The organism is Aureibaculum luteum (genome assembly GCF_003449015.1).
Classification (GTDB): domain Bacteria; phylum Bacteroidota; class Bacteroidia; order Flavobacteriales; family Flavobacteriaceae; genus Aureibaculum; species Aureibaculum luteum.
The window spans coordinates 403701-519043 of record NZ_QRGD01000002.1 but is presented as its reverse complement, the minus strand read 5'-3'; the positions used below and the strand labels follow the sequence as shown (position 1 = coordinate 519043).

General features: G+C 30.7%; 109 protein-coding genes (2 of these 109 cut by a window edge). 46 read left to right on the top strand and 63 right to left on the bottom strand.

The annotated features are described in order from the left end of the window. Positions 1–142, bottom strand: the 5' portion of a protein-coding gene (locus tag D3P13_RS07475; protein ID WP_117880722.1) for a HAMP domain-containing sensor histidine kinase. The gene continues 1238 nt to the left of window position 1, outside the view; only the first 142 of its 1380 coding nucleotides appear in the window; its start codon is at positions 140–142; its stop codon lies off the left edge, out of view. Between the two features lie 8 nt (positions 143–150). Then, the gene (locus tag D3P13_RS07470) at positions 151–831 is read right to left on the bottom strand and encodes a response regulator transcription factor (protein WP_117880720.1); all 681 of its coding nucleotides are present in this window, start codon (positions 829–831) and stop codon (positions 151–153) included. 190 nt (positions 832–1021) lie between these two features. On the opposite strand from D3P13_RS07470, the gene D3P13_RS07465 reads away from it, so the two are divergent. Then, positions 1022–2608, top strand: coding sequence for a peptide chain release factor 3 (locus D3P13_RS07465; RefSeq protein ID WP_117880718.1), 1587 nt, complete (start codon positions 1022–1024; stop codon positions 2606–2608). Positions 2609–2618: 10 nt separating this feature from the next. Next, the gene (locus D3P13_RS07460; RefSeq protein WP_157972856.1) at positions 2619–3377 is read left to right on the top strand and encodes an energy transducer TonB; all 759 of its coding nucleotides are present in this window, start codon (positions 2619–2621) and stop codon (positions 3375–3377) included. 78 nt (positions 3378–3455) lie between these two features. Here the strand turns inward: D3P13_RS07460 and D3P13_RS07455 are convergent, their stop codons facing one another. Together D3P13_RS07455 and D3P13_RS07450 are read right to left on the bottom strand one after the other, a co-directional pair. Next, a complete protein-coding gene (locus D3P13_RS07455) occupies positions 3456–4280 on the bottom strand; it encodes a T9SS type A sorting domain-containing protein (protein ID WP_117880714.1) in 825 nt (274 codons plus the stop codon). A gap of 28 nt (positions 4281–4308) precedes the next feature. Then, entirely contained in the window at positions 4309–5922 is a 1614-nt protein-coding gene (locus tag D3P13_RS07450) for a hypothetical protein (protein WP_117880712.1), read from the bottom strand. Between the two features lie 212 nt (positions 5923–6134). Between D3P13_RS07450 and D3P13_RS07445 the strand changes: the two genes are divergently transcribed. The 4 genes from D3P13_RS07445 to D3P13_RS07430 all read left to right on the top strand — a co-directional run bounded on the left by D3P13_RS07445 (position 6135) and on the right by D3P13_RS07430 (position 8404). Further along, positions 6135–6656 (top strand): DUF7935 family protein, encoded by a 522-nt coding sequence (locus tag D3P13_RS07445; RefSeq protein ID WP_117880710.1) that lies wholly within the window; start codon positions 6135–6137, stop codon positions 6654–6656. Positions 6657–6749: 93 nt separating this feature from the next. Next, positions 6750–7508, top strand: a complete 759-nt coding sequence (locus D3P13_RS07440) for an MBL fold metallo-hydrolase (RefSeq protein ID WP_117880708.1) — start codon at positions 6750–6752, stop codon at positions 7506–7508. 12 nt (positions 7509–7520) lie between these two features. Further along, entirely contained in the window at positions 7521–8012 is a 492-nt protein-coding gene (locus D3P13_RS07435) for a YdcF family protein (RefSeq protein WP_117880706.1), read from the top strand. A 44-nt stretch (positions 8013–8056) separates the two neighbouring features. Next, on the top strand, positions 8057–8404 hold the full coding sequence (locus tag D3P13_RS07430) for a VOC family protein (RefSeq protein WP_117880704.1): 348 nt from the start codon (positions 8057–8059) through the stop codon (positions 8402–8404). Between the two features lie 12 nt (positions 8405–8416). On the opposite strand, the gene D3P13_RS07425 is transcribed toward D3P13_RS07430, so the two are convergent. The 8 genes from D3P13_RS07425 to D3P13_RS07395 all read right to left on the bottom strand — a co-directional run bounded on the left by D3P13_RS07425 (position 8417) and on the right by D3P13_RS07395 (position 13898). Continuing rightward, positions 8417–9184 carry an SGNH/GDSL hydrolase family protein gene (locus tag D3P13_RS07425; RefSeq protein WP_117880701.1) on the bottom strand — a complete coding sequence of 256 codons (768 nt, stop codon included), beginning with the start codon at positions 9182–9184 and terminating at the stop codon, positions 8417–8419. A gap of 91 nt (positions 9185–9275) precedes the next feature. Continuing rightward, a complete protein-coding gene (locus D3P13_RS07420; RefSeq protein WP_117880699.1) occupies positions 9276–10370 on the bottom strand; it encodes a sulfatase-like hydrolase/transferase in 1095 nt (364 codons plus the stop codon). A gap of 27 nt (positions 10371–10397) precedes the next feature. After that, positions 10398–12089 carry an energy-dependent translational throttle protein EttA gene (gene ettA / locus D3P13_RS07415; protein WP_117880697.1) on the bottom strand — a complete coding sequence of 564 codons (1692 nt, stop codon included), beginning with the start codon at positions 12087–12089 and terminating at the stop codon, positions 10398–10400. A 127-nt stretch (positions 12090–12216) separates the two neighbouring features. Continuing rightward, complete coding sequence (locus D3P13_RS22080; RefSeq protein ID WP_232829152.1) at positions 12217–12399, bottom strand: CAL67264 family membrane protein; 183 nt, start codon at positions 12397–12399, stop codon at positions 12217–12219. A 90-nt stretch (positions 12400–12489) separates the two neighbouring features. Then, positions 12490–12738 carry a thioredoxin domain-containing protein gene (locus tag D3P13_RS07410; RefSeq protein WP_117880695.1) on the bottom strand — a complete coding sequence of 83 codons (249 nt, stop codon included), beginning with the start codon at positions 12736–12738 and terminating at the stop codon, positions 12490–12492. Positions 12739–12934: 196 nt separating this feature from the next. After that, entirely contained in the window at positions 12935–13126 is a 192-nt protein-coding gene (locus tag D3P13_RS07405; protein WP_117880692.1) for a CDGSH iron-sulfur domain-containing protein, read from the bottom strand. A gap of 61 nt (positions 13127–13187) precedes the next feature. Further along, positions 13188–13274: a hypothetical protein gene (locus D3P13_RS22430; protein WP_394336455.1), complete on the bottom strand. Its 87-nt coding sequence runs from the start codon at positions 13272–13274 to the stop codon at positions 13188–13190. Between the two features lie 87 nt (positions 13275–13361). Further along, the gene (locus D3P13_RS07395) at positions 13362–13898 is read right to left on the bottom strand and encodes an NADPH-dependent FMN reductase (RefSeq protein ID WP_117880690.1); all 537 of its coding nucleotides are present in this window, start codon (positions 13896–13898) and stop codon (positions 13362–13364) included. A 242-nt stretch (positions 13899–14140) separates the two neighbouring features. Between D3P13_RS07395 and D3P13_RS07390 the strand changes: the two genes are divergently transcribed. The 7 genes from D3P13_RS07390 (at position 14141) to D3P13_RS07360 (ending at position 22781) form a co-directional block, all read left to right on the top strand. Continuing rightward, positions 14141–15769 (top strand): acyl-CoA carboxylase subunit beta, encoded by a 1629-nt coding sequence (locus D3P13_RS07390; protein WP_117880688.1) that lies wholly within the window; start codon positions 14141–14143, stop codon positions 15767–15769. A 91-nt stretch (positions 15770–15860) separates the two neighbouring features. Then, positions 15861–16922 carry a hypothetical protein gene (locus D3P13_RS07385; RefSeq protein WP_117880686.1) on the top strand — a complete coding sequence of 354 codons (1062 nt, stop codon included), beginning with the start codon at positions 15861–15863 and terminating at the stop codon, positions 16920–16922. Between the two features lie 63 nt (positions 16923–16985). After that, positions 16986–17702, top strand: a complete 717-nt coding sequence (locus D3P13_RS07380) for a YebC/PmpR family DNA-binding transcriptional regulator (protein WP_117880684.1) — start codon at positions 16986–16988, stop codon at positions 17700–17702. 193 nt (positions 17703–17895) lie between these two features. Beyond that, positions 17896–18327, top strand: coding sequence for a tRNA (adenosine(37)-N6)-threonylcarbamoyltransferase complex ATPase subunit type 1 TsaE (gene tsaE / locus D3P13_RS07375; RefSeq protein WP_117880682.1), 432 nt, complete (start codon positions 17896–17898; stop codon positions 18325–18327). Further along, the gene (locus D3P13_RS07370) at positions 18324–19523 is read left to right on the top strand and encodes an alanine dehydrogenase (RefSeq protein ID WP_117880681.1); all 1200 of its coding nucleotides are present in this window, start codon (positions 18324–18326) and stop codon (positions 19521–19523) included. The genes tsaE and D3P13_RS07370 overlap by 4 nt, the downstream gene beginning before the upstream one ends. A gap of 13 nt (positions 19524–19536) precedes the next feature. Then, complete coding sequence (locus D3P13_RS07365) at positions 19537–19911, top strand: hypothetical protein (RefSeq protein ID WP_157972855.1); 375 nt, start codon at positions 19537–19539, stop codon at positions 19909–19911. A gap of 20 nt (positions 19912–19931) precedes the next feature. Continuing rightward, positions 19932–22781, top strand: a complete 2850-nt coding sequence (locus tag D3P13_RS07360; protein WP_232829151.1) for a TonB-dependent receptor — start codon at positions 19932–19934, stop codon at positions 22779–22781. Here the strand turns inward: D3P13_RS07360 and D3P13_RS07355 are convergent, their stop codons facing one another. After that, a complete protein-coding gene (locus D3P13_RS07355; protein ID WP_117881225.1) occupies positions 22782–24086 on the bottom strand; it encodes a serine hydrolase domain-containing protein in 1305 nt (434 codons plus the stop codon). A 22-nt stretch (positions 24087–24108) separates the two neighbouring features. Beyond that, a complete protein-coding gene (sucC, locus tag D3P13_RS07350; protein ID WP_117880677.1) occupies positions 24109–25305 on the bottom strand; it encodes an ADP-forming succinate--CoA ligase subunit beta in 1197 nt (398 codons plus the stop codon). A gap of 159 nt (positions 25306–25464) precedes the next feature. On the opposite strand from sucC, the gene D3P13_RS07345 reads away from it, so the two are divergent. The 4 genes from D3P13_RS07345 (at position 25465) to D3P13_RS07330 (ending at position 31445) form a co-directional block, all read left to right on the top strand. Beyond that, complete coding sequence (locus tag D3P13_RS07345; protein WP_117880675.1) at positions 25465–27870, top strand: DUF5916 domain-containing protein; 2406 nt, start codon at positions 25465–25467, stop codon at positions 27868–27870. Between the two features lie 339 nt (positions 27871–28209). Further along, entirely contained in the window at positions 28210–28896 is a 687-nt protein-coding gene (locus D3P13_RS07340) for an ABC transporter ATP-binding protein (protein WP_117880673.1), read from the top strand. Between the two features lie 195 nt (positions 28897–29091). After that, complete coding sequence (locus tag D3P13_RS07335; RefSeq protein ID WP_117880671.1) at positions 29092–30207, top strand: putative type IX sorting system protein PorV2; 1116 nt, start codon at positions 29092–29094, stop codon at positions 30205–30207. A 62-nt stretch (positions 30208–30269) separates the two neighbouring features. Further along, a complete protein-coding gene (locus tag D3P13_RS07330; protein WP_117880669.1) occupies positions 30270–31445 on the top strand; it encodes a lipoprotein N-acyltransferase Lnb domain-containing protein in 1176 nt (391 codons plus the stop codon). 171 nt (positions 31446–31616) lie between these two features. On the opposite strand, the gene D3P13_RS07325 is transcribed toward D3P13_RS07330, so the two are convergent. From D3P13_RS07325 to D3P13_RS07180, 30 genes are all read right to left on the bottom strand, one after another. Then, positions 31617–32297, bottom strand: coding sequence for a hypothetical protein (locus D3P13_RS07325; protein WP_117880667.1), 681 nt, complete (start codon positions 32295–32297; stop codon positions 31617–31619). 628 nt (positions 32298–32925) lie between these two features. Beyond that, positions 32926–34824: a polysaccharide biosynthesis protein gene (locus D3P13_RS07320; protein WP_117880665.1), complete on the bottom strand. Its 1899-nt coding sequence runs from the start codon at positions 34822–34824 to the stop codon at positions 32926–32928. A 382-nt stretch (positions 34825–35206) separates the two neighbouring features. Further along, a complete protein-coding gene (locus D3P13_RS07315; protein ID WP_117880663.1) occupies positions 35207–36322 on the bottom strand; it encodes a DegT/DnrJ/EryC1/StrS family aminotransferase in 1116 nt (371 codons plus the stop codon). A gap of 83 nt (positions 36323–36405) precedes the next feature. Continuing rightward, the gene (gene wecB, locus D3P13_RS07310; protein ID WP_198679993.1) at positions 36406–37485 is read right to left on the bottom strand and encodes a non-hydrolyzing UDP-N-acetylglucosamine 2-epimerase; all 1080 of its coding nucleotides are present in this window, start codon (positions 37483–37485) and stop codon (positions 36406–36408) included. Between the two features lie 17 nt (positions 37486–37502). Then, positions 37503–38087: an acetyltransferase gene (locus D3P13_RS07305; protein ID WP_117880659.1), complete on the bottom strand. Its 585-nt coding sequence runs from the start codon at positions 38085–38087 to the stop codon at positions 37503–37505. Between the two features lie 10 nt (positions 38088–38097). Beyond that, on the bottom strand, positions 38098–38703 hold the full coding sequence (locus D3P13_RS07300) for a sugar transferase (protein ID WP_117880658.1): 606 nt from the start codon (positions 38701–38703) through the stop codon (positions 38098–38100). A gap of 492 nt (positions 38704–39195) precedes the next feature. After that, a complete protein-coding gene (locus D3P13_RS07295; protein WP_117880657.1) occupies positions 39196–40392 on the bottom strand; it encodes a glycosyltransferase family 4 protein in 1197 nt (398 codons plus the stop codon). Between the two features lie 11 nt (positions 40393–40403). Beyond that, positions 40404–41207 carry a polysaccharide deacetylase family protein gene (locus D3P13_RS07290; protein WP_117880656.1) on the bottom strand — a complete coding sequence of 268 codons (804 nt, stop codon included), beginning with the start codon at positions 41205–41207 and terminating at the stop codon, positions 40404–40406. A gap of 149 nt (positions 41208–41356) precedes the next feature. Beyond that, positions 41357–42502 (bottom strand): glycosyltransferase family 4 protein, encoded by a 1146-nt coding sequence (locus D3P13_RS07285; protein ID WP_117880655.1) that lies wholly within the window; start codon positions 42500–42502, stop codon positions 41357–41359. Positions 42503–42536: 34 nt separating this feature from the next. Then, entirely contained in the window at positions 42537–43643 is a 1107-nt protein-coding gene (locus D3P13_RS07280; protein WP_157972854.1) for an ATP-grasp domain-containing protein, read from the bottom strand. Then, positions 43624–45375 (bottom strand): asparagine synthetase B family protein, encoded by a 1752-nt coding sequence (locus D3P13_RS07275; RefSeq protein ID WP_117880653.1) that lies wholly within the window; start codon positions 45373–45375, stop codon positions 43624–43626. Before D3P13_RS07275 ends, D3P13_RS07280 begins: the two co-directional genes overlap by 20 nt. Beyond that, complete coding sequence (locus D3P13_RS07270; protein ID WP_117880652.1) at positions 45375–46511, bottom strand: glycosyltransferase; 1137 nt, start codon at positions 46509–46511, stop codon at positions 45375–45377. Before D3P13_RS07270 ends, D3P13_RS07275 begins: the two co-directional genes overlap by 1 nt. Next, on the bottom strand, positions 46508–47470 hold the full coding sequence (locus D3P13_RS07265; protein WP_117880651.1) for a hypothetical protein: 963 nt from the start codon (positions 47468–47470) through the stop codon (positions 46508–46510). Before D3P13_RS07265 ends, D3P13_RS07270 begins: the two co-directional genes overlap by 4 nt. Further along, positions 47460–48344, bottom strand: coding sequence for an O-antigen ligase family protein (locus D3P13_RS07260; RefSeq protein WP_157972853.1), 885 nt, complete (start codon positions 48342–48344; stop codon positions 47460–47462). Before D3P13_RS07260 ends, D3P13_RS07265 begins: the two co-directional genes overlap by 11 nt. Before the next feature lie 250 nt (positions 48345–48594). Continuing rightward, on the bottom strand, positions 48595–49719 hold the full coding sequence (locus tag D3P13_RS07255) for a CapA family protein (RefSeq protein ID WP_117880649.1): 1125 nt from the start codon (positions 49717–49719) through the stop codon (positions 48595–48597). A 4-nt stretch (positions 49720–49723) separates the two neighbouring features. Next, positions 49724–50902 carry a glycosyltransferase gene (locus tag D3P13_RS07250; protein WP_117880648.1) on the bottom strand — a complete coding sequence of 393 codons (1179 nt, stop codon included), beginning with the start codon at positions 50900–50902 and terminating at the stop codon, positions 49724–49726. Between the two features lie 41 nt (positions 50903–50943). Further along, positions 50944–51756, bottom strand: a complete 813-nt coding sequence (locus D3P13_RS07245) for a glycosyltransferase (protein ID WP_117880647.1) — start codon at positions 51754–51756, stop codon at positions 50944–50946. A 62-nt stretch (positions 51757–51818) separates the two neighbouring features. Next, positions 51819–52718: a polysaccharide pyruvyl transferase family protein gene (locus tag D3P13_RS07240; protein ID WP_117880646.1), complete on the bottom strand. Its 900-nt coding sequence runs from the start codon at positions 52716–52718 to the stop codon at positions 51819–51821. Continuing rightward, positions 52715–53620 carry a glycosyltransferase gene (locus D3P13_RS07235; protein WP_117880645.1) on the bottom strand — a complete coding sequence of 302 codons (906 nt, stop codon included), beginning with the start codon at positions 53618–53620 and terminating at the stop codon, positions 52715–52717. The genes D3P13_RS07240 and D3P13_RS07235 overlap by 4 nt, the downstream gene beginning before the upstream one ends. Before the next feature lie 160 nt (positions 53621–53780). Further along, positions 53781–54290: an acyltransferase gene (locus D3P13_RS07230; RefSeq protein WP_157972852.1), complete on the bottom strand. Its 510-nt coding sequence runs from the start codon at positions 54288–54290 to the stop codon at positions 53781–53783. Between the two features lie 100 nt (positions 54291–54390). Next, on the bottom strand, positions 54391–55494 hold the full coding sequence (locus D3P13_RS07225) for a DegT/DnrJ/EryC1/StrS family aminotransferase (protein WP_117880643.1): 1104 nt from the start codon (positions 55492–55494) through the stop codon (positions 54391–54393). Further along, positions 55487–56044: an acyltransferase gene (locus D3P13_RS07220; protein WP_117880642.1), complete on the bottom strand. Its 558-nt coding sequence runs from the start codon at positions 56042–56044 to the stop codon at positions 55487–55489. The genes D3P13_RS07225 and D3P13_RS07220 overlap by 8 nt, the downstream gene beginning before the upstream one ends. After that, the gene (locus tag D3P13_RS07215; RefSeq protein WP_117880641.1) at positions 56041–56460 is read right to left on the bottom strand and encodes a sugar 3,4-ketoisomerase; all 420 of its coding nucleotides are present in this window, start codon (positions 56458–56460) and stop codon (positions 56041–56043) included. Before D3P13_RS07215 ends, D3P13_RS07220 begins: the two co-directional genes overlap by 4 nt. Continuing rightward, complete coding sequence (locus D3P13_RS07210; RefSeq protein WP_117880640.1) at positions 56444–56860, bottom strand: sugar 3,4-ketoisomerase; 417 nt, start codon at positions 56858–56860, stop codon at positions 56444–56446. Before D3P13_RS07210 ends, D3P13_RS07215 begins: the two co-directional genes overlap by 17 nt. 30 nt (positions 56861–56890) lie before the next feature. Further along, on the bottom strand, positions 56891–58327 hold the full coding sequence (locus D3P13_RS07205; RefSeq protein WP_117880639.1) for a lipopolysaccharide biosynthesis protein: 1437 nt from the start codon (positions 58325–58327) through the stop codon (positions 56891–56893). A gap of 618 nt (positions 58328–58945) precedes the next feature. Then, on the bottom strand, positions 58946–60004 hold the full coding sequence (locus D3P13_RS07200; RefSeq protein ID WP_117880638.1) for an NAD-dependent epimerase: 1059 nt from the start codon (positions 60002–60004) through the stop codon (positions 58946–58948). Between the two features lie 264 nt (positions 60005–60268). Then, on the bottom strand, positions 60269–60595 hold the full coding sequence (locus D3P13_RS07195; RefSeq protein WP_117880637.1) for a GIY-YIG nuclease family protein: 327 nt from the start codon (positions 60593–60595) through the stop codon (positions 60269–60271). A gap of 167 nt (positions 60596–60762) precedes the next feature. Beyond that, positions 60763–62064: a nucleotide sugar dehydrogenase gene (locus D3P13_RS07190; protein WP_117880636.1), complete on the bottom strand. Its 1302-nt coding sequence runs from the start codon at positions 62062–62064 to the stop codon at positions 60763–60765. A 233-nt stretch (positions 62065–62297) separates the two neighbouring features. Then, positions 62298–64769, bottom strand: a complete 2472-nt coding sequence (locus tag D3P13_RS07185) for a polysaccharide biosynthesis tyrosine autokinase (protein ID WP_117880635.1) — start codon at positions 64767–64769, stop codon at positions 62298–62300. A gap of 6 nt (positions 64770–64775) precedes the next feature. Further along, positions 64776–65567 (bottom strand): polysaccharide biosynthesis/export family protein, encoded by a 792-nt coding sequence (locus tag D3P13_RS07180; protein ID WP_117880634.1) that lies wholly within the window; start codon positions 65565–65567, stop codon positions 64776–64778. A gap of 88 nt (positions 65568–65655) precedes the next feature. Here D3P13_RS07180 and D3P13_RS07175 point away from each other — a divergent pair, with 88 nt between their 5' ends. The 9 genes from D3P13_RS07175 to miaA all read left to right on the top strand — a co-directional run bounded on the left by D3P13_RS07175 (position 65656) and on the right by miaA (position 76035). After that, a complete protein-coding gene (locus D3P13_RS07175; RefSeq protein ID WP_117880633.1) occupies positions 65656–66432 on the top strand; it encodes an O-methyltransferase in 777 nt (258 codons plus the stop codon). Between the two features lie 438 nt (positions 66433–66870). Next, positions 66871–68004 carry an ABC transporter substrate-binding protein gene (locus tag D3P13_RS07170; RefSeq protein ID WP_117880632.1) on the top strand — a complete coding sequence of 378 codons (1134 nt, stop codon included), beginning with the start codon at positions 66871–66873 and terminating at the stop codon, positions 68002–68004. Beyond that, positions 68001–69029: a FecCD family ABC transporter permease gene (locus D3P13_RS07165; RefSeq protein WP_117880631.1), complete on the top strand. Its 1029-nt coding sequence runs from the start codon at positions 68001–68003 to the stop codon at positions 69027–69029. The genes D3P13_RS07170 and D3P13_RS07165 overlap by 4 nt, the downstream gene beginning before the upstream one ends. Next, the gene (locus tag D3P13_RS07160) at positions 69026–69823 is read left to right on the top strand and encodes an ABC transporter ATP-binding protein (RefSeq protein ID WP_117880630.1); all 798 of its coding nucleotides are present in this window, start codon (positions 69026–69028) and stop codon (positions 69821–69823) included. Before D3P13_RS07165 ends, D3P13_RS07160 begins: the two co-directional genes overlap by 4 nt. Before the next feature lie 42 nt (positions 69824–69865). After that, positions 69866–70951 (top strand): M28 family metallopeptidase, encoded by a 1086-nt coding sequence (locus tag D3P13_RS07155; protein WP_117881221.1) that lies wholly within the window; start codon positions 69866–69868, stop codon positions 70949–70951. Further along, the gene (locus D3P13_RS07150) at positions 70952–72313 is read left to right on the top strand and encodes an exonuclease domain-containing protein (RefSeq protein ID WP_117880629.1); all 1362 of its coding nucleotides are present in this window, start codon (positions 70952–70954) and stop codon (positions 72311–72313) included. It abuts the gene before it with no gap. A gap of 8 nt (positions 72314–72321) precedes the next feature. Then, positions 72322–74274, top strand: a complete 1953-nt coding sequence (locus D3P13_RS07145) for a hypothetical protein (RefSeq protein WP_117880628.1) — start codon at positions 72322–72324, stop codon at positions 74272–74274. An 8-nt stretch (positions 74275–74282) separates the two neighbouring features. Then, on the top strand, positions 74283–75125 hold the full coding sequence (locus tag D3P13_RS07140) for an ion transporter (protein ID WP_117880627.1): 843 nt from the start codon (positions 74283–74285) through the stop codon (positions 75123–75125). Further along, a complete protein-coding gene (miaA, locus tag D3P13_RS07135; protein WP_117880626.1) occupies positions 75118–76035 on the top strand; it encodes a tRNA (adenosine(37)-N6)-dimethylallyltransferase MiaA in 918 nt (305 codons plus the stop codon). The genes D3P13_RS07140 and miaA overlap by 8 nt, the downstream gene beginning before the upstream one ends. Positions 76036–76128: 93 nt before the next feature. Here the strand turns inward: miaA and D3P13_RS07130 are convergent, their stop codons facing one another. From D3P13_RS07130 to D3P13_RS07120, 3 genes are read right to left on the bottom strand one after another with little or no spacing between them, the layout of a single operon-like run. Continuing rightward, positions 76129–76683, bottom strand: coding sequence for a 1-acyl-sn-glycerol-3-phosphate acyltransferase (locus tag D3P13_RS07130; protein WP_117880625.1), 555 nt, complete (start codon positions 76681–76683; stop codon positions 76129–76131). Next, positions 76684–77961 carry a D-alanyl-D-alanine carboxypeptidase gene (locus D3P13_RS07125; protein WP_198679985.1) on the bottom strand — a complete coding sequence of 426 codons (1278 nt, stop codon included), beginning with the start codon at positions 77959–77961 and terminating at the stop codon, positions 76684–76686. After that, positions 77951–79378: an ATP-dependent DNA helicase gene (locus D3P13_RS07120; protein ID WP_117880623.1), complete on the bottom strand. Its 1428-nt coding sequence runs from the start codon at positions 79376–79378 to the stop codon at positions 77951–77953. The genes D3P13_RS07125 and D3P13_RS07120 overlap by 11 nt, the downstream gene beginning before the upstream one ends. A gap of 115 nt (positions 79379–79493) precedes the next feature. Here D3P13_RS07120 and D3P13_RS07115 point away from each other — a divergent pair, with 115 nt between their 5' ends. The 7 genes from D3P13_RS07115 to D3P13_RS07085 all read left to right on the top strand — a co-directional run bounded on the left by D3P13_RS07115 (position 79494) and on the right by D3P13_RS07085 (position 87241). Next, the gene (locus D3P13_RS07115; RefSeq protein ID WP_117880622.1) at positions 79494–80225 is read left to right on the top strand and encodes a hypothetical protein; all 732 of its coding nucleotides are present in this window, start codon (positions 79494–79496) and stop codon (positions 80223–80225) included. Next, positions 80191–81042: a DUF3822 family protein gene (locus tag D3P13_RS07110; protein WP_117880621.1), complete on the top strand. Its 852-nt coding sequence runs from the start codon at positions 80191–80193 to the stop codon at positions 81040–81042. The genes D3P13_RS07115 and D3P13_RS07110 overlap by 35 nt, the downstream gene beginning before the upstream one ends. A gap of 17 nt (positions 81043–81059) precedes the next feature. After that, positions 81060–81596, top strand: coding sequence for a 16S rRNA (guanine(966)-N(2))-methyltransferase RsmD (gene rsmD, locus D3P13_RS07105; RefSeq protein ID WP_117880620.1), 537 nt, complete (start codon positions 81060–81062; stop codon positions 81594–81596). A gap of 13 nt (positions 81597–81609) precedes the next feature. Beyond that, complete coding sequence (gene thrC / locus D3P13_RS07100; protein ID WP_117881218.1) at positions 81610–82905, top strand: threonine synthase; 1296 nt, start codon at positions 81610–81612, stop codon at positions 82903–82905. 123 nt (positions 82906–83028) lie between these two features. Continuing rightward, the gene (gene gcvT, locus D3P13_RS07095) at positions 83029–84108 is read left to right on the top strand and encodes a glycine cleavage system aminomethyltransferase GcvT (RefSeq protein ID WP_117880619.1); all 1080 of its coding nucleotides are present in this window, start codon (positions 83029–83031) and stop codon (positions 84106–84108) included. Between the two features lie 462 nt (positions 84109–84570). Further along, entirely contained in the window at positions 84571–86496 is a 1926-nt protein-coding gene (locus tag D3P13_RS07090) for a helix-turn-helix domain-containing protein (RefSeq protein ID WP_117880618.1), read from the top strand. Positions 86497–86722: 226 nt separating this feature from the next. Beyond that, complete coding sequence (locus tag D3P13_RS07085) at positions 86723–87241, top strand: hypothetical protein (protein ID WP_117880617.1); 519 nt, start codon at positions 86723–86725, stop codon at positions 87239–87241. Positions 87242–87294: 53 nt separating this feature from the next. On the opposite strand, the gene D3P13_RS07080 is transcribed toward D3P13_RS07085, so the two are convergent. Then, the gene (locus D3P13_RS07080; RefSeq protein WP_117880616.1) at positions 87295–88527 is read right to left on the bottom strand and encodes an asparagine synthetase B; all 1233 of its coding nucleotides are present in this window, start codon (positions 88525–88527) and stop codon (positions 87295–87297) included. A 246-nt stretch (positions 88528–88773) separates the two neighbouring features. Here D3P13_RS07080 and tnpA point away from each other — a divergent pair, with 246 nt between their 5' ends. Then, entirely contained in the window at positions 88774–89232 is a 459-nt protein-coding gene (gene tnpA, locus D3P13_RS07075; protein WP_117880615.1) for an IS200/IS605 family transposase, read from the top strand. A gap of 79 nt (positions 89233–89311) precedes the next feature. On the opposite strand, the gene D3P13_RS07070 is transcribed toward tnpA, so the two are convergent. Continuing rightward, positions 89312–89530 carry a hypothetical protein gene (locus D3P13_RS07070; protein WP_117880614.1) on the bottom strand — a complete coding sequence of 73 codons (219 nt, stop codon included), beginning with the start codon at positions 89528–89530 and terminating at the stop codon, positions 89312–89314. Positions 89531–89543: 13 nt separating this feature from the next. Then, entirely contained in the window at positions 89544–91061 is a 1518-nt protein-coding gene (dnaB, locus tag D3P13_RS07065) for a replicative DNA helicase (RefSeq protein WP_117880613.1), read from the bottom strand. Positions 91062–91189: 128 nt separating this feature from the next. Between dnaB and D3P13_RS07060 the strand changes: the two genes are divergently transcribed. The 11 genes from D3P13_RS07060 to D3P13_RS07010 all read left to right on the top strand — a co-directional run bounded on the left by D3P13_RS07060 (position 91190) and on the right by D3P13_RS07010 (position 105813). Beyond that, the gene (locus D3P13_RS07060; RefSeq protein ID WP_117880612.1) at positions 91190–92263 is read left to right on the top strand and encodes a DUF3810 domain-containing protein; all 1074 of its coding nucleotides are present in this window, start codon (positions 91190–91192) and stop codon (positions 92261–92263) included. Between the two features lie 150 nt (positions 92264–92413). Continuing rightward, positions 92414–95392 (top strand): amidohydrolase family protein, encoded by a 2979-nt coding sequence (locus tag D3P13_RS07055; protein WP_117880611.1) that lies wholly within the window; start codon positions 92414–92416, stop codon positions 95390–95392. Positions 95393–95403: 11 nt separating this feature from the next. Then, positions 95404–96699, top strand: coding sequence for an amidohydrolase family protein (locus tag D3P13_RS07050; protein WP_117880610.1), 1296 nt, complete (start codon positions 95404–95406; stop codon positions 96697–96699). Positions 96700–96805: 106 nt separating this feature from the next. Further along, on the top strand, positions 96806–97594 hold the full coding sequence (locus tag D3P13_RS07045) for a TrmH family RNA methyltransferase (RefSeq protein ID WP_117880609.1): 789 nt from the start codon (positions 96806–96808) through the stop codon (positions 97592–97594). 48 nt (positions 97595–97642) lie between these two features. After that, a complete protein-coding gene (locus D3P13_RS07040; RefSeq protein ID WP_157972851.1) occupies positions 97643–98101 on the top strand; it encodes a C40 family peptidase in 459 nt (152 codons plus the stop codon). 4 nt (positions 98102–98105) lie between these two features. After that, the gene (locus D3P13_RS07035) at positions 98106–99335 is read left to right on the top strand and encodes a M48 family metallopeptidase (RefSeq protein ID WP_117880607.1); all 1230 of its coding nucleotides are present in this window, start codon (positions 98106–98108) and stop codon (positions 99333–99335) included. A gap of 459 nt (positions 99336–99794) precedes the next feature. Then, positions 99795–102014 (top strand): RelA/SpoT family protein, encoded by a 2220-nt coding sequence (locus tag D3P13_RS07030; protein ID WP_117880606.1) that lies wholly within the window; start codon positions 99795–99797, stop codon positions 102012–102014. A gap of 87 nt (positions 102015–102101) precedes the next feature. Then, complete coding sequence (locus D3P13_RS07025) at positions 102102–102554, top strand: Fur family transcriptional regulator (RefSeq protein WP_117880605.1); 453 nt, start codon at positions 102102–102104, stop codon at positions 102552–102554. A gap of 10 nt (positions 102555–102564) precedes the next feature. After that, positions 102565–103833 carry an adenylosuccinate synthase gene (locus D3P13_RS07020; protein ID WP_117880604.1) on the top strand — a complete coding sequence of 423 codons (1269 nt, stop codon included), beginning with the start codon at positions 102565–102567 and terminating at the stop codon, positions 103831–103833. A gap of 95 nt (positions 103834–103928) precedes the next feature. Then, on the top strand, positions 103929–105116 hold the full coding sequence (gene fabV, locus D3P13_RS07015) for an enoyl-ACP reductase FabV (RefSeq protein WP_117880603.1): 1188 nt from the start codon (positions 103929–103931) through the stop codon (positions 105114–105116). A 28-nt stretch (positions 105117–105144) separates the two neighbouring features. Then, positions 105145–105813 (top strand): hypothetical protein, encoded by a 669-nt coding sequence (locus tag D3P13_RS07010; protein WP_117880602.1) that lies wholly within the window; start codon positions 105145–105147, stop codon positions 105811–105813. A 28-nt stretch (positions 105814–105841) separates the two neighbouring features. On the opposite strand, the gene D3P13_RS07005 is transcribed toward D3P13_RS07010, so the two are convergent. From D3P13_RS07005 to D3P13_RS06965, 9 genes are all read right to left on the bottom strand, one after another. Beyond that, a complete protein-coding gene (locus D3P13_RS07005; RefSeq protein WP_117880601.1) occupies positions 105842–106261 on the bottom strand; it encodes a DUF2141 domain-containing protein in 420 nt (139 codons plus the stop codon). Between the two features lies 1 nt (position 106262). Beyond that, positions 106263–107558, bottom strand: a complete 1296-nt coding sequence (locus tag D3P13_RS07000; RefSeq protein WP_117880600.1) for a cryptochrome/photolyase family protein — start codon at positions 107556–107558, stop codon at positions 106263–106265. Next, complete coding sequence (locus D3P13_RS06995; protein WP_117880599.1) at positions 107545–108018, bottom strand: SRPBCC family protein; 474 nt, start codon at positions 108016–108018, stop codon at positions 107545–107547. The genes D3P13_RS07000 and D3P13_RS06995 overlap by 14 nt, the downstream gene beginning before the upstream one ends. Then, the gene (locus D3P13_RS06990; RefSeq protein WP_117880598.1) at positions 108019–108189 is read right to left on the bottom strand and encodes a Lacal_2735 family protein; all 171 of its coding nucleotides are present in this window, start codon (positions 108187–108189) and stop codon (positions 108019–108021) included. A 10-nt stretch (positions 108190–108199) separates the two neighbouring features. Beyond that, positions 108200–108661 carry a TspO/MBR family protein gene (locus tag D3P13_RS06985; protein WP_117880597.1) on the bottom strand — a complete coding sequence of 154 codons (462 nt, stop codon included), beginning with the start codon at positions 108659–108661 and terminating at the stop codon, positions 108200–108202. A 4-nt stretch (positions 108662–108665) separates the two neighbouring features. Continuing rightward, on the bottom strand, positions 108666–109349 hold the full coding sequence (locus tag D3P13_RS06980; protein ID WP_117880596.1) for an SDR family NAD(P)-dependent oxidoreductase: 684 nt from the start codon (positions 109347–109349) through the stop codon (positions 108666–108668). Positions 109350–109465: 116 nt separating this feature from the next. Further along, positions 109466–110167 (bottom strand): GTP cyclohydrolase I FolE, encoded by a 702-nt coding sequence (gene folE / locus D3P13_RS06975; protein ID WP_117880595.1) that lies wholly within the window; start codon positions 110165–110167, stop codon positions 109466–109468. Beyond that, positions 110130–110552 (bottom strand): 6-pyruvoyl trahydropterin synthase family protein, encoded by a 423-nt coding sequence (locus tag D3P13_RS06970; RefSeq protein WP_117880594.1) that lies wholly within the window; start codon positions 110550–110552, stop codon positions 110130–110132. Before D3P13_RS06970 ends, folE begins: the two co-directional genes overlap by 38 nt. 62 nt (positions 110553–110614) lie before the next feature. Then, positions 110615–112036, bottom strand: coding sequence for an SDR family oxidoreductase (locus D3P13_RS06965; RefSeq protein WP_117880593.1), 1422 nt, complete (start codon positions 112034–112036; stop codon positions 110615–110617). Positions 112037–112226: 190 nt separating this feature from the next. Between D3P13_RS06965 and D3P13_RS06960 the strand changes: the two genes are divergently transcribed. Next, on the top strand, positions 112227–112820 hold the full coding sequence (locus tag D3P13_RS06960; RefSeq protein ID WP_117880592.1) for a fasciclin domain-containing protein: 594 nt from the start codon (positions 112227–112229) through the stop codon (positions 112818–112820). A gap of 65 nt (positions 112821–112885) precedes the next feature. Here D3P13_RS06960 and D3P13_RS06955 read toward each other — a convergent pair whose 3' ends face one another. The 4 genes in view from D3P13_RS06955 to D3P13_RS06940 are tightly spaced (at most 4 nt apart) and all read right to left on the bottom strand, a layout consistent with a single transcriptional unit that may run on beyond the window. Then, positions 112886–113569: a lycopene cyclase domain-containing protein gene (locus tag D3P13_RS06955; RefSeq protein ID WP_117880591.1), complete on the bottom strand. Its 684-nt coding sequence runs from the start codon at positions 113567–113569 to the stop codon at positions 112886–112888. Next, positions 113570–114019 (bottom strand): sterol desaturase family protein, encoded by a 450-nt coding sequence (locus D3P13_RS06950; RefSeq protein ID WP_117880590.1) that lies wholly within the window; start codon positions 114017–114019, stop codon positions 113570–113572. It lies immediately after the preceding gene. After that, a complete protein-coding gene (locus D3P13_RS06945) occupies positions 114020–114856 on the bottom strand; it encodes a phytoene/squalene synthase family protein (protein ID WP_117880589.1) in 837 nt (278 codons plus the stop codon). It lies immediately after the preceding gene. Between the two features lie 4 nt (positions 114857–114860). Continuing rightward, on the bottom strand, positions 114861–115343 hold the end of the coding sequence (locus tag D3P13_RS06940) for a phytoene desaturase family protein (RefSeq protein WP_117880588.1). 1002 nt of this gene lie beyond the right edge of the window; only the last 483 of its 1485 coding nucleotides appear in the window; its start codon lies off the right edge, out of view; its stop codon occupies positions 114861–114863.

Here is a 115343-nt window from a genome sequence, read left to right as displayed (position 1 = left end):
TGGTTGCTCGTTGACTTAAACGTAGGTAAAATTCACGCTCTGTATAATCTTTAGATACTAAATAAATAATGATAAAAACGGCCGTTAAAAACAAGCTTGTCAATACTATAAAAACGGATGTTATTTTTGTTCTTATCTGCATTTATATTATTATTTAAGTATATACCCCATTCCAATTACTGTATGTATAAGTTTTACTTCAAAATTTTTATCAATTTTATTTCGTAAATAATTGACATATACATCTACCACATTGGTACCCATATTAAAATTAATATCCCATACTTTTTCGAGTATATCTACACGATTCAATACCTTATTTTTATTTAATAATAAGTATTGCAGAAGTCGAAATTCTGTTGAAGTCAAACTAATCTCCTCGCCTGCTCGTGTTACCAATTTAGCCTCTGTATCTAATTCTAAATCTTTTAAGGTTAATTTGGGGTTGTTAACAACAGGTACACCTTTATTTCTAGTACGAGCACGAATTCTAGCTAATAGCTCTTTGAACTTAAACGGTTTTATAAGGTAGTCATCTGCACCAGAATCTAACCCTTTTACTATATTTTCAGTTGTACCTAAGGCCGTTAACATTATTATAGGTAGATAGGTATACCCCATTTCTCTAATTCTTTTTGCAACCTCTCGTCCATCCATCTTTGGTAAAATAACATCAAGTACCACTAAATCTATTTGCATTTGTTGCAACAAATCTAATCCATTAGAACCATTGTAGGCTAAAAATACTTTATATCCCGATTCTTGAAGTCCTTGACTTATAAACGCCGCAACATTGGGCTCGTCTTCTATTACTAATATTTGTTTTACGATTTTATATAAAATTTAGATAATCAACAAAGATAAAATATTGTATGAAAGAGGATACATTGTAAGGTTAGAATTCCATTAGAATGTAAAATGTTAAATTAATTGGTTTTGTATTATCCTTATAGTTATGCTTAGCTTTTTAATTTTTAATCTTGAAACTTAACACTATCTTTGCCATCCATAAAAAATAAACATGTCCTTTTTAAAAGAAATTGAACGCCGAAGAACTTTCGGAATTATATCGCATCCAGATGCGGGTAAAACAACATTAACAGAAAAATTATTACTTTTTGGTGGTGCCATTCAAGAAGCCGGTGCTGTAAAAAATAATAAAATAAAAAAAGGAGCTACATCTGACTTTATGGAAATTGAGCGTCAGCGTGGTATTTCTGTAGCTACATCAGTATTGGCTTTTATTTATAAAGACAAAAAGATTAATATTTTAGATACCCCTGGGCATAAAGATTTTGCTGAAGATACCTTTAGAACGTTAACCGCTGTAGATAGTGTTATTGTGGTAATTGATGTTGCCAAAGGGGTTGAAGAGCAAACGGAAAAATTGGTGGAAGTTTGCCGTATGCGAAACATACCCATCATTGTTTTTATAAATAAATTAGACCGTGAAGGTAAAGATGCCTTTGATTTATTAGATGAAGTTGAACAGAAATTAGGCTTAACCGTAACTCCTTTAAGTTTCCCTATTGGTATGGGGTATGATTTTAAAGGTATTTACAATATTTGGGATAAGACATTAAACTTATTTTCAGGAGACAAAAAGCAAGTTGTTTCTGAAGGTGTTGAATTTGATGACATTAACAACCCTGAATTAGATATCATGATTGGCCAAAAAGCAGCCAATGTATTGCGTGAAGAGTTAGAATTAGCCATAGAAGTATATCCTGATTTTGATTTGGAAGCATATAGAGCGGGACATCAGCAACCTGTTTTTTTTGGTTCTGCCTTAAATAATTTTGGTGTAAAAGAATTGTTAGATTGTTTTATTGATATTGCTCCTTCCCCACAACCGAAAAAAGCGGAGGAACGTTTGGTTGATTCTAAAGAAAAGGAATTAACGGGGTTTGTATTTAAAATTCACGCCAATATGGATCCTAAACACCGAGATCGTTTAGCATTTGTAAAAATTGTATCAGGTACTTTTAAGCGAAATGCTCCATACTTGCATGTTCGTCATAATAAAAAATTAAAATTTTCTAGTCCCAATGCTTTTTTTGCAGAGAAAAAAGAAATTGTAGATGAGTCCTTTCCTGGAGATATCGTAGGATTGCATGATACTGGACATTTTAAAATTGGAGATACCTTAACAGAGGGCGAAGTATTGCACTTTAAAGGTGTGCCGAGTTTTTCTCCAGAGCATTTCCGTTATGTAAATAATGCGGACCCTATGAAATCTAAACAGTTAACGAAAGGTTTAGACCAATTGATGGATGAAGGTGTTGCTCAATTGTTTACACTAGAGATGAACGGTAGAAAAGTAATTGGAACCGTTGGTGCATTACAATATGAAGTAATTCAATACCGATTGGAACATGAATATGGTGCAAAATGTACTTATGAAAACTTAAATGTTCATAAAGCATGCTGGGTAGAACCTACAGACCATAAAAATGATGAATTTGCAGATTTTAAACGTGTAAAACAACGTTATTTAGCAAAAGACAAACAAGGGCAATTGGTGTTTTTAGCAGATTCTGCCTTTACAATGCAAATGACACAAAGTAAATACCCAAGTGTTAAATTACATTTTACAAGTGAGTACTAAAGTAATATTTATGAAAAAAATATTACTATTGAGTGTTTCATTTTTTATAATGAGCAATATTTTTGCTCAACAAAAAATTGAAAAATACTACTTTGATGCCTTTGGTGCTAAAACGGATAGTGAAAATGCAGTCACTATTTCACATTATATTTTTTCAGATACTCTCACTGGAAGTGGAAAGTCAAAAAAGTTTGATAAATCTGGTAAACTGATTAGCGAAACTAATTATTCAAATATGAATAAAAAGAATTCTAGTATTGAACTTTGGACAAGACATGGTACTAGTAAAATTTTTAATGCTTCCGGATATCTTCAAATCATAGAAAATTACAAAGACGATAAATTAGATGGTGAACTGATTACCTATTATAATGACAAAACGGTAAAGCGGAAAGACATTTTTAAAAATAACACTTTTGTTGAAGGCCATTGTTTTGACGAAAAGGGTAATGAAATTGAGCATTTTAATTATTTTATTCAACCTGAATATGAAGGCGGTGTTAATGCTATTTATAGTCATATAAGAAAACAAATAAGATATCCTGAAATATTGCAACAGCAAGGTATTTCGGACAAAGTGTATGTTCGGTTTACAATCTCTAAAGAAGGGGGACTAAAAAATATAAGCGTAAATAAAAGTAAAAGTAAACTTTTTAAAGAGGAAGCAATACGTGTTGTTCGTTTAATGAAAAATTGGAAACCTGGTTCTAGAGACGGTGAAAATATAGATGTGAAATATATACTACCTATTAGTTTTAAGGTTCAATAAAACAATTTTCTTCACCATACTAAAACAAAAAAAAAGGCTCCATATTGGAGCCTTTTTCAATTAACCAACTATTATTAATTATGGCTTAATCACCTTAAAAACACCAGTGTTTTCGCCAATATTAACCTTTACTACATAAGCACCAGATGCCAAATGTTGCATGTTAAGTTTAGATTCTAAATTAACAGCTTCTTTTGTCATTATTACTTGTCCGATACTATTATATACATTAATCGATGAGATTTCTTCACTAGATTCTAAGGTTAATTCACCGTCTACAACAGGGTTAGGATAGTATCTAAAACCAATACTTTCAAGTCCTTTAATACTTGATCCTTGTACACCCATTAATTTGTAATCATCAATACCTACACCCCATGTTAAAGAATTTCCATCATCAAATACAAATTCAACTTTAAAATCACTATTTATATATGGAGTTACATCCAAAACACTAGAAGTATGTTCTCCACTATTTTTTTCACCTGAATCAGCAGCTGTGTTTAATACATTTTGCCAAATTTCACCATCCCAAACATTTACTTTAAATGTTCCGTCACTAGCAAAAGATCTTAGATTATAGGTAATTTCTATAGAAGCTTCAACAACACCTTTTTCTATTAAATTAATTGAAGGACTTGTTAAGCCTACCACATTATGGTTAAAGCTACCCGCATTATAATCATTAAAAACCACGCCACCTGATTGAAAAGAAGCTGGGTTTTCCATACCACTCCCTTTTAAAGCGTTTGTATCACCAAAGGTCCAATTATGACCACTGGCTGAATTAGTAGCCGACCATCCGTCAGGCATACTTGTTGAATTAAAACCCTCGTGTTGCAACTGAGCATTTGCTATAAAGCCAACACAAACTAAAATATATATAAAACTTAATTTTTTCATCTTTCTAAATTTTTTATTTAATACTAGCTTAATAAACTTCTACTTCTACTCGTTGAACAAAAACTGCAGTATTACCCGCTGCATCCGTAACCGTCCATTCTCTTACCCATAAATCGGCTCCATCTCTGGCTCTTACACATTTTGTAAAGGCTCCATCCATTTCTATATGTTGTCCACTTGGTATGGCTTGTCCATTTACATTACCTGAATATGCTAAATAGAATGCAACACTTGGGTAGCCAAATTGATCTCTTGGTCCAATATCTAAATAATGTGGATTACTATTTACTAATGCTAGGTTATCAGTTGCATTTGCTCCAAAACCGGTAAAGTCATTTGTTTTCGTAAAATCTACGTTTCCATATTTATGTCTGTCTTTATCAGCTGCGGTTGGTGCTTGTCCACCTGCATTGATCCACAGTGCATATCCCATAACTTTCTCGAAGTATAAATTAACATCCCAACCAGAATTAGTATCTGTATTATTTCGTATTCTTCCTAAAATTTTAGCCGAACCATCAAGTACTTGAACATAATGTCCATTACTCCAAGAATGCTCTGTATCGCCTGCCATTCCATTAAAAGTTACATTTGAATCTGTATTGGTTGTATTAAAATCAATATCACAAGATTCTCTGCTTTTATATTCTTGATATTCTATAGTTACTGCTGAACAGTTGTCAGAAAAAGTAACCACTGGCATTTGAGATAGGTCTTCTAATAAAATATAATCTTGAAAATTATTTGCTGTTGGCAATTCTGTATCATTCTCAACACAACTACATCTTACATTGGTTTTAATGGCACCACCCATAACCCATGATTGCCCATTCACGGTTTGACCATTCTTTTTAGTTCGTGTATCAATTTTTATATCAATTTCATCTACATTACCAGCAACATTCGTCATTTTAAGTTCAAAAACTTTAATACAACATTGTCCTGAAGGAAAACTGTTAATTGTTTCTGTTAATTCAGCAAAACTGCCGTCAGCTGCAGAAACTTCTATATGAATATATCTACCGTCTGGTGTTAATTCTGAAATAGGTAATTCTACAGTTACCGTTCTAGGACCTGAATCCGTTTGAATAGGAATTGTAGTTGTTTCTATATTATTATATCCACTTAACGCAGTAAAAACTCCTGAACTAGAAGTTCCATTATTTTTCTTTCTAAATACATAAGCCAATATTGATTGTGCATGGCTCGCTTGTGTCGTATTGTTATAATTTACCGCTGAAGTAGCTGGTAATTCAGTTCTATAATACCAAACATTGGTACTTCCTCCCGTTGGTACAACTCTAGAAGCTGAGTACTTATTACCGTCAGCATCTTCAATTTCAATAGTACTTCCAGGGTTATTCCCTTTGTATACGATTTCAACAACAACACGCTCAATATCTTTAGTATCCCCAATACTTAAAGAAACAGGCACGTTATTTTTTAATCCTAAACTTAGTAATTCAACTTCGATACCATCATCACAGGTATACGACCATCCTGGGTCTGTAGTACTGGTAAAGGTATTCGATTTGATAGGTACTTCTTTTGAAGTGACTATTAAACCTTCATTAGCGAAGGCTGTTAATTGTGATAGCAATAAAACCAGCACAAATAGTTCTGATAAATAATTTTTTTTCATGGTGTTTAGCTTTAATTAGAATAGCGAAAAAATCGCCGTTGATATTCCTATTTATATATTAAACAACTAACTATTAAAAATTCCTACCCCTATCTCAAAGTTTTTTTTATTTTTTTTATTTGATTCAACTTTTCTCTATTTATAATTCTTTATTTTTACCCAAATTACATGAAAAAATATATAAATTTGAAATTCAATTTTTAACCCACCCCATGGATACAACTAAAATTATTGAACTGTTAAGCTACACATTACCTGCTATTGTTACAGGCTTGGTAGCCCTTTTTTTCTTTAAACAAGTAAGTAAAAACGAATCTAACAGACGTACGTTTACACTGTTAAAAGAAAATCAAAAAACAGCATTACCCCTTAGATTACAAGCTTATGAGCGAATGGTTCTTTTTTTAGAACGAATTTCTCCTAACAATTTATTAGTGAGAGTAGTACCTTCTAGTGAAGATAAACCTGCTTATTTCAAAAAATTACTAGCCAACATAGAACAAGAGTATGAACATAACCTAGCTCAACAAATTTATATAAGTAGCAATTGTTGGAAAACTATTGTAACTGCAAAAAACAACACCCTAAATTTATTAAAAGAAACTATGTTAGAGGGTGAAGTAAGTACGGCTAACAAAATGAGAGAAGCTGTATTACAAAAACTTTTAAATGAAGAATCACCTACCCAAACAGCAATTGAAGTTGTAAAACATGAGGTAAAAAAAATAATGTAGTAACAAATTTTTTATGAAGGCATTAAAGAAATAATTAATTTCTTTTAAAATAGAATTCAATTAATACCAATACTTTAATACTCCTATAAAATTATGAATAAAATTATCTTATCCTTCGTTTTTTGTATGCTAAGCATTGGTTTCAATTTTGCACAGCGAGTTCCTGCAGACACTATAAAAACTAATGATGGTGCTATTATCATTCAGCCTATAACACATGGGGCTTTAGTACTTCAATGGAATAATACTACTATTTATGTAGATCCGTATGGTGGATCTGAATTATACAAAGGAATTACTGCACCTGACCTTATTTTAATTACTGACATTCATGGTGATCATACTGATTTAAAAACATTAGCGGGAATTGATACCCAAAAAGCAAAATTCATTGTGCCACCTGCTGTAGCTGAAATGCTTAAAACGGATTATGAGAGTCAATTGGAAATAGTTAAGAATGGAGAAATGGCTGTTCATGGAGAAATTTTTATAAATACTATTCCTATGTATAATTTACCTGAAGAGGAAAATTCAAAGCACCCAAAAGGGCGAGGCAATGGTTATTTTATAAATCTTGGTGGTAAAGCCCTTTATATTAGTGGAGATACGGAGGATATAAAAGAAATGCGGGCTTTAAAAGATATCGATATTGCTTTTGTTTGTATGAATTTACCCTATACCATGGATATTAATCAAGCCGCAAGTGCTGTTCTAGAATTTAAACCTAAAATTGTTTATCCTTATCATTATAGAGGTAATCCTGATATGAGTGATACCGAGGTTTTTAAGAAGTTGGTAAATGATAAAAATAGTAAGATTGAAGTAAGGCTTAGAGATTGGTATAAGAAATAATTACAACATCCCATGTCTCAAGAAATTCTCATTATCTTAGGTTCTCCTAATTCTCCAAATGGAGATTTAGGTACAATTTCTATCAGCAGATTAAACGGTTGTTTGAATCATTATAAAAAGAATACTTTAATTCTTTGCACTGGTGGTTGGGGGCCACACTTTAATACTTCAGCTCAATCGCATGCTTCTATTGCCAAAAATTATTTAATTAATGAAGGAATTCCAGAAAATGCTTTTCTAGAATGTGCATTATCATCAAACACTGTTGATGATGCTGTTAAAATTAGACCTATCATCAAAAATTTAAACCATATAAAGTTGACAGTTATAACTTCTGATTATCATTTAGAAAGAGTAAAGCTGATTTTTAATGAAATATTAAAAGGGTTTACAATCACTTATTTAAGTGTGGAAAGTAATTTACCTAAGGACAGTTTTGATGCTATCATAGAACATGAAAAGAAAGCAATACATTCAATTGAAAAAAACGGACTTTACTATTAATATTTGTAATGTTGATTATAATTATAACAATTAGGATTTAATAAATGGAAAATAAAAGTAATCATATTAATTATATTGAATTCAGAGCTTATAATTTGGAAGAAATTAAGGACTTTTACTCAGATGCTTTTGGTTGGTCATTTATTGATTATGGAACTACTTATACCGCATTTTCTGAAAGTGGACTAGATGGTGGTTTTGAATTTACTATAGATGAAATAGTGAATGGAGCATTGGTCGTTTTGTTTCATCAAAATCTTAGCGACATAAAAACGAAAATAATTGTATGTGGTGGCAGAATTACCAAAGATATTTTCTCTTTTCCTGGAGGAAAACGGTTTCAGTTTTTAGACCCATCCGGAAACGAATTGGCCGTTTGGTCAGATAAATAATAGCTATTTATATTAGTTAATTATAGCAACTGCTTTGGGGCAGATTCTTTCTGAAAATTTCTGGTACGCTTTACCTGAAGGATGTAAATTATCACTGGCCACCAAATTAGGATCATTTAAACCTTGTCTGGTAATATCTGTTATGTTTACAAAGAGTACACCATTTTTTTTAGCGGTATCCTCAGCAAACTTATTATACGTATCAATTTCACTAGAAATTTTACCTGGGTTACCACTTTGTCCAAAAGGTGTATACGCATAATCCGGAATTGAAACAACAATTACATTCTTCTTAATGTTATTAGCAAGTTTGATTGACTGCTCTAATAAAATGACAAATTCTTTTTCATAAACACTAAATAACTTCCCTTGATATTGATTGTTTACGCCGATAAGTAACGTCACTAAATCATAAGAAATTCGCTTCGTTCCATAATCTATGCCGTCTATTAAATTACTTGTAGTCCAACCTGTGGTGGCAATAATTTCTACATTTAATTCAGTTTTAGAGGTGTCTTCAATACATTTGGCCAATTGTACAGGGAAACTGTTTTCTGAAGAAACACTCTGCCCAATGGTGTAACTATCGCCTAAGGCTAAATAGTGTTTTATGGTGTTAACAGGTACAGAAACGGTGTCTGTTGCTATGTTTGTGGTGTCTGATACCACAATTATGGAATCATTATCTATAATTTCATTTTCTGTTACAGGCAGAACTGTATTATTAGACATACAACTTGTTAAAGCAATTAGGATAATGAAAGCTTTTAAAATATGCATAGTTTGCTTTTTATACTATTTACGTAAAAATAGGAAGAGCAGTTTTAAAGAATCACATAAAACTGGAAAACATCGGTTATCATGTCCTCAACTATTTTAAAATAGTTGGAACGGGTTCACCCATTTTTTCTTTTGAAACAGAAACTTTCAATAACTCAAGTACCGTAGCCGCTACTTGATTGTTATAGAATTGTGTATCCTCTTTAATTTCACCTTTAGCCTCTATTTTTGGACCTAACACCGCTAACCAAGTTTGAGTGGCACCAATGACCTCTTTTCCATGACTAGTCCAGCTACTACTCTTTTCTACTCCCACCCCTCTACCATGATCAGTCGTAATTATAAAATAGGTGTTGTTTTTATAAAATTCATTTTCCTGAACATAGTCCCATAAATCTTCAATTAAAGCATCCGTATTTTTTAAAGATTTTATATAGGAATTAAACGAACCGTCATGTGCAAAATCATCTGTTTCACCATATGCGATATATACTAATTTCGGATTATTCTTCTTAATATATTCTTTTGCAAAATGATGTGTAAACACATCTAATCGAACATTTTTCCATATTATTGGTGCTAGCCATTGCATTTCATTTAATAAAACTTCTTGAGCATTTAAATTTTCAGAAGCATCCATATAACCTGCATTTACTGGAATTCCACTTCGCTTATCATTAATTATATAAGGAAAGACATCCCAACTGGCAAATGCAGCAACTTTACCTTTGTAAGCAGGTAAATTATTTACTTTCTCTAAGATTGTTGTGTTTTTATTATACTCTTTATTATTACTATCGATATTTTCATCATCAGAAAAACCACTTAAAATCTCATTATAGCCAGGATATGAAAAGACCATTTTGTTAATTACATCTACTTTACTACCTGCATTTCTGTTACCATACAATTGCCCTTTGTTAGCAATTGTATTCCAGAAAAAAGGCATTAATTTTTTTCTTTTTTCTTCTGGCGTATTCCCTTCAAATAAACTTGTTAATTGTTCCTTATTTTCTGTATAACTTTCATTTTCTATTAATTTAGAATCTATTCCCGTAAATACTTCTTGCCATCTCACTCCATCAAGTGTAATTAAAAACACATTTGGCTCTTTATCTTGTGCACATAATGCCAATGGAATAATCAGAAAAGCAATTAAAAAAAATAATTTTACTGATGTCTTCATTTTAATGAAAAAGTTTTAGAACAAAAATTAACGAATCAACTTTTTATATTTAATACGTTTTGGCATTAAATCACCACCCAAACGTTGCTTCTTATTTTCTTCATACTCACTAAATCCTCCTTCAAAGAAATACACTTCACTGTCACCTTCAAAAGCTAAAATATGTGTACAAATTCTATCTAAAAACCAACGGTCGTGACTAATAACAACTGCACAACCCGCAAAGTTTTCTAGACCTTCTTCCAAAGCTCTTAATGTGTTTACATCCAAATCATTAGTTGGCTCATCTAAAAGTAAAACATTACCCTCTTCTTTTAGCGTCATGGCTAAATGTAATCTGTTACGCTCACCTCCTGAAAGGGTATTTACTTTTTTGTTTTGCTCACTACCAGAAAAGTTAAATCGGCTTAAATAAGCTCTAGAATTAACTTGCTTTCCTCCCATTAAAATTAAATCTTGCTCATCGGAAAAGTTTTGCCAAATACTCTTGTCTGGATCAATGTTTGAATGTGCCTGATCTACATAGGCAATTTTTGCAGTGTCTCCAACAATAAATTCTCCTTTATCTGGTTTTTCCTCGCCCATTATCATTTTAAAAATAGTGGTTTTACCAGCACCGTTAGGACCAATAATTCCTACGATACCTGCTTGAGGTAAGTTAAAGTTTAAATTTTCATATAATAATTTATCACCAAATGCTTTGCTCACCCCTTTGGCTTCTATAACATTTGTCCCCAATCGTGGACCATTAGGAATGTAAATTTCTAACTTTTCATCCAATTGTTTTTGGTCTTGGCTCAACAGTTTATCATAATTCTTTAACCTTGCTTTCTGCTTAGTTTGTCTTCCTTTCGCTCCTTGTCGTACCCAGTCTAACTCACGTTCTAATGTCTTTTGACGTTTAGAAGCTGTTTTACTTTCTTGTGCCAATCGTTTTGACTTTTGATCTAACCAAGAAGAATAATTCCCTTTCCAAGGAATACCTTCACCTCTATCCAATTCCAAAATCCAACCCGCTACATTATCTAGAAAATACCTATCATGCGTTACTGCAATTACAGTTCCTTTATATTGTGCTAAATGATGCTCTAACCAATGAACAGATTCTGCATCTAAATGGTTTGTTGGCTCATCTAATAATAAAACTTCAGGTTCTTGTAATAATAATCTACATAACGCAACACGTCGTCTTTCACCACCAGATAAATTCTTAATAGGCGTATCACCTTCAGGAGTTCTTAAGGCATCCATTGCAATCTCTAACTTGGTATCTAATTCCCATGCATTGGAAGCATCAATTTTATCTTGAAGTTCTGCCTGTTGAGCCATTAATTTTTCCATCTTATCTGCATCAGAATATACTTCTTCCAACCCAAACATGTCATTAATTTTATTGTATTCGTCTAGAATTGCAACTGTCTCTGCTACACCTTCTTTAACAATATCAATTACAGTTTTAGTTTCATCTAATTTCGGTTCTTGTTCTAAATAACCAACCTTATAACCTGGAGCAAAAACAACATCTCCTTGGTAATTTTTTTCAATTCCAGCAATTATTTTCAGCAAGGTAGATTTACCAGAACCGTTTAATCCCAATATTCCAATTTTGGCCCCATAAAAGAAGCTTAGATAGATATCTTTTAATACCTGTTTATTTGTGCTTTGAAAGGTTTTTGAAACCTTATTCATTGAAAAAATAACTTTTTTATCGTCAGCCATTATTTTACTAATTATTTATTTTATTATTAATTTTTGAAATCTTTACTACGAGGTCTAGGCAGTATAATTGACTATTTTAAGTATCAAAATTCTCTTACCTTAAGGAATGACAAGGAATGTGCTCTTTTTACACACGTCCTTTAAGTGCATTAAACACCCATGCATTTGCGAAGAAACCGATACCTACAGCAGCAAAACCCCATCCCGCAACATCATCATATCTAAAAGCTCCTAGAGCAATTAATATTACACCCATTGCAATCATAATTAACGTGGCATAACCCAATACGGTATTTTTATTCATTATCATAATATTAGAAGTTTAGTTGGTAGAGCAAATATCGTTACAAATATTTAGAAATGCCAATAAAAGGCACATACAATTAGAAAACGCCAAATTTTAGCCTCTTAAGTGCAATTCTTTCATCACTTTATTAAAAGTATCTGAAGTTGGGGTCAAATACACTTCACCATCTACAATTAGTGTTGGGTATTTAATAGCTCCATCATATAATTCTTTTGTATGCTTTGCCGCTTCTTCGTCAATAGCTAAATTTTTGTAAATGAAATCAATTTCAGCCATTCTTAAAAAGTTTTTGAATGCCACCGTGTGAGCATCTTCCTTTTTACCATAAATGATTATTTCCATTTTCTAATTTTTAGTTATTAAAACAAAATCAAGCTAATGCCTCTAAATACGTTACTGTTTTATCAATTACAGATTATTTGAACGAACAAAGCGGTATAATTACGATTCCTTTTTTACTTGAAAACTAACAGTGACTACAACATCGCACTGATCTTTTATGTCAATATCCCTGCAAATAATTTCTATTACATTAAGTTTAACTTATAAAATTAATTTTTTTATGTTCCCCATCGCAATATGGTTTATTGTTTGATGCACCACATCTACAAAAAGCGGTTATTTTCTCTTTTATATCAATTGAACCATCTGTGTTGGTAACTGCACAAGTTCCATTAACTAATAGTGGTCCGTTTTCCGCTACAGTAATTTTAATGTTTTCACTTTTCATTATTTCTTTATTTCTTTATTTAAATCTTTTTTAATGGTTAGTGCACCTGAAAGACATGCATTTACTTAATTTTCAATACGCTCTGAGCAGCTCCATTCATATTTACCCAAGGTCTGTTTTGGGGATTAAAAACTTGTAATAAACCTATCCAACATAACTTAGAATGGATACAAACATCAGGTTTATAATTCTTGATTACTATACTCCTTTATTATTTCTTTTGAAGCTTCCATTTTTATAAAGCCATTTCAAAATCGTTAATTCCTTTTAAAAATTCAATATTCATTTGTTTATCAGTAATGCCTGCTTCGCTATAATTATCATTAAAAAAAGGCAATGAAAAATTAGCTATAATATCAGCACCCATTCTTGGAAATTTGCCCAGTGCTATTTCCATAACTGAGGCTCCTCCTCTACCACCTGGTGATGTTGACAAAAGCAACATAGGTTTATTTTTCCAAACAACTTTATCAATTCGAGATACCCAATCAAAAACATTCTTAAAAGCCACCGAATAGGCTCCATTATGCTCCGCCAATGAAAGAATAATACCGTCCGAATTATTTAATAATTCATTAAATCGTTGGGCAGCTTCTGGGTATCCATTTTCGTTTTCTTCATCAATAGAATATAAAGGTAACTCAAAATCATTTAAATCTAATATATTCACCTTTATCTTCTTTAATTCTTCCGATGCCAAAACAACCAGTTTTTTATTTATAGATTGTTTGCTGTTACTTCCTGCAAATGCAATAATTTCCTTTTTAGGCATTTAATAAAATAAGGTTTATATATTAAGATTTTATCAAAGATACGATAAAAAGTTCTTTTTAAAGGTATCTAATGATAGGCTGATATTGTTTTAAAAACTTTTTATTTTTCCTAACCCATAACTTTAAAAAAACAAAGTTATGACCTCTCTAAAGGAGAGGTGAAATGGTAAAAATCCAGAAATATTATAGATTAAAAATCGTTTATTTTTGTATTTTAGCCAATGCTATCGAAATCAATTTTATGGATATAAATTTTAATAAAAACGAAGACCACAACAAATTACAAGTTGGAGCTCTCAGAGATAAATTACGTGATGTTTATAATGGTGGTGGTAAAAAACGGATTGAAAAGCAACATGCTAAGGGCAAACTAACGGCTAGAGAACGTATAGATTATTTGTTAGATAATAAGTCTAATCGTATTGAAATAGCAGCATTTGCTGGAGAAGGAATGTATGCAGAACATGGTGGTTGTCCTTCGGGTGGTGTAGTGGTGAAAATTGGTTATGTTAAAGGCAAACAATGTATTGTCGTTGCAAACGATGCTACGGTTAAAGCTGGAGCTTGGTTTCCCATTACAGGTAAAAAGAATTTAAGAGCACAAGAAATTGCTATTGAGAATAGACTTCCTATCATTTATTTGGTAGATTCTGCGGGTGTTTATTTGCCTTTGCAGGATGAAATTTTTCCTGATAAAGAACATTTCGGTCGCATTTTTAGAAATAATGCTATAATGAGTAGCATGGGTATTACCCAAATAGCTGCCGTTATGGGCAGTTGTGTTGCAGGAGGGGCCTACTTACCTATTATGAGTGATGAGGCCTTAATTGTTGATAAAACAGGAAGTATTTTCCTTGCCGGTAGTTATTTGGTAAAAGCTGCCATTGGAGAAAGTATTGATAATGAAACACTAGGAGGAGCAACAACCCATTGCGAAATTTCTGGAGTAACAGATTATAAAGCAAAAGATGACAAAGATGCTTTAGATACGATTAAGAATATTGTTGATAAAATTGGCGATTTTGATAAAGCAGGTTATAATCGTGCAAAAGTTCTAGATCCAAAGGAAAACCCCGAAGAAATTTACGGTATCTTACCTAAATCAAGAGCTGAACAATATGACATGTTCGAAATTATAAAGCGATTGGTAGATAATTCTGAATATGATGAATATAAAGCCGGTTATGGTAAATCATTAATTACGGCGTATGCACGTATTGATGGTTGGGCCGTGGGTATTGTAGCCAATCAGCGGAAAGTTGTAAAAACTGCCAAAGGAGAAATGCAATTTGGAGGGGTTATTTATTCTGACAGTGCTGATAAAGCCACACGTTTTATTGCCAATTGTAACCAAAAGAAAATTCCGTTAGTATTTTTACAAGATGTAACAGGCTTTATGGTAGGTAGTAAATCAGAGCATGGAGGCATTATAAAAGACGGAGCCAAAATGGTGAATGCTGTTAGTAATTCAGTAGTACCTAAATTCACCGTAATTATTGGGAATAGTTATGGTGCTGGTAATTACGCCATGTGTGGAAAAGCCTATGACCCACGCCTTATTTTTGCTTGGCCAAGTGCTGAATTGGCCGTTATGAGTGGTAATTCTGCAGCCAAAGTATTACTACAAATTGAAAAAGCATCTTTAGAGAAAAAAGGAGAGAAAATTACCAAAGAAAAAGAAGATGAACTTTTTAACAAAATAAAAAACAGATACGATAATCAGGTTTCTCCCTATTATGCCGCCTCTAGAATTTGGACAGATGCGGTTATAGATCCTTTAGATACTAGAACTTGGATTAGTATGGGGATTGAAGCCGCTAACCACGCTCCTATTGAAAAGAAATTTAATTTGGGGATTTTGCAGGTTTAAAATTATCAGGAGTCAAATTTACATTCAGATATGTTAAATTAGAATTAATGATTATTTTATTTAAAACCTGGTGATATCAAAATAATATTACATGAAAAAATATATTTACTTTATAATTATTTTATTAATAACAATTCCAAATAGTTTTTCTCAAAAACAAATTGTAAATAAAGAAGATGGACCAACATATATTCCATTAAAAATATATAGAAGTATCTATAAAAAGGAGATTACTAAAGAGGATCTGAATAAATTAAAAATCAATGGTAATGACACGTTAATTTTAGTCCATGGCTTAATAAAAAAAGGAAATAAAATTGGTGTAAAACGTAGAGTCATTAGCGAACGTAGAACTTACATGACCTTAAAATCATTTAAACAACATTATAAAAGACCATTAACTAAAGTTGATTCTTTAAGTTTTAAATTTAATAACAATGATACATTAGTATTAGTTAAAGATTATAAACCAAGAGGCGTTTCGGTACCCTATGAAAAAGTTGACTCTACTTTATTAGAAATATATAAAGATGTAGTTTACAGGAAATATCACTCAAAAAAAAGTGACAAAAGGAAGGAATATATGGTCTTATGGACAGAACCAATAAAATTATATTTTAGCGAATCAGTAGATAAAGAATATGAACAAGTAATACGAAATTTGTCAATGAAAATTTCAAATGAGATTGATTCTTTAAACATCTCCTTTGTATCAAATTTAGAGGAGTCAAATTATGTCATTTATCAGATAGATGAAAATCATAGCCATAAGTATTCAAAAAATATGAGTGCTAATAAATATATTAATTTTCATAGTTATTGGAATAAGGGAAAAATATATGATACCAAATTGGAAATAAATACAACTACGTTCAAAAACGCAGAGGTAAATAAAAAATATTTAATGAAAAGTTTTATACGCTCATTAGGTCATTTTTATACAACTTCAAAAGTGCCATGTGAAAGTGTCTTTTCAAATTGCAATGGTAAAAAAATCACCTTTGGAGAGACAGATTTAAAACTTCTTAAATATCATTATTCTTATGGTATCTGTAAAAGAACACCGTTAGAAACATTTGAAGATAATCATGAAAAAGCAAAACAAACATTTTCACAAACAGGTAGACCATTATATTTTATACATGTAGATTAAAGAAATTAAAAAAAAACGATAATTAGAATTAGAAACAGAATAAATAACCCAATAAAATAAAACATGGGAAGAGCATTTGAATTTAGAAAAGCAAGAAAAATGAAGCGTTGGTCAGCGATGGCCAAAACCTTTACACGTATTGGTAAAGACATTGTAATGGCCGTAAAAGAAGGTGGTCCAAATCCTGAATCGAACTCACGGTTACGCGTCGTTATTCAGAATGCCAAGGCTGCTAATATGCCGAAGGAAAATGTAGAACGTGCTATTAAAAAAGCATCTGATAAAAATACAGCAGATTACAAGGAAGTTCTTTTTGAAGGTTATGCTCCACATGGTATTGCTGTGTTAGTTGAAACAGCGACGGATAACAATAACAGAACGGTAGCTAATGTTCGTGCGGCATTTACTAAGTGTGATGGTAATTTAGGTACATCAGGTTCCGTTGTTTTTATGTTTGATCATACGTGTAACTTTAGAGTTTCTACAGAGGAATTAAATATGGATTTAGAAGAACTAGAACTTGAATTGATAGATTTTGAAGTTGAAGAAATTTTTGAAGATGAAGATGGACTGATGATTTATGCTCCTTTTGAATCATTTGGTGCTATTCAAAGCTATTTAGATGAGAAAAATGTTGAAATTTTATCTTCAGATTTTGAAAGAATTCCAACCACTACTAAAAAATTAACAGAAGAAGAAAAAGCTGATGTTGATAAATTATTAGAAAAATTAGAAGAAGAAGATGATGTACAAAATGTATATCATTCTATGGAGGAGTGAAAATTAAATGGTAATGTTCAGTAGTAATTAGCAGTAAAACGCTGCAATCTGTGCGTGAAAAACAAAACTACTTAATGAACATTCAGATTATAATAATGAGATTGCCACGTCGCGTTAAGAATTGGAATTTATCGCATAAATTCTATGGAGCTCCTCGTAATGACAGTCATATCAATAGTATTTATAGTATATAATGAATAAAAATTACACCATAGATCAACTACAAGAGGTAGCAAGTGAAATTATCGATTCGGCTTCAAGTAAAATCCTACTTTTTTATGGAGAAATGGGAGTTGGCAAAACAACCTTGATTAAGGAAATTGTAAAACAATTAGGGGTTGACGACGTAGTAAGTTCTCCTACATTTTCATTAGTTAATGAATATGTTTCTAATGAAGGTGAAAGCATTTATCATTTTGATTTCTATAGAATAAATGATGAAGAAGAAGCATTAGATATGGGGGTAGAAGAATATTTTGATAGTAATAACTGGTGCTTAATTGAATGGCCAGAGAATATTAAAAATTTGTTACCTTTAAAAGCTGATAAAATTTCATTATCAGCAAATGAAGATGGAGTTAGAAGTTTAAAAGTTAACCAATTATCTAATAACTCAACAACATGAGTAAACAATATTCGCCGTTTAGTAAAGAACAATTAATGCCGAAACCTGAAATGCTTGAAATTAGAAAGCAAAAAGGAGAATTGTTTATCGGTATTCCTAAAGAAACACATTTACAAGAAAAACGAATTTGTCTTACACCAGATGCTGTTGCTGCTTTGACCAATCAAGGTCATCGGATAATTATTGAATCTACAGCCGGTGACGGTGCTAATTATACAGATTCTGAATATTCAGAAGCAGGTGCACAGATATCGTACGATGCGGAAGAAGTATTTGGATGTAATTTAATTTTAAAAGTGGAGCCACCTTCACTTAAAGAAATTGAATATATAAATCCGCAAAGCGTATTATTTTCTGCATTACAATTAAAAACACAAAACAAAAAATACTTTGAAGCATTAGCTAAAAAGCGAATTACAGCTATAGCGTTTGATTTTATTTCAGATGAACATGGAATTTTTCCGGTGGTAAAATCACTAAGTGAAATTGCAGGAATTTCTTCCATTCTAATTGCAGCTGAATTAATGAATAACAGTAGTGTTGGTAATGGACTATTATTAGGTAATATTGGAGGTGTTGCTCCTCCTGATGTTGTTATTCTTGGTGCTGGAACTGTTGGAGAATTCGCAGCACGATCTGCAATTGGTCTAGGAGCTCAAGTTAAGGTGTTTGATAATTCTGTAACCAAATTAAGAAGATTACAGCATAATTTAGGTACTCCTATATATACATCAACAATACAACCGAAAACATTACAAAAAGCTTTAATGCGTTGCGATGTGGCTATTGGTGCAGTAAGAGGTAGAACAAGAACCCCCATATTAGTGAGTGACGAAATGGTTCAAATAATGAAAGATGGTGCTATAATTGTAGATGTGAGTATAGATAGTGGTGGTTGTTTTGAAACTTCTGAGGTAACCACACATGACAATCCTACATTTGTTAAACATGGTGTAATTCATTATGCCGTACCAAATATTCCTTCACGTTATTCAAGAACAGCATCCTTGTCCATTAGTAATATATTTACACCTTATCTCTTAGAAATTGGAGATGAAGGTGGTATTGAAAATGCTGCACGTTTTGATAAAAGTTTACAAAGAGGTATGTACTTTTATCATGGTATTTTAACAAATAGAGCGGTAGCCGATTGGTTTAGCTTACCTTATAACGACATTAATTTACTTGTTTTTTAATTTTAAACTATTAATGGAAATAAAACGCCGATTTATCTTTTTTGGATTCGGATTTACAATAGGAATAATTTTATTGTTGATCATATTAAACGGAAAAGAAGCTTCTTGTAATTACTTACCTAATGCAAGAATGTTAGAAATTCTAAGAAGTAAACACAGGGTTTATGATGATGATGTAATTCAACTCATGACCGATAAAAATATTGATTCTACCGTCATTGTTCAAATGTTACTCAATGGAGATATTGATTTTTCTAAAAGCAAAGTCCGTCAAGAACCATGTCGTTATTATTGGATTGATGGCTATGTTAAAGAAAAAGAAGCTTCTATTTATGTTGAAAACTGTGATACTATTATTACTATTCAACGGCTTACTTTTACCGAGTAAACCTTAAACAACCTACTTATTTGGAATTATTTACAATCATTGAAACGAACCGTTTCCGAAATAAACAGCTATTATTTACACTGCTATTATTTGGCTTATTTAATAGTTATATAATTGCTCAAACAACCATTCATGGTGAAGTAAAAGATACTAACGGTATCCTTTTAGAAGGTGTTAATGTTGTCTTGAATCCCTCTTATTCTGGGACTACTACCAATGTTGAGGGACAATTCAAATTTCAAAATATTCCATCAGGTAACTATAGCTTAACATTATCATATATTGGTTATAAAACAATACATGATAGTATCTATGTATCTGAAAAAGAAATCTTACAAAATTTTGTCTTGGAAGAGGATTTACTCAATTTACAAAATGTTGTTATTACGGGAACTTTTGAACCTAAAGTGCAGTTAGAATCAAGCACTTCAATGAGTGTTCTTAACGCTGATATGATCCAACAGGTTTATCCACAAGGTACAGCCAATTTACTTTCAAGTATTCCTGGAACATTTGTAGATGCTTCCGCTGGTGAAGTTTTTACTAAAGTTTATACACGCGGTGTTTCAGCTTCAGCAGAAGATGATATGGGATGGTATTATGTTTCACTTCAAGAAGATGGACTTCCTGTAAGTCTTGCTCAGTATTCTTACTTTAGTCCTGATTTATTTCATCGCTTGGATTTAACAACTGAAAAAGTAGAAGCTTTAAGAGGTGGAAGTGCTTCTATTACGGCTTTAAATGCTCCTGGAGGAATTTATAATTTCATTTCTAAAGGGATTCAAAATAAATTTAGTGGTGACATTAAAATATCCAGTGGCTTTCAAGGTGAAAATAATTACCTCCGTAAAATTGACGCATTTTTAGGAAGTCCTTTAGGTAATAACTGGTTTTTAAATGCAGGTGGACATTATAGAATTGATGATGGTGCTCGTAATACTAATTTTACTTTTAGTAAAGGTGGACAGTTTAAATTTAATTTAATTAAACAAAATAAAAATGGTACTCTAAAATTCTATGGTAAACTATTAGATGATTTCACCAACAGATATACAGGTGTTGCTGCCGTAAATTGGAATGACCCTACTCCTGCTTTTGGACAAGACTTTAGTTCTACTTCGTTATTAATGCCTAGTTTTAATGCTAACATTCCTGATGGAAGAAACTTAGCACAAGGTGCAACCAATAGTTTTAATCCATCACAAGGTGTACATGCGAAAGATCTTTCTTTTGGGTTTGATATTTCTCAAAATTTAGGGCATAACTGGACCTTAAAAAATAATCTTAAATTTTCTGCCAAAAGTGCCAATTGGCAGACCTCAATAAGTAATGCCTTTGTTTCATTAAATGATCCCCTCGCCTATTTTATAAGTGGTGCTGATTTCCCTATTGGACAAGTTGTTTTTAAAGATGCTCAATCAGGTGCTGAAGTAGCTCGTATAGATAATAGTGGTATTTTAGCAGGACAACCCATTCAATATCTTACTGATGGTACATTGCCAAACGATGCTATTATGGGTACATCGGCGTGGTATATCGAAAATAAAGCTGATGAGTGGATGGATCAGTTAACATTAAGTAAAAAAATAGACCATCACAATATTACGGGTGGTATTGCATTGGGGTTTTCTGATAACTCATTTTTTAACCAAGGCAGTTTTGGTTATGTCACTTATGAACCCAATCCCAGAATGCTTCAAGTAACACTTGAAAATCCCAATGAACCTATAATTGAATTGTCTGATGATGATGGAATTAGTAATTATGGAGGATTGTTTTTTGTAAACTCAAAAGCCAATGTAAGTCAAATAGCTACTTTTTTGAATGATAACTGGGAAATATCAGAAGATTTTAATTTAGATTTAGGGTTACGTTATGAAACCATAAATCATAAAGGTAGTAAAGATCGTTTTGCCCCAAATATTCAAGATGGTGGGCTTGATGGAAATAACAATACAGCTTATGATAATGGTATTTTAAAACCAACTAGTGAAAAAGATCATTTTAATTTCAGCTACAATTATCTTTCTTTTTCTGCAGGTATTAACTATAAAATGAATACGAAATCATCGGTATTCTTTAGATTTTCACAGGGAAATAAAGCTCCTGAATTAAATTATTACTTTAATAATTTTTCTAATGTACCCATCAACAAAAAAGGAGAAGTTCAAAAAATAAATCAAGCTGAAATAGGTGTTAAATATACCCACAGTAACTTTTCATTTACAAGCACGTTATTCTGGAGTGAATTAAAAAATATCGGTACTGCCAATTTTGAATTTGATTCAGATAATAACAGTATTTTCTATACCCCTATACTATTTAATACCTCTAGAACTATTGGCTTAGAATGGGAAAGTGTTTATGAACCTATCAAAAATATTACATTCCGTTTTAACGGCGTTGTTCAAGATCCGAAAGCTACAAAATGGAAAATCTATGATGCAGCAGGTTCTGTTGATACTGGTGACGATCAAACGTTAGACTTTTCTGGTAACACATTAGCCTTTACTCCTAAATTGATGACTAATTTGAGTAGCGAATATCAGAAAAATAAAATTTCAGCATTTATTAAATGGCAATATATGGGGAAACGTTTTGGAAACGTAGCCAATGGTTTTGAACTTGATTCTTATAGTATATTTAATATGGGTGCTGGGTATCAAATAAGTACTCACTTATCTGCCAATATTTTAGTTTCGAATCTATTTAATTCTAAAGGACTTGCCAATTTCTATGGTGCTAATAGTTTTGGAGCAAGTGCTAATGGGGCAACTAAAGACTATATTAATGCGAATCCTGATGAGAGTTTTGTTGTATTTCCAGTGTTGCGAAGAAGCGTATTACTAGAATTGAATTATAGTTTTTAATTACTCTTTCTTTGCTTTATAAAAGACCTCTTGAATTGCACTTCTAATATTGAATGTGTAAATGCCTCTACTTTTTCTTGTCGGATTTACTCTATTTGACAAGAAAATATAAACCAATTTTTCTTTTGGGTCTGCCCATATAAAAGTACCTGTAAAACCAGAATGCCCAAAACTTTCAGCACTTACTTCTGGTGCAGGGTACGCATCTTTCAACGTTAAGGTGTCATTACCTATAGACGGTTTGTCAAATCCTAATCCACGTCTATTTTCATTATCAGGGTATTGAATTTTTGTAAATTCTTTTACGGTAGCTTCAGAAAAATAACGTTTACCATCATAAACTCCATAATTTTGATACATCTGCATTATTTTGGCTAAATCTGTAGCCGTAGCAAATAACCCAGCATTACCAGAAATGCCACCAAGTAAGGCTGCATTTTCATCATGTACCCATCCCCTTGTCAATTCTTTTCTAAAAAGAGAATCTACTTCAGTTGGGATAATAGTATTAGTGAAATTCTTAGTTTTAGGTAGAAACCCCATAGTTGTTGCTCCTAAGGGTTTATAAAAAGTTTCTTGCAAGTAGGTATCAAATGGTTTACCCGTCATTTGTTTCACTAATTCAGGATACATTAAAAATGTTAAGCCAGAGTATTTATATTTTTTGATAGAAGAAACTTTTGACCGATTTGCAATCCTGTACATTTTTCTATTAAATCTGTTTTTTATATACAAACCGTTATAAGCCTGGTTGGTATATCCCCTCTTTGATTTTCGTTTTACAAAACGTTTTTTGATCTCACCGTTTTTCTTAAATACTTCACTTAAAAAAACAATATAAGGTTGCAGTCCAGCTTGATGAGCTAATATTTCACGTAAGGTTAAGTCTTTTTTATTTTTAACATGCTTCCAGCGTTTCCAATAGTCACTAAAAGGCTTGTCTAAATCTAATTTACCTTCATCAACTAATTTCATTATTGCTGGTAATGCTGCAGTAATTTTAGTCACGGATGCTAAATCATAAATATCATTTAATCCAACTTGCTGCACGGAATCATAAGTTTGAAAACCGTATGCCTTATGAAAAATAATTTTACTGTCTTTGGCTACTAAAACTTGAGCTCCTGGAAAAGCATGATTTTCAATTCCTAAGGTCATAATAGAATCAACATTATGATTTATATACGTGGAATCTAAACCTACATCTGAAGGGTTTGCATAGGTAAGTTTATCCTGTGCTGAAACGGAAAAAACCGATAAAAGCACGCAAAAAATTAATATTCTTGAATGTAATATCGGTTTCATATGTGTCAATAATTCTATTATATTATTTAGCAAGCACTTCTTGCACTTTATCAGCAGCTTCTTTAAACTCGGTGGCAGAAATAATTTCCATACCACTGTTATCAATTAGCTCTTTTGCTTCTTTAGCATTTGTTCCTTGCAAGCGAACTATAATTGGTACATTAATAGCATCACCCATATTCGTATAAGCATCTACAACACCTTGTGCTACTCTATCGCAACGAACAATACCACCAAAAATATTTACTAAAATTGCTTTTACGTTTGAATCTTTTAAGATAATTCTAAAAGCAGTTTCAACACGTTTAGCATCGGCTGTTCCACCAACGTCTAAGAAGTTAGCAGGTTCACCACCAGCTTGTTTAATTAAATCCATTGTTCCCATCGCTAAACCAGCTCCGTTTACCATACAACCCACATTTCCATCAAGATCTACATAATTTAATCCAGCAGCTCTTGCTTCTACTTCAATTGGGTTCTCTTCGCGTAAATCACGCATCTCTGCATATTCCTTACGTCTAAACAAAGCATTATCATCGATAGATACTTTGGCATCAACAGCCATAATTTTATCATCTGATGTTTTTAATACTGGGTTTATTTCAAAAAGCGAAGCATCTGATTCTACATAAGCTTTATATAAAGCCGTAACAAATTTCACCATTTCTTTTAATGCTACACCTGATAAACCAAAATTAAAAGCAATTTTACGAGCTTGAAAAGGTAACAATCCAACCGTTGGGTCAATCTCCTCTGTAAATATTAAATGAGGGGTTTCTTCTGCAACAGTTTCAATATCCATACCACCTTCTGTAGAATACATAATCATATTTCTACTTGTTTCACGGTTTAAAAGTACCGACATATAATACTCTTCTGGCTCATGCTCACCTGGATAATAAACATCCTCTGCAATAAGTACTTGACTTACCTTTTTTCCTTGTGGAGGAGTTTGAGGCGTTTTTAACATCATTCCAATAATATCTTGAGAGATAGAATCAACTTCAGCTAAGTTTTTAGCCAATTTAACACCACCACCTTTACCTCTACCACCTGCATGTATTTGAGCTTTAATTACCCACCATCCAGTACCAGTTTCTGCAGCAATTTGTTTAGCTACTTCCACAGCTTCTTTATGACTGTGAGCTACTCGACCTCTTTGGATTCTAACACCAAAACTATTTAATATTTCTTTTCCTTGATATTCGTGTAAGTTCATTCTTTATATTTTGTGAATAAGTACTACAAAAATAATAAACCATTTGTTAATTCGGTTAACTTTTAAATTTAATTGCTATTTTCACCAAATAATTGCTCTTTAAGATTATGTAAGGTTTTGTAAACTCTTTGATAATCACTAACTTTTCAAATACACTAAATGAAATTTTACCCATTCATTTTACTCCTATTCATTTATAACATTTGCTTTTCCCAAGCAGTTCCTAAAGAAATTGAAATATTAAAAATCAACGCATCTCCTGTAATTGACGGTGTTTTGGATGAGGCCTTTTGGCAAGACACAGACCTTGCCAAAGATTTTGTTATGTTTGAACCTGGAGATGGTGGAGCCGAAAGAAACAATAAAAAAACTACAGTTAGAGTAGCTTATGATGATGAAGCCATCTATTTTGGGGCTACTCTTTATGATGATACTCCCGATAAAGTACCGATGGAATTTGGTAATAGAGATCAATTTGGTAATACAGATTTTTTCCTCATTTCTATCAATCCTAATAATGATGGTCAAAACGATACTGAATTTGTGGTTCAAAGTACCGGTGCTCAAGGAGATGCTAAAGTAGCCAATGGTGATGAAGATTTTACGTGGAATGCAGTTTGGTACAGTAAAGTCAGGTTTAATAAAGATAGTTGGGTTGTTGAAATTAAAATACCTTATTCCGCATTGCGTTTTTCAACTAATGTTGAAACTTGGGGGATAAATTTTTTTAGAAGAATTCACTATATCAATGAAAAATATGTTTGGAATTATATAGATAAAAGTAAAGGAGAAGTTACACAGTATTCCGGATTATTAACAGGCTTAAAAAACATTGAAGCCCCTACCCGATTGAGTTTTTCACCTTATGCTTCCGTTTCGCTTACAACTTTTGATGGTAGCTCTGAGTTTGATCAAAATATAGGACTAGATATAAAATATGGTGTCAATGAAAGCTTTACGTTAGATGCAACATTGATTCCTGATTTTGGTCAGACAGCTTTTGACGATTTAGAATTAAACTTAGGACCTTTTGAACTTCAATATGACGAACAAAGGGCATTTTTCACCGAAGGAACAGAACTGTTTAGCAAAGGAAATCTATTTTATTCTAGAAGAATTGGAAACCGTCCGGTTGACCGAAGTTCTGCCGAAGCTGATCTAGGACTTAATGAAGAAGTTACTAATAATCCCGACAAGGTAAATATGCTAAATGCCATTAAATTATCTGGTCGTACAAAAAAAGGATTGGGTATTGGTATTTTTAATGCGATTACAGAAAAGACTACTGCTACTATTACAAATACAGAAACTGATGAAAAAAGAAATTTTGTAACGGAATCTTTAGCGAATTATAATGTCTTGGTATTAGATCAACAATTTAATAAAAACTCATCCGTAACATTAGTAAATACAAACGTAACTAGAAATGGTAGTTTTAGAGATGCGAATGTAACGGGACTCCTTTATGATATATCAGATAAAAAAAATCAATATAATATTAAAGGAAACTTTAAAATGAGTAATGTCAAGGAAAATGGAGAAATTTCTGATGGATTTTCTGGATTTCTAGAGTTGTCAAAAACATATGGAAATGTACAATATAGTGCAGGCCACTACAGAAATAATGATACTTATGATATCAAAGATTTAGGATTTATTAATAGGAATAATCGTTCTTCGTATTTTGGGGAAATTTCGTATCAAATTTTTGAACCTTCAAAACTCTTCAATGATTATCGTATTTCTTTTGAATCAAGTATTGACTATTTGAATAGCCCTAATTCATATACGGGGAATGACTTTGAATTAGATGCTTTTTTTATCACAAAGAAAAGATTTGCGTTTGGAGGAAATATAGAATCAAATATTGGAAATCAATTTGACTATTTTGAGCCTAGAGTTGCGGGACGCTTTTTTAAACAAAATGGAGTTTTAGAATTGGGAGGTTGGATTTCTACAGATTATAGAAAAAAGTTTGCCTATGATCTGCGTGTAAAATATAGAAAAAGGTATAGCAATACTGAAAATTACATTCGGGTTAATTTATCACCACGTTTCCGTTTTACCAATAAATTTCAAATTATTTATGATTTTGAGTATTCCATGTTAAAAAATCAAAATGGATGGGTAAACCAATTAGCCGACGCGTCTATTATATTCGGAAACCGTGATGTAAAAACTGTGACGAACTCATTATCTGGTAAATTAAGTTTTACAGTAAAATCTTCTTTGTCACTATCTTTTAGACATTATTGGTCTCCAGTTACCTATGATCAAAATTTTTATGCATTAAATAACGAGGGTACTTTAGATGATAATGCCTATGTGGCAAGTCATAATATCAATTACAACATATGGAATTTAGATTTAAGTTACTCTTGGGAGTTTGCTCCAGGTAGTCAGTTCGTAGCTTTATACCGAAATAACATATTTAATAAGGATGATTTGTCTGATCTTAATTTTGGTAAAAACTTAGACAATCTATTTGAGGAATCAATTGTAAATAATTTTTCTTTAAAATTTATTTATTTCTTGGACTATAATAAGATGAAGACTTGGCTTTGATAGAGAATAGAGAATAGAGAATAGAGAATAGAGAAAATAAATATCAAGCACCAAATTTCAAAAATCAAAGAAAAGAATTGGTGAATTCATATTTTAAAATTAATTCCAATTATTATTAAGCGGAAGTCACTAATAAAAAAACAAGATCGCATATAAAATTACAGTTTTAAAATGTGAGTACTGTTGAACTTCCTGCAATGATAAGAGCAATTGATTATTGGAATAATTCTTTGTAATCTACAAGACATCATCATAGCATGTTTTGTTATCCATGCTAGATTAAAATAACACTAAAAAATAAATAATTATTATGTAGTTTTACGCTTAGAATTTTGATCTATGATAATTGCAAAAAACATTCATAAATATTACGGCGATTTAGAAGTTTTAAAAGGTGTTGATCTTCATATAAAACAGGGTGAAATTGTTGCTATTGTAGGGCCATCTGGGGCTGGAAAAACAACGTTGCTACAGATTTTAGGTACACTTGATAAGCCTTCTACAAAAGGTCTAAATTCAATAATAAAATCTGAACTCCTATTAAATAACCAAGATGTCTTAAATCTAAAAGACAGAGGATTGTCCAAATTCAGGAATGAACATATAGGTTTTATTTTTCAATTTCACCAATTATTACCAGAGTTTACGGCGTTAGAGAATGTCTGTATTCCTGCATTTATAGCCAAAAAACAAAAAAAAGAAGTAGAGATTGAAGCCAAAAAAATATTAGATTTCTTAGGTTTATCAGATCGAGTTGATCATAAACCGAATGAACTTTCTGGTGGAGAACAACAGCGAGTTGCGGTTGCAAGAGCCTTAATTAATAATCCTAAAGTTATTTTTGCCGATGAACCTAGTGGGAATTTAGACACAGCCTCTGCTAAAAATTTACATGAATTATTTTTTAGTTTGCGAGATGAGTTTAATCAAACATTTGTCATCGTAACACACAATACAGAATTGGCAAATATGGCTGACAGAAAACTGGAGATGAAAGATGGTAGGATAGTAAGTGGTGTTCAGTAAAGAGATAGCAGTTTGAATTATCACATAAGTAACAATAATGAGATTGCGACGTCGCAGTTAAATATGAATTAACAGAATAAATTTTGACAACGCTCCTTGCAATGACTACGGTAATAAAAGTAACAAATTTCAAACACGAAACACATAACATCAAAAAACGAATCAAAGAATAACATTGAACATTAAATCTTGAAATTGAAACAACTATTATTAATATTACTATTAACCACCACTCAATTATCAAGTGGGCAGACCATTAGAAATTTTTCTAATGAGTTTTTAAGCATTGGTGTAGATGCTGCTGCATTTGGTATGGGTAAAGCGGTTACGGCATTTAGTAATGATGTAAATTCTATTTATTGGAATCCAGCTGGTTTAGTTGGTTTAAAAGATTACCAAGGTTCTTTGATGCATGCCGAGTATTTTCAAGGTATTGCGAATTACGATTATATAGGTTTTGCAAAACCTATCAATGATGAAAGTACCATCGCTGTAGCGGTAATGCGTTTTGGTGTAGATGATATTTTAAATACAACGCAGCTAATCCAAGATGGGCAAATAAATTATGATCGAGTTAGTCTTTTTTCAGCTGCTGATTGGGCCGTTAATGTAGCCTATGCAAAAAAGTTAATTGTGAAGGATTTAAATGTTGGTGTAAATGCCAAAATAGTTAGACGAAATATTGGTGGTTTTGCTTCTTCAATTGGTTTTGGTTTAGATGCCGGACTTCAATTTAAACGCAATAATTGGCAATTCGGATTAATGTTACGAGATATCACTACTACCTTTAATGCTTGGTCTTTTAATGATGAAGAGCTGAATAACATTATTGATATTTACAACAATCTAAATGAAAGTATTTTAAATGATGGCAATCCAGATAATGATGATGAAATTATACCAACAGTTACCCCTGAAAAAATTGAACTTACCAAACCGAAAGCTCAATTAGGTATTGCTAGAAAGTTTACCATTTCACGTGATTTCAATCTGCTAACAGCACTTGATTTAAACATGCGATTTGCACAAACAAATGATGTTATTTCAAGCTCGTTTGTAAGTGTGAGTCCTGCATTTGGATTTCAGTTAGATTATATTGGTCGCGTCTATTTAAGAGGTGGTATTAATAATTTACAAAACCAAACTGATTTTGATAATAGTGAATCATTAACGCTAGAACCCAATTTTGGAGTTGGATTCAATTATAAAGGCATTTCTATTGATTATGCCTTAACAAATATTGGTGGTGCCAGTGGTACACTATTTTCAAATGTATTTTCGTTAAAAGTTGATGTGAGTTATTTTAGATAAAAACCCTACCCTAACCCTCAGCGAAGGAAAGGACTTGTATTGTATAATTAATTTCTATAAAATTGAAAAAATTACTTTTTTTTATTTCGCTATTGGCTTTTTCATTAAGTGCCCTAGCTCAAAAGATCACCTTATCTGATCAAGCTGAAATAAGTGTAATAACAGTCGACCCAGGTCATAATCTATACGATACTTTTGGACATAGTGCATTTAGAGTTAAAGATAAAGGACTAAGAATGGATCTTGCTTTTAATTATGGTATATTCGATTACAATACTCCAAATTTTTATGGAAAATTTGCTCAAGGGAAATTATTATATGACCTCGCAGCATATCCATTTTCATATTTTTACAGAAGTTATACGGAAGAAAATAGAACTATAAGAGAACAAGAATTAAATTTATCGCTATCTGAAAAACAAGCATTTTTTGATTTTTTACAAAACAATGCAAAACCTGAAAATAAATCTTATTTATATGATTTCTTTTATGACAATTGTGCCACTCGATTAAAAGATGTGGCTCAAAATGTACTTCAAGAAAAAGTTGTGTTTCATACTAACTTTATAGAAGGCAAGGACGAAACCTTACGTAGCTTAATCCACCAGTACGCTCAAAAAAAACATCCATGGGGTACATTCGGAATTGATTTAGCTTTAGGATCTATAATTGATAAAAAGGCAACAACGAAGGATTATCTGTTTTTACCGGATAATATTTTCAATACGTATGCGGAGAGTACCATTAATGGACAACCTATTGTAAAGAAAACTAACATTTTATATAAATCAAAAGATAAGGAGACTAATGGATTTCAATTATTTTCTCCCACTGCCCTATTCACTTTAATCGCACTATTGGTTATATGGATCACCTATCGTGATTATAAGAAACAAAGACGTAGTAAAGTATTAGATTTCATCTTGTTTTTTACTACAGGGCTCATAGGTATTGTTGTACTATTACTATGGTTTGCAACTGACCATTCAGCAACTAAAGACAACTACAACTTTTTATGGGCCTTTTTGCCTAATTTATTTGTTGCGTTTATTTTGCTAAAAAAGGAGGTCCCGAGTTGGGTTAAAAAATATGTTTTTTTACTACTACTACTTTTAGCTTTAACAGTAGTACTATGGATACTACAATTTCAGATATTTGCTATTGCGATAATTCCTTTATTAATTTTATTGGCTGTACGATATATCTTCATCTATCATGTTGTTCAAAAGCAACAATAATGCAAACTTAATTTATCTGGCAAGTCATTAGCATGTAAACACGTAATGTCAGATTCAGAAAGTTTTCAATATTCTTAAAATATTATGCAAGGTTAGTATAGATCTAGACAATAATCATAAAAAAGCACTACCTAATGCGTAGTGCTTTTCTTTTTATATGTTAATTATTTTTTAATTGTCGCATGGACCTAGGTAACAGTCTTTGTGTTGACTTAAGTGTTGATAAAGAGCATTTACACTAATGCAAATGTCATTTCCATTGTGGCATACACTAACTTTCTTTTGATTTTTATCACACCAAGTATAATCATTATCAGAACCACCATTATCACCTTGATTTACATCCGTATCAGTATCAGAGCTATTGTCTGAATCAGAATCTGAATTGTCATCTGCTCCGCTACAAACTTCAACAGCCAATTCAAGTGTACCTTCAAGATCATCAAGATTGTCTAATTGTGTTTTATTACCCTCATAATCTGTAAGAATTATAGGAAAATAAAAGCCAACATAATTTAAGGATGTTAAGGAGTTAATAAATGTGGTTAATTCTTCATCACTATTAATCACTTTTTCTTGAGGATCTTCAACATTTAATAAAAAGCTGATTGGATATTGAAACATAGTACACTGAGAATCAGATGTAGTATCAGTTGTGCCACTTTTGGTAATAGTAGCATCTGATCCGCTACTAACTGCAGCAACCATAAGCCTTAAAACATTAGCGTTACCTTGAACCATATTTTCACCTGTTTGATTCATTTCTTCAGAATTATCACAATTGACAAACATTAACAATGGGATAAACATTAAATATTTTAACCCGGTTGTGATTAACTTTAATTGTTTCATAATTTAATTTTTTTAGTTTATAATTCGTTGGTTGAATTTAGTTTTTAAAGGAGTTAAAGAATTACACCTTAATATTAATAACAACTCAAGTACTAAAATTCCCCCCAGTAAATTTGTTTATTTTCTATTATAATTAGATAATTTTATTCCTCCTATTTATTATAAGGGGAAGTTCCTCGACTAAAATAGATTTATTGCAATGATTATAAAGGGCGGATGGGTTCATCTCTTTGTTCGTACAGAAATACAGTTAATATCTTCTCGATACATTTTCTTTTCAGCTCTCGCTTCTAACAAAACACTCGAAGTGACGTGCAATTATTTGTTCTTAATGGCGGGCGGAGGGGTTAAATTCATTGTTCACATCTGTCATTGTAATTTCCCATCCCGAGAGTTCGGGAGGGACAGGCATCTGCTTAATTCTAACTCCTATTTGACAGATTCATCGCTCCATTGCATTCCGCTCTGAATGACAGAAGAAAAGGCATTCCTAGTACTGAAACAAGTTCAGCACAAGCTGAAGACAGGTAAAAATAAAGACGGTTAAGTTGTACTTAGTACACCAACATTTAATTTAAGTTGATATCACCCAATGAAAATTGTGAACTGTGGAAGAAGTCTAATCACTTTACTCAATAGACTCTTTTACGTCTAATGATTCATATTCAGAATTGTTTGAAATGTATTCTGTAACTATACTTTTCATTTTGGTAACGATTTCAAATTTATCCATATTATCTAACTTGGAAAATTCAATAATTTTGTTTTTCATTACTTTATAATCCACAGGATCTACTTGGGCAATCATAATTTTTTCATTATACGTAGGTACTGTATTTTCTTCGTTACTCAATAGTTCTTCGTACAGCTTTTCTCCTGGACGTAAACCAATAATTTTAATATCTATATCATCAGGGTATTTTAATCCTGATAGATGAATCATTTTTTTAGCCAAATCAAAAATCTTAACCGATTCGCCCATATCGAAGACATAAATTTCTCCACCTTTTCCCATTACTCCAGCTTCTAATACCAAACTACAAGCTTCACTAATGGTCATAAAGTATCTTGTAATTTCTTTATGGGTTACTTGAATGGGTCCACCCTCCGTAATCTGTTTTTTAAATAGGGGAATAACCGATCCGTTAGAACCTAACACATTTCCAAAACGTGTGGTAATAAATTTTGTTCTGCCTTCATTATTAAGGCAATTGGCATAGACTTCAGCAACACGTTTAGTGGCACCCATTACGTTTGTAGGGTTTACGGCTTTATCAGTAGAAACCATTACAAATTTCTCTACACGATGCTTTGATGCTAGATCCATCACTGTACGTGTACCAAAAACGTTAACTCGTACCGCTTCATAAGGATTTTCTTCCATCAGAGGAACATGCTTATAGGCAGCAGCATGGAAAATGATATCAATTTTATAGTTATCAAATATGGAAACCATTCGTTTCGAATTTCTTATATCGGCAACTTCAACTGCAAAGTTTTTAAATTTCTTTCTATAGAAACTTTGTTGCACATTATAAAGGTCAGATTCAGCTTGATCTAATAAAATGAGTTGTTTGTACTTATAATTTCCTACCTGATGAGCTATTTCACTACCAATAGACCCAGCAGCTCCTGTAATTAGAATAACTTTACCATCTAATTCTTTTTGTAGAATAGGATTGTTAATTTTTATTGGCGTTCTATTTAATAAATCTTCAATTTTAACCTCCGTAAGTTGTCCTACATTTAAATCACCATCAATCCATTGATCAACTGGTGGTACTACTTTTACCTTAACAGGTAATGGAACCAGCTTATCTACAATTTCAAATAATTTAAAAGGTTTTATATTATGAATAGAAACGATAATTTCTTTTATATCATGATTTTCTATAAATTCTTTGGTAATGACTTTAGAAGAATACACTTTTACCCTATTGTATTTCTTTCCTCGTTTCTTTTTATCATCATCAATAAAACCTAAGATGTTTGCATTATTTTTCAAATCATTGATAATGGCTGCATAGGTAAGCATTCCTGAATCTCCAGCACCATAAATTAGCGTATTTTTTGGAGATTTATACGCCATTAAAACTCGCTGTATAAATCTTTTGAAAATATATCTACTGGCAATTAAAACAATAATATTTATAAGGTAATGTACAGTAATAACTCTAAAAGGAACGGCAAACCGCTTCGTAATCTCATAGTTCCTATCTATTAAAGTTATTATAAATAATGATATAAAAATTAGGCTTACTCCATAAAAAAGATTGAGAGCGTCTTTTATGCCCGTCTGTCGAACTGTACCCTTATATGACCCTACTATTAAAAAACTTAGTAAAGATAAAAGTACGACTAGTAAAATTTGAGCAAAGAACCCAAATTGTTGAAAACTTAAATCAAAATTAAATACAATAAGATAAGCAATAATAAAGCTTTGTACTACCAAGGTAATATCAACAAGCAGGACCACCCATCTAGAAACATTTAATTTTGCTCCTTTTTCAAATACTGATTTAATCATTCTTGTACATTAGTAAACAAAGGTCGTAAATAATTACCAATAAATTAACATACAATAATAATTTCATGTAATAGTTTAACTAAACTAAGGTCATTAAATTATTTTATTTTAGTCATAAAACAAATACTGTTTTTTCATTCTCACTGACCACTTATAAAAATGACAGTTATGTCCTCTTCAATAGGATTTACACCCCCAATTTTCATTTTGTTAAAGACCTCCCTTAATCCTTCCAAAGGAGGGAAACGATCACGTTTACTATAATATGTAGTCTTAAAACTTATTTGTTTCTAAAATAATTGAATACATATCTTTTATGGGATATAAGCCTTCGAAACATTGGTAAATTAAAACCTCTGATCAGAGCCATAATGAAATACGTTTAAAACAGTTTAATAATTGCATCTATAACTCTTTGTTGTTGTAAATTAGTCATATTAGAACCACTAGGTAAACATAATCCTTTATGAAACAAATCTTCAGAAACACCATTTGTATATTTAGGAAAAGTATCAAAAACAGGTTGTAAGTGCATTGGTTTCCACAAAGGGCGTGCTTCTATATTCTCATCTTGTAAGGCTAATCTCACCGCTTCACGTTTTTCATAACTCTCTAATAAAATTGTAGTTAACCATCTATTAGCATATACTTCTTCAGATTCTTCTAGAAACTTAATTTCTTCGATACTTTTTAAAGCATTAACATAAGTATCAAAAACATTACGTCTCGCGTTAACTCGATCATCCAAAACTTCCATTTGCCCTCTACCAATACCTGCTAAAATATTGGACATTCTATAGTTAAATCCAATATTAGTATGCTGGTAATGTGGAGCGTCATCTCTCGCTTGAGTTGCTAAAAAAGTGGCTCTTTTACAATATTCGGGATTGTCAGATACTAATGCTCCACCTCCTGAAGTAGTAATGATTTTATTTCCATTAAATGAGAATATACCCAACTCGCCAAAGGTACCCATAGGTATATCTTTGTAAAAAGCTCCTAAGGCCTCAGCGGCATCTTCAATTATTGGTATTTTATATTGGGAAGCTACAGCAATAATTTCATCCATTTTTGCAGGCATTCCGTATAAATGCACTAAAACAATCGCTTTTGGTGTCTTTCCTTTATGTATTCTATCTTTTATTGCTTCTTCCAATAAAACGGGACACATATTCCAAGTATCCTTTTCAGAATCTACAAAAACAGGAATTGCTTTCTGATATCTAATCGGATTCGCAGAAGCCGAAAAAGTAAAGCTAGAGCAAATAACTTCATCATTTTCTTCAATTCCCAACAGTATCAAGGCTAAATGAATTGCAGCTGTACCTGAACTTAACGCTGAACACGCCTTACTACCCGTGTATTTACAAATATCCTGCTCCAAACCATTGACATTTGGACCTAATGGAGCCACCCAATTATCGTCAAAAGCCTGTTTTACATATTTTTGTTCCTCTCCTGTTAAATGTGGCGAAGAAAGCCATATTTTTTCTTTCATATGCTGTTCAATTTTATTGTACTGTAAAAGTAATACAGAATCTTTTAAAATTAAAAGAATTCTTACAAAGACCGCGTTTTATTCTAAGCTAATTTCAATAAATCTTCTACTATACGTTGTGCCGTATTTCCATCCCATAAATTTGGAATATCGCCCACTTTCCATTCTCCTTTATGTAATTTCTCCATGTATGGAGCTACATTTTCAGGATTTGTACCTACCAATTCATTCGTACCAATGGTAATGGTTTCAGGACGTTCTGTATTATCACGCAAAGTCATACAAGGTACTTTCATAACTGTAGTTTCTTCTGTAATACCTCCAGAATCAGTTACAACAGCAAAAGCATGTTTTACTAGATAATTAAATTCCAAATAACCTAAAGGACCAATCATATGTAAATTATCAGCTTGAATACCGATTTGTTCTAATATTTTAGCAGTACGAGGATGTACCGGAAAAATAAGAGGCATTCCCTTTGCTCCTTTTACAATCTCATCAATTAAAGATTTTAATTTCTGTTCTTGATCTACATTTGCAGGTCTATGTAATGTCATTACAAAATAGCCCTTTTCTTTTAAGTTTAACTCTGAAAAAACAGCAGGTTGTTTTAAACGAGGCATGTTTTTCAATAAGGTATCTATCATTGTATTACCAACGTATCTAATCTTACTTTCATCATGCCCCAATTGACGTAAATTTTCATTGGCAACTTCTGAAGTGGTATAGAATATATCTGTAATAGAATCGGTTACCATTCTATTAATTTCTTCGGGCATTGTAATATCATTAGAGCGAATACCACCTTCTACATGAATAACATGTACCCCTAATTTCTTTGCTGCAATAGAACAGGCCATCGTAGAAGTAACATCACCTACAACCAAACAATAATCAGCCATATCTTTTAACAATAATGCCTCATAACGCTCCATGATTCTAGCTGTTTGCTCTGCTTGAGTACCAGAACCCACTTCTAAATTAACATCAGGATCAGGTATCCCTAATTCTTCAAAAAAACTACCAGACATTTTTTTATCATAGTGTTGACCTGTATGAATCAGTCGGTATTGAATTTTGTCTTTTACTTTTTCGAGAGCCTCAATAATTGGAGCAATCTTCATAAAGTTGGGTCTTGCTCCTGCTATAATGTCTAATTTCATCATTTTTTATTAATTTTTTATATTTTTCTAGCAGGATTCCCTACTACTTTTTTATTGTCTAAAACATCACTAATAACTACTGAACCTGCTCCTATTACGCACCATTTACCAATTTTTACATTAGGTAAGATCACTGCACCTGCACCAATATGAGTTCCTTCTCCTATATGTACTCCTCCACATAAAGTTGCATTTGGAGAAACATGTACATAATCTTCCAACATACAATCATGGTCTATTGAAGATGATGTATTTATAATACAGTGTTTTCCAATTACTGTAGATGAATTGATTACACTACCTGCCATTACTACCGAACCTAACCCCAATTTAGAGGTTTTATCGATAATCGCTTTGGGATGAATTGCTATACCGAATTCAACATTCAATCGTTCTGCAATTTCCTTACGTACACTATTATTTCCAATGGATATAATTACGTTATCGCTTAAGTTATCAATATCATCTAATGTATGTACAGCACAACCTAAAATCGATGTAACCTTTACATTATCGTCAATTATTTCGGAAATAGTAACATTTAACTGCTTACAGATGTCAATGATTACTTTTGCATGCCCACTTGCACCGTATAAAATCATATAAATTTAATTAATTTTTCCCGTTAAAGGGTTCTGTTGTTGCCATACCAACTGTATTAATATCTTCAGATTTAATTACTTTTAATATTGTTTTAAATATTATTTTAACGTCTAGGATAAAGCTAACATTATCAACATACCAAACATCGTATTTTAATTTTTGAGTCCAACTAATTGTATTACGACCATTAATTTGTGCCCAACCTGTGATACCTGGCTTTAAATTATGCCTCCTTTTTTGTTCTTTTGAATATAAACTTAGATAGGGTATTAAAAGTGGTCTTGGTCCTATCAAGCTCATATCTCCTTTTAAAACATTAATAAGCTGTGGTAACTCATCAAGTGATGTTTTTCTAACAAATTTACCTAGAGATGTTAACCTATCTTTATCTGGCAATAAGTTATTGTCATCATCTCTAAAATCAGTCATTGTTTTAAATTTTATGACTTTAAAAGTTTTTTCATTTTTTCCAGGTCTTTGCTGGAAAAAAAAGGGATTTCCTTTATTTGAAATACTTAATAAAATTAACAACACTATAAAAATTGGACTCAACAAAACGAGCCCAATCAATGATAAAATAAAATCTAAAATTGGTTTTACAGCATTAACGTACATTATATATCTAATTTTTCTTTTATCAATCTCACATACTCTGACGCCAAATGATGTCTATCAAAATGCTTTCTTGCATAGCTATATCGATTTTCAATCATTTCCCTAATATATTTTCTATTTTGAATGTCATTTTTAATTCCATAAACAATAGCGTAAATTATCAAATTCAACACAATATCAAAAATTCAACGCCTCAATTAACTCTTTTGAAACAACATCAATAGCTAGTAATACTATAATTTTTCACAACATCAAACGTCATATATTAATAAATAGTTTTATAAATATCAACCTTTTTTTTAATACTCTAGCTCTCAAATCCGAAGTTATTTGTATTTAAACACTTTATTTTAAATATTATTTAAATCTTACTTTCCTAATATATCAATTATGACTGCGATCAAGGTCAAGTATACTTAAGTTTTCATAAACCTCTTCTAGAATTGTAACACTATCAAATGTTTTTATAATCAAACACAAATTTTATCATTTTTAAAAAAGCTCGATATACAAATTCGAAAGTTTTTCATAGGTTAGATTATCTTCCAAATATTTTTTACCTCTCTTACCCATTGCTAGTAGTTCTTTTTTAGGTAAATTGGAATATTTTAAAATTGTTTTTGCAAACAATTCGGGATTATTAGCTTCAATAAACTCTCCACAATCGGCTTCATTAATAATATTTTTAAATCCATTAAACGGAATTATTATTGGTCTTTCTGCATACATATAATCAATCCATTTATTAGGCGAAACACCATAGTTATAAATGGGTTTGTCCTCCCATGGATTCAACAAAATATGACAAGATTGTAAAAAAGAATTAACCTTACTTTTCTCTACGGATGGTAAAAATTCTACATTTTTCAAATGACTATATTTCTCCATAAACTGAGTTTTCAAAACCCCATCTCCTAAAATTTTAAATTTAATATTGCTAATATCTTTTAAAATATATGCAGCATCTAAAATTAAATCTATTTTATTGGCAATACCTATAGAACCGGCATAACCCACAATAAAATCTTGACTTTCTAAATTAATTTTAACCTCGGTTTTACCTAAAACCTCTGGGTCCAGACCCATAGGAATGTATCTAAACTTATGCTCGTTACCAGGAGCCACCAATTTTATATGTTCACCTAAATTCCCCATTGATCCCACGATAAAATCGGCATTTTTATATGCTTTTTTTTCAATTGAAGATAAAACGTGTACAAATGGATTCTTTTTACTTAAATTTTTTAACTCAATTAAAGATTGAGGCCATATATCTCTAACTTCTATAATAAGGTTGATATCATATTTTTTTTTTAAACGTACACCACTTCTAAATGTAAGAATCGACAAAGAAGAAACAATAACCGTATCTCCTTTACTAATATGTTGCTTTTTTAAAAATTTAAGTAATCTGTATTCAAATAAAAACCATGTATAAATTCTTTTGATATTAAAGCCTAAATTAATTTTTGGTCCTTTTAACACATAGTGTTTAAATAATGGTTTTTCAAATAAAGCATATTCATCGTTGAAATTTAAATATTGAAAACCGTTTGAGTTTGAGGATATTAATATGGTTTTAAACCCTTTTAACGCAAAATGTTTAGAAAATAAATATTGTCGAGCCGGCCCACCCTTTGCAGGTATTCCAGCATATTTAGATATGTACCAAATTTTATTTGAACTCAATTTTGTGATTCTTAAAACGAAGATTGGTTTAATTCAACCACGGCATCTTCAAAATTTATAAATTGATAGTTTTTTGATTTCAATAAATCAATCAGCCAAATATACCACTGTTTTATAACTGGGAAATTATTTGAAAAATACAAATCGTGAAAGTTAACTACGAAATAGGGTATATTTTCCTTTTCTGATAATTTCAGACGATCTATTGTATTCGCCTTCCACAACTCAATATTCTGATTTAATTGAGCATTATTAACTAAAGTAACCTCCATAATACTAATAGGGATAATCCACATCGCATTTAATTTAAAAGGTTTCTTTATTTGTTCAATTGATGAATCAAAAATATAATTTTGTGTTTCAAATAATTGATGTGTATTTTTAGCCATTCGTAAATAATGTGTTCGAATACCAAAGGATTTTAAACCACTCAATTCTTTAAAACGGTTATATTCTATAATTATACTTTCTTTATCATTAAAAGCTATTCCATGAACACCAACCTGATGTTTTTTATCCAATAATTTATCAATCCACTGTTTTGATTGTTTATAATTATAAGATAATCCTAAGGCATTATTCATACCAAAGAAAAAATTAGCTTTAATATTATAATCGTTATAAAATGTTATCAATTCAGGTAAACGATGTAGCCTGCCCCAACATTTTAAGCGTTTAAAATATAATTTTAATTCTATATCTCCTTTTAGTAACCCTTTTGTATTTCTGAATACCGTGCTTGGTGCATAGAGGTCTTTAAAATAATGTTCTTGCCAGTATAGGTGATCTACATCATGTGATAGAATGATTTTCATTTTAATTAAATAACTTGCTATTTAGTGATACAATAGATTTTCTTAATAGCCATAATATTTGCTATTATACAATTCAATTTACTAACTATATTTTTTAGAATACTACCATCTTCCATCGTTTCAATAATGCTTTGTATTGTTAGTATGAATTACATTTGATATATTCTTAAATATTCCTTACCAAATTGTTTATTATCATACTTAAGCATTACTTTTTCTTTTGCTTTTTTACAAAATTTTTCAACTATAATTACATCAAGTAATGTTAGTATTTGTTCGGCCAAATGTTCTTCATTATTACTATTAAAAATAAGACCATTAACATTATCATCAATTAATTCTGGTAATCCACCTACATTACTACCTATAATACAATTTCCTACTGCAAATGATTCCATACCCACATTTGGAAAGCCTTCAGTCTGACTAGGTATAATCGTTACATTAGTTCTTTCATAAACTTTTAAGATATCTATTGGATTTACACGTCCAATAATTTCAACCTTATTTTTAAAGTTTAATGTGTGTATCCAATTATTCAGATCTTCATTTTTAGTAGTATTTGGTCCTCCATAGATCAGACTTACAGAGGTCTCTTCGTTTATTCGTTGATCAACTAATTGCCATGCCTTCATTAACGTAATGCCACCCTTTAAATTTTTACCAAAAGAACTATCTTTATTTGGCATTAAACCACCTAAAAATAAAAATACAACGTCATTATTTAATTTTTTTGATACCGTACCAAATCTATCTAAATCTACACCTCTATAAATAACAGAAACATTTTTATCTCGTCCAAAAACATTTTTAACTTCGTTTTTTAATGCAACACTATTACATACAATTTGATCAATACCATTTAAAGTTTTTACGCATCCCATTTTTTTTAATTCTGGAAATGTATAATTAATATCGGCTCCAATAAACTGAGCTATATGTTTAAACTTGTAATTCTTTTTAAGCTTATCAAGAGCAACAACGGTTATTCCAGATATTGAATGGACTACATCATAGTCTTTTAAATAAGGTTTTAAAAAAAGTGGTATTAAATTCTTATTTATACAAGTTGTATATTTATTTATAAAAGGTAGAAGTGGGATTGTAATTTTAATTAATTTGTATCCATTTTCTTCAAGAACTTCATATCGTTTTCTTCCAGGAATAAATATTCTATAGAAAATAACGGTTAAATCTACATATTTTGAGATTTCAATAGCCGCATTTTTATTAAAAATACCTCTCATTGGATTTTCTTTTGTAGGAAAACCTCCAGTTAATAATGCAACCTTCATCTTTTAATATTTATTTATCTTATTAGCTAAATAATTATAAACCTAACACATAAGTTATTCTTTCTTTAGCAAATTGATATTCCGAAAATTCACCTTGTTCAAAACTCCATTTATCATTTTCAAATGTCCATTTACCGGAATTTTCATCGGTCTCTAATTTTTTAACACCAAAAACTGTATGTATTTCGTTTATATATAACTCTCCATTTGGGGTTTCAAAAATATCAACACCCATACTTTTAAAATTCCCAATATCTGTGACTTTCTTAGCCATATTTAATATTTCAGGCCGAGCCTTTTCCCAATTAATTTTACCAGATCCACTATGAAATTCTCCTACTTTTTCCTTTAATCTCACAAAAAAGCCATCTCCTATTCTAGATATCCTCCATTCTTCAACATCTTTTAAATATTCTTGAAACATTATAAAACCCCATTGTGTTTCTCTCGGGTCTAGCCTTTTCGGAATAAATGTCTTATAAAATAATTGATTAACCAATTTTTTAGCTTCACTTTTCGTTTTTAAAATTTGGACACCTGTACCCCCAGCCCCTAAATCTGACTTAAAAACGACTGGAAATTTCGTTTTATTTAAAAAATCCATTGCCTCATCACGATGATAAAAAACATAAGTTTCAGGAATTTTAATGTTATTCAAATAAAACCAATCTTTAAGTCTTCGTTTACTTTCGTAAATCCAAGTTGATAAGTTCTCTGGGAATACATTTTTATTAAAATGTTTCTCCAAATACATAAGTCTTTCGTCTAAAACTGTCTTCCAAACATTAGAATAAGTGGATGGCCAAGTAAAGTAGTGCTCAATTTCGGGATTATTCTCAACAAACTGAATCCAATTATTTGAAAAAATATCAATAACTTTATATGAAACACCTAAATTAATACAAGCGTTCATGTAATTTACATGTCTTTGTGAAAAATCATAGATAATACCAACAGTAACGGAAGATTTTCCTTTAAATTCAAACTCTTTATCAGTTCCTATTAAAGGAATGTCGGTTTTCCAATTTTTTAAATTGTATTCATATAGGTTTGACCTATTACGTAAAAAATCTCTAAAACCTATAGGCAGTAACTTTTTTAACCCACTGTTATTCCCCAATTTAGTTATTAAGTTCTTCAATCCTAACATTATGCTCTTTAGTTTTTTTTATAATTAACGCAACTGATAGCACATTATAATACCAATTGATGGATGATTTGATGTAAGTAATTTTAATTCCATCTAAATATTCAATAACATGAGATAATATTTCTTCAAAATGCTCATTATCATATTGCTTATTGTTTTTAACATTTTTTTCAAACCTTCTTTTTTGTAAGAAATTTTTTAAAACTAACAAATACTTACTATTCATTATTTTTTTTTTAACTTCAAATAGTTTTGGGTTATCATCAAAGGTAAAATTATATGATGAATCTATTTTAGCTAATTCTGGAGACAATTTGTTTATTATTTTTCCCTGAAAGTTCCAATCATTTTCTATAACATCATTCATTTTATAAGAAGATTTTTTGATAGTATCACTTATAAAAGGTGAAATAAAATATGACATTTGATTTTCGGCAAATGATTTAACAGAGTAAGTCATTGGAGTCCAAATATCAGAAAAATAATATCTTCTAGTGGCAAATGAAATTTTCTTTTCATTTCCAATCCCTAATTTCTCTAAAATATCCTTTTGAACTATTTCAAGAAATTCTTTATTCTCTTTTGTCCTTTTAATGGCACTATAATTATAGTAACTAAAAACAAAATTTTTAATCCAAAAATTGATACTCAACTTGCCTTTGGGTTGATAACTGTAATTTCTAAAAATTTCACCACCAAATCCAGTTAATGTTAGTTCGGTATTTGTAGTTATATATTCTCTATACTTACTAGAGTAAATTTCATTAAAGAAACCTGTATTTAATGCAACTCTTCCATCATAATAATAAAAAGTATCTTCAAGTGCTTTCTCCAACTCATCTGACTCCTTAATATTAATAAATGGTTTAATTTCTTTTGTATTCAAGTCTAAATCTAAAGATTTACATAGTTGCTGGGCAATTTCTAAATCCTTATCGTATCTTTCTTTATAATGAGAGTGTGGATGAATTTGCATCTTATGATTTGCTAAAATTAAATTCAACCTGCTATCATACCCTCCAGACAAGCCAATGTCAACTCTTTTATTATTAAAAGCTTTCGCGATAGAATCGTATTGCCTGTTTAACAATTCAACAATATTTTCTATAGCTTCTTTTTCATTATATTGCTTTTTATTTAAAACTTGTGATAAATTTTTATTTCGAAAATTTTCAAAATTAATATTTTCAAAATTATTTTTATTTTGTATTTCATTAATTTCATTAACAATTGTTTTTGGGCTAAGAATATATCCTAATAAAACATTTTCTTTAACCGATTGCTTATTAATTGAAAATTTTTGTTTGCTCGAAAATAAAATTGTTGAAAAAGAATTACTAATAACATTATTGTTTAAGTTAAATATTTTTGACGACTGGCATTTTTCCCTAATAATAGTAATAACATTATTTTGCTTTATAATCAGTATGAAATCTCCGTAAATTTCGTCTTCAGTAACACAATCGTTCTTAAAATCATTTAAATATAATTTTAGAGCATCATCATAAGATTGATTTTTATAAATCAATGTACCAACTGAATAAATAGCGTCTTTTTTATTCGAAAAATGATTGGATTTCTTTTTTTGATTACTAAATAAATGTAATGTATAAACACTAAAATTATCCTTTAAATAAAAATTTAAATTTTTCTTTTTACTTACAGCATGCAACGAATTTTCGTTAAATTTTATATCGTTTTTTATTAAAACAAAAACTCCCATTATTCAATTATTCTTTTATATAGGTTAATCAATGAAGTTAAATCCTTTTCATAATGAAATTCACTAACAACAGCATTGTAGCCATTTTCTCCTAATTTCTTAGCTTCTTCTGGATTTAAATAAATTTGCTCAATTTTATTAGCCAACTCATCAATATTATCAGAATTTAAATAATAACCGCAATTTACTTTATCTATTACTGAAATTGGCTCTGGCAAAGCTTCACAAATTATTGGTATCTTACAAAACATATATTCATACATTCGGTTAGACGTTGCAATATAATTCTTTTCATTGGGTTCTAATAGTACTAGGCCTAAAGAAACTTGACTACTTCTTTTAAATTGCTCTTCATAGTTCAAAAATCCTTGCATTTCAAATCTATCAACTATTCCAAGTTCTTTTGCTAATTCTTTCAATTTATCTTCATACCCATCAGGCCGATACATTCCACCAAATTGGAGTTTAATATTATCATACTTCTTATATAATTTAGAAAAAGCCTTCATAATATTAATATTTCTACGATCGGGGCTATTAACCCCAGATGTATAAATTATAAAATTGCTATTATTCATATTTTTCTTTAATTCGAATTTACTTATTTTAGATAAAAGATGAATGTTTCTTACGACTGCATGGGGTTTTTCCAAGTTTTTATACCACAACTTTTGCATACTTTTAGATGGTAAAGTATAGCCTGCCATTCCTTTAATACAAAGATGTTCAAATTTTTGATAGACATCAGCTAAGAAACCGTTGAGCCTATTCGGAATAAACTTCCATTGAGAAAATCTAACCCTATATAACTCATGAATATCATATACCACATGTTTACCGAACAATGAAAGTATGAGCATAAATGGGATTAAATCAGGATCATGGAAATGATAGATGTCTGCCTTATTTTTAAATGCTATCCTCATGGCTTGAAAAGAAGAAAATATTCTCCTTTTTATGCCCTTTCTAACTTTTAAAGGATAAATATTAACATCGTCAATTAAAACTGGATATTTACCTTTATATTGAGTAATTAAACCTACGTTAATACCTTCATCAACCAAGCCTGTACATGCTCTTTGAAAAATTCGATCATCATCAAATTCGTGCATACTTGTAATATGAATAACTTTCATTTACTAATTAAGTTTTTAATTTTATATATTAAACGTAACATAAAGTTGTGTTTTGTTCCTGTATGCTTTAATTCTAAACGACCTCCAAGCCTTCTATACATTTTTTCTACTCCAGGAACTTCAGAGCCTTCATAATCCAATAAGAGTGCTTTCCTTTCGGCGATTAATGATAAATTATAATATAAATAATCTCCAATGTTTTTTTCTTTATTAGACAAAACTTGATAATTTACAATAGGTATTAAATTATATAACCTTTTATCATCAAATAAATAAAGTCCTGCTGCTAAAAATTTATCTTCTTTTGTATATATTTTAAGACAACCCCAATTATTAAAACCCGAAGCGTTGTCAAATACTCTAAACAAGAAATCTTTATATGTATTCATAGATTTACTTTTCCCAAATTCTATCCATAAAGCAAGTACATTTTGAACATTAAAATCCTCTAAAATCTTTAAGTCTCCAACATTATATGCCTTACTATATCTATTTATTGTTGATTTTTTCCTTTTTGCAATTGAATCTAAAAAAAGTGAAGGTTCTAAAATATAATTTAATTTTGGTGTAATCTTATACCCCATATTTTGATATGGATATAAGTATTTTGTTTGTGAATCAAAAAGCAAAGAAATATTGTAATTAGATATTTTTTTAAGAATTAATGACATAATCTCAATTTCTTTTTCAGAATTACCATCTTTTGAAAGTTCTTTAATCAATGGATGGTAATACGGTGTGTATGGGGGCCTAAAAATTCCTTTAATCCCAGCTTTCTTTGAAATCAAATAAGCAAATCCACCAACTAATTGTGAATCCTCTTGCACTGTTACTATTTTAAACTCGCCAAAATGATTGTTTAACCAATTGGTTTTATGAAATATGGTTCCTTTGTTATGTAATAAAACAAAATTATCCCATTTGTCAAAATCATCAATATCTAAATATTTAATATTCATTTATCTTATTTCTATTTAATAAAACTCCAAGCGTGTAACCAGACATAATGCCAAACATTCCCATACTAAATATATCGAAAAAATGAGGTCTTCCTAAACCTAAAAATATCATTGTAACGATTATATAAAGAAATACGTTTAAAATATACCTGACGTTATAATTTTTGATACTTTTTCTCGCTTTACGAATCAAATTTATTAACCAAGCGTAAATTAATACATAAATTATCAACCCAATTAAACCGAGCGTGGCAATTAATTCAAAAAAATCATTATGAGCATATTTTTCATATTGTGAGTGATCTTGAAATGTACCTAAACCAACTCCAAAAAATGGTGATGATTTAAATAGTCTCCATCCCTCACTTGCTATATCAAATCTACCCTCACCTGATTGCTCAACATAATCCATTCTGAATGCCATGTATGAATCTAAAAAATAGATATCATATACAAAATATATAATTAATACTACTGAAAATATTGTAAACAACGTTTTAATTAGGTTTTTTTCAGTCCTAAAAATAATTGTTAACCACAATGCTATAAATATAACCGCAGAAAATAGTGATTTTCTCGAAGCGGACGCCATTATTCCATATAATGCTATAAGAAAAACACCAGCTAAAATTAGTTTGGTTTTATAATTTATTTTATTCCATAAAATAGTTATTGAAAATATGCCATAAAGCATAAACATTCCTAACAAGTTTGGATTTGAAGTAATACCTTTATTTCTGCCTTGAAGTGGGTTTCCTAATGTGGAGTCAAAAGATAAAACAAATAAAACGGAGGAAACAATTAACGCATAACATATAGGGTAAATATTATTTGGATTTCGGATCAGAATGGTTACATAAATAAATATAACCATAAATGACATTAGCATTAACTGAAAAAACCGAAGTGTACTCTCCGTATCTAAGGTATGACTAAAGCTAGTAGATGCATATAAAATAAATATCAAATAATACCACAAAATTCCGACCTTAGGAATTATGTTCGTGTTTTTGGTTAACGCGTACAAAAAAGTCAAAGGAATTATAATTCGTTGAAATATAAGAGTGAAACCCTCAATTCTTGCAAAATATATAAATCCTATAGTAAAGAGAAAAGCAAAGACCCTATTCATTAGATTTCTTATTAAGAATTTGTTTCAAAATATCTCGATGAATATCATTTTGAGTTAGATTAAACAATGTTTTCCGGTATGATCCGTTAAAAATATTTTTGGTGATATTTAATCTATTTAAGATTTTTAAAAAATATAAATTACCAAAAGAAATAATATTGTTAATATAATTCTTTTTTTGAGACATTACATATTCCTCATACCACTTATCTAAAAATTCAGGATTAGTAATTTTTTTTGATTCAATTTCTATCTTCTTTTCAATTTCATTTTTCTCATTTCCAGTTAACAGTTCTAATTTAAATCCATCCTTTTTGAAATAGATTCTTTTTAATTCAAGTTTATTCTTAAATTCAACTTTTAAAAAGCTTCCATATTTTCTAAAATCATCTATATCAACTCCATAATCAAAAATAAAGTCTCCCTGACCATAAACAATTTCACCACCATTATAGTTTTCATAAGTCCCAGTAACATGAGAATGCTGACAAGTAACTAGATCCGCTCCCAAATCTATCAATAACCTACTTTTTCTTTGCATGTTGGGAGATGGATACAAACTCTTATTGATACCTGTATGATAAAATACTAATAAATAATCAACCTGTTTTTTATATTTAGGAATATTATAATACCATGAAATAAGATCTTCAGGATTTGCTCCAGGTAATTCTTTTGTTCCTATTGAAAATTCATTATTAGAAATTGCGTAAAAACCAACCTTGAAACCTGATATTATTTTTATTAATAATCTATCAGATGTTGAAATATTTGATCCAGCACCAAAATGCTCGATACTATTTGCTTCAAGTATATTAGTAGTGGAATTTAACCCTTTTGATCCAGCATCCATAATATGATTATTACCTAAACAACATATATCAATACCTAATTCTCTTAATCCATTAATAACATTTGGCGATGCCACTAAACTTGGTATAGCCGATTTAGTTTTAGAAACATTATCTGAAAGTGGTGCTTCTAAATTAACAATAAATAATTCTGAATTAAGAATTTCCTTCGTAATCTTTTCATCTAAAAAATGCATATCAACTTGAGAAAATAATTTTTCATATCTCCGTATAGGTGCTAAATCTCCTGCAATTAAAATGCTCATAATATCAATTTAATATTTTTAACCAAGAATCACCCACATTATTTATATCATAATCTAAGCTCTCAAAATCCCATTTATTGTAATTCGATAAAATTTCATTAATCAAATCCTTCAATTTATATATTTCTATAAATTCTAAAGGAAAATGCTTTGATTCCTTTAAAACTCTATATGATTCTCCATTTTTATTTGAAAATCCAATAATTGGTGTATTATAAGAAAGATAATCTACTAATTTTGATGGTAAATAAGGGCTTCTATCTACATTTGCATCCATTAGTAATAAAATATCTGATGCCATTGCTAGTTCTTCTGCCTTTTTAACATTTATTTTTGGTATATATTTTACAATATCATGAATTCCCTTTCTTTTACTATAATCATCAAGAAGATCTCTTGATTTTGGACCAACAAATTCAAAACGAATATTACCTTTAAAAAAAGAAATATTTTTTTCTATATAATCTAAAATAAATATTGGATTCCTTATATTATTTAAACTACCAATATAACTTATTATAATTTTCTTATTTTTAATTCGACTTTTTATGATCTCAGAATCTCTACTATCATTATTCTTTATATAGCTATGAGGTATATGCCTAAATTTATGGAAATACTCTGGATATAGTTCCTGATATCTTTGAACCATTATCTTTGAAGGAAAAACAATTATATCTTGATTCTTAAATAAAAACTTTTCTAATTTTAAAACAATTCTTTTTTTAAAACCCAAATTATTAATATAATTATTAAATGAAAATGGATCTGAATAAAAAGAAATTACCTTAATGTTATTTCCTAATCTCAGTTTTAATAATGCACCGGTAAAAGCATTTGAAATTTTAACACTATGCGTCACCACAATGTCTATTTTATTCTGTTTTAAGATCTTTCTTGCTTTTCGATAAGATTTTATCATAAAGAAGAAGTCAAACGAACCTAGAAAACCTAAAAAAAATTGTTGAAATCTAAAATAATTATTTGAACTCTGTTTTAAGACATAAATAAACTTTATTTTTTTATCAAAATAATCGTTATGATCAGGTATTGATTTATTGGAAGTAATTAAAAAAACATTAACTATTCCCGCAAGGTATGCTATAATTCTATTTGCCTGTATTCCTCTTGGAGCCTGATGATAAGTGGTAGAATTAGCTATTATTAATAATTTCTTCTTCATAAATAATTATAAAAATACTTAATAAATCTTTATACTTAATTTTAGTTTGTTCTTATGATAAAGATTGCGGCAGATAACCTTTCATACATATAAGTGAAAGGATTCTTCTTATTTTTAATTAAATCTGGTGTTAGTCTAATTGATTCTTTGATAGCACGTGGAATAGCACTAATACCATTAATACGAGCGTCTAATGCTCCACTTACACTGACTCTACGCCTATCATATTTAAGTAAAGACTTAATTGTACTTTCAAATGGGTGATTTACAATGAATTCAGGTATAAACCAAACATTTAATCCACTTTTAATACAATCTAAAATAAAAATGTTTTCATCAGAACCTATTAATAATTTTTGTCCTGCTCCAAATCTTTCATCAAATTTTATTTTTGAATCTTTTATTTTATTAATTTTAAAAGCAATTTCAATTGTTCCTACAGAAAAAGGTAGTTTTTTAATCTTAAGTCTATCTTTAGGATAATTTTTATATACAGGAAAACCTTCAGGTGTTTTTATCTTAAACAGCGTAATATCAATTTGTAAATTCGTTGAAAAAGTATTTATAATTTCATTAAAATATTCATTTGTATAAGTAACATCATCATCTGAAAACAACCCTATATCACCATTAGCTAAATTAATAGCATTATTTCTTGATTTTGTAACTCCATATCCTTGAATTTGAGATACCGTTATGTCTGATCTATTTAATTCAGGGGGAATGACTCTAAATTCTTTAGAAGTAAATTGATGTGAAACTATATAAGAAACATCTTCACGATATTCTAAAATCACGTTTTTTACTTTATAAATTCCTTCGTCAATTGTGGATATTAGAATGTTTAGTGTCAAAAGCTCATTTTATTAAAACGTGTAAATATATAATCAATTATTAAGTTCAACTATTATAAACACTAAAAAAATTCTCGCTTAACCTGAAAAGGAGCTGCTTTTAATAAACTCGTTTGAATTTTTCTTAAATCATTTTGGATAGAATTAATTGACTTCTCAGATCTTATATGATTTGTTATCTTTTCTATAAAATCTTCTGACTCATTTATTTTTGGTATTAGAAATGGTTCATATGTTTTAACTGCTACCGAAGAAAAATAATCCGCAAACTTTATATTATCACCATACAAAGCTTTATCACTTAATTCATACCATAAGCTTGGTACATTATATGCATGCGAAACAATAATACCATGCAAAGAACTTGATATAGTTGATTGACATGCGTTTATTTCATTTATAACATCTTCAATGGAATCTAATAAATTTATAACCAAAACTGTTTCAGTATTAAATTTCGCTTTTACTTTTTCATAATGAATATAGTGTGGAATTATCCCTAATTTGTATTTCTTAGAAACATTGACTGGATATACTAATGGTAATAATAATGCAGGGTCACCTAAGACATTTGGAACTTTATAACCCAATTCTCGGATTCTTAATTGTGAAAATTCACCTCTTAATGCATAAAAATTAGCATTTGGAACCTTTTCATTCCTAGTAATAATACCTGACCCCCATATATCACAATTCTTAATGTTAAAATGATTTAAAACACTACCTGCTGTAATGAGAATTCTTCTTTTACCAGATATAATATTTACTAAATCCTTAAAATTATAATCGCTTTGTTTCTTAAATAAACTTTCAAATAATTCTAAAAATATAAACTTCCTTATTGGTTTTATAAAAACACATCTTATTCCAGAAAGCCTGGAAACAATATAAGGTCCCAATTCATCACCAAAATTTGCACTTCCATCCTTTAATTTATACCAATATAAAAATATTTTTTTCATTTTGCTAACTTTAATTTTTTTTTAAATTTTCGAATTTTAAATCCTAACAATAACGTAGAAACTCTTGACAATAGCTTATTTTTATTTCCATATCTCTGATTTCTTAAATCAAGTTCTAAATGAATTCTATCTAATAATAGTTTACATTTCATATCTGAAATACTATTGTTATCATAAAAATGCAAAATATCTCGATAATATTGAGCCATAATTCTCATATTTGATAATTTACCAATATTATGTGCACCAGAAATGTTAAGGTCATGTTTACGATAATAAACTAATGTCTCATTTACTCTTAAAAACCCTCCCAATAACAAACTTCTCAATACAGTAACAGAATCTTCTGTTGGACAATTAGATGAAATCAATTCAAATTTTTCAAAAACTTCCTTTTTTATAATTCTGCCAGGAGCAAAAGATTGGATTGAATTAACTTGTAAATAATCATCAATTGTATATGTTTTTTTTTTAAAATTCAACTTTCTTTGACCAATTACTTTTGATTCATGATTTATTACATCTCCATTAAAATCAATCATATAAATATCTTGATCATTCATTAAATCCACTCCTCTTTGAACATGATACGATTTTGAAATATCATCTCCTGCCGCTGTAATAACATATTCTCCACTTGCAATAAATTTACATATATGAGAGACATGCCCTCCAATTCCCAAGTTTTTTTCATTCTGATTTAGAATAATTGTATGTGGTCCTTCATATTCATTTATAATTGATTCAATTATACTAAATGTAGTGTCGGTTGAAGCGTCATCAGATATAATAATTTCTAAATTGGAATATGATTGATCTAACGCAGCTCTAACAGATTCCTCTATATAATTTTCTTGATTATAACAAAATAAGCAATAGGAAACCAACTTTTTTTTTTTCATTTTTAAAATATTAACATTTATATTTTTTTCAATACAAATAAAACCAAAGAAAATAGGCTCTTCACACTAATAAAAATCTTATGATTATTGAAATTCTATCCTAAATTGAGCATTATAAAAACGAGAAATAGTTTTCAATTTATCTCTCAAACAATCCAACCTAACCATGGATAGTTTTAATTATTTTTGCAGGAACCCCTCCTATAATAACATTATCAGGAAAAACTCCTGAAACCACAGCTCCGGCAGCAATTATAGAGTTTTGACCAATCGATGAGTTTTTTAAGATTATAACATTATTTCCGATCCAAACATTTTCTCCTATAATGATTTCTCCTATTTCACCAACTTTATTTCTCTTTCTTGGATCTATACCATGAGCTTCGAAATCCATTATTGTAACATTTTGACCTATTCGAGTATTATCATTTATTTCAATATGATTAGCCGAACAAATAAAAATATTATTGTTTGTAGCAACATTATTTCCAATTTTAATTATTGCCCCTTTATACCTAGGTTGTATTTCGATAGATCCTCCCTTATGAAATCCACCAATCTTATAACCGAAGATACATCCTTTGCCTATCTTTATTTGTCCACCCCCTGTTAGGTAAACTTTTTGATTGCATATTGGTCGTTCTTTATAATTTATTCTTTTCGTAATCAAAAAGAATAAATTCGGAAAAACGAAGTTGAAATAACGCTTCTTATACGGACTAAAAAACCTTATAGGCTTCAGTACGAAGAGATACATCATTTTTAAAAGTTTAACCATTATAATTATTTAATATTTTAACCACTTTTTTTATTTTACTATTGCTTATTACAGAGCTAATAGGCAAACTTAAAACCTCTTTATGAATTTGCTCTGTAAACGGAAAAGTTAAACCATTGTAGTTTTTATAGGCCGGCTGTTTATAAGGTGGAATAGGATAATGAATTAAAGTTTGAATCCCATTATCATATAAATACTTTTGCAATACCTCTCTCTTTTTTGTTCTGATAACAAATACATGCCACACATGTCCTTCTGAATTATTAACAATAGGTAAAACAATTTTAGAATTTATGATATTATTTAAATAATAGTTCGCAACTTTTCTCCTTTCTTCAATATCTTTCTGAATGTACTTTAACTTAACGTTCAAAAAAGCTGCTTGAATTTCATCGAGTCTAGAGTTTAGCCCCTGATACAAATTTTCATATTTTTTATGAGAACCATAATTTCGTAAGGCTTCAATTGTTTTAGCTAATACATTATCACTTGTAGTAACGGCACCTGCATCCCCTAAAGCACCCAAATTTTTACCAGGGTAAAAGCTATGTCCTGCCGCATCGCCAATACTTCCAGTTACCTTGTTATTCCAAATTGCACCATGTGATTGAGCCGCATCTTCAATTAACTTCATTTTTTTTTCTTTACATATTTGAAGTAGTTGCTCATTAATTGAATTCTGACCATATAAATGTACCGTTAGTACAGCCTTAGTTTTAATGGTTACTACAGCTAAAATTTTTGAAATATCTAAATTATAGGTATCTATATCTGGCTCAACAAAGACTGGAATTAGTCCATTATCAGATATTGCTAATACGGAAGCTATATAAGTATTTGCAGGAACAATAACTTCGTCCCCTGGTTTCATAACACCTAGCTCAATATATGCTTTAAATATTAAACGCAACGCATCTAGACCATTAGCAACACCCAAGCAAAATTTAGAACCACAAAAAGAAGCATAATTTGACTCAAATTCTTTTAATTCATTACCCATTAAATACCAACCCGAATCAATAACTCTGTTGGCAGCTTCTTTGAGCTCCATTTCAAATTGAGCATTTATACTTTTTAAATCGAGAAATTTAATCATTGTTCAGTATCAATTCATTATTAAACCATTCATATTGCACTTCAGTTTCTTTACAAATTAAATTTAAATCAAGTACAACACCTTCATTGGTAACATAGCCTATGTGCTTTGCTGGGTTACCAACCCATAATTCATTATTGTTCATGCTTTTGGTTAATACTGACCCCGCCCCTAACATAGCAAACTCTCCTATCTCATTTCCAGCCAAAATAGTGGCATTTGCACCTATTGAAGCTCCTTGTTTTATTAAAGTTTTCTCAAATGCAACCGGGTATTTTTTAGATCTAGGTAACAAATCATTTGTAAACGTAACATTAGGCCCTATAAACACATGATCTTCCAATGTTATTCCATCCCAAAGCTGCACTCCTGATTTAATAGTTACATCATCACCAATGCTTACTTCATTTTCAATAAAAACATGAGCACATATATTACATCTAGAACCAATTGTAGCTTCTTTTAAAATTACCACAAACTGCCAAATAGAAGTATTAATACCAATCTGCGTTGATTGAACTTCAGCTAAATTATGACAAAAATATTTCACTTTTTAAATTTTAAAAATTCATCATAATCTCTAATATAATCCAATGCATCATATTTATGGGATACTAATACTAAACAAATGGAACCAGAAGAAAAGTTAATTTCTGAGGCCCAAATACCTGGAGGAATATGCAAGCCTCTAAAAGGCTGATTAAGCATAATCGTTTTCTTTACTTTACCATCGTCTAGGAGTACTTCAAAACTGCCAGATGCTGCCACTAAAAGTTGATGACACTCCTTATGAGCGTGAGCTCCTCTGCTTATACCTCCGGGTATATCATATAAATAGAAAACTCTTTTAACTTCAAATGGTATTTCTTCTAAATTTTGAACAGGTGTTATATTACCTGCTCTCATATTTATATGTGGTAATTCAAATAGTTCACAATTAAATACTGTATTATTCTTTATTTTCATTTTTTATAATTTTGAATTCATCAAAATTTCTAATATAATCAAATTCATCATACTTTCTGGAAGATACCACCAATGCTAATGAATTAGTAGAAAAATTTTCAAGTCTCCGCCATATTAACTTAGGTACATAAAGTCCAAAATAAGATCTATTTAAACTGTATTTTACTTCTTTACTTCCATCATTTAAAACGACATCAAAACTACCTGAAAGTGCTACAATAAATTCATTTGAAGTTTTAAACGCATGACTTCCTCTTGTTTCTCCTCCAGGAACATCATAAATCCAATAAGTCCGCTTAATTTCAAAAGGTATTTGATTGTTATTTTCAAAAAAACTTAAATTACCCCTTGGATCAAGTATTTTTGGTAAAACTATTTCTCTAACATCTGTTAATTTCATTTTAATTTTTTAATTGAGTTTAAATAGTAATTATTTTTTTAAATTCTTGAAATTTTGCAAAAACTCAAAAAATAATTTTTTGTTAAACAAATATGATAGTCCTAAATACAGTAAAGTAACAAATAAAATACCAAAAATAATTTTTGCATATAAATTTATTATAAATATTGAAAACTTACTTCCTAAAATTACAATTATAATGGAGATAAAAAGAATTATAAATAAATCTTTTAACTGATCAAAAACTCCATAATTGATTAAACGCTTAGTATAATATGCACTCATAAATATTGCTAAAACTGAAACTACGATTTCTCCGTAAATAATATAAATAACACCTAATTTATACATCAATACTATATTCAGAATTCTAAAAAAATTTACACTTAAATTAATTTTAAAATTTAATTTTGTTCTTCCTAATGAATTTATTATCAACCCATTATATAATAATAATGGATAAAATATACCACTAACTAGTAATAATTTAAAATATGGTACCATGGGTAGCCACTTTTCTGTTAATACTACCAGAATTAATGGATCTGCTATAACAATTAGTAGGGCAGAAAAGGGAGCAATAAAAAATATAGTATGCTGCGTAAATTTTTTTAAACTATTTTTTAGTGCAATTTTATCATCTTGTAGTTTTGAAAAAACAGGAAAGGAAACTGCACTAATGGCAGAAGCTGGCTGCTGAGATACTATACTTTGATAACCTTTTGCCTTGGTATAAAAGCCTAATTGTTCAACAGGAAAGAATTTACCAATTGTTAAGATATAAATATTATTAAAGAGAGTAGTAATTATCGAACTTAAAAGAGACCACCAGCTGAAAGAGAGCATTGATTTTAATGAATCTATTTTAAAAATAAATTTGGGTCTCCAATCATAAAAAAACCACAAACCAATGGCATTTGTGGATGCACTAGTTAATTGTTGAAACACCAAGCTCCAGACCCCAAAATTATTTAATGCAGCTATTATACCAACAGTACCTGATATTAAAGTACTTGCCAATGATATAATCGTCTTTTTTTTAAAATTAACTTCTTTAGTTAATTTGACGATCTGCATCATACTAAATGAGTTAATAATCAGCACAATGCTTGCAACATGAATTAAATCAATGAGTTGGTTTTGATCATAAAACTTTGCTATTAGAGGAGCTGTAAACCATAAAATTATGTAAAAGAAAATACTTGTAAATAAATTAAAAAAGAAAATTGTACTTGCATCTGTATCATCAGCATTTTTCTTCTGAATAAATGCTAGTCCAAAGCCGCCATTTACAAATACCATGGCCAACGCAAAAAACACAGTGATCATTCCAATCAAACCATAATCGGCGGGTGTTAGTAATCTAGCCAAAATGACACCAATTATTATGCTAAAAATTTGGTTTCCGTATCTTTGAATTAAATTCCAAATAATAGCATCTATGGACTTTTGTTTTAAAGTTTTCAATTTTAAAAATGATTATTTATACTAGAATTCAAATAGGAGTTATACATTTCTTTAAATACACTTTTCAAATCTACTTTTGGTTTCCAATCTGTTTTAATGTTGTTGTAAATATTACTTAATTTAAACATAGTCACATCTGGTTTATTCGTATTAAAATGAAAATCCCTCTTAAAACCAATGATTTTTTTAATAGTTTCAGGTAATATTTTTATTCATTCAAATCGCCCAACAACTTATTTGCATCTTTTTTATTAGTGAATAAACAGGGTAACCATCAATCCCATATATTTGCAAATATAAATTTTAAAAAGTAAAAAACAGTATTATATCTTGGTATTATAGCGGGGAATTAACATATTAATTAACAATTAAAAAAGCCAAGGACGATAGTTCTATCCTTGACGTAGTTTAAAAAATACTTATCTCCAAATATTAGTCTTCGAATATTTGAATACCTTCTTCCAATTTAACTGTATATTTCAGACATTAAAAATTTAGTCTTGAAATAACTGTAACATTCAATCTGGCTATTTTTGATTGAAATGTAATTCAACGTGATATTCAATTGTATTTTTCACGGCTTCGCCATTTTAATAAAATAAACAATGATAATTTACATTACGTGTTCATTTCCAAATACTTTGCCACAAAGGCATCAATACCTTCTTGAATGGGGGTTGATGGTTTAAAATCGATGTAATCAAATAAACTTTCAACATTAGCATAGGTACTAGGTACATCACCTGGTTGAATCGGTTTTAAATTAATCTTACCCTTTTTGTTTAATGCCTTTTCTACACCTTTAACAAAATCCATCAATTGTACCGGACTATTATTACCTATATTAAAGAGTTGATAAGGGGCTGAACTAGACGATGGAATGGGTTTTTTAGGGTCAAAATTAGGATTATTAGCCATAGGAGCTAAGGGTAGTAACCTTTTTATACTCTCTACAATATCAGCAACATAGGTAAAATCTCTACTCATGTTTCCATGATTATACACATCAAATTCCTTGTCTTCTACTATTGCTTTGGTAAACAAATATAAGGCCATATCGGGTCTACCCATCGGGCCATACACCGTAAAGAAACGTAAACCAGTACTAGGAATTCCAAATAAATGGGAATACGAATGTGCCATCATTTCATTAGCTTTTTTACTTGCCGCATAGATTGCAATTGGATGATCCGTATGGCTATCTTCCTTAAATGGTATTTCTTCACTTAGACCGTAAACAGAACTTGATGATGCATATACTAAATGCTTTACTGGATAGTTTCTACAGCCTTCTAAGATGTTTAAAAAACCAGTAATGTTATTGTCAATATACGTTTGAGGATTTTCAATAGAATACCGTACCCCTGCCTGAGCTGCTAAATTAACCACATAATCAAACTTTTCTTCTTTAAAAAGTTGCATCAAGTTTTCTTTATCTTTCAAGTCGAGCTTCACAAAACTAATGTCTCCTTTAACTGGAATGTTGTCCGCTATTTTATCTCGTGCAATGCCTAAATCTTCAAGCCTCGCATATTTTAAGTTTTGGTCGTAATAATCATTAATATTATCTATACCAACAACATCATACCCATTTTTTGTCAATAATTTGGATAAATGGTAGCCTATGAAGCCTGCAGCTCCGGTTACGAGGACCTTTTCCTTTATATTTTCTTTCATTATTAGTATAACTATTTTTTATAATGATATTTTATTGATTATCGAGCCTGTCCCGTTCCGAGAATCTCACTAATTGTCATTCCGACAGAGCGACCCAAGGAGCGACGAGGAATCTGTTTAAAATCTAACGCTCCGATTGTGAGATTCTTCGCTGCGTTTCACTTCGCTCTGAATGACAGTTCTATATTTGTTCACTTCGCTTACTGAAACAAGTTCAGCACAGGCTGAATGACAGATGCTATTATGATCTAAACCTATTGACAATTACAATTGATACGAAAAAAAATCATTTAAAAATTCCATATTTTTATTAATTGTCTTTATTAATGTCTCTTTTTTACTCCTACTCCAACCTTTTATTTCATTCTCTCTTCCAATTGCTTCTTGAATCCAAGTAAACTTCTCGAAATATAACAAATATTCACAATTATATTTTGAGGCGAACGATTTTTTATTTAATTTAATATTTTCTGAATGTTCAAATAATCGTCTTGATAAATGATTTGTAACGCCAATGTACAGAACTGTTTTATTTTTATTTGTGATTATGTATACATGGTATGAGTGAATTTCTTTAGTACCGATGTTCATAAATACCGTTTTTTATATTACGCATACCTGTCATTCCGACGTAGGAGGAATCTGTCAAATTTTAACTCCAATCTAGCGGATTCTTCGCTCCGTTACACTTCCCTTACTGAAACAAGTTCAGCACAGGCTGAATGACATTTGTAAATTTGTTTCTCTCGTATCGACATTTATAGACGACTATCCGACTTATCCTTTGGTAACGTTGCTTTTACGTCGAAAACAATATGATCAGTTGCACAATACTTAGAAAGGTCTAATACTTTAAATTCCTTATGAGATACGGCTATTACTACACCATCATATTTTTTCTTAATATCACTTTCATTGACAATTAAATCAATACCATATTCATGTTTTACTTCAGCTGCAGTAGCCCATGGGTCAAAGACATCAATATTTACTTCAAATGACTCAAATTCGCGAACAATATCAATAGCTCTTGAATTTCTAATATCAGGACAGTCTTCTTTAAAAGTGATTCCTAATACCAATACATTAGATTCTTTGATAGGAATTCCCTTTTTAATCATCATTTTTACAGACTCTTGTGCTACAAAAGGTCCCATGCTGTCATTTAAGCGTCTACCCGCTAATATAATTTCAGGATTATACCCTAATTCCATAGCTTTTTGAGCCAAATAATACGGATCTACACCTATACAATGTCCACCAACTAAGCCCGGTCTAAAGGGTAAGAAATTCCATTTGGTTCCGGCTGCTTCTAATACTTCTAGCGTATCAATTCCCATTAAACGGAATATTTTTGACAGCTCATTCACAAATGCAATATTAACATCACGTTGTGAATTCTCGATTACTTTAGCCGCTTCAGCCACTTTTATAGATGGTGCTAAATGTGTACCTGCAACAATGATAGATTTATAAACATTATCAATATATGTGGCTATTTCTGGAGTTGAGCCAGAAGTAACTTTTAATATTTTGGTAACCGTATGTAATTTATCTCCCGGATTAATTCTTTCTGGTGAATACCCAGCATAAAAGTCTTTATTAAAAACCAAGCCAGAAACTTTTTCTAAAATTGGAATACATTCATCTTCCGTTGCCCCAGGAAAAACGGTTGATTCATAAACAACAACATCATCTTTAGACAATACGTTACCTACTGTTTCACTAGCCTTGTATAACGGTGTTAAGTCTGGTCTGTTACTTTTATCCACTGGAGTAGGTACCGTAACCACGTAAAAATTAGCCATTTCAATGTCAGACAATTCATCTGTTAACCAAAGTCCCGTTTTTGAGACTTTTAAATTTTCTAAGGAAGTAACGTTTACTCCTTCTAACTCCTCGGAAGACGTTTCTAAGGTAAAATCATTATTTCCTTTTAATTCATTAATTCTCTTGGTATTGATATCAAACCCTACTACTTGGTATTTCTTCGCAAATTCAACAGCCAAAGGTAAACCTACGTATCCTAAACCAATAATTGCAATTTTAGTTTCTTTCATACTATTTTGTCATTTTATAATTGTCATTGGGAGGAGCATAATAGAATTTTGTTCAATTAGCACTTATATACTATGCGACGTCGCAATCTCATAAATGTTATTAGAATGCCAATTCTAATCATTCCAACTTCCAACTTCTAACTTTTCAAATATGCTGTGCCAATCTTTAAAACTTCCCCCTATGCTTATGTTATACTTTATTCTTGAAACCCAACGTTTAACATTGCAAAAAATTATTTTTTAAATAACTTTTTTAACCAAGACTCCTTTTCGTTAGCATGATAACCGTTCTGGTATTTTCCATAACCACCATAACCATAGCCGTAACCATAGCCATAGCCATAACCATAAGTATCTTTAATTTTAAAATCGTTTAATACATAACTAATATTCTTCACTTCTCCATTTATATATTTATCATCAATCATCTTAGGCATACCACGTTGGGTATAGTTTTGTCTAATAATATAAACAATGGCATCAGCATATTTAAAGAGTTCAATTGCATCAGCTACTAAGCCTACTGGAGGTGTATCTATGATAATATAGTCATAATTTTCTTTTAAATACACCATCATTTCTTCAGCCTGGTCACTAATCAATAACTCAGACGGGTTAGGTGGAATAGGACCTGAAGTGATGATGTCTAAATTTGGAATCCTTGTCTTTTGAATCACTTCACACAATTCTTTTTGACCAATTAGGTAATTTACCACTCCCGTTTCGTTACTCACATCAAAATCGTCATGTAATTTTGGTTTTCTAAGGTCCAACCCAATTAAAATAGTTTTTTTATCACTCATGGCAAAAACCGATGCCATATTTATGGAACATAAGGTTTTACCTTCTCCACTCACGGAAGATGTAATCACCACAGTTTTAGAGTTACCACCTTTTTTAAATAAGAACTGGATATTAGACCGTAAGGCTCTAAAGGATTCGGACAACGATGATTTTGGACTATCAAACACGGCTAAATAGCTTTCTATTTTTCCACTGCCTATAACCCCTAATACAGGAATTTTATAGGCTTTTTCAATCTCTTCAACAGTAACAATTTTATTATTTAAAGCTTCTTTAATTAAGATATAAACAAACGGTAACCCAAGCCCTAATAAAGCTCCCACTAAATAATTAAATAGCGTATTTGGCGTAATTGGGCCTTGCCCTACATCTTTTGCCTTATCTAATATTTTTATATCAGAAACATTTGCCGCAATAGCTGTACCTGCTTCATATTGTTTTTGCTTTAAATATTCGTAATTCGTAGCCGTTATGTTGTAATTACGTTCATATTTAATTAACCCTTGTTCTTTTTTTGGTAAGGTATTTAATCTAGAATTAAACGTCCCCATTCTGCGTTTAATATTATTCAGGTTGGTTATGGTTTGACTTTTTAAATTGGACAAATTTTCCAACACCACATTTCGAGTTATATCAATATTGTCTTTTATGTTTTTTAATGGAGGATAATCTGGTGTTACCGTTTGTTCTAAGTTCTTTTTTTGTTTAGACAGCTCTACTAACTCTACAATGTTTTTAGCAATATTAGCATCTTCAATACCTAAATTTACAGGTGCGGGGATGTCTTGACCAATTTCATCATTAGAAGTAATATAACGTTCTAAACTGTCATAATACTGCAACCTATCATTTACTTCTTGCTGCTGCTTGTCTAATTCAGTAACGCCTTCTAATAGGCTTTGACCCTGCGAACTTAAATCATAAACCCCGCTTTGTTGTTTAAAGTTCCCTAAATCTTCTTCAATTTTTTTAAGATTTGTAGCCGCATCATGAAAAACCGTATCAATATATTTTTTTGTTCTCAGGGCATATTCAATTTTTTGTTTTTGCTGATCCTTATCTAACACTTTTACTGAAGTATTGATATAATCTTCAATTCTCTTTTTATTTGCACCTGTCAATACCAATTCTATTATTGAAGTACCGTCCTTTTTACTCCCTACTTTTATATTTTGATATTTTTTAACCGTTCCATTAAAATCTGAAAATAGGATATAATAGGTAGCATTAGATAATTTAGAGTTTGGTCTTTTAGGTTCTATTCTAAATTCAGAAAAAGGCATTTTTACGTTAAATTCAGAAAAAGGTGATTTTACAATTGATCTCAATTTAAAAGTTTCAGAATAAGTCTTTTTATCCGTGGTATAACTTTCTTTAGTATTATTATGGTAATTTATTAAGGTGAATTTCTCTTCCTCAAAATCTGTAGTGACTAAGACTTCGTTATTTTCTAAAAATTCTAATTTTATGGGCGTATTTAAAAGTTGATAACTAAGTGTATCCATAGTAATGGAAAAGGGCACTTTGCCATATACATCTTCTTTTCTAAAGCTCCCATCTTGTAAATAATTGATGTAATACTCTAATTTTCTGACCACCTTTTCGTTATGGGTTCTCGATTGTAATATGGTAATAATATTCTCCACCTTATCACTAGGCCCCCCCCAATTAAATGCAATATTTGTGCTAGAATTAAATAGCGGATTTTGCTCTTCTTTAACGGTGATAATACTATCTAGGCTATACAAACGTACTGCCCGTTTATTCACATAAAACGCAATAAGCACTCCTAAAAATAACATAATTAAAAACAGCTTCCAATGTGAAAGTACTTTAAAGATGTATTCCTTGATGTCAAAAGATTTTATATCATTAAGATCAAATTTATCTAATTGCTTCATTATGTATTATAAAGTTTTAGCTAATAAAATGGTGGTGGTCACAAAAGACAATACAGACACTATGGTCGTAAAGGTTTGTACACCCGTAGTACCTGTACCCCATGATTTTTGCTTCAAGGGTTCAATATAAATAATGTCGTTAGATTGTACATAAAAATCATCGGAAGAAAAAACATTTATATCTGTTAAATCCAACATTATTTTTTTAGTTCCATCTATCTGTTTTCTCACAATAGTTACTCTTTTACGGTCACCTGTAATTTCTATATCTCCTGCACTGGCAATGGCTTCTACAATGTTTACTTGATTTTGAAATAAAACTATGGGACCCGGACTAGAAACTTCACCCAATACGGTAAAACGGATGCCCGCTAATTTAACGGTGATAAAAACATCATCTAGATCTTTAAAATATTTAGATAATTCAGTCTCTATCTTTTCTCGCACTTCTTTCTCCGTATAGCCCAATACATTTATTTCTCCTATATAGGGGAATCTAATATTCCCATGTCGGTCTATAGTATAACCACTTAAATAAAATTGATCTGCACTAACTTGACCTGAATTACCAATGGTTTGGCTTTCTGACTGATTAAATAAAGCCACTAATGTTTCGTTATCGGCTTTTATTTTTATATCTAAAATGTCATTAACCTGCAATTTATAAGGTTCATTTAAGATTTTATACACCTCTTTATTCGCAGAAGGTTCTCCTTGAAAATAGGTCAACTCTTTTTTAGGAATACAAGAACTTATTAATACACCTAAACTTATTATGATTAAAATGTTACGTAGCATTAGTTTTTTTAACTTGTCGGCAAATATAATTTTAAAATCTCTATTATCCTTAATTTTGTACTTTAAAATATTAAACGGGCTTCTATAAATGCTATTTCAAATTAAATCTTATTTCAAATTTTTATTTAAATCTACAAACCAACATGGGGTGCATTCTCCTTTTGTTTTTAAGTTACTCACAGAATGTTTTTACGATAAAACAGGTAAACCTTGGTATTCAAAATTTCGTGATTACAGACGTTCATTGTTAAAAAATAATAGCAGTATCGCTGTAAAAGATTTTGGAGCTGGTTCAAAAGCCTTAGATAAACAGGAACGTAACGTAGCCGATATTGCTAAAAATGCGGGTATCACCCTAAAAAGAGCACAATTATTAGGAAGACTGGTCTCCTATTTTGATATTGAACACACTTTAGAAATTGGAACCTCGTTAGGTATATCAACTGCAGCAATGCGTATGGCAAATTTGAATAACTCAATTATCACCTTAGAAGGTTGCCCTAATACCGCTCAAATTGCAACCCATAGCTTTGATGCATTTGGGTTAAAATACATTCATCTAGAGATAGGAAGTTTTGTTGAGACCTTACCAAAAATGTTAAAAAACAACACCTTTGACCTTATCTATTTTGACGGAAACCATCAGAAACAAGCCACCATCGATTATTTTCTAGCCTGTTTGCCACATATTCATAATGAATCTGTCTTTATATTTGATGATATTTACTGGAGCAAAGGCATGTCAGAAGCGTGGCAGTATATTAAAAATCACCCGAGTGTTACCGTGAGTATAGATACATTCTATTGGGGAATTGTTTTCTTTAGAAAAGAACAAGAGAAAGAGGCTTTTGTGGTGAGGGTTTAGTATAAAGGAATAGAATTGCCACCTCGCATAACCTATAAGTACTAATTGAAGGAAATTCAGTGTTGCTTCTCGCAATAACAAAGGAATTCCCCTCTTGAGAGGGGCTAAGGGGAGTGTTTTTTATTAAATTAATTCTAAGGAACAATAAACAGATTGCCACCTCGCATAACCTATAAGTTCTAACTGAAGGAAATTCCATTATGCTCCTCGCAACGACCATGTGTCAATGGTCTTCGTTATTGCTGAATTTAAAGAGAATCATGCTCCTTTTCCTTAGGAAAGGGCTGGGGATAGGACATTAATAGGATTGCCACGTCACTTATAATGTAAGTACTACAATAAATAATTACGTTATGCTCCTCGCAATGACAGGTTAACAAAAAATGGTATGTATTATCCTCTAATTATTAATACATTTGCAATGACAAAAACCGATCAATGAAAATTATTAAATCACTACTAATTCTTAGTACAATCGTTCTATTTATCGCCTGTAAACAAGAGCAAAAGCCTTCACCTAAATCAAATACAAACACTTCAGTTAAATATGCTCAAGGGTTTGATATACAGTATTTTGACGGTATTAAAAAATTAATCATTAAAACACCATACCCTAATGCAGAAGAAGCTTTGGAGTATCTCATTATCCCTAAGGGAAATAGTGTTCCTGATAGTTTAAAAACGCTTAAAATAATTAGAACTCCGGTTGAGAAAGTCGTGGTTACTTCTACCACTCATATTCCTATGTTAGAGTTATTAGGAGAAGAAGATGCATTAATTGGCTTTCCTAATTTAAAGTATATTTCCTCTACTAAAACTCGTAACCGAATTGAGCAAAACTTAATCACAGAACTGGGTAACGAAGAAAGTATCAATACAGAAATCTTATTAGATATAGCCCCTGAACTTTTGATTGGCTTTTCAATGAGTAACAACAATAAAATGTTCAACACCATTGAAAAAGCTGGAATTCCCGTTGTTTTAAATGGAGATTGGTTAGAAGAAACACCACTAGGTAGAGCAGAATGGATTAAATTCTTTGCGGTATTTTTCGATAAAGAAAAGGAAGCAGACAGTATTTTTAACTCCATAGAAAAGAGTTATAATGAAGCCGTAACAATTGCAACAAATGCTACTACAAAACCAACCATCCTCTCTGGTGTACTTTATAAAGATGTTTGGAATTTACCTGCTGGTGAAAGTTTTGTAGCAAAATTCTTAAAAGATGCCAACACCAATTACCTTTGGGCAGATACAAAAGGAAAAGGAAGTTTATCACTAAGTTTTGAATCTGTTTATGATAAAGGTCAACATGCTGAATTATGGATAGCTCCAGGGCATTATTCGAGCTTAGAGCAATTAGAACAAGCCAACGAGCATTATGTGAAATTTGATGCTTTTAAAAACAATAAAATATTTTCTTTTACTCAGAAAAAAGGGGCAACAGGAGGTGCATTGTATTATGAATTTGCTCCCGTACAACCCCATATCGTATTAAAAGATATTATTAAAATTACACATCCCGATTTACTGCCTAATTATGAATCTGTTTATCTACAAAAATTAAATTGAGGTTAAAAAGTGCATATGGTCTGAAGTTTATTATTTTGCTATGTTTATTAGGGGTAGCATTTCTTATAAATATTAGTTTGGGTTCGGTTGATATTCCACTCGAAGATATTGTGAAGATATTATTCGGTAATGAATCCATAAAAGGTTCTTGGCAAGATATTATTCTTGATTTTCGTTTGCCAAAATCCATTACCGCCATTTTAGTAGGGTCAGGACTTTCCATTAGTGGTCTATTAATGCAAACGCTTTTTAGAAATCCTCTTGCGGGACCTTTTGTTCTAGGTATCAGTTCTGGGGCAAGTTTAGGTGTTGCTATATTAATTTTAGGAACTTCTACTTTTGCTGGTGCCGCCGCTACCCTATCTATTTCAAATATTGGAATTGCCATTGCCGCCAGTTTGGGTGCTTTCTTTGTCTTGTCCGTTGTAATGTTGGTGGCTAGAAATATTAAAAACACCATGTCCATACTTATTATTGGATTAATGTTTGGAAGTTTTACGGCTGCAATCATTAGTATTCTTGCCTATTTTAGTAGTGCCGAAAGCTTACAACAATATGTTTTTTGGACCTTTGGAAGTTTAGGAAACTTAGCGTGGAGTGAGATCTTGATTCTATTATTAGTTACCGTGTTGAGCTTAGGTCTAGTAATCACAATTATAAAACCGTTAAACAGTCTACTATTAGGAGAAAACTATGCGGTGAGCTTGGGTGTAAACTTAAAAAAAACAAGAAATTTAACAATGATAGTAACGGGTTTATTGACTGGCGTTATAACTGCTTTCTCGGGACCCATTGCCTTTATTGGGCTCGCTGTTCCACACCTTACAAAATTGATTATAAAAACATCAGATCATAAAATTATTTTGCCAGCAGTATCCATTATAGGAGCCATTATAATGCTTTTTAGCGATACCATTGCTCAATTACCTACAAGTGAATATACATTACCAATTAATGCCGTTACCTCGTTATTTGGGGCTCCAGTAGTGATTTGGTTGCTTATCCGAAAAAGAAATAGCTATTGATTACAAACCATTCACATATCGTACTAAAAACCGAAAATTTAAAAATTGGTTATCAACATAAAAAGCAAACACTTTGTATAGCTGATAAAATAAATATTAGCTTATCAAAAGGCCAATTTGTTTGTTTATTAGGGAAGAACGGAATTGGTAAATCTACATTAATCCGTACGTTAACCAAGGTGCAGCCGCAATTAGATGGCACTGTTCTCATTGGTAAGATAGCATTAGAATCGATATCAAATATTGATTTGGCAAAAAAAATGAGTTTGGTGATGACTGAGAAAATTCCCGAAAGTAACCTTACCGTTTATGAACTCATTGCCTTAGGGAGACAACCGTACACCAATTGGATTGGGAGTTTAACGGAAGATGATATCAATTATATTGATCTTGCTATTTCACAAACTAATATAAAACACATTATTGATAAAAGGTATAATGAACTTAGTGATGGTCAGTTACAAAAAGTAATGATAGCAAGAGCTTTGGCACAGAATACGGATCTTATTATTTTAGATGAACCCACGGCACATTTAGATATTCAGAATAAAGTAGCCATTTTTAAATTATTAAAAACCTTAACTCAAAAGTATCAAAAAACAGTTTTAATTTCTTCACATGAAATTCATTTGGCCTTGCAACTGGCTGATGAATTATTGTTAATGAATGAAAAAGGGTTAATTGCTGGTGATACTGAAACTTTAATTGCTGATGGCAGTGTTTCTACATTATTTAGTTCCAATTTAGTAACATTTGATGCGAGTTCTAAACAATTCGTTATAAATACTGATTAAATGGTTACTTTTGTGTATTCAAAATTTTTAATAAAATTGTTAATGAAGATTAGTCTTATCGTCGTTATTTTTTCATTTGTACTTTCTTGTAGTAGTACACAAAAAAAATCCGATTCTCAATCAGAAACTACACAAAGAAGTACCAGTATTGACCCTGTTGAAAATCTAGTTAAAGAGCCTTCTAAAGTTGACTTATTATCTGATTTCGGTAAAGTTTACGCAGAATCAATCATTCAAGAAGATTTAAAAGAAGTATTATATACCTTGGCTTCTGATGCTTATGAAGGTAGGTTTACAGGTGAACCGGGACAAAAAAAAGCAGCTCAATTCATAGCCAATTATTATAAAGGATTAGGTATTTCGGCGACTAACTCAGAGGGTAACTATTTACAAGAAATTCCAGAACCCTATTTTAAAGGAAGTGCCAAATCTAGCTCTGAAAATGTTGTAGCTTATATAAAAGGAACAGAGAAACCTGATGAATATGTGGTAATTTCTGCACATTATGATCATGTAGGTGTTAAAGGAGGAAAAGTATATAATGGTGCTGATGACGACGCTTCCGGCACTACTGCTGTCCTAGAAATTGCAAAAGCATTTCAAAAAGCCGTAAAGACAGGTAATGGTCCAAAACGTTCTGTTGTTTTTTTACATGTAACAGGTGAAGAAATTGGTTTATATGGTTCTAAATATTATACGGAGAATCCTATCTTTCCTTTAGAAAATACAATTGTCGATTTAAATATGGATATGATAGGAAGAATTGATGAAAAACATAAGGAAACTCCTGAATTTGTATATTTAATTGGTGCAGACAAATTGAGTACAGAATTACATGAAATTTCAGAAGCTGTAAATGAGAAATACACCAAATTAGCATTAGATTATACCTATAATGATGAAAAGGATCCGAATCGATTTTACTATAGATCGGATCACTATAATTTTGCAAAAAATAATATTCCTGTTATTTTTTATTTTAATGGAGTTCATGAAGATTATCATAAAGACACGGATACACCGGATAAAATTAGATACGATTTACTTCAAAAAAGAGCACAATTGGTGTTTTATACTGCTTGGGAAATTGCAAATCGAGATAAGAAATTAGAAGTAGATAAGGAATAAGTGTACGCCATCGTCGACATAGAAACTACAGGAGGTAAATTCAACGAAGAAGGTATTACCGAAATCGCCATTCATAAATATGATGGGCATCAAATTGTAGATAGCTTTATCAGTTTGGTAAACCCTGAAAGGAGCATACAACCATTTGTAGTAAACCTAACAGGTATTAACAATAAAATGTTACGTAATGCACCTAAATTTTTTGAGGTTGCCAAACGTATCATAGAAATTACAACAGATTGTGTAATTGTAGCTCATAATTCAAAATTCGATTACCGTATTTTACAGACAGAATTTAAACGTTTAGGGTATGAATATGAACGTGAATCTTTATGTACTGTTGAACTTAGTAAAAAATTAATTCCCGATTTAGATTCTTATAAACTCGGAAAGTTATGCCGAACGCTTGGTATTCCGGTAACGGACAGACATAGAGCTAATGGTGATGCCATTGCTACCGTTAAACTTTTTCAATTATTATTAGATAAAGATGTTGAAAAAGAAATCATCAAAAGTACCGTTAGAAACAAACCTAAATTACAGTTAGATCCTAAATTAATTGATATTGTTGAAGATATGCCTGCTAAAACAGGTGTGTATTATATCCATCGTTCTGATGGTGAAATTATCTACATTGGTAAAAGTGTAAATATAAAGAAACGTATCAATCAGCACTTTACCAATAGCAGCCAAAAATCTAAGAAAATACAAAATCTAGTGAGTATGGTGACGTACGAAATTACTGGAAGTGAATTGGTGGCATTGCTCAAAGAAAGTGAAGAAATTAAACGGAATAAGCCCATTTTTAATAGAGCTCTGCGGAGAACTGTGTTTACACATGCCTTATATAGCTTTATTGACGAGAAAGGGTATATTAACTTGGAAATTGATAAAGCAGATGGAAGGGAAAATCCGATAACTACTTTTGCGAATAGACAGAGTGCTAAAAGTCACCTTTTTAAAATTACAGAAGAATTTAAATTGTGTCAAAAATTAACGGGTATATACAACACCAAAACAAATTGCTTTAGTTACACCATTAAAGCATGTAATGGAGCTTGCATTGATGCCGAAAATCCGGAAGAATACAATAAACGTGTAAATCAAGTTATTGACAAACATAGTTTTGAAAATAAAAACATGGTAATTGTTGATAAAGGCCGTGAATATGATGAGCATAGTGCCTTATTGATTGAAAATGGTATTTTTAAAGGGATAGGCTTTTATAATTTGAATTACCAGATTAATAATATTGACGTGTTAAAATCGCTTATTACATCCATGGAAAATAACCGTGATGTACAACACATTATAAAAAGTTATTTACGCAGAAATAAGGTGAAAAAAATAATTGACCTATAATTATCTACATGAAATATTTTATTCCAATTATACTGTTGTGCATTAGTTATAATGGATTTTCTCAAGAAAAAGAAGATTATACTTTTGGTAAAATTTCACAAAAAGATTACGAGCTTACCATTTATGAACGAGATTCTACGGCAAACGCAGTTTACCTGTATGAAAAAGGTAAAACCACTTTTATTCAAACCTCAAACTCTATTGTTATAAGCACTAAATATTATGCTAAAATTAAAATTTTCAATAAGGAAGCATTTGATGTTGCAACAGTTGAAATACCAATATATAATAATAAAGACAATAGTGAAAAAGTAAGAGATATTAAAGCAATCACTCACAATGGTATGCAAAAAATGTATCTATCTAAAGACAATATTTTTACGGATAAAATTAATGACAATTGGTCTAACGTAAAATTTACAATGCCTAATTTAAAGGAAAGTAGTATTATAGAATATGAATACACTTTGGAGTCGCCCTTTAAATTTAATTTTAAAGGATGGGAATTTCAAACAGATATTCCAAAAATAAAAAGTAAATTCTATGCTCTAATCCCTGGTAATTATGTTTATAACAGACGATTAATGGGGTTTCAAGAGTTATCTGAAAATGAATCTAAGATAAAGAAAAGATGTTTTTCAATTTCTGGTATTGCCGGTGAAGCTGATTGCGAGGAGTTAACATATGCTATGGAGAATGTTCCTGCCTTTATTGAGGAGGATTATATGACTTCCAAAGAAAATTATCTTTCTGCCATAAAATTTGAACTTTCTGAATTTAGAGGTTTTGACGGCATAAATCATCAATATACTGAAACTTGGAAAAGTGTAGATAAAGAATTTAAAAGTGATAAGAATATTGGTAGACAACTTAGAAAGGTTGATTATTTAGAGAAAAGAATCCCTGAAGCTTTTTTAACGGGTACTAATGACCTCAATAAAGCAAAAAAAATTTATGCTTTTATAAAAGCACATTTTACATGGAATAATAAGATAAGATTATTCAGAGAAGTTGATGTAAAAGAAGCATTTTCTAATAAAATGGGAAATTCAACTGAAATTAATATTGCGTTAATCAATGCTTTAAATGCTGCTGGCTTTAATGCTGAAATTGCATTACTCTCTAGAAGAGATTATGGATTACCTACCAAATTATATCCTGTAATGACTGATTTTAATTATGCTATAGCTAAAGTTACTATTGATGGGAAAAGTTATCTATTAGACGCCACTCGAAAGACCATGCCTTTTGGTATGCTTCCATTTAATTTATTAAATTCATATGCACGCGTAATGAACTTTAAAAAAGGTAGTTATTGGGTAGATATTAAACCCAATAAAAACAATAGAGTTTTAATGACAATGGATTTAAAAATAGATGAAAATGGTAATTTTAATGGTTCCATTAAAAAATCATATTCAGGCTATAGAGCCTTTGATAAGCGAATTCAAATTATTGAATCTTCAGAGGATGATTACTTGGAAGAAATTGAAAATGACGATAAAATTATCGTAAACGACTATAAAAATTTGAATCTTGACGGTGAAGAAAATAATTTAAAAGAAGAATTCGATATCACTATCGAAAGTAATTTGAATGAGAATATAATGATTATTAATCCTTTTATTCTTTCAAAAATATCTAAAAACCCTTTTCAATTAAAAGAAAGAACCTATCCTATTGATTTTGGTTATCCTCGAACTTTTATATATAGCTTAAGACTTCAAACACCTGAAGGGTACAGTATTAAATCTTTACCAGAAAGTACCGCTTTTAAGCTACCTAATACAGGTGGGAATTATATTTTTAGTATACAAAAAAAAGCTAATGATATTGTAATGATGTATAAATTTGTAATCGGGAAAAGCTACTTTATACCAGAAGAATATCCATATCTTAAAGAATTTTACGCACAAATCATCAAAACTCAAAATTCTTTGATAACTTTAGAAAAAATATAAATAAACTTTTGGGAGCAAATAACGAAAAACAGAGTAGAAATTGGCGAGCAACATTACATGAAGTAATTTATGGTACGCATACACCTGCTGGTCCTTTGTTTGACGTCCTTCTATTAGTTCTTATTTTGTATAGTGTTATAATCGTTTTACTTGAAAGTGTAAAAGCATATAACGATGCTTACCACAACTTTTTTAATATCTCGGAATGGGTAGTTACCATACTTTTTACCATCGAATACATTTTACGTGTCATCTGCGTTAAAAAACCTCAAAAGTATATTTTTAGCTTTTATGGTATTATTGATTTGCTTTCTACCATGCCAAAATACCTATCATTTTTCTTTTGGGGCTCACAATATTTTGCGGCTTTAAGAGCTTTGCGTCTGTTAAGGGTATTTAGAATTTTAAAGTTAGTGCGTTTTTTAGGTGAATCAGATAATTTAATCAAAGCGATTAGTGCGAGTAAAGCAAAAATATTTGTTTTTGTTTTTTCAGTGTTGGTTATCTCCGTTATTCTGGGTACTGTTATGTATTTAGTTGAAGGTGCAGCTCATGGTTTTAACAGTATTCCGCATAGTATTTATTGGACCATTGTTACATTGACAACAGTGGGCTATGGAGATATTTCACCCGAAACTCCGTTAGGACAATTTATAGCCACTATAATTATGATTATTGGTTATGGAATTATTGCCGTACCAACTGGAATTGTATCGGCTGAATATACCATGGCAAATAAGAAAAACAACCATCATGATGATGGTAGAGCTTGTGCTTCTTGTGGTGCAGAAATTCATCGTAATGATGCCGAGTATTGTAGAAAATGTGGACATAAATTAACTGATGAATAAGTATCTGATTACCATTGTAGGACCTACAGCAATTGGCAAAACAGCGTTAAGTATTGCAATTGCAAAACATTTCAATACAGAAATTATTTCCTCTGATTCCAGACAGTTTTTTAAAGAAATGAATATTGGTACTGCTGTACCTAATTTAGAAGAATTAGAAGCGGTACAGCATCATTTTATCCAACATATTTCTATTAAAGATGCGTATAGTGTTGGGCATTTTGAAAAAGATGCCCTCTTAAAACTTGATGAGCTATTTAAGACGCATAATGTTGCTGTAATGGTTGGTGGTAGTGGTTTATATACTGATGCTGTCTTATACGGCTTAGATGATTTTCCTAAGGTTGATCCCCAAATTCGTATAAATTTAAAACTTCAGTTGGAAGAAGAAGGGATTTCGTCTTTACAAGAAAAATTGAAAACACTAGATGCAGAAACTTATCAAAACATTGATTTAGAAAATCATCAACGCCTTATAAGAGCTTTAGAAATTTGTATAGGCACAAATAAACCATTTTCTTCATTTCAAAATAAACATAAAGTAAAAAGAAATTTTATTCCCATTAAAATTGGATTGAATGCTGATCGAGAAATTATATATAATAGAATTAATCTACGGGTTGATTTAATGATTGCTAATGGATTATTAGATGAAGCTAAATCATTGATTAAGCACAAAGACCTAAACGCATTACAAACAGTAGGATATAGAGAGTTATTTTCTTATTTTGAAGAAGAAATCACTCTCGATTTTGCTATAGAAGAAGTTAAAAAGAATACACGCAGGTTTGCAAAAAGACAATTAACATGGTATAGAAAAGACACATCTATTAAATGGTTTGATTATCAAGATGCTCCTGAAAATATTGTGGAATGGTTAGGCCATACTATTAAAATGAATAATGGTTAATTGTTCCAATAAAATATTTCTTGTACTACTATTTACTTCAAATTAAATACCTCTTTTCGGTATTTAATTCAAACGCGAAGCATCATCGCGTCTCTAAAAAATACTTTTATTATAATCTTCGGGAAATTTACCGTCAATATCTTTATAAAAATCTTGAATTATCGTCATGTCGTGATTAAAATCACCCGTGATATCAACAATTTTTCCCACTCCTGCTATTTTATTGGTATAATCAAGAAAGCCCAAACCAACAGGTACCTTGGCGGTTTTGGCTATATAATAGAATCCGGTTTTCCATTTCTCTACCCATTTTCGGGAACCTTCGGCAGGAATCATTAAAATTAGTTTTTCTTGCGTATTGAATAAATTAACGGCATAATCTACCAAGTTATTTACTTTACTCCTATCAACACCGATTCCACCTAACCATCTAAAAAAGTAACCGTGTAAACCTTTTGTATATACATTTTTTATCAAAAACTTTGACTCCACTCCTGCTTTCCAATAGACCGCTAAGGCGTAGATTAAATCCCAATTAGAAGTGTGTGGTGCTGCTAACATTACACATTTATCTACTTTAAACTTTTCAGGGTATGTAAATTTCCATCCAAAGATAAAGAGCGTGAATTTACCTATTAGTTTTTTCATTTAATATGTATTGTAAATTTTGATTAAAGCAATTTCCATTTCCTTTTTTATCTCACTAGAAGAAACTAAATAATTGTTATTCATATAGCTAAAAATCAAAAATGTTCCTTTTTTTGTAATTATGTATCCACTTAAAGAGGTTACCGCACTCAGGGTGCCCGTTTTGGCATACACAAAAGGTATTCCATTATTAGCATACCAGCTTTTAATAGTACCTGACTTTCCACCAACAGGAAAATAATTCAATAGTTTTTCTCTCGGAATTTCATGATACATTTTTTCCAATAGTTTTACCGTATTTTCAGGGGTAAATTTATTGTACACAGACAGGCCGGAACCATCTACCCATTTAAAATCTTGAGGTAAGTCATTTAAATAATTTTCTTTGGCATACTTAATTGCTTCTTTGGTATTGAATTTACCAACCATTTCTTCACCCACTTGCAACATCAATTGTTCTGCTATAAAATTATCACTAACCGTTAGCATTTGTTTGTATAAACTATCATACTTCTGACCATAGACATACTTAAAATCATGCTGTGTATTCGGTTTAATTAATGTCACTGGCTTACCTAAAGTATCACTTAATAAACTAACAGTTAATTCATTGTTTGTCAGAAATGGAACTTCATAATTACGTTTACTATTTTTTTTAATATAAAAATTATTTTGTCTTAAATCACGCCATAATAAAATAGAATCCATAGCTGTAATATTCTTCTTTAAATAGGTGGGATAGCTTTTAATTTCACCTAAATTCCATTTATACATCAATAGGTTACCATAAATGGGAAAGAGATTTTTCTCTGGTTGATAGTAATAAGGATAATCATCCCAAGACCAGCCATTACCAAACGCTGGATCTTCAATATTTGTATCTATTAAATAAATACTATCTTTTTCATTACTTAAAAAATTCAATACTTTAGAACTGTCAAAACCAAACAAAAACGAAGGGTCTGCTGTTCCTTTAATAATTAGAGAGTCTTTCGTTCTATAATAGGCCAAACTTTTAACAGAGTCTTTAAAAGTTCTATACGCGGCATAAAACGTATATAGTTTGGTGTTTGATGCCGGGGTAAAATATTTTGCACCATTGTGATTCACAATCTGCTTTTTAGTAGCGGGATTATACAATACAAAACCGTTAAAAAAGGCTGAAGACTTATCGTGCTTATTTAAGTCATTTTTCAATTGATAAGTGGTGCCACATGACGACAATAAAATACTAATAACTAGTGCTTTAAACGTGTTAACAAATGTTTTATTCTTCAAAATATTCATCTTTAAATCCAATTAAATATAATTTTTCTTGTGCTCTAGTAACCGCAGTATATAACCATCTATAATAAGCAAGACTTGGTCCTTCTGGCAAATAGGGTTGCTCTAAAAAAACCGTTTTCCATTGTCCACCCTGAGATTTATGACAGGTCATTGCGTAAGAAAACTTTATTTGTAATGCATTAAAATAGATATTATTTTTAACTGCTAACAATCGTTTATATGCTGATTTTTCATCGGCATAATCTTTTGAAACTTCCTGATATAATGTATTAGATTCGTCATAGGTTAATGATGGGCTTTCACTTGATAATACATCTAACAGTACAACGGTTTCAAAAGGTTGTTGATCCGGATAATCTATCATTCTCACGGTAACTCCAGCAAACCTAAATCCATAAAGATCTTTATAATCAGAAATTCTTAAGATTTCACAAATATCACCATTTGCAATAAAACCAGCCTCGGCATTATCTTCTAACCAAAAATAGTTATTTTTTACAACCATTATATAATCTCCTGTCGCAATTTCATTTTCTTGACCTCTAATGGCACTTCTAATTTGTTCGTTGTATTGATTAGCTCGCTTGTTTGAACGTACAATAAAGGCCGTGTCTTCTACTCCACTGCTATCATAAGCAACAGTTATTGCATCTTGAATGTCGTATCCATCCGTTAAACGAATAATATCTGGAAAATTTAAATTAAAAGTGAAATTTTCAAAATAACCGTCAGATAATAATCCACGTATTTTAGTTGCATTTTCAAGAATTCCAGAATCTTGATGCTGACGCATCACTTCATTCAATTCAATTTCTATTACTTTTTTATTATAATTAATTTCTAGGGTTTCTGCTTTTAATGCAGGACTCAATTCTAATTTTACAGGCGGTAACTGGGCAGTATCACCAACAAAAATAATTTTACAATTTTTACCAGAATAAACATATGATATTAAATCGTCTAGTAAAGAAGCCTGGTCAGAAAACTTTACATTCCCTGCGTTATCAGGTATCATAGAAGCTTCATCTATAATAAATATGGTATTGGTGTGTTTATTTTGTTGTAACGTAAAAGATATTCCTCCATTATTAGCTTTACGTGGATGGTAGATTTTTTTATGGATTGTAAATGCCTTCTTTTTTGAATAATTGGAAATTACTTTTGCCGCTCTTCCTGTAGGTGCCAATAACACAGATTTCATCCCAACTTGCCACATATTATTGACTAACGTACTCATTGTAGTTGTTTTACCTGTTCCTGCATAACCTTTTAGGAGGAAGATGGCATTTCTGTCATTATCAAAAATATAAGCAGACAATTTGTGTAATAAATGATCCTGAATGCTAGTTGGCGTAAAAGGAAATTCACTTTTTAGTAATTTATAAAAGTCTAAAGGGCTTGATATCATTGCGTTTTTTTACTAATACATCAAAGGTACAAATTGATTCACCATAAAAGTTTTAACTTTAATTTTTTTTTGTAGCTTTGCTGTATAACCATATAAAAATCAAATTTATTTAAAGATGTACACAATTCTAACCATCATTGCAGCAGTTCTAGTAGTTGGTCTGCTCGCGTATTTAATTGTTAATAAAATTCCTAAGGGAATAAGACCAATAATTTCTATATTACTATGGGTTCTTATTGCTTTTTTAGGGTATAGTATTTACACAGCTATTATGGCTCCAATAGCATTTAATAAGGAAAAAGTAAAAAGATATTCAAAGGTAATTGATAATTTAAAAATGATTCGTGATGCGGAATTAGCACACAGACAAGTAACAGGGGTATTTACAGATAAGCCTGGTGATCTTATTAAATTTATTGATACTGCTAAATTTGCCATTACTGAAACTAAAAATATTGTAGTTCAAGAGCAAAGAGGTGCACTTAGCATTGATGTAGAAAAAAGAGTTATTGACACCATTGGTTTTAAAGATGTTCGTGCAGATTTCGCTGGTAGAAACTATGCAAACATGTTTGATGTTCCTGGTACCAATGCTAAATTTGATTTACAGACAAGTTCTGTAGAAAAAGTGCAAGGTATTAGTGCTTCTGTTTTTGAAGCAAAAATAGATAAAGCTATAGTTTTGGAAGGTTTAAATAAAGATTTTATTAGACAAGAAAAGGAAGCTTTAGGTGGTGTAGATGTTAGAGGTGAATTTATAACTGTAGGATCTTTAGAAGACGTTAAAACTGGTGGTAACTGGCCTCCTTCATATGATACAGCAGAAGAAAAAGATAAAGACGAATAGTTTAGATGTTAAACATCTAGAGAACAATCATTTATCCATCCAATTCAGTTTGGGTGGATTTTCTTTTTGTGTCTTAAACAAAGAGAATAACACATTTGTTGCTCTTAATGATTATGACTTTGTTGAGCCTAATAATTCTCCGCAACGTCTTATTGCTAATATTTCTTCTATTTTCGGAAATGATGAGTTGTTAAAACAACATTACAATTCCGTTTCTGTAACCCATATAAATGATTTATTTACGCTTGTACCTAAACCATTGTTTAATGAAGATAGGCTTCAAGATTATGTAAGTTTTAATACCAAAGTATACCCCCAAGATTACTTAGTGTTCGATGAATTAAAAAACATGGACATCGTTAGTGTTTTTATTCCTTTTGTTAATATCAATAATTTTTTAATTGATCAATTTAGCCATTTTGAATACAAACATAACTCAACAGTTTTAATAGAAAATTTATTAGCAATTTATAAGTACAGTTTAGTGCCAAAAGTATTTGCTCATATGGCAAATGGTCATTTTGAATTAATTGTTATTGCTAATAAAAAATTACAATTCTATAATACTTTTAAATTTTCTACTAAAGAAGATTTTATCTACTATGTTCTATTTACTGCTGAGCAACTAAAATTAAATCCTGAAAAATTTGAATTTCTATTTTTAGGGTCTATTGAAAAAACGGACGATATCTTTGCTATGGCATATAAATATATTAGAAATGTAAACTTATTAGAAAATAGGTCAAAATATAGTTTTGACGAAGCTTTTTCCGAGACCGATAAACGTACTTATTATTCCATACTCAACCAATATTAACAGGCAAAATATATTATATGCGTATTATTTCAGGAAAGCATAAAGGAAAAAGAATTACGGCTCCAAAAAAATTACCCGCTAGACCTACTACAGATTTTGCTAAAGAAGCTCTTTTTAATATCATTAATAACGATTATTATTTTGAGGATTTAGCTGTATTAGACCTTTTTTCTGGTATTGGTAGTATTAGTTTAGAATTTGCTTCTCGTGGAGCCAAGGAGGTAATTAGTGTAGACAACCACTATAATTCAGTGCAGTTTATTCAAAAAATGTCCGATGAACTTCAGCTAAACATTAGATCTCTAAAAAGTGATGTTTTTAAATTTCTAGAAAAGAATCAATTAACTTTCGATATTATTTTTGCTGATCCACCTTATGATTTTACCAAAGAACAACTTACTGTAATTTTAAGTTCTGTTTTTGATAATGAAATGTTGAATACTGATGGAACAATAATTATAGAACATTCTAAGCATACAGATATTTCTGATCTACCAAACTTTAGTTATTCGAAAAGATATGGTAGTAGTATGTTTAGTTTTTTTAACAATTAACAATACATATACTTTGAAATACTATAGTTTAAATAATAAAGCGAAAGAAGTATCATTTAAAGATGCTGTTATAAAGGGTTTAGCTGAAGATAAAGGACTTTATTTTCCAGAAGAAATAAATCAAATTTCAAAAGAAATTATTGAAAATATCGATAACTATTCAAATGAAGAAATTGCTTTTGCTGCAATACAACAATTTGTTGGTGACGAAATTCCTGAAGCTATTTTAAAAAATATTATAGCGGAAACCTTAAGTTTTGATTTTCCTTTGATTGCTATTGAAGACAATATTAAAACATTAGAATTATTTCATGGTCCAACTATGGCTTTTAAAGATGTTGGTGCTCGGTTTATGGCTCGTTGTTTAGGGTACTTTAATAGAGATAGCGATAGAGAAGTAACCGTTTTAGTGGCCACTTCTGGAGATACAGGTGGTGCCGTAGCAAGTGGATTTTTAGGAGTTAAAAATGTAAAAGTCGTTATTTTATACCCTAGTAAAAAGGTAAGCGATGTACAAGAAAAGCAACTAACAACCCTAGGAGCAAACATTTCTGCTTTAGAAGTTGATGGTACCTTTGACGACTGCCAAGCCATGGTTAAAAAGGCGTTTTTAGATAATTCTATTACTGATAACAAACAATTAACGTCGGCCAATTCTATAAACGTGGCTCGTTGGTTGCCACAAATGTTCTATTTCTTTTTTGCGTATAAACAACTTAAAGACAAAAATAAAAAATTAGTCTTCTCTATACCTAGTGGAAATTTTGGCAATATTTGTGCAGGAATGATGGCCAAAAAATTAGGGTTACCTGTTCACCAATTTATTGCAGCTACAAACATTAACGATGTTGTTCCTAAATTTTTAGAAACAGGAGAATACAATCCGAAACCTTCACATCAAACCATATCTAATGCTATGGATGTTGGAGATCCTAGTAATTTTATAAGGATTCAAAAGATTTATAATGATGATTTGGAAACTTTAAAAGGTGATCTTTACTCCTATTCATTTACAGATGAAGAAACTAAAAAAGCAATGTTACACATCTATCATAACGATAACTATATTGCTGACCCTCATGGAGCTGTAGGTTACTTAGGATGTAAGAAATACCAAGCAAATAACCAAAACACACAGTGCATCTTTTTGGAGACTGCTCATCCTGTTAAGTTTTTAGATGTTGTAGAACCTGTTATTGAAAAATCATTAAAGTATCCTCCTCAAATTGAAGCGGTTATTAATAAAACTAAAGAAGCTTCATTCATTAAAACATATGATGAATTGAAGGCTTTTTTATTGACTAAATAATTCCTAACTTTGTTTTAATCCTATTAATGATCAACTTCTGCATTTTACATAATGTGTAGGGACGGTATTTTATAGGAAACATTCTGATTCTCACGAAAATATAAATTTTTAAAACAGTATATTTTGAAAAATACAGCTTTAACACACATTCACGAAGCTCTTGGAGCAAAACTAGTCCCATTTGCAGGATACAATATGCCTGTTCAATATGAAGGTATTAATGTTGAACATGAGACAGTAAGAAATGGTGTCGGTATTTTTGATGTGTCGCACATGGGCGAATTTTTAATTACAGGTCCTAATGCCTTAGAATTAATTCAAAAAGTATGTTCTAACGATGCCTCAAAATTAGTAGATAGTCAAGCTCAATACAGTTGTTTACCTAACGAAGATGGTGGTATTGTTGATGATTTAATTATTTACAGGTTAAATTCAGAAAAGTATTTATTAGTAGTTAATGCTTCAAATATTGATAAAGATTGGGATTGGATTAGCAAACACAATTCCATGAAGGCTGAGATGAAGAATTTATCAGAAGACTTCTCTTTATTGGCTATTCAAGGCCCAAAAGCAGCTAAAGCAATGCAATCTTTGACCTCTATTGATTTAGAGAATATGAAATATTATACTTTTGAAGTAGCTGATTTTGCTGGTATTGAACATGTAATTATCTCTGCTACTGGTTATACAGGTTCTGGTGGATTTGAAATTTATTGCAAAAATTCTGAAGTTGAACAGGTGTGGAATAAAGTGATGGAAGCTGGTGAAGCTGAAGGTATTAAACCAATCGGATTAGCAGCAAGAGATACCCTTCGTTTAGAAATGGGATTTTGTTTATATGGAAATGATATTGATGATAGTACATCGCCATTAGAAGCGGGATTGGGATGGATTACAAAATTCACTAAAGACTTTACCAATTCTCAAAATCTAAAAAAACAAAAAGAAGAAGGTGTTACTAAAAAATTAGTAGGTTTTGAACTTACTGAGAAAGGTATTCCTCGTCACGATTATGATATTGTTGACGCAAATGATAAAAAGATTGGGGTGGTTACTTCTGGTACCATGAGTCCATCTTTAAAGAAAGGAATTGGTTTAGGTTATGTTCCTACTGAATATTCTAAAGTAGGTACTACCATTTATATTGCTATTCGTAAAAAATCTATACCAGCAACTGTTGTTAAATTGCCTTTTTATAAATAGAACAATTAAATTTTAGATTTTTATATTGGTAACACATCCCTAAAGTCCCTTCAAAGGGACAATTTGTTCTAAATAATATTCCAATAATTATTATTATATCTAGAACGATTTCGTATAAAATAGTTATCGAAACAAAAAATATTATTGGAGAATGTCACTTTAGTTGACTTTTGGAGCGATAAACAAGAATTGAAAAATATCAATTTTGTAGCTGCCCTCTATCAACAAAAGTATTAGTTTATTAAATAGAAATCAAGGTTTCTGTTTTTTCTTCTTAGCTGTATAAGGTATTTTACTTGATTATAATGCGACCAACTTGTACTGTTTTGATAGCTGATTGATAGTTGCATAACTCCTATTAATGATTCTGAATCAAGTTCAAAAAACTTATAATTTTATTTGTATATTAGTTGATTAGGGCTAAGCCAATATAGTAAAAAACTTTATAAATCTATATCTAAAATGTCAGAAGAACTTTCAATGGATCAAGTTTTTATAAAAAAACTGAATGATATACTCGAAGTCAATATTGAAAACGAACATTTTGGTGTAAAAGAATTGGCAGAAGCAATTGGGTTAAGTCGATCGCAATTACATAGAAAGATTCAAAAGATAAAAGGAAAGTCTTCCAGCCGTTTTATAAGGGAGTATAGACTCCATAAAGCGATGGAAATGTTACAAAATGATGTAACAACCGCTTCTGAAATTGCATACCGTGTAGGTTTTAGTAGTCCTACCTACTTTAATACTAGTTTTCGTAAATGTTTTGGTTATCCACCTGGTGAAGCGAAGCATAGGGCTGTTGAAGCCATGGATAAAGTCGGTATTTCTTCTGCACCACAGGATATAATCCTGGCAAAGAAAAATATGTCTCAAAAAAAAATAATTTTAAGTACTCTCCTAGGTTTTATTTTAATAGTTACAATTTCTTACTTTTTATATTCCCGTTCAAATGATAAGAAAACAACCGACGCAACTGCAATAATTGTAAAGGATAAATCCATTTTAGTACTTCCATTCAAAAACCTCAGTTATAACAAAGAAAACCAAAATTTTGCAGATGGTTTAGCGGAGTCAATTCAAAATCATTTAAACAAAATTAAAGAGCTTAAAATAATTTCAGAGACTATCTTAGAAACGGAAAAGACGACTTCCAAAATTGTAAAAGAACTTGATATTACATATTTATTAGAAGGAAGTGTACAACAAAATGGAGATGAATTGAGAATTAATGCAAAGTTAATAGATGTGAAAAAGGATTATCAAATTTGGTCTGAAACCTATGACTACAACTTAAAAAGTATTTTCTTAATACAATCTGAAATCGCTAATCTCATTGCTGCCGAATTGAAAATGGTTATTTCTCCTTCTGAAATAGGCCCAATGGAGAAAATGCCAACAAAAAATATCGAAGCGTATAATCTCTATAAAAAGGGGATACATTTCTCAAATTTCAAAACTCATTCTCATGGTGAAGGTGACAAAAGCATTCGCTATTTTAAACAAGCTATTGAAAAAGATCCAGAATTTGCATTAGCATATGCTGCTTTGGCAAATGCTTATATATTTTCGCATAAAAATTTATATGTAATTGACTCTGTAAAGTTTGTTGAAAAGCTGGCTTTAAAATCCATTGCTCTGGATAACGATTTAGCTGAGGGTCATGCAGCTCTTGGAACATTGGCCTGTTTCTATGGTTGGGATTGGGGAAAAGCGGAAAAAGAATTTAAACTCGCTATACTATTAGATCCAAATAACGCTACTACACACATCTATTATTCACAATTTTTATTTAGTGTAAAAGACCACTTCGATGAAGCAAGAAAACAAATAGAAATTGCAATTGATTTAGATCCATTATCTTATATGGCAATTACGAAAAGTGCCTATTATTATTTATACAGTGGAAATTATAATGAAGCTTTGATTGAAACGGCTAAACTAAAGGAAATAAACAAATACAATATGTATTCTTATTGGTTAAATCTTCATATTTATAAAGCTCAAGGAAAGGATGACATTGCAATTGCAGAGTTGGCTGATTATTATACATTATCCTCTGAAAGCTCAAAAAATATTGATCTTGATTCCTTAAAAATGACCTTTAGAAAAAATGGCATTAGAGGTATTCATAAGTATTACAATGAAAACAATATTAGGATATTCAGTACCCCATCTAACCTTGATGATTTTATTCTGTACAGTGATGCTGGTGGTTACGCCCATATGGGTAATAACAAAAAAGCATTAGAATATCTTGAAATTGCATATAAAAGACGATGCAATAAATTGTATGAAATTAAATATGATCCTAAGTTTGTAAACCTACGATCCGACCCTAAATTCTTAGCTTTATTAGATAAAATGAGGTTGGGAGGATATAAATAACAATAGATAGTATTCTCAAAACATTAAATGCATAGCTATCTTTCCAAACCTATAATTCTTGATCTATACATTTAGGTAACATGCAACATAATTTATAGACTTCAAATTATTTTTTAAATCTTAAAATAATACTTTCAATTAATTACAACATAACAAGTATGCACTACATTACGTATTGTTAAATCTTTGTGGAACAATTATTTATTAACTTTTAAATTCTACTTCCATGAAAAATTTAATCTTTGGTTTATATATTATGGGCCTTACCAACCTCAGTTATTCACAAAATTTAGTAAGTGTAGTTGATGGAACTGGAGTCCATAAAAGGTCTATTTCTTCGATTAATGTCAATTACCTTGATAAAGTACAAAGCATAAATACCTCAAAACAGATAAAAACATTAGAAATTATTGCTTCGAAATATGATATTACAAAAAATGTTAAATTTAATGGAAGTAAAAAGCCATTTAAAGTAAAATTTAAAGGTCTTTTTGGGAGTATTACAGCGACTTATAATCCTAAAGGAAAAATTTTAAACACAATAGAAGAGTTTAAGAATGTTGCACTACCAAAATATGTAATGAAGTCCATTTCTGAACAATACCCGCAAGCATCAATCCTGGCAACATCTTATTTTGTTTCTTATAACAATGAAATAGGGGTTACAAAACAATATATTGTAAAAATAAAAAAAGGTAAGAAAATCAAGAATCTAAAATTTGATAACGATGGTATCAAAGCGTAAATGAATAATTCTATATTCAACAAGACGTAGCACTTTTAATTTTTATTTGGTTTTTATGTCTTTTGCTTTTTCTTCTTTGCTGCTGGAAACAATACATTATTTAAAATCAATCTATACCCAGGTGAATTAGGATGTAAGTCTAATTCTGTTTTGGGGTCTCCTACCCTATGCGTATAATCTTCAGGATCATGACCGCCATAGAACGTCCACATACCTTTTCCTTTTACGCCGTGAATGTATTTGGCCTCTTCGTTTGTTTTATTTTCACCCATCACCAATACAGTCGATTTTACATTCTTTCTATCAAAGCTCGTCGTTTGCCCCATAAAACCTTTTACCAATGAAGTATGGTTTTGTGTTAACATTGTAGGTACTGGATCCCATTTGGCTGAATATTCTTGTAAAGAAAAATAATCTGCAGTTCTTTGAATATATCTCTTTTGAGTCATATCAATAGATGAAAACTCATATTCACTCGGATTTCTTACCAATCTAAAATCAGTAAACGCAAATGTTTTATCGAAATCAATCTTATCTTGGTAATTCGCTTCTGAAGGATCACCATCAAACATTGCTTCACAAATATCTACTCCCTCGGCAGAAAGAGCAATGTCAAAACTATCTGTAGCAGAGCACATGGCAAACATAAATCCACCTCCAATTACAAAATCACGAATTCGTAAACTAACCGCTAATTTCTCTTCTGATACTTTTGAATACCCTAACTTTTTTGCTAGCTTTTCAGAATACGCTTTACCCTCAATATACCATGGTGTGGCTCTATACGATCCGTAAAACTTACCATATTGACCCGTAAAATCTTCATGATGTAAATGCAACCATTCATATTTAATCAACTCATCACGTAAAACTTCTTCATCATAAACAACATCATAAGGAATTTCAGCATAATTTAATACCATAGTAACGGCATCGTCCCAAGGCATTTTATCTTTTGGAGAATACACAGCTATTTTTGGTGCTTTTTCTAAGGTTATTGCTTCCATATTTTGTGATGGACTAGCAATCAATTCTAATATTTGTAATGCTTCTGTATCTGAAATAACTTCGTATGATACCCCTCTAATTTTACATTCGTTTCTAAATTCTTTATGGTCTTCCAGTAAAAACGATCCCCCTTTATAATTTAACAACCATTTTACATCATTTCCCTTTTCTAAAGAAAAATAAGTAATACCATATGCCTTTAAATGATTTTTTTGCCCTATATCATCCATTGGAATAAGTATAAAGGATGCAAAAGACACCTCACTTAAGAGTAACATTATTGTTATAAAAATAAATTTTATTTTAGAATTCAAGAGTTAAGATTTAAGATTTATGATTTATGATTGTCCAAAATTACAATTATTAAAATTAAGTAGTTATACTTTAACATTTTGTATTTGGTATATTTGTAAGGTATCTGAATGCAAAACGAAATTTTAAGAAAGTTGCCACAGCGTGGTAATATATTAATAGAATAAGATCTAATTCATATAATTCAGCTCCATTAGGAGCGACATAATAAAATGGCAAACACCTACACACAAATCTATTTTCATATTGTATTTGCCGTAAAAGGCCGTAACAATATAATTTTATCAAAATGGAAAGATGAATTGTATAAATACATATCAGGAATAATTTCTAACAAAAACCAAAAGCTTTTTACTATTAACGGAATGCCAAACCATATTCATCTTTTAATTGGAACAAAGCCCAATTGTAATCTATCGGATTTGATTAGAGATATTAAATCAAATTCTTCCAAATGGATAAATGAAAAACAATTTATTAATGGAAAGTTTGAATGGCAAACTGGTTTTGGTGCATTTTCTATTGGTCAATCACAACTGCCAAAAATAATCAATTACATTAAAAAACAAGAAGAACATCATAGAACAAAAACATTTAAAGAAGAATATATTAATTTTCTAAATGCCTATGACATTGATTATAAAACGGAATATATTTTTAACGACGATTAATATCGCTCCTATGGAGCTTAAATGAAAAATGGCATTATTTTTCTATTAACATGTTACTCCTCTGGAGCTTAAAAAAAAGTTATAAATACATCTTTTTTTCTCCTTGAAAAAAATCTGCAAATTGAATATTTCTTGCTGGTATTTTCTTTAAAGTTCCATCCTCTACTTCAATTAATCCAATAATCTCTTTCCCTTCTTTAAACCAACGATGAAAATATCCTTTTCCTCCACAAGGTATAATATTAGTTAAGTTATCAGGAAATTCAACCTTTCTTAAGTCATGTTTATTTTTAGACAAATATTAATTTATTTTAAAACGGAACATCACCATCATCATCTGGTGCTGCAACATCTCCAAAAGCATCTTGTGGGTTTTGTGGCGTTATGAAATCATTCATTTTAGATTGAAATTCACTTGAAAACGATTCTTCTAAATCTGAGAATAATGCTAAATGACCTGTAAATTTTAAACGTATATTTTCCAATCCACCATTTCTGTGTTTGGCTACAATAAACTCGGCTTGACCTTCACACGGGCTGTGATCATCATCATCCCATTCGGTTAAACCATAATACTCTGGTCTGAATATAAAAGATACAATATCTGCATCTTGCTCAATCGCTCCAGATTCACGTAAATCTGATAATAAAGGTCGTTTACTACCACCACGCGTTTCTACAGCACGAGATAACTGTGATAGAGCAATTACAGGTATACTTAATTCTTTTGCTAATGCCTTTAAGTTTCTAGAGATGGTAGAGATTTCTTGTTCTCTATTTCCACCGCCCTTATTTATATTTCCTGCAGTCATTAATTGCAAATAATCAATAATAATTATTTTAACACCATGCTGTGAAGCCAAACGTCTTGCTTTGGCACGTAAATCAAAAATAGATAATGAAGGAGTATCATCTATAAAAATAGGTGCTTTTGATAAATTTTTAACTTTTACATTTAGTTGTTCCCATTCATGTGGTTGTAAATCACCTTTTCTTAATTTACCCGATGATATTCCTGTTTCACTAGAAATCATCCTTGTAATTAACTGAACAGAACTCATCTCCAAAGAAAATATGGCTACAGGCGTATCAAAATCTATTGCTACATTTTTAGCCATAGACATTACAAATGCCGTTTTACCCATACCAGGTCTCGCTGCTAATATCACTAAATCTGAAGGTTGCCAACCAGAAGTTAATGCATCTAGTTTTGAGAATCCAGATGGCACACCACTCATCCCCTCTTTATTAGATATTTCTTCAATCTTTTTAAGGGCTTGAGAAACCAAACCTTCGGCCGCTTCTGAACTTTTCTTTAAGTTTCCTTGAGTAACCTCAAATAATTTAGTTTCGGCAGAATCTAATAAATCAAATACATCAGAAGTTTCATCATAAGCTTCATCTATAATTTCACTTGAAATACTAATTAAACGTCTTTGAATGTATTTTTGAATTATAATACGAGCATGGAATTCAATATGTGCAGAAGATGCTACTTTTTGAGTAAGACCAATAAGATAAAAATCACCACCCGCACTCTCTAACTGGCCATCTTTTTTTAATTGACTAGAAACCGTCAATAAATCTATAGGTTCAGATTCATTAAACAACTTAAAAATAGCATCAAAAATAATTTGATGCGACTGTTTGTAAAACGCCTCAGAATGTAAAATGTCAATTACATCATCAACACCTTTTTTATCAATCATCATAGCACCCAATACAGCTTCCTCTAAATCAACTGCTTGTGGCGGTAATTTGCCTTTTTCTAGGTTAATTAAAGTACCTTTATTGGCTTTTTTAGTTCTAACAGGTTGTGCGTTTTCCATTGTGGCAAATGTAATTTTTTCTTTTTCAATTTTACTCTAAAATACAATTATATTTGAACAGAAACTGTTAACAAGTCATATATTTGTTAATAAGTTTGACAACTAGAATTTTTAAGTATTTTTGACCTATGAAGAAACTAACCGTGTATCAATTACTTAGCCTATTGCTAGTTGTACAAATACTTTTAGTAAAATTACTTTCACACTTTCCAAATACAATTGATCTTTATTATTCAAATGGAATTTACCCTATTATTTCTAACATTTTTAGGTTTACCTTTAGCTGGATTCCCTTTTCTGTTGGAGACATTCTTTATTTTTTAATCGGATTGTCACTCTTAATCGGCATCCTAAAATGGATTAAAAGCAAATTCAAAAATAGTTGGCATCAGCTTTTTAAATTAGGAGCTTATGTATCAGTGTTTTATTTTTTGTTTCATTTTTTATGGGGATTAAATTATTATCGAAATTCATTATATACCAATCTAGAACTTGAGAAAGAACCAATTACCATAGAAAATTTAAGCCAACTAACTGAAAAACTTTTAGAAAATTTAAAACAGACACAACATCAACTGGTATCAAATGATAGTTTAGCAGTAATAGTTCCATACTCTAAAACTGAAATTTTAGAAAAAACTCAATTGGCATATACAACCTTAGCTGAGGAGTTTCCTGGTTATACTTATAAAAATGTATCTTTAAAAAAATCACTTTTCAGTTTGCCTTTAAGCTATATGGGCTTTGCTGGATATTTAAATCCGATTTCGGGTGAAGCACAAGTAAATAGCTATGTTCCAAAAGTGAATTTACCTGCCATTACCTGTCATGAAGTTGCTCATCAACTGGGAATTGGTTTTGAAGACGAAGCCAATTTTATTGGATTCTTAGCCGCTACGAAAAGTAACGATCTCTATTTCAACTATTCTGCATATCTAAAAGCCTTGCGATTCTCAATTGCTGGTTTATATATTTTAGATGAAAACGCAGCCAAGACATATATTGAAAAAATACCGAAAGGTGTATTGAAAAACATTAAGGAGTCCGAAGAATTCTGGTTAGCTTATCAAAATAAATTAGAACCTTTTTTTAAGTTATTTTATGATGGTTATCTAAAAGCCAATCAACAAAAAGAAGGGATGAAAACATATAGTAGAATGGTGAATTTATTAATTGCTTACGATCTGAAATACGGTATTTAAAAAGTTTAAATTCCCTATTTTGTGTCAAAAAGAGGAGTTATCCATCAACTTTCACAATTCTTAAAGAAATGTTAATTTTAACTATATCATGAGCAAACTAGCTAATAATCTATATTTTAGAAATCTAATTTAACCAACCTCTTAAATTGTATGAAATCAAAATTATATAGGCTTTCGTTTAGGCTATTCTTTTGTTTAACTTTTTTAAGTTTTACTGCACTTACTGCTCAAGAATATTTTCCTAAAAACGATGGTGTTAAAACAAAAAACACAAATTATACGGCATTTACTAATGCTACTATAATTGTAAGTCCCACACAAACCATAAAAAAAGGGACACTCCTTATTAAGGATGGAAAAATAACTAATGTTGGTTCCAACATTACTATTCCAAAAAACACGATTAACATTAACCTGGAGGGCAAAAGTATTTACCCTTCTTTTATTGATGTTTATTCTAACTTTGGAATTGCAGAAACAAAATCGCAACGACGTAGTTTTGGTCAAGCACCTCAATATGACACCAATCGTAAAGGATATTATTGGAATGAACACATCAGAGCAGAAACCAATGCATTAGATGTCTTTAACTATGATTCAAAAAAAGCAGAAGAACTTCGTAATGCTGGTTTCGGTGTAGTAAATACGCACATGCAAGATGGTATTGTACGAGGAAATGGAATTTTAGTAGCTCTAAACTCAGAAGGTTCTAATGCGGACAGGTTATTAGATGTTAATTCTGCCCAATACTTATCATTTAATAAGAGTAGTGCTTCAAAACAAGTATATCCAACTTCTTTAATGGGAGCCATGGCATTACTTCGTCAAGTATATATTGATGCTGATTGGTACGCTAAAGGAAATATTGATACCAAAGATTTAACCCTTGAAGCATTTATCATCAATAAAAATTTAAAACAAATATTTTATGCTGGTGATAAACACAATGCTTTACGGGCCGATAAAATAGGTGATCAGTTTGGTGTACAATACACCATAGTGGGTCAGGGTAATGAATATCAATTGGTAGATGAAATTAAAAAAACAAACGCTACATATATCATTCCGATTAACTTTCCAAAAGCGTATGATGTTTCAAACCCTTATCAGGCTGATTATATCAACTTAGAAGATATGCGATATTGGAATCAGGCTCCTACAAACTTGAGCGTGTTAGCTAAAAACAATATTCCTTTTTCATTGACAACACATAGTTTAAAGTCATTAAAAGATTTTACAAAAAATTTACAAAAAGCAATTGATTACGGATTAGATAAAACAAAAGCATTAGAAGCCTTAACAACTATTCCTGCACAAATATTAGGTAAGAGCAATCAAATTGGTACCTTAAGTAAAGGAATGCAAGCCAATTTTTTAATTACGGATGGCGATATTTTTGATGCTAAATCTAAATTGTACGAAAATTGGGTGCAAGGAACCAAAAATGTAATTAAAGATATGTCTGTTAAAGATTTGTCAGGAAACTACACCTTGAACTTAGATGAAAAAACATATGACCTAACTTTTACTGGTGAAGCAAATACACCTAAAGCAACAATAAAAAGGGATACCATTAAACTAAAAGGTAGTGTCACTTATAATGACAATTGGTTAGGACTAATACTATCTGATAAAGGTGATAATATTCAGCTTAATGCTCGAATTCAATCTGATTCTGATAGCATTAACGGTAATGCTCAATTGGCAAATGGAAAAACAGTCAACTGGTCGGCAATAAAAAAACCTTCTACTTCAAAAGATAAAAAAGATAAAAAGGATAAAAATTTACGAGATATTATGCCAATAACCTTTCCTAATATAGGGTATGGGTTTTCAGAAAAACCAAAAGAAGAAACCCTTCTATTTAAAAATGCAACGGTTTGGACAAATGAAAATGAAGGGATTCTTGAAAATACAGACGTATTAATTAAAAATGGAAAGATTGCTAAGGTTGGAACCAATTTATCAGCAGGTTCTGCCAAAGTTATTGATGCCACCGGTAAACATTTAACGGCTGGTATAATTGATGAACATACACATGTTGCTGCACAATCGGTTAATGAGGCTGGACAAAATTCAAGTGCAGAAGTTACCATAGAAGATAATATTGATAGTGAAGATATTAATATCTATAGAAATCTAGGTGGTGGTGTAACTTCAATGCAAATTTTACATGGTTCTGCTAATCCAATTGGGGGACGCTCAGCCATTGTAAAATTAAAATGGGGTGAAATTGGTGATGAAATGATTTATACCAATTCTCCAAAATTTATAAAATTTGCTTTAGGTGAAAATGTAAAGCAATCAAGATACCCAACGACAACAAACAGGTTTCCACAATCGAGAATGGGAGTTGAGCAAATGCTCACTGATTATTTTCAACGAGCCAAAGAATATGATGCCGTTAAAAAAAGTGGTACACCGTTTAGAAAAGATATTGAAATGGAAGTATTAGCTGAAATTTTAAATAAAGAGCGTTTTATTACGGCTCACTCTTATGTACAGAGTGAAATTAATATGTTAATGAAAGTAGCAGAAAAATTTAATTTTAACATCAATACACTTACACATATATTAGAAGGTTATAAAGTGGCTGATAAAATGAAAGCACATGGTGCAGGAGGTTCTACTTTTTCTGATTGGTGGTCTTACAAATACGAAGTTAATGATGCCATTCCTTACAATGCATCTATTATGCATAATGTTGGTATTGTTACCGCTATTAATTCAGATGATAGAGAAATGTCTCGACGGTTAAATCAAGAAGCTGCTAAAACAGTAAAATATGGAGGTGTTTCTGAAGAAGAGGCTTGGAAGTTCGTGACGCTTAATCCTGCTAAATTATTACATATTGATGATAGAGTTGGTAGTATTAAAGTAGGTAAAGATGCTGATGTTGTATTATGGACTGATCATCCATTATCCGTTTATGCCAAGGCAGAAAAAACAATTATAGAAGGTAAAGTATATTTTGATTTAGAAAAAGATAAAAATCAACGTTTAAAAATACAAACAGAACGTAATGAACTTATAAATATGATGTTGAATGAAAAAAATGGTGGAGCTCCCACTCAAGCTCCCAAAAAGAGCGTAAAAAAAGAATTACACTGTGATACCATCAACTATTAAAACTTGACAAAATGAAAATAATAAAAAATATAGTTGCTAGTCTGTTGTTCGTTTTTACAATTCAACTAACAGCACAACAAACGCCGGCAGATAAACAATCTGAAGTAATTACAATAGTAGGTGCTACAGCACATATTGGTAATGGAGAAATTATAGAAAATAGTGTCATTACATTTGAAAATGGAAAAATTACAGCTATTGATAATGTTGCTACGACCAATACTAGCGGTAAAATTATTGATGCCAAAGGCAAACATGTTTACCCTGGATTTATAATGCCAAATTCTACTTTAGGTTTAGGTGAAATTGACGCGGTAAAAGCTTCTGTTGACCAATCAGAAATTGGAGGGGTAATTCCACATGTTAGAAGTTTAATTGCCTATAATGCAGAATCTAAAGTTGTAGAAAGTATGCGACCTAATGGTGTATTATTGGCTCAAATCACACCAAGAGGTGGTAGAATTTCTGGAACATCTTCTGTTGTGCAACTTGATGCTTGGAATTGGGAAGATGCTGCTGTAAAAGTTGATGATGGTATACATTTAAACTGGCCCAATAGCTTTTCTAACGGTAGACGAAGATTTGGTGAAGAACCTGGAATAAAACCAAACAAAGATTATGGTAAACAAGTCGAAGAGATTAAACAGTTTTTGATAGGTGCTAAAACATATAAATTAAGCAGTGAATCAATCAAAAACTTACCGTATGAGGCTTCGTTAGGTTTATTTGATGGGTCTAAAAAATTATATATTCATGCTGACAACGCACGTGAAATTATTGATGCGGTAACATTTTCAAAAGAAATGGGTGTGAAAAATGTTGTTATCATTGGAGGATATGAGGCAAATAAAACAATTGACATACTTAAAAAGCATTCTATTCCAGTATTAGTGCAAAGAACACAAAGTTTACCAAACCATAATGATGATAACTATGATTTTCCTTATAAGCTTCCTAAACTGTTAACAGATGCAGGAATTTTAGTAGGTTTAGAAAATAGTGGTTCAATGGAAAGAATGAATAGTAGAAACTTACCCTTTTATGCTGGCCAAGTAGTTGGTCAAGGTCTTGATAAAGAAAAAGCATTACAGCTAATTACAGGTAATACGGCAAAAATTTTAGGTATTGCTAAAGATTATGGCACATTAGAAGTTGGTAAAAGTGCAACTTTATTTATCAGTGAAGGTGATGCTTTAGATATGCGTACCAATCAATTATCACATGCCTATATCGATGGTCGATTATTAAGTTTAGAAACCCATCAAACAGAATTGTGGAAAAGATATAGTAATAAATATAGTAAATAGAGAATAGAGAATAGAGAATAGAGAATAGAGAATAGAGAAATTTAAAAACTGAGAAGTGATTATTGGTAATAAAGAGGCAATGTTTCATGTCTCATATATTTAAAAAATGCATAAAGAAATAACAAGCATAAACAATAGTTTTATAAAAGAAATTGTACAATTACAAAGCAAGTCTCGTGTTAGAAAAAACACGGGACGTTTTGTTATTGAAGGAAAAAGAGAAATATCATTAGCAATAAAGGGTAATTATGAAGTACTGCAACTACTCTATTGTGATGAGATTTACACAGATTCTAATCTAGATGATTTTCAAACTGAAATTATTAAAATAAGTAAGGAGGTTTACCAAAAAATAGCTCAACGAGATTCTACTGAGGGTATTATTGCTATAGCTGAAAGTAAAACTTTTAGTTTGACCTCATTAAAATTAACATCAAAAAGTCCATTAATATTAGTGGCTGAGGCTCCTGAAAAACCAGGTAATATTGGTGCTTTATTACGGACAGCAGATGCGGCACATGTTGACGCTGTATTAATTGCCAACCCCAAAACGGATATGTATAATCCGAATATTATTAGGTCTAGTGTTGGCTGTGTGTTTACAAATCAAATTGCTACAGGTACCACAACTGAAATAATTACGTTTCTAAAGGAAAACAATATAAATATTTACTGTGCCGCGTTAACAGCATCTAAATCTTATGAAAAAGTTGACTATGCTGATGCTTCTGCGATTGTTGTGGGTACAGAGGCCACTGGATTAAGTGAAGAATGGCTAAAAGATTCAACGCAAAATATAATTATTCCGATGCAAGGACAAATAGATTCATTAAATGTTTCTGTTTCAGCTGCAATTCTTATTTTTGAAGCGAAAAGACAACGTAAATTTGCCTAAATATTTCTTTTAGAGATGGTTTATAAGTATCAGAATATTTTTTACAGTATGACAAAAATTCAATTCCTATTTGTTTCCCTTTTAATTCTTTTATTAACGAGTTGTGGATCTTCAAAAAAAGCAGCTGCAGTGTCGAAGGTTGAGTTTGAATTAGAAAAACAATATCAAATCTATAAAGGAGTACCCTATAAATATGGTGGTACCGATAGAAGAGGCTTTGATTGTTCTGGTTTTGTAGGTAAAGTGTATAAAGATGGATTAAAAACACAACTACCAAGAACGACCAAGGACATGGCTACAATGGGAAAAAAAGTTTCCAAACATAGTTTAAAACCTGGTGATTTAATATTTTTCAGACCTTCTAGAAAATACAGACATGTGGGTATTTATGTTGGTGATAATATATTTATGCACAGTTCTACCTCTAAAGGCATTATAAAATCTAAGTTAGATAACGTGTATTGGAAAAAGAAATTCCGTTATGCTAAACGTATTTTAATCTATTAATTTAATGACTGCACAAATTGTATTTCAAATTATTATTGGCATTTTAGTCCTCAATTTTATTATCGATAAATATCTAGATTATATAAATTCAAAACATTTTGATGATGCTATTCCTCCATTATTAGAGGATGTTTATGATAAAGAAGAATATGTCAAATCTCAAGCTTACAAAAAGGAAAATTTTAAATTCTCAAGTATTATAGGTGCTTTTTCTTTTGTACTAACACTTGCTTTTTTCTTTTTAGATGGTTTTGCTTATATCGATCAACTAGCAAGAAGTATTAGCGATAATCAGATTGTTATTACATTATTGTTTTTTGGAATAATAATGTTGGGTAGTGATATTTTAACCACACCACTCTCCTACTACCAAACCTTTGTAATAGAAGAAAAATACGGTTTTAATAAAACCACCAAAAAATTATTTCTTTTGGATAAAATTAAAGGTTGGTTATTAATGATAATCGTTGGTGGTGGTATTTTAGCTTTAATTGTATGGTTTTACCAACAAACAGGCAATAATTTCTGGATCTATACTTGGGCATTTATGGCCTTCTTTTCAGTGTTTATGATGCTATTTTATTCTACATTGATTGTACCATTATTCAATAAGCAAAGTCCTTTAGAAGACGGTGAATTAAAAACAGCTTTAGAAAGTTTTGCAGAAAAAGTGGGATTCAATCTCGATAAAATTTTTGTTATAGACGGATCAAAACGCTCAACAAAAGCCAATGCCTACTTCACGGGATTTGGAAAAAAGAAACGAATCGTTTTATACGACACCTTAATTAAGGATTTAGATATCGATGAAATTGTTGCTGTTTTAGCTCATGAAGTTGGCCATTATAAAAAGAAACATGTCGTATTTAATATGATAAGCTCCATCCTTTTAACGGGATTAACATTGTATCTTTTATCCTTTTTTATTGATAGTAAATTATTAGCCAATGCTTTAGCTGTCGCTGAACCTAGTTTTCATATTGGTCTAATAGCTTTTGGCTTGTTGTACAGTCCCATTTCAGAAATTACAGGGCTAATCATGAATATTTTCTCTAGAAAATTTGAATACCAAGCTGATGATTATGCTAAATCTCATTTTGGAGCGAAACCTTTAATATCCTCATTAAAAAAATTATCAAAAAATAGTTTGAGCAATTTGACGCCGCATAAAGCTTATGTTTTTATGCATTATTCGCATCCTACGTTGTTACAAAGGGTTAAAGCGATGGTTTAGATTTAAAAGGTTAAAACTTCCATGTGTGAACAAGGTTAAAAAAAAATCAATTGAAAAAATATTTTAGAAATTTTAAATTTTTATCCTGTTTACCTCTTGTTCTCTATTTAATTGGACTTTCAATAAGTAAATTAACAGATGGTTTCAGGTATTCCATGAATTTTCACTGGATTTATACTTATGGAAAATTTACTTTATATATAATGTTTATAATTTCATTAATAACTTCACTTGCTTTGTCTTATGAAATGATTCAAAATACTTCATTTGACTGGCGAAATAATAAAATATGGTTATTTATCACTCTTATTCCAATAATATACTGGACTTGTATTTTTATAATAATTAGCTTTCGCTGATTTTCAAATAACTTTTATACGTGCGTAGTTTTTTACGAATGAGGACAGAACTCGAAATAAAAAACTTGCTCAATAAAAATCTTTAGTTTACTTTTATTCTATGGCATACACTGCAACCCTCGAAGAGGAAAATAAAGAAATAGCAAGGCGTTATAAAAAAATGCTAAGTGCTACCTATCAACACTTATCTAAAACAGATAAGGAAATGATACGTAAGGCATTTGATGTTGCTGTTGATGCACATAAAGACCAGCGTAGAAAAACTGGAGAACCTTATATTTACCATCCCATTGCTGTAGCTTCAATAGTTGCCAATGAAATTGGTTTAGGTGCTACCTCAATTATGTGTGCTTTAATGCATGATGTTGTTGAAGATTCAGAAGCGTATACTTTTGAAGATATAGAAGGTTTGTTTGGTGAAACTGTTGCAAAAATCGTGAATGGTTTAACCAAAATTTCTCGTTTAAATAAGGAACAAGAAGTATCAATTCAGGCTGAGAATTTTAGAAAAATGTTATTAACTCTGAACGATGACGTACGAGTTATTCTAATAAAAATAGCCGATCGGTTGCATAATATGCAGACCATGGATGCCATGCCGCATCACAAGCAGATTAAAATATCTTCAGAAACTCTGTATATCTATGCTCCTTTAGCTCATCGATTAGGATTGTATAATATAAAAACAGAATTGGAAGATCTAGGCTTAAAATATACAGAGCCAGAAGTATTTAACGATATTCTAACTAAAATAAAAGAGAGTAAAGAGCAGCAAGTAGAATATATTAAGGCGTTTACCCAAAGTGTTGAGAAAACATTGGATAAAGAAAATTTTGATTATGTAATAAAGGGAAGAACTAAATCCATTTATTCCATTCGAAAAAAAATGTTGAATCAAGGGGTATCCTTTGATGAAATTTATGACAAGTTTGCCATTCGTATTATTTACAGCTCAGAATTACCTGATGAAAAATTCAATGCTTGGAAGATTTATTCCATTATAACTGATAGTTTTAATCCGAATCCAAATCGTTTACGTGATTGGATTTCTCAACCAAAATCGACGGGCTACGAATCGTTACACATTACAGTAATGGGTCCAAAAGGAAGATGGGTCGAAGTTCAAATACGCTCTAGACGCATGGATGAAATTGCAGAAAAAGGCTATGCAGCTCATTTCAAATACAAACACGGTAGTGAAAAAGAAAGTGGACTAGAAAATTGGTTAAATAAATTAAAAGAAACTCTAGAGAATCCTGATATAAATGCGGTCGATTTTGTTGAGCAATTTAAATTAAATTTATATGCTAAGGAAATATATGTATTTACACCCCAAGGTGATATAAAATCCTTACCAAAAGGGTCTACCCCTTTAGATTTTGCTTTTGCTATTCATACCGATGTTGGTATGATGTGTAGAGGTGCTAAAGTAAATGGTAAATTAGTACCATTGAGTCATACCTTAAGTAGTGGTGACCAAGTTCAAATAATTACTTCAACTAGTCAAAAACCAAAACTAAGTTGGCTAGACTTTGCTCAAACTGCAAGAGCAAAATCAAAAATTAAAGCAGCCTTAAAAGAAGATCAAAAACTAGTTGCCAATGATGGCAAGGAGGTATTAGAGCGTAAACTACGTCATTTGAAAGTTCCTTTTAACGAGAAAACAGTCAATGAATTGGTGAGTTATTTTAAATTAAAGACGAGCCACGATCTTTTTTATAGACTAGGTAATGGAGGTATAGACAATCAACAACTTAAAAATTTTGTAAGTCAACGTAGTAATGCGATTTATAATTTCTTTAAAAACACGATAAGAAGAGGAGAAAAAAAACCAACTGAAAATAAAAATGATGAACTAACCGATAAGTTCGATTTACTAGTTTTTGGAAAGGATGATGAAAAATTAGAATATAAGTTGGCTCAATGTTGTAATCCAATTCCTGGCGATAAAGTATTTGGATTTGTTACTGTTTCGGATGGTATTAAAGTACATAAACAAAATTGTCCTAATGCCATAAGTATGCAATCTCAGTTTGCCTATAGAGTTATTAGTGCAAAATGGATAGATTCTTCACAACAAGAACATAAAGTACTACTTAAATTAACAGGTATTGATCATATGGGCTTGGTAAATGAAGTTACTCATATTATTTCGAGCAATATGAATGTCAATATTTATAACATAAATATTTCAGGTGGTCAAAGTGTGTTTACAGGGCAAATAACAGTTGGGATTAAAAACAATGATCAACTTAAAAAGTTGATGCAAAAATTAAAAAAAATAGACGGAATTGATAAAATATCACGTCTAAACAGTTAGGTGTTCAAAAGTTGTTAAACTTTTTAATAAACCTTTAAGAAATACTTATTTTTAAAACGTAAATTTGCTTTTTAATCAAAGATAAATATGGATAATTCTAAAAATCAGGAAATTGTAAAAAGTGTTTTTACCAATTTTTTAGAACAAAACAACCATAGAAAAACACCTGAGCGATACGCCATTCTTCAAGAAATTTATGATCATAACGATCATTTTGATATAGAATCTCTCTATATCTATATGAAGAATCAGAACTATCGTGTAAGTAGAGCTACGCTTTACAATACCATAGAGTTATTATTAGAATGTGGGTTAGTAAGACGTCATCAGTTTGGTCAAAACCAAGCACATTATGAAAAATCATATTTTGATAAACAACATGATCATATTATCCTTACCGATACAGGTGAGGTAATTGAGTTTTGTGATCCTAGAATTCAAACGATTAAAAAGACAATAGAAGAAGTTTTTGACATAAAAGTAAATAATCATTCACTATACTTTTATGGTGAAAGAAATAAAGATATAAATAAAAAATAATTAATATACAATGGTTGATTTATTACTCGGTTTGCAATGGGGCGATGAAGGAAAAGGTAAAATAGTTGATGTTCTTACAAAAAATTACGACATCATAGCACGTTTTCAAGGTGGTCCAAATGCAGGACATACTTTAATTTTTGATGGAAACAAACATGTTTTACACACTATTCCCTCAGGTATTTTCCACGATAAAGCTATAAATATTGTTGGTAATGGTGTGGTAATTGATCCTGTAATTTTTCAAAAAGAATTAGAGAATCTTGCACCTTACAATATTGATTTTAAATCAAAGTTGTTTATCTCAAGAAAAGCCCATTTAATTTTACCAACACATAGATTATTAGATGCGGCTTCAGAAACTTCTAAAGGTAAAGCGAAAATTGGTTCTACTTTAAAAGGTATTGGTCCAACTTATATGGACAAAACCGGAAGAAACGGTATGCGTGTTGGCGATCTTGAATTAGTAGATTGGAAAGACAAATACAAAGCGTTGACAGAAAAGCATTTAAAAATGCTTAATTATTTTGAAGTTGATATTCAATTTGATCTTGTAGAGTTAGAAAAACAATTCTGTAAAGCTGTTGATGTATTAAAACAATTGACTTTTATTGATAGTGAAGAATATTTATTCAACGCTATGAAAAATAATAAAACCATTTTGGCAGAAGGTGCTCAAGGATCTTTATTAGATATAGATTTTGGTACCTATCCGTTTGTAACTTCTTCAAACACTACTGCAGCCGGTGCTTGTACTGGTTTAGGTGTTGCACCTAATAAAATTGGTGAAGTATATGGTATTTTTAAAGCCTATACTACCCGTGTAGGCTCTGGTCCTTTTCCTACAGAATTGTTCGATAAAGATGGTGAAACCATGGCAAAAGTTGGTCATGAGTTTGGAGCAACTACAGGTAGACCTCGCCGTTGTGGATGGTTAGATCTAGTGGCATTAAAATATGCTGTTCAAATAAATGGTGTAACGCAATTAAATATGATGAAAGGTGATGTACTTTCAGGTTTTGACACTTTAAAAGTATGTACCTCTTATACGTATCAAGGCAAGGAAATTTCACATTTACCTTACAATATAGAACCTGAAAACGTTAGTGTAAACTATACTGAATTTAAAGGTTGGGATGAAGATTTAACGGGAATGGAAACGGCCGATCAATTACCAAAGAATTTAATTGATTATATTGATTTCATAGAAAAAGAAGTGCAAGTACCTGTTAAGATTGTATCTGTTGGACCAGACAGAAAACAAACTATTTTTAGATAAAATATTTTAAAACCTCATTTGGATAATAATAATCCTACTCATTTTTAAATTTAAAAATGTGTGATGATTTTCCATAATGTAATAAAACCAAACGAATGATAATACAACCAAAAACACGTGGATTTATTTGTATCACTTCTCACCCTGAAGGATGTGCAAAAAATGTACAGAACCAAATCGATTATATAAAATCAAAAAGCCCTATTGATGGTGCAAAAAATGTACTAGTCATTGGAGCTTCTACAGGTTTTGGTTTGGCATCACGTATAACCAGTGCTTTTGGAGAAAATGCTTCTACTATTGGTGTGTTTTTTGAAAAACCACCAGCAGAAGGAAGAACAGCATCTTCTGGTTGGTATAATACCGCTGCATTTGAGAAAGAAGCCCATAAATCAGGTTTATATGCTAAAAGTATCAATGGGGATGCATTTTCAAATGAAATTAAAGAGCAAACTGCTCAACTGATAAAAAAAGATCTAGGTAAGATTGATTTGGTAATTTATAGTTTGGCTTCACCAGTTAGAACACATCCTGATACTGGGGTTCGTTATAAATCTACGTTGAAACCTATAGGAAATACATACACAAATAAAACAGTGGATTTTCATACCGGAGAGGTTAAAGAAATTTCTATTGAAGCTTGTACCGAAGAAGATATTGTAAATACAGTTACCGTTATGGGTGGTGAAGATTGGCAAATGTGGATAGACAAATTAAAGAAAGAAGATTTACTTGCTGATAATTTTAAAACAGTAGCTTATTCATACATTGGTCCTAAACTTACAGAACCTGTTTATAGAAAAGGTACTATTGGTAAAGCGAAAGATCATTTAGAAGCTACAGCTTTCACCATTACTAATGCCTTGAAAGACATAAAAGGTAAAGCTTTTGTTTCGGTTAATAAAGCCTTAGTAACACAATCAAGTTCAGCAATTCCTGTAATACCGCTGTATATTTCATTATTGTATAAAGTAATGAAAGAAAATAACCTTCAGGAAGGATGTATTGAACAGATATATAGATTATTTAACGAGCGGTTATATCTTGACGAAATTCCAGTAGATAGCGAAGGAAGAATTCGAATTGATGATTTAGAAATGCGTGATGATATTCAGGAAAAAGTAGCTAAATTATGGAAACAAGCAACTACTGAATTATTACCTGAAATTGGTGATTTAGATGGTTATAAAGACGAGTTTTTCAATCTATTTGGTTTTAATTTTGACGGAATAGATTATGAAAAAGATACTAACGAAATGGTAACTATACCTGGATTACAATAAAATAAAAATCTAAATTTTCAAAAATATAATGCTTAAAAAGAGTTTAGTAGCAACCCTAATTGTACTTTTATTTTTTGCAGCTTGTAAAAAGCAACATAAATTAGATCCAAAAGTAAAAGACCTTATTTCTTTAAATGATTTTGATAGTATTTCTGTTCAAGAATTACCATTTTCTTTTGCCTTTGATAAAGATTCAATTTTGGATTATCATTACACTCTAGAGTCTTTTGAAAGAAGGAATTTAATTGACAAAAATGCCAAACTAAATACCTATTTTTCTGATTCCACTACTTTTTTAAACAGTGAAAATTTATTTATTACAGATAGCGAAAACTATCCTTATATAGGTGAAGGTTATTTTTATACACGTCTGCCAAATATAAATGACATCAAAGTCTTAGTATTTACCTATCAAAATACAGAAGAACAAGAGACCCTACCCTATTTTGAACTTCAAACCATAGATGAAAACAATAAAATCATTGATAAATTAATACTTGCTGGTGGTATTAATTACGACTGTAGTTGGGATAGACAGTTTTCCATAGATGAAAATTACACTATTAATATCATTGATAATGAATCATGTTTCGATCCTGAAGATGAAAAGCAAATTCTTACAAAGACTGTTAATACAGCATATAAAGTTGGTAACGACGGTCACATCAAAATGCTAATTTCTGAAGGAGCCATATAATTATTTGAGAATCTTCTTAAAATCTACTCTAGTATAAGATTTTAATGGAAGTATCATCTTTCTCTAAGTTAAATTTAGCATCCGTATATTTAGGTGGTCCAAATCTGGATTTTGCATTATTACTGCAAGCATTAGGTTCTTTTGGTATTCCAAAATAGTTTTTATCTAATAACCCATTATTGTTTTCGTCGTGAAAAGAAGATATCGCATAAGTGCCTTTCGGTAATTGAAAAAATTCTACAATTGCTTTTCCGTTAATTATTTCTGTAATTTCTCCTTGATATGGATTTTTCAAAAAATCATCTCGATGATCATAAATTGCAACAAATAATTTTCCTTCATCAGAATTCAACCCCTCAATATAAACTTTTAGATTAACAGTAGATTGCGACCATGAAACCACTGAAGTGAATACAATAATTATTATACTTAATTTTTTGAATATCATTTTATTGTTGTAATCCTATTTTATAAGCAGATAATGCTCTTTCTCTAGCAAATTTATGATCTACCATAGGTTCAGCATAACCTAAATCAAATTCAGGAATCCATTTTCTTGTATATTCTAAATTTGTATCAAACTTTTTTAATTGTAAGGCGGGATTAAAAACCCTGAAATATGGTGCAGCGTCACAACCGGTTCCGGCTGCCCATTGCCAATTACCATTATTAGAAGACAATTCATAATCCAATAATTTTTCAGCAAAATAAGCTTCACCCCATCTCCAATCAATTAATAAGTGCTTACATAAAAAACCTGCGGTTACCATACGAACCCTATTATGCATATATCCTGTTTCATTTAGTTCTCGCATACCAGCATCTACCAAAGGATATCCTGTATTACCTTCGCACCATCGTTTAAAATCTTCTTTACTATCTCGCCATTTTATACCATCATATTTAGATTTAAAATTATGAGTTACCACTTTTGGAAACTGAAATAATATCTGCATAAAAAACTCCCTCCAAATAAGTTCACTTAAAAAAACAGCATTCTTTTCCATAGCAATCATCACAAATTTTCTGATACTTATTGTACCAAATCTCAAGTGAGGTGATAAATAAGAGGTCCCGTTTTTTGCAGGATAATCTCTATTTAAATCATAATCTGAAATGACACTTAAATTAACAGGTTGTACTTTCTGTTTACTTTTTACAAAACCAATGGTTTCTAAGCTAGGAAAAAGGGTTTCATAATTATAAAAACTATCCCAATCTAAATTGTTCTCATCTTCTACAGTAAAAGGACTCTGATTAAATTTTTCTAACCATTTATTTTTATATGGCGTATAAACGGTATATGGCTTTCCATCACCTTTTAGTATTTCATCTTTTTCAAAAATCACTTGATCTTTAAAATTACGTACTTCAATATTCTTTGATTCTAAAAAAGTAGTTATTTCTTGATCTCTTTTAATGGCATAAGGTTCATAATCCCTATTAAAAAAAACTTTTTTCACATCATATTCAGTTATTAACGCTTTCCAAATTTCTGCTATGTTTCCTTTTTTAATAAGTAATGAACTGTTTTTATTTTTTAATTTTAGATGAATGTTTCTCAATGACGTATAAATAAAAGTAAGCCTTCCATCGTTTTTAGGCAAATCTTCTAAAATTTCATCATCAAAAATAAATATCGGAAGTACTGGAAGTCCACTTTCCAAAGCTGTTTTTAGACCTACATTATCTTCTAAACGTAAATCACGTCTATACCAAAAGATTGAAATCTCAATTTTCTTCATAAATACCGAATTTTTTTTCGACTGCCTTTGTTCTATAATCGAATATTTCTTTTAATTTATTTTTTATAATCAATGTATTTGCAATGGCTCCTAAAAATCCAAATGGAGGTTGGTAACTTACAATATCTTTCATTAAAACACCATTTTCTATTGGTTCAATGATATGTTGATGATGCCATAATGAATACGGTCCAACCCTTTGTTCATCAACAAAATATTGTTTATCTCGCACATTTGTTATCTCCGTAACCCAAAGCGTTTTTATTCCTAAAAGAGGACTAACTTTATATGAAATGATCATACCTGGATACATCTTTTCTGGAAGATTTTTTGACACAATATCAAACCCCATATAATCAGGTGTTATTTCTTTAAGATTTGCTGGTGAAGATATAAAATCCCATATCTCATCAATGGTACAATTAATCTTTTGTTCCTTTAATAATTGATAAAATGCCATTTACTGTTTATTTAATGCTTCAATTTGTTTTAATACTTCATCCGCTTCCGCATATTTACGATCACTTTCCTTACGGTTTGTAGCCGATAATCGATGAGAAGCTGCTAAAAGCTTTTTATACTTATCATTTAGCTTATCTAATGGTGATTGTTTCTTAAAAAGGTTGAACATAATATGATTTTTAATTGTTTGTGTATATATAATAGTTTAGTGATGTGGCTATAGCAAGCCAAATAACATAAGGTAATAGCAATAAACTTATCAATTGTAACTTACTGTAATAAGCGATTAAAAAATAAAATATTAATATTGTGAGTAAAGAAATTATGATTAGGGCTAAGCTAACTGCATGTTGGTTAAAAAAAACATAGTTCCAACTCACATTTAGTACTACTTGAAAAATAAATAAAATGATAACTTTCCCTGTATTCTCATTGGTATATAACTGAGCCATATAAATTGAGAAACAAATCATTATAATAGTCCAGGCAGCTCCAAAAACCCAACCTGGTGGTGTCCACGGTGCTTTATTCAATCCTATATACCATTCGGTTTGTGGTCCATTATTCATTAACCAACTACCAATGGCTAATGCACCAAAATTTATAACTAAGAAAATGACAACTAATATATTAAATTTCATTGGTCTATAATTTTAGCGTTACAATACCACAATCCATCTCAAATATTTGTCCTGATATAGAAGCCGTTTTTTCTGATATTAAAAACTCAGCCATGGTTGCCACTTCTTTTGGGTCTAAGTATTTTTTTAGAGGATGTCTTTCTATCATTTTTTCTTTCATGTTATCATTCCTCAATAATTTATCAGCCAAACCTGTATCTGTTACTGTAGGTGCAATTGCATTTACTCGCACTGTCGGTGCCAATTCAGCTGCTAGAGATTTAACAAGGCCTTCCACTCCACCCTTGGCTGTCGCAATACTTGCATGATATGGCATACCTAATTTTACAGCAACGGTACTAAACAGTACTATTGAAGGTGCATTACCTTTTTTTAATTGCGGTAGGTATTTTTGTATCACCTTTACCGCACCAATTACATTAATGTTAAAATCATCTTTAAAATCATCAATACTTAATTTTGAAATTGGCTTTAAGTTGATACTTCCTGGACAATAAATTAGTGAATCTGCTACCTCAATTTCTGGTAATTCATCTTCCAAAACATCGCATTGGAATTGACTAAAATTATTATGATTAATTTGAGATGGACTTCTGCTAATATTTATAATTTTAAAATTGTCTATTAAAGTTTTAACAATAGCGTTTCCTATCCCTTTACTTCCTCCGATAATTATAATTGTTTTCATTCGCTACCTTTTATTTTACTAATAAACTTCAATATTATTTTTAATGAAGATTATTAATCATAAAACATGTTGCTTTATTATCATCCCATTATAAGAGACCAATAATTATGACGTTTTTAATTGTTAATACTATTCTGTAATTCTGCAATTTTAGACGGTGATTTAAATACTCCTCCATAAAAGCTCGTAACTGTACTTGAGGTATCGTCTTGAATACCTCTAGAAGATACACATAAATGTTTGGCATCTATTATAACAGCCACATCTTCAGTTTCTAAAATAGTTACCAATTCATTTGCTATCTGATTCGTTAATCGCTCTTGTACCTGTGGTCTTTTTGCAAAATATTGAACTATTCTGTTTAATTTTGATAAACCAATAACCTTACCCGATGAAACATAAGCCAAATGAGCTCTTCCAATAATAGGTACAAAGTGATGTTCACAATTAGAATAAAAAGTAATGTTTTTTTCAACTAACATTTGATTGTATTGATACTTGTTATCAAACAAAGCAATTTTAGGTTTATTTTTAGGATTTAATCCTGAAAATATTTCATCAATATACATTTTGGCCACTCTATTAGGTGTACCTTTTAGCGAATCATCATTAAGATCTAGTCCCATTACCTTCATTATTTCTTGAAATAAATAGGCTATTTTTTCCTTTTTTTCGCTATCAGAAATACTAAACGCATCCGCCGTAAGTGGAGTTTCCAAACCAGTATACAAATGGTCATCACCTATTTCATGATCAGAAAAATTATGAAGGTGATTTTCACTAAGCAGGGTATTCAACAAAGTTTCTTGATGTTTCATATAGTTTAATTTTTAAATCTAATTTTTTATCTAAATTTTTTCTTAATAATGTAAAAATTACTCTGGCAATATTTTCAGCAGTAGGATTCAGCTCTTTAAATTCTATAACATCTAAATTTAAATTCTTATGATCCAATTTTTCTAACACTTCATTTTTTATGATGTCGGACAATATTTTAGTATCTATGACATATCCAGTTTCTGGATCGCAAAAGCCAATTACTTTAACTTCTAGTTCATAATTATGACCATGATAATTTGGGTTATTGCATTTACCAAAAACTTCGCTATTTTTTTCTTGGCTCCAATGGACGTTGTTTAGCCTATGGGCTGCATTAAAATGTTCCTTTCTTACTATAGAAGTTTTATATTGTTGTTTTAACATTTTCTGTTTAACTTTTATATTGCAAAGTTAAACATTATTAACGAAAGATTATTAAGAAAATGTTAATTATTAATTAGACGAGATATCATTCCATTAAAAATAAATCCATGAAAAGGAGCTACTGCATACCAATATAATCGTCCTAATAAACCTTTAGGTCTAAAAACGGCCCGTTGGTATAATATGTTCTCAATAATAACAAACTCTAGCCAAGCTTCTCCAGGTAATTTCATTTCTGCATAAAGTAATAAACGCTTCTCCTTTTTATTAGCATACAAAACCCTCCAGAAATCGAGAGCATCTCCAGCACTTAATTTGGTTGGATGGGTTCTACCACGTCTTAAGCCTATTCCGCCAGATATTTTATCTAGATATCCTCTCATTTTCCAAAGAAAATTACCATAGTACCATCCGTTATTACCACCTATAGACCAGATCTTTTCTAGAGTTCTAGTTTCATTTTTTACTTCCCTTTTTTTAATATCCTTAAAGCAACCATACTGAGGCACTTCTATATATTGTGATAATTTCTTATTAAACCTTCCACTTACAAAAGAGTCCTTCCAACTTGAAACACTACTGTTCTGCTCTATTTTTATAAAGGCTTTTTGAACCGCCTCCTTGTAAGTTATCGGGTTAACCCCCAACATTTCATTTATATCACTATCAATTCCAATAACTTCTACTTTCATACTATCTACCAAACTAATTGCCAATTTATAAGACGTGGCAGTTATAAAATACAACCAATAAGATGATAATTTTGGTGTCATTACCGGTACAGAATAAATATATCGTTTAAATTTACGAACTTCAGCAAACCGCAACATCATTTCTTTATAGGTCAATACTTCTGGTCCAAAAATGTCATACGATTTATTGTACAATTCCTGTTTTCCAATTGCCTTAGAAAGAAAAGTCAACACATCACGTATTGCTATGTATTGTGATTTAGTATTTACCCATTTTGGAACAATCATTAAAGGTAATTTTTCAACTAAATCTCTAATAATCTCAAAGGAAGCACTTCCGCTACCTACAATTATTCCTGCTCTAAACGTTGTTAGAGCATATATTTTTGATTGCAAGGTGTTTTCCACTTCTTTTCTAGAAGCTAGATGTTTTGACAGATTACTATCATTAACAATACCACTGAGATAAATAACTTGTTTCGCATTGGTAGTTTCAATATGGTTTTTAAAATTTGCAGCACATTGTTTTTCCAATTTTTCAAAATCTGTGGAAGAAGAAGACATAGAATGAATTAAATAATAAGCTACATCAATATCTTTTGGAATTGCTTTTAAAGTATTTTCTTTTAAAAAATCCACCTCAATTAATGAAATGCTTTTGTTTTTCTTAACAACCTCAGGAACCCTTCCTATATCTCTAACACAGCATACTAATTGATGATCTAATTCCAACAGGAGAGCTATTAAGCGTTTACCGATATAACCTGTTGTACCTGTGATTAAAATTTTCATATTATTATTTTAAAACTATTTAAAAATTTACGATAGTGCTCATCTGATTAATCTTACACCTATTATATATTAAGAGCAAGATACAACATTATTAGTATTGTGTTTAAGTTTTTTAACATAACTTTAAACATAATATATTAAATTGTATTTTTTGTTTAATTATCTTTTCTTAAACTTAAACAATAATATTATGAGAACTAGAAATTTAATGATTGCTTTTGCCATGACCGGATTTATTTTTAGCACTGCCTGTGCGGAGACTAAAAAAGAAAATGTGCAAAATGAAACAAAAGAAGTAACATCTGAAAATGTTACAGAAAAAGAAGCCATTAAAAAAACTCCGACTATTGTTGGCGTTGCAGCTGCTAACGAAGACTTTTCAACTTTAGTAGCAGCGGTTAAAGCTGCCGATTTAGTTGAAACACTAAATGGCGATGGGCCATTTACAGTTTTTGCACCCGTTAATGCTGCTTTTGATAAATTACCTGAAGGTACTGTTGCAGGTCTATTAAAACCTGAAAGTAAAGATGCTTTAACATCTCTTTTAACGTATCACGTGGTTGCAGGTAAATTTATGGCTGCAGATGTTGTAAAAGCCATTAATGATAATGATGGTACTTTTTCTATACCTACAGTGCAAGGTGGTAATCTTATCGCCTCTATGAGTGGTGATAATGTTATCTTAACTGACGAAGGTGGAAATGTTTCCTCTATTATTATGACTGATGTTGCTGCGTCAAATGGCGTTATACATGCAATAGATTCAGTAGTTATGCCTAAATAATAGGTTGGTTTTTTTGATAGCGAAATCGTCATCAGCCTTAAAACGCTGGTGGCGATTTTATTTTATTATAATCGTTTCTTCTTGAACAATTCGATCAACACAATACTACCAAAAAGCATTGTAAAAGCATACCCCGCATCTTCAATGGGAATGGTACCTAATCTAATTCCTAAATTTTCACTATTGTTATACCACACTACAGGTTCATCTATAAAAGTTCCAGTAAGTATTCCGTTTACAATTACAAATGGAATTAGAATAATTAAAAAAGTTATATAAAATATTGGTAATTCTTTATTCTTAGTAAGATAACTATAAATTAATAAGGCACTTAAAAATATATAATTATAAAATGTATAGGCCTTATTAAAATTCAATAATGCTACAATTAATAACACCATTATCAAGCTAATGGTTATAAAATTAGAAATTCTTTTGGGTATAGATATAGTTGGAAAGAAATGTTTGAATGCATAATGGATAAATAAACTAGCGTACGGAATACAAATAAAAAAAAGCCATTCTTCAATTGGTAAACTAAATACATTAATACCAATCAAATAATCCTCATTAAATCCCCAAACACCATTCATGGTAAAGATGATATCCCAAATGATAAAAAATGTAGCCACAATTACAATGGATAAAAAGACTTCTTTCCACCATTGAATAAAATGCATTCGTTTTTCAAAACTATATAAAAATGGAATGCTAAAAGACGCTAAATTTAAAAGTAGGTAAAGTGACATTTATATCTTAAAATATTTAAATGGAACAAGCAACATACCAAAACATTCTCCTTCTTGTTTTCCAAGATGTTTATGATGTACTTTATGGGCTTTTCTCAGTCCTATTAAATATTTAATTTTGGTTTTCTTAAACCATTTAAACCTTTGATGAATGAGTACATCATGTACTAGAAAATAAGAGATACCATATAATAGTACCCCCAGACCAATAAAAAATAAATAATTTACACCACCATCAACCCCAAAATAAAAAAGCAAAATACTAGGTATGGCAAATATGACAAAGAAAATATCATTTCTTTCAAAAGTGTTTTCATATTTAGGTTGATGATGATCTGCATGAAAATACCACATAAAACCGTGCATGACAAACTTATGCGTTATCCATGTTACCGCTTCCATACATAGAAAAGTAACCAGTGTTATTAATATGAATTTTAAAACTATCATTTACATTAAATTCAATTTGTAAGTTACAAAAGATTGTGCTAATAAGCTAACCTTACGAGGATTAGAAACTCGTATTCTAGTATTCATTATTTTTTTACTTGGGGTTCTTTTTAATTTATTTAATAAACATTTATAATAAATATAAGATGTGTAAACACCAAATTTAGCTTCATTGGGGAGGTTTTTTATACCTTGATATGCGATTTTAAAATCCTCCTCTATTTCTGCTATTATTTCCAATTTCGAAATATTATCTAAATTGTGAATATCAATATTAGGAAAATAAGATCTATCTAGAACTTCTATATCATCCTTCAAATCTCTTAAAAAATTAACCTTTTGAAATGCTGAACCCAATCGCATTGCCGATTTTTTTAGTTCATTAAATTTGTTTAAGTCTCCCTTTACAAAAACTTTTAAGCACATAAGCCCTACAACATCTGCCGAACCATAAATATAATCTTCATATTCATTTTTATCGTAATTATGCTTGGTTAAATCCAGTCGCATACTTTTTAAAAAGGATTGCACCAAATCATCATCAATATTATATTTTTTTACGGTGAGTTGAAAAGCATTTAAAATGGGATTTAAACTAATACCTTCATGGTATGCTTTATAATAATCTTGTTCAAATTCTTCCAGTAAATTTGCTTTATTATACTCATGAAATGTATCTACAATTTCATCTGCAAAACGCACAAAACCATAAATGCTATAAATCGCATCTCTTATTGAGGGTGCTAGCATTTTTACCGCCAATGTAAATGATGTACTGTAAGATTTTGTAACTAATTTGCTACACCCTACTGAAACGGTATTAAATAAATTATCCATAAGCTTATTGTTTTAGGTGGTCAACTAAAGGGTAATGTTTTTGTATTAAACTTGATACTATTTTACCTGATATTAATGCTGGTGGAACACCAGGTCCAGGAACGGTTAATTGCCCTGTAAAAAATAAATTACTTACTTTTTTACTTTTTAGTTTCGGTCTTAAAAAAGCTGTTTGAGTAAGCGTATTTGCCAAACCGTAAGCATTCCCTTTATAAGAATTATAATCTTCTTTAAACTCTTTTATGCAGTACGATTTTTTAAATAGAATATGTTCTTTTACACTTTGATTGGTTAATTTTTCAAACCTATCCATAATATGATTGAAATATTTTTCACGAATTTCTGGAGTATCTTCAATACCAGGAGCTATTGGAATCAAAAAGAAGCCTGCTTCTTTATTTTCTGGTGCAAATGAAGGGTCTGTTAAACTTGGAAAATTGGCATAGAATAACGGTTTTTCTGGCCAAGAAGGTTTGTCATAAATTTC

Excerpts from the sequence above, each read along its gene's own strand:
- D3P13_RS07060 (WP_117880612.1), top strand. The coding sequence starts at position 91,190 with ATGAAGAAACTAACCGTGTATCAATTACTTAGCCTATTGCTAGTTGTA.
- D3P13_RS07170 (WP_117880632.1), top strand. The coding sequence starts at position 66,871 with ATGAAAATTATTAAATCACTACTAATTCTTAGTACAATCGTTCTATTT.
- dnaB (WP_117880613.1), bottom strand. The coding sequence starts at position 91,061 with ATGGAAAACGCACAACCTGTTAGAACTAAAAAAGCCAATAAAGGTACT.
- D3P13_RS07340 (WP_117880673.1), top strand. The coding sequence starts at position 28,210 with ATGATAATTGCAAAAAACATTCATAAATATTACGGCGATTTAGAAGTT.
- D3P13_RS07185 (WP_117880635.1), bottom strand. The coding sequence starts at position 64,769 with ATGAAGCAATTAGATAAATTTGATCTTAATGATATAAAATCTTTTGAC.
- D3P13_RS07110 (WP_117880621.1), top strand. The coding sequence starts at position 80,191 with ATGATACAGCAGAAGAAAAAGATAAAGACGAATAGTTTAGATGTTAAA.
- tsaE (WP_117880682.1), top strand. The coding sequence starts at position 17,896 with ATGAATAAAAATTACACCATAGATCAACTACAAGAGGTAGCAAGTGAA.
- D3P13_RS07240 (WP_117880646.1), bottom strand. The coding sequence starts at position 52,718 with ATGAAAAAAATATTTTTATATTGGTATAAATTAAAGGATGGAAGTGCA.
- D3P13_RS07420 (WP_117880699.1), bottom strand. The coding sequence starts at position 10,370 with ATGAAGACATCAGTAAAATTATTTTTTTTAATTGCTTTTCTGATTATT.
- D3P13_RS07040 (WP_157972851.1), top strand. The coding sequence starts at position 97,643 with ATGACAAAAATTCAATTCCTATTTGTTTCCCTTTTAATTCTTTTATTA.
- D3P13_RS07180 (WP_117880634.1), bottom strand. The coding sequence starts at position 65,567 with ATGCTACGTAACATTTTAATCATAATAAGTTTAGGTGTATTAATAAGT.
- fabV (WP_117880603.1), top strand. The coding sequence starts at position 103,929 with ATGATAATACAACCAAAAACACGTGGATTTATTTGTATCACTTCTCAC.
- D3P13_RS07425 (WP_117880701.1), bottom strand. The coding sequence starts at position 9,184 with ATGCATATTTTAAAAGCTTTCATTATCCTAATTGCTTTAACAAGTTGT.
- D3P13_RS07005 (WP_117880601.1), bottom strand. The coding sequence starts at position 106,261 with ATGATATTCAAAAAATTAAGTATAATAATTATTGTATTCACTTCAGTG.
- rsmD (WP_117880620.1), top strand. The coding sequence starts at position 81,060 with ATGCGTATTATTTCAGGAAAGCATAAAGGAAAAAGAATTACGGCTCCA.
- miaA (WP_117880626.1), top strand. The coding sequence starts at position 75,118 with ATGAATAAGTATCTGATTACCATTGTAGGACCTACAGCAATTGGCAAA.
- D3P13_RS07145 (WP_117880628.1), top strand. The coding sequence starts at position 72,322 with ATGAAATATTTTATTCCAATTATACTGTTGTGCATTAGTTATAATGGA.
- D3P13_RS07080 (WP_117880616.1), bottom strand. The coding sequence starts at position 88,527 with ATGTTACTCTTAAGTGAGGTGTCTTTTGCATCCTTTATACTTATTCCA.
- D3P13_RS07430 (WP_117880704.1), top strand. The coding sequence starts at position 8,057 with ATGGAAAATAAAAGTAATCATATTAATTATATTGAATTCAGAGCTTAT.
- D3P13_RS07325 (WP_117880667.1), bottom strand. The coding sequence starts at position 32,297 with ATGAAACAATTAAAGTTAATCACAACCGGGTTAAAATATTTAATGTTT.
- D3P13_RS07225 (WP_117880643.1), bottom strand. The coding sequence starts at position 55,494 with ATGATTAAATTTCTCGATTTAAAAAGTATAAATGCTCAATTTGAAATG.
- D3P13_RS07305 (WP_117880659.1), bottom strand. The coding sequence starts at position 38,087 with ATGATTTTATACGGTGCAAGTGGGCATGCAAAAGTAATCATTGACATC.
- D3P13_RS07195 (WP_117880637.1), bottom strand. The coding sequence starts at position 60,595 with ATGAACATCGGTACTAAAGAAATTCACTCATACCATGTATACATAATC.
- D3P13_RS07045 (WP_117880609.1), top strand. The coding sequence starts at position 96,806 with ATGCATAAAGAAATAACAAGCATAAACAATAGTTTTATAAAAGAAATT.
- D3P13_RS07020 (WP_117880604.1), top strand. The coding sequence starts at position 102,565 with ATGGTTGATTTATTACTCGGTTTGCAATGGGGCGATGAAGGAAAAGGT.
- D3P13_RS07250 (WP_117880648.1), bottom strand. The coding sequence starts at position 50,902 with ATGAAGAAGAAATTATTAATAATAGCTAATTCTACCACTTATCATCAG.
- D3P13_RS06990 (WP_117880598.1), bottom strand. The coding sequence starts at position 108,189 with ATGTTCAACCTTTTTAAGAAACAATCACCATTAGATAAGCTAAATGAT.
- D3P13_RS07290 (WP_117880656.1), bottom strand. The coding sequence starts at position 41,207 with ATGAAAATCATTCTATCACATGATGTAGATCACCTATACTGGCAAGAA.
- D3P13_RS07035 (WP_117880607.1), top strand. The coding sequence starts at position 98,106 with ATGACTGCACAAATTGTATTTCAAATTATTATTGGCATTTTAGTCCTC.
- D3P13_RS07370 (WP_117880681.1), top strand. The coding sequence starts at position 18,324 with ATGAGTAAACAATATTCGCCGTTTAGTAAAGAACAATTAATGCCGAAA.
- D3P13_RS07345 (WP_117880675.1), top strand. The coding sequence starts at position 25,465 with ATGAAATTTTACCCATTCATTTTACTCCTATTCATTTATAACATTTGC.
- D3P13_RS07190 (WP_117880636.1), bottom strand. The coding sequence starts at position 62,064 with ATGAAAGAAACTAAAATTGCAATTATTGGTTTAGGATACGTAGGTTTA.
- tnpA (WP_117880615.1), top strand. The coding sequence starts at position 88,774 with ATGGCAAACACCTACACACAAATCTATTTTCATATTGTATTTGCCGTA.
- D3P13_RS07090 (WP_117880618.1), top strand. The coding sequence starts at position 84,571 with ATGTCAGAAGAACTTTCAATGGATCAAGTTTTTATAAAAAAACTGAAT.
- D3P13_RS07445 (WP_117880710.1), top strand. The coding sequence starts at position 6,135 with ATGGATACAACTAAAATTATTGAACTGTTAAGCTACACATTACCTGCT.
- D3P13_RS07315 (WP_117880663.1), bottom strand. The coding sequence starts at position 36,322 with ATGAAAGAAAAAATATGGCTTTCTTCGCCACATTTAACAGGAGAGGAA.
- D3P13_RS07025 (WP_117880605.1), top strand. The coding sequence starts at position 102,102 with ATGGATAATTCTAAAAATCAGGAAATTGTAAAAAGTGTTTTTACCAAT.
- D3P13_RS06960 (WP_117880592.1), top strand. The coding sequence starts at position 112,227 with ATGAGAACTAGAAATTTAATGATTGCTTTTGCCATGACCGGATTTATT.
- D3P13_RS07055 (WP_117880611.1), top strand. The coding sequence starts at position 92,414 with ATGAAATCAAAATTATATAGGCTTTCGTTTAGGCTATTCTTTTGTTTA.
- D3P13_RS06985 (WP_117880597.1), bottom strand. The coding sequence starts at position 108,661 with ATGAAATTTAATATATTAGTTGTCATTTTCTTAGTTATAAATTTTGGT.
- D3P13_RS07000 (WP_117880600.1), bottom strand. The coding sequence starts at position 107,558 with ATGAAGAAAATTGAGATTTCAATCTTTTGGTATAGACGTGATTTACGT.
- D3P13_RS07395 (WP_117880690.1), bottom strand. The coding sequence starts at position 13,898 with ATGCCTAAAAAGGAAATTATTGCATTTGCAGGAAGTAACAGCAAACAA.
- D3P13_RS07410 (WP_117880695.1), bottom strand. The coding sequence starts at position 12,738 with ATGGAAATAATCATTTATGGTAAAAAGGAAGATGCTCACACGGTGGCA.
- D3P13_RS07130 (WP_117880625.1), bottom strand. The coding sequence starts at position 76,683 with ATGAAAAAACTAATAGGTAAATTCACGCTCTTTATCTTTGGATGGAAA.
- D3P13_RS06950 (WP_117880590.1), bottom strand. The coding sequence starts at position 114,019 with ATGATAGTTTTAAAATTCATATTAATAACACTGGTTACTTTTCTATGT.
- D3P13_RS07030 (WP_117880606.1), top strand. The coding sequence starts at position 99,795 with ATGGCATACACTGCAACCCTCGAAGAGGAAAATAAAGAAATAGCAAGG.
- D3P13_RS07455 (WP_117880714.1), bottom strand. The coding sequence starts at position 4,280 with ATGAAAAAATTAAGTTTTATATATATTTTAGTTTGTGTTGGCTTTATA.
- D3P13_RS22080 (WP_232829152.1), bottom strand. The coding sequence starts at position 12,399 with ATGATAATGAATAAAAATACCGTATTGGGTTATGCCACGTTAATTATG.
- D3P13_RS06980 (WP_117880596.1), bottom strand. The coding sequence starts at position 109,349 with ATGAAAACAATTATAATTATCGGAGGAAGTAAAGGGATAGGAAACGCT.
- D3P13_RS07450 (WP_117880712.1), bottom strand. The coding sequence starts at position 5,922 with ATGAAAAAAAATTATTTATCAGAACTATTTGTGCTGGTTTTATTGCTA.
- D3P13_RS07275 (WP_117880653.1), bottom strand. The coding sequence starts at position 45,375 with ATGGGAGTTTTTGTTTTAATAAAAAACGATATAAAATTTAACGAAAAT.
- D3P13_RS07260 (WP_157972853.1), bottom strand. The coding sequence starts at position 48,344 with ATGGTTATATTTATTTATGTAACCATTCTGATCCGAAATCCAAATAAT.
- D3P13_RS06955 (WP_117880591.1), bottom strand. The coding sequence starts at position 113,569 with ATGTCACTTTACCTACTTTTAAATTTAGCGTCTTTTAGCATTCCATTT.
- D3P13_RS07405 (WP_117880692.1), bottom strand. The coding sequence starts at position 13,126 with ATGAAAAGTGAAAACATTAAAATTACTGTAGCGGAAAACGGACCACTA.
- D3P13_RS07465 (WP_117880718.1), top strand. The coding sequence starts at position 1,022 with ATGTCCTTTTTAAAAGAAATTGAACGCCGAAGAACTTTCGGAATTATA.
- D3P13_RS07255 (WP_117880649.1), bottom strand. The coding sequence starts at position 49,719 with ATGAGCATTTTAATTGCAGGAGATTTAGCACCTATACGGAGATATGAA.
- D3P13_RS07050 (WP_117880610.1), top strand. The coding sequence starts at position 95,404 with ATGAAAATAATAAAAAATATAGTTGCTAGTCTGTTGTTCGTTTTTACA.
- D3P13_RS07285 (WP_117880655.1), bottom strand. The coding sequence starts at position 42,502 with ATGAAGGTTGCATTATTAACTGGAGGTTTTCCTACAAAAGAAAATCCA.
- D3P13_RS06970 (WP_117880594.1), bottom strand. The coding sequence starts at position 110,552 with ATGTTAAAACAACAATATAAAACTTCTATAGTAAGAAAGGAACATTTT.
- D3P13_RS07155 (WP_117881221.1), top strand. The coding sequence starts at position 69,866 with ATGAAGATTAGTCTTATCGTCGTTATTTTTTCATTTGTACTTTCTTGT.
- D3P13_RS07435 (WP_117880706.1), top strand. The coding sequence starts at position 7,521 with ATGTCTCAAGAAATTCTCATTATCTTAGGTTCTCCTAATTCTCCAAAT.
- D3P13_RS07380 (WP_117880684.1), top strand. The coding sequence starts at position 16,986 with ATGGGAAGAGCATTTGAATTTAGAAAAGCAAGAAAAATGAAGCGTTGG.
- D3P13_RS07270 (WP_117880652.1), bottom strand. The coding sequence starts at position 46,511 with ATGAAAGTTATTCATATTACAAGTATGCACGAATTTGATGATGATCGA.
- D3P13_RS07460 (WP_157972856.1), top strand. The coding sequence starts at position 2,619 with ATGAAAAAAATATTACTATTGAGTGTTTCATTTTTTATAATGAGCAAT.
- ettA (WP_117880697.1), bottom strand. The coding sequence starts at position 12,089 with ATGGCTGACGATAAAAAAGTTATTTTTTCAATGAATAAGGTTTCAAAA.
- D3P13_RS07320 (WP_117880665.1), bottom strand. The coding sequence starts at position 34,824 with ATGATTAAATCAGTATTTGAAAAAGGAGCAAAATTAAATGTTTCTAGA.
- D3P13_RS07010 (WP_117880602.1), top strand. The coding sequence starts at position 105,145 with ATGCTTAAAAAGAGTTTAGTAGCAACCCTAATTGTACTTTTATTTTTT.
- D3P13_RS07210 (WP_117880640.1), bottom strand. The coding sequence starts at position 56,860 with ATGAAATTAACAGATGTTAGAGAAATAGTTTTACCAAAAATACTTGAT.
- D3P13_RS07385 (WP_117880686.1), top strand. The coding sequence starts at position 15,861 with ATGAAAAAATATATTTACTTTATAATTATTTTATTAATAACAATTCCA.
- wecB (WP_198679993.1), bottom strand. The coding sequence starts at position 37,485 with ATGAAATTAGACATTATAGCAGGAGCAAGACCCAACTTTATGAAGATT.
- D3P13_RS07085 (WP_117880617.1), top strand. The coding sequence starts at position 86,723 with ATGAAAAATTTAATCTTTGGTTTATATATTATGGGCCTTACCAACCTC.
- folE (WP_117880595.1), bottom strand. The coding sequence starts at position 110,167 with ATGAAACATCAAGAAACTTTGTTGAATACCCTGCTTAGTGAAAATCAC.
- D3P13_RS07440 (WP_117880708.1), top strand. The coding sequence starts at position 6,750 with ATGAATAAAATTATCTTATCCTTCGTTTTTTGTATGCTAAGCATTGGT.
- D3P13_RS07115 (WP_117880622.1), top strand. The coding sequence starts at position 79,494 with ATGTACACAATTCTAACCATCATTGCAGCAGTTCTAGTAGTTGGTCTG.
- D3P13_RS07175 (WP_117880633.1), top strand. The coding sequence starts at position 65,656 with ATGCTATTTCAAATTAAATCTTATTTCAAATTTTTATTTAAATCTACA.
- D3P13_RS07235 (WP_117880645.1), bottom strand. The coding sequence starts at position 53,620 with ATGAAAAAAAAAAAGTTGGTTTCCTATTGCTTATTTTGTTATAATCAA.
- D3P13_RS06965 (WP_117880593.1), bottom strand. The coding sequence starts at position 112,036 with ATGAAAATTTTAATCACAGGTACAACAGGTTATATCGGTAAACGCTTA.
- D3P13_RS06945 (WP_117880589.1), bottom strand. The coding sequence starts at position 114,856 with ATGGATAATTTATTTAATACCGTTTCAGTAGGGTGTAGCAAATTAGTT.
- D3P13_RS07355 (WP_117881225.1), bottom strand. The coding sequence starts at position 24,086 with ATGAAACCGATATTACATTCAAGAATATTAATTTTTTGCGTGCTTTTA.
- D3P13_RS07120 (WP_117880623.1), bottom strand. The coding sequence starts at position 79,378 with ATGATATCAAGCCCTTTAGACTTTTATAAATTACTAAAAAGTGAATTT.
- D3P13_RS07300 (WP_117880658.1), bottom strand. The coding sequence starts at position 38,703 with ATGTACGTTAATGCTGTAAAACCAATTTTAGATTTTATTTTATCATTG.
- D3P13_RS07265 (WP_117880651.1), bottom strand. The coding sequence starts at position 47,470 with ATGAATATTAAATATTTAGATATTGATGATTTTGACAAATGGGATAAT.
- sucC (WP_117880677.1), bottom strand. The coding sequence starts at position 25,305 with ATGAACTTACACGAATATCAAGGAAAAGAAATATTAAATAGTTTTGGT.
- D3P13_RS06995 (WP_117880599.1), bottom strand. The coding sequence starts at position 108,018 with ATGGCATTTTATCAATTATTAAAGGAACAAAAGATTAATTGTACCATT.
- D3P13_RS07365 (WP_157972855.1), top strand. The coding sequence starts at position 19,537 with ATGGAAATAAAACGCCGATTTATCTTTTTTGGATTCGGATTTACAATA.
- D3P13_RS07200 (WP_117880638.1), bottom strand. The coding sequence starts at position 60,004 with ATGAAAGAAAATATAAAGGAAAAGGTCCTCGTAACCGGAGCTGCAGGC.
- D3P13_RS07215 (WP_117880641.1), bottom strand. The coding sequence starts at position 56,460 with ATGAAAATAAAGAATAATACAGTATTTAATTGTGAACTATTTGAATTA.
- D3P13_RS07390 (WP_117880688.1), top strand. The coding sequence starts at position 14,141 with ATGGATATAAATTTTAATAAAAACGAAGACCACAACAAATTACAAGTT.